Raw genomic sequence first — 107,763 nt, 5'->3', positions numbered from 1 at the left:
GTGCTTGATCCCGGCGGCGGGACGGTTGCAGCTGATCACCGGCCCGGCCTCGGTCTGGCCATAGCCCTGCAGCAGCGTCAGCCCCATCGCGTCGAAGAAGGCGCCGATCTCGGGATTGAGCGGCGCGCCGCCCGAAACCAGGGCCTTGATGCGGCCGCCGAACTTGGCGCGCACCTTGGGCCGCAGCGTCCGTTCGATCACCATGTCGAGCGGGTAGTCCAGCAGACGGCGACGGCCGGCCTGCTCGCGCCCGGCAATGCCCAGTGCCATTTCCATCAGGCGCGCGGGAACGGCGCCCTGCTTCTCGATCTGCTTCATGATGCGCGTGCGCAGCACTTCGAAGAGGCGCGGGACGACCACCATGATCGTCGGGCGCACTTCCTCGATATTGGAGGCCAGTTTGTCGAGACCCTCGGAGTAGTAGATCTGCCCGCCCATGGCGATCGGCAGGTACTGGCCGCCGGTATGTTCGTAGGCATGGCTGAGCGGGAGGAACGAGAGGAATATCTCGCCTTCGTCGCAGCCGAAATCGTCGAAGATGATCTGCGCGCAGCCGGCGACGTTGGTCAGGATCATGCCGTGGTGCTGGCGCACCCCACGCGGCGCCCCGCCGGTGCCGCTGGTATAGATGATGCAGGCAAGGTCGCGGCGGCGGAAGTCGGCCACCCGGCTGTCGATTTCGGCGCGCGCGAGAACGGCGTCGCCTTCGAGGAGGCCCGCCCAGTCATGGACCTCGTAGGCGCCGCCCTGCATCTGCGGCAGTGCTTCCATGCCGATGACATGGCGGCACAAGTCCGTCTGGACGATAGCCGGAAGCAGCGCCTTGCCCAGCTTGGCCGTGGAGACGATCGCCGCGCGCGCGCCGGAATTCTCCAGTATATGAATGTGATCGCGCGTGGTGTTGGTGGTGTAGGCCGGCACGGTGACGCAGCCCGCCGCCATCACGGCCAGGTCGGCGATGCACCATTCGGGCCGATTTTCCGACACGATCAGCACGCGGTCCCCGGCCTGCAAGCCCATGCGCCGGAGCGAGGCAGCCATCAGCGAGACGCGGCGCGCCACCTCGGCCCAGCTCGTGGACAGCCATCGGCCGTCCTGCTTGGACCAGAGCATGGGCGAATCGCCCAATCGGCCTGCTCGCTTGAGGAACAGCGATACCAGGTTGGTGCACTTGTCGAAGTCACCAAGATCCATGCCGAGCCCCGTCCTCTCTATTCACGCGGAATTGTCCGTTCCGATCAACGTCTAGGCGCGTGGAGTGGTTGCGACAAGCAGAGCCGCATCCGTACTTGCACCCATATAGGTGGCTTTTGACGCTATTCGGACCCTACGGCATCCGCGATCGTGGCGAAGCCGTCGCGCTTCATCAGCGCTTCCAGCCCCTGGCAGAGCGCCCTGGCCATGCCCGGCCCCTCATAGACCATGGCGCTGTAGACCTGCACCAGGCTGGCGCCCGCGCGAATGCGGGCCCAGGCGTCTTCCGCCGTGGCGATGCCGCCCACGCCGACCAGCGGCACGGCGCCGCCCGTGGCCTTGCGGAAGTCCCGCAGGCGCTGCTGGGCCAGATCGCGCAGCGGCGCGCCCGAAAGCCCCCCCGTCTCGCCGCGGTGGGGCGAGTGCAGGGTCGGCCGCGAAATCGTGGTGTTGGAGACGATCAGCGCGCCCAGGCGCTTGTCGACGGCGATGCGGGCAATGGCGTCGATATCGGCCGGTTCGAGGTCCGGCGCGACTTTGAGGAAGACCGGCGGGCCATCCTCGCCGCAGACCTCGGCGCGGGCTTCGAGCACGGCATCGAGCAGCCCGGTCAGCGCCGATTCGTCCTGGAGCGCGCGCAGGCCGGGCGTGTTCGGGCTGGAGATGTTCACGGCCAGATACGTCGCCAGCGGCGCCATGAGGCGGGCCATCGTCGCATAGTCGGCGATGCGGTCGGTCGCGTCCTTGTTGGCACCGATGTTGATGCCGACGACGCCGGGACGATCCCGGCGCGCCGTCAGGCCTTCCAGCGCCACTTGCGCGCCGCGGTTGTTGAAGCCCATGCGGTTGATCACCGCGCGGTCCTCCACCAGGCGGAACAGGCGCGGCTTGGGATTGCCCGCCTGCGGCAGCGGCGTGATGGAGCCGACTTCCGCGAAACCGAAGCCCAGGCCCAACAGCGCGTCAGGCACTTCGCCGTCCTTGTCGAAGCCGGCCGCCATGCCAATGGGGTTGGGAAAAGCGATTCCCGCGACTTGCGTGGAGAGCGAGGCGGGGAATGCCGGCGCGCGAGTCTTGCCCGCCATTTTCAGCGCCTTGAGCGCAAGGCCATGCGCCGATTCGGCATCGAGACGGAACAGGGCGGGTCTGATCAGGGAGTAAAGCACGGGTGCCGCATAAACGGCTCGGCGCTGTTGCTCAAATGCTTCTTATCCTGCGTGACGTTCGCAAAATCGGTTTTCCGGCGTCACCGCCAGAGCACGCATGTCGCAATTATACAATAAATCGCCGAGGGCCCGGCATACAGGAGAGTTGCGACCCGAAGGGCTCGTAGCGGGATGCGCACGAGTTCTTTATTACCTTACGGCGGTTCCCGATCCTGATCGGGGACCGCCTTTTTTCTTTGGATTCCCCCATTCGCCGGCGCGAACTCTCTCCAAAAGCGAGAAATTTGCAACAGCCCGATCGCTTTTGTCGCACAAATCCTGTGCGAAACTCCATTGAAACCGGAGGGGTCCTGCACTAGGTGGCACAAATCGGAAAGATTTGATCCACTTTAACCGCAGAGACGTGAAAGCCGCAGATATGCGCCTGTCCAGCATGGCCGACTACGCCGTTGTCATCATGTCCGCCGCGACTCGGCATTCGGGCACTTGCGCGCATCACCCCCAGGATTCGCGGATGAGCCGCATCTCGGCAGGCCAGCTTGCCGAAGACACCGGCCTTCCCGCTCCCACCGTTCAGAAGCTGGTGAGCAAACTGACCGCTGCGGGGTTGCTGCAATCGACCCGCGGCGTTGGCGGCGGGCTGAAACTGGCCCGCGCACCCGAAACGATTTCGATTGCGGATATCGTGGAGGCAGTGGAAGGGCCGATCGCGCTCACCGCCTGCCTCGAACAGGGCAAGCACGAATGTACGCTGGAAGGCGGATGCAGCGTGCGCCCGCACTGGCCGCAAGTGAATGCGGCACTGCGCGGCGCATTGGCGCAAGTGGTCCTGACCCAGCTCGTCGAGGAAGTATGAATGACTGACGAAACCTCCCCCGAGGGCACCATCGAGGTGCGCGAAGTCCATGGGGACAACCGCCGCGATGGCGAGGCCCGCGACGTAGAAGTGCGCGATCAGGCCGCGCGCGAGGCTGCGGCCCGCGTGGCCGATTACGAGCACGGCTGGGTTGCCGACATCGAGCAGGAATATGGCCCCAAGGGCCTGTCCGAGGATACCATCCGCTTCATCTCGGCCAAGAAGGACGAGCCGGAGTGGATGCTCGACTGGCGCCTGAAGGCCTATGCCCGCTGGCTGGAGATGACTCCGCCGGACTGGGCCAAGCTGAATGTGCCGCCGATCGACTACCAGGAAGCCTACTACTGGGCCGCGCCCAAGAAGAAGCCTTCGCTCTCCAGCCTGGACGAAGTCGATCCCGAGATCCTCAAGGTCTACGAGAAGCTGGGCATTCCGCTGGAGGAGCAGAAAGTGCTCGCCGGCGTCGAAGGCGCGCGCAAGGTGGCCGTGGACGCGGTGTTCGATTCGGTTTCCGTCGCCACCACCTTCCGCAAGGAACTGGAGCAGGCGGGCGTGATCTTCCGCTCGATCTCCGAAGCGATCCGCGAATATCCCGAGCTGGTGAAGAAGTGGCTCGGCCGCGTCGTTCCCGTGCAGGACAACTACTTCGCAGCGCTGAACTGCGCGGTCTTTTCTGACGGCACCTTCGTCTACATTCCCGAAGGCGTGCGCTGCCCGATGGAGCTGAGCACCTATTTCCGCATCAATGCGGAAAACACCGGCCAGTTCGAACGGACCCTGATCATCGCCGAGAAGGGCAGCTACGTTTCCTACCTCGAAGGCTGCACCGCGCCGATGCGCGATGAAAACCAGCTTCACGCGGCGGTGGTGGAACTGGTCGCGCTGGAAGATGCCGAGATCAAGTACTCGACCGTGCAGAACTGGTACCCCGGCAATGCCGAGGGCAAGGGCGGCATCTACAATTTCGTGACCAAGCGCGGCCTCTGCCAGGGCGCCCGCTCCAAGATCTCTTGGACGCAGGTGGAAACCGGCTCCGCGATCACCTGGAAGTACCCCAGCTGCGTCCTCAATGGCGAGGATTCGGTGGGCGAGTTCTACTCGGTGGCGGTCACCAACAATTACCAGCAGGCCGACACCGGCACCAAGATGATCCACAACGGCAAGGGCAGCCGCTCGACGATCATCTCCAAGGGCATTTCGGCCGGCAAGAGCAACAACACCTATCGCGGCCTCGTGCGCGTGGCCGCCAATGCCGAAGGCGTGCGCAACTTCACCCAGTGCGATTCGCTGCTGCTGGGCAAGGAATGCGGCGCCCACACCGTGCCCTATATCGAAGTGCGCAACCCCAGCGCCCAGATCGAGCACGAGGCGACCACCAGCAAGATCAGCGACGACCAGCTGTTCTACGCCATGCAGCGCGGGCTCGATACCGAGCAGGCGGTGGCGCTGATCGTCAACGGCTTCGCCAAGGAAGTGCTTCAGCAACTGCCGATGGAATTCGCCGTCGAAGCGCAGAAGCTGCTGGGCATCTCGCTGGAAGGTTCGGTGGGTTGATGTTGACGCCTAGCGATACAGCAAGGCGCATCAACTCCCCTCTCCTTCAGGGAAGAGGCCGGGGGTGGGGGCTATCCGTCACCCGCAACGCCGAGATCGCACAATTCGCCCGCGAAATGCGCAATGAGCCGACCGAACCGGAAAAGCGCTTATGGCGCGCCCTGTCGCGCTCGCAGCTAGGCGGCTTCAAGTTCCGTCGGCAGGCGCCAATCGGCCCGTTCATTGCGGATTTTCTCTGCCCGCAGAAAGCGCTGGTCGTGGAAGTCGACGGCGAGACGCACGATTCCGAATGCGACCGCAAGCGTGACGCGGCGCTCGCCGGGATGGGGTTCGCCACCATCCATGTCACCAACACCGAGGTGATGCGCAATATGGAAGGGGTTCTGACCGTGGTCCTGAATGCTCTGCACGAAGCGTCGGATCGTTGGGCTACCCCCCACCCCAACCCCTCCCCTGAAGAGGAGGGGCTTTCTGGTACTTCTTTCATCCAAGGACTTAATCCATGACCGCCGCCCGCAAGACCCTTGGCATCAGCAAGGACTCCGCGCCCAAGGCCGACGCCAAGGCCAGCTTCAATGTGACCGGCGCACGCCTGGAAACGCTCAAGGAGCGGGCCAAGGAACAGCGCCGCAACCCCAGCGAGGCGCAGAAGGCGCTCTGGGCAGAGCTGGCCGGCTCGAAGCTGGGCGGCGTGAAGTTCATCCGCCAGTCGGTGGTCGGCTCGGCCATCGTCGACTTCGCCTGCCCTTCGCGCTGGATCGTCGTGCAGCTCAGCGCCGACGATTCCAACCCGGACGTCAACGAATTGCAGGACCGCAAGCTCACCGAAGTGGGCATCCGCGTGCTGCGCTTCTCCGAGGACGAAGTGCTGGACCGCGTGGACAGCGTCGTTCGCGAGATCACCACCGAACTCAACGTGCCTTTCGACAAGCGCTCCGCGCGCCGGAAGGCCGGAACCACTGCCACTCCCCGTTTTGACGAGGGCCGCTTCGACGAGGGCTCCGAAGGATGACCATGCTCAAGATCGATAACCTTCAGGCCAATGTTGCCGGAGCCAACGTAAACCGGCCGATCCTCAAGGGTCTCTCGCTGACGATCAATCCAGGCGAGATTCACGCAATCATGGGCCCGAACGGCGCGGGCAAGTCCACCCTGGGCTACACGCTCGGCGGCCGCCCCGGCTATGAAGTGACCGGCGGTTCGGTGGATTTCATGGGGCAGGACCTGCTTGAACTGGAACCGCACGAGCGCGCCGCCGCCGGCCTGTTCCTGGGCTTCCAGTACCCGGTCGAGATCCCCGGCGTGTCCTTCGTCCAGTTCCTGCGCGAATCCGCCAATGCCCAGCGCAAGAGCCGCGGCGAGGAAGTGCTTTCGGGCGGCGAGTTCCTGAAGCTGGCACGCGAAAAGGCAGGCCTGCTGCGCATGGACATGGACATGCTGAAGCGCCCGGTGAACGTGGGCTTCTCCGGCGGCGAGAAGAAGCGCGCCGAGATGGTGCAGATGGGCATCCTCGACCCACGCCTGGCCATCCTGGACGAGACCGACTCCGGCCTCGACATCGACGCCCTGCGCATTTGCGGCGAAGGCATCAATGCGATCATGCGCGCGCCCGACAAGGCCGTGCTGCTCATCACCCACTACCAGCGCCTGCTGGACTACGTGAAGCCGGACTTCGTCCACGTCCTGGCCGACGGTCGCATCGTCAAGACCGGCGGCGCGGACCTCGCGCTGCGGCTTGAGGAAGAAGGCTACGAAGCCGTGGTGCAAGAGGCGGCCGCATGAGCGAAGTCGCTGCTCTCCCGACGCGGAAGCACGAAGACTTCCGCTATTCCGACATTGACGCGCTGGCCGGCGTCTGGCCGATCGCGCGCGAGAGCATCGTCGTGGCGGACGGCGCCGAGGATTCGCTCCAGATCGTCGAGGACGGCGCAGAAGCCGTCGCCCGGCACCTGGTGATCTCGCTGGGCAAGGGCGCGAAGTTCGATCTTCGCGTGCTTTCGGCCGGGCCGGTCTATGGCCGCATCGCCGTCGACGTGCGGCTGGCCGAAGGCGCGGACTTCACTCTGGGCGCGGCGCAGCTTGCCACCGGCAGCGAGACGCTGGAAGTGGTCACCGAAGTCACGCACGCCGGGCTGAACGCCACGTCCAGCCAGATCGTGCGGACGGCGCTGGCCGGCCATTCCGTCGGCACTTACCTCGGCCGCATCGCCGTGGAGCGCGGGGCCGACGGCACCGATGCCGAACAGTCGGTCCGCGCCATGCTGCTGGACCGCACGGCCACCGCCAATGCCCGGCCGGAGCTGGAAATCTACGCCGACGACGTCAAGGCGGCGCATGGCTGCGCGGTGGGCGAACTCGACGCCGGCGGCCTGTTCTACCTGATGAGCCGCGGCCTTACCCCGCCCGAAGCGAAGCGCCTGATGCTCCAGGCCTTCATCGCCGAAGCCTTCACCGGCGCGCCCGGCGAGGCGGAACTGAGCGCGGCGGCCATCGCCCGGCTGGAGCAGATCCTGTGAGCGATCTCGTGCGCGAAGCCGGAGACGTGCTGGCCGTGAAGGGCGAATTCCCGGGGCTGGCCTCGGCGGATGGCGACGCCGACTGGCACTATCTCGACACTGCCGCCACCGCGCAGAAGCCGCAGGCGGTGATCGACGCCACGGTCAATGCGCTGGGCCGCGACTACGCGACCGTGCATCGCGGCGTCTATGCCCGCTCGGCCGAGATGACCCTGGCCTTCGAGGCCGCCCGCCGCACCGTCGCGGAATTTCTCGGCGGCCGGGAGGACGAAATCGTCTTCACCCGCGGCGCCACCGAGGCGATCAACCTGGTGGCCCAGACATGGGGCGTGCAGAACCTCAAGGCGGGCGACCGCATCCTCGTCTCCGTGCTCGAACACCACTCCAACATCGTGCCGTGGCAGCTTCTGCGCGACCGTACCGGCGTGGAAATCGACGTCTGCCCGCTGACCGCCGACGGCAGCATCGATCTCGAAGCCGCCGAACGCATCCTGACGCCCGCTCACAAGCTGGTGGCCTTCGCGCATGTTTCCAACGTGCTCGGCTCGGTGCTTCACGTGGAACATGCCGCGCGCCTGGCCCATGCCGTGGGCGCGAAGCTGCTGGTCGACGGCTGCCAGGCCGCCCCGCGCATCGCACTCGACATGAAGGCGATGCAGGCGGACTTCTACGTCTTTTCGGCCCACAAGCTCTATGGTCCCACCGGGATCGGCGCGCTCTGGGCGCGCAAGGACATCCTCGACGGCATGCCCCCGTGGCAAGGCGGCGGGTCGATGATCGACCGCGTGACCTTCGAGAAGACCACTTACGCCCCCGCGCCGCAGCGCTTCGAGGCCGGCACCCCGATGATCGTCGAGGCCATCGGCCTGGCGGCCGCCATCGACTGGCTCCGCGCCTTCGGTCTGGACCGGGCGGAAGCCCACGAACGCCACCTCGCCGCCAAGCTGCGCGAGGAACTCGGCAAGCGCAACGACGTCACCCTGTTCGGCCCGGCCGATTCGGTGGGCATCGTCAGTTTTGCGCTCGACGGGGTGCATCCGCACGACCTCGGCACCATATTGGACGAAGAGGGCGTTGCGATCCGGGCCGGCCATCACTGCGCACAGCCGCTGATGGACCACCTGGGCGTACCCGCCACGGCCCGCGCAAGCTTCGGCCTCTACAGTGACGACAGCGACATCGAGGCGCTCATGAAGGGTATCGAGCGCACCCGGAGAATTTTTGGATGAGTGACGACACTTCCGCTTCTGGCCCCGGCTTCACCGTCGAGGAAGTCGATTCGGTGCCCCCCGCGCCGCGTGCGCGCGTGGAGGATGCGCCCGATCAGCAGGTCCCTGGCGAACAGGGCGCTCCCGAGCGCCGGCGCGACTATCTGGACGGTTTCCTTGCCGAAAAGCCGCAGGGCATCGACCCCGGCCAGCCCGGCGGCGCGATCTACGACGGCGTCATCGATGCGCTAAAGGAAATCTTCGACCCGGAAATCCCGGTGAACATCTACGATCTCGGCCTGATCTACGGCGTCGACGTCTCGCCCGAATCCTCGGTCGCGGTGACGATGACGCTGACCACGCCGCATTGCCCGGTGGCCGAATCGATGCCCGGCGAAGTGGAGATGCGCGTGGCCGCCGTGCCCGGCGTGCGCGATGCAGAGGTCAATCTCGTCTGGGATCCGCCGTGGGACATGGCCAAGATGTCGGATGAGGCGAAGCTCGAACTGGGCATGCTCTGATGAGCTCGCCTGCCCCCACCGTCACCGTGCGCCCTGTTTCTGTCAGGCTGGCCGATTATGCCGACGCGGCCGATGCCGCGCGCGTGGTCACGCTGCTCGACAGTTATGCGCGCGATCCGATGGGTGGGGGCAAGCCGCTTTCCGAAGACGTGCGCGCGCGGCTGGTCTCCGGCCTTGCCGCCCATCCCGGCGCGTTCTCGCTACTCGCCTTCGAGAGTGACGAGGGAGCCGAAGGCCGGCCGCTGGGCCTTGCCAACTGCATCACCGGCTTCTCGACGTTCGCGGCCCGGCCGCTGGTGAACATCCATGACATGGCCGTGCTGCCCGAAGCGCGCGGCAAGGGTGTGGGACGCGCGCTGATGCTGGCCGTCGAGGAAGAGGCCCGCGCCCGCGGCGCCTGCAAGATCACTCTCGAAGTGCTGAGCGGCAATGCGACCGCCAAGGGCCTCTACGCCTCGCTCGGCTACGGAGACTACGCGCTGGACCCGGAAGCGGGCACGGCGCTGTTCTGGGACAAGAAGCTATGACCACGACCACTTCTGCGAATCCTGGCGTAAAGCCGGCGCGCCAGCGCCCGGCCGCCGTGATCCTCACCGCCAATGCCGAAGCCCGCATCGCCAGGCTGATGGGCGAGGCGCCGGAAGGCACGATCGGCGTGCGGCTTTCCACCCCGCGCCGCGGTTGTTCGGGCCTGGCCTATTCGGTCGACTACGTCAGCGAGGAAAAGCCCTTCGACGAGAAGATCGAGACGCCCGGCGGCATCTTCTACATCGACGGTGCCTCGGTGCTCTACCTGATCGGCTCGATCATGGACTGGAAGGAAGACGACTTCACCGCCGGTTTCGTCTTCGAGAATCCCAATGCCAAGGGTTCCTGCGGCTGCGGTGAGAGCTTCACGGTCTGAAGCCCCGCTTCCGGGAGAGCTTCTCCCGGAAAATGCCTACTTGCGGAGCGCCGCGATGCAGGCGGCGCGATCGACATCCTGCCCGTCTGAAACCCGCCGCGCATCGATATAGGATGCGCGCGGCTCCTTCGTGGCGGCGGAAGGGTAGAGATAGACGTCCAGCAGGCACGCCTTCCCGGTGAACTGCAGCTTGCGGGCATCGCCTTCCCAGACGTTGAGCCGCGGCTCCCCGAACATCCGCACGAGCTGGCTCTCGCTCGATCCGATCACCCCTTCGGCACCGGGAATCGCCTGGAAACTGGGGTCTCGCGCGGTATGGGTCGGCTGGCGCACATTGGGAATCTGCGTGCCCCGCTTGGGCGGGTGCTGCGCCGTCGCCACGCCGCCGGAGGTGCTGGCGCACCCTGCCAGCAGCACGGCAAGCCCCGCCGCGGCAACAACGCCCCGCAAGTGGGCGGTGGCGCATCGCAGGCGGGTGGGAGCGATCATCGGAATGGCGTGAAGCGCCGAACGGTCTTGGGTCATGACATCTCACCGCATTGCGCGAGCCAGTGGTGCTGTCAACTCTCGCCGCGCTTGCGAAGCGGCGGCCCGCGCGCTACTCGCGACACAACCTCCAGACAATCCAAGGACTCCTTTTCGCATGGCTCAACCCACCGTGCCGCCCACTTTCGACGTGATTGCCATCGGCAATGCCATCATCGACGTGATCGCCAACTGCAGCGACGCGCTGATCGACGAGCTTGGTCTCTCGCGCGGCGGCATGATGCTGATCGACGCCGATCAGGCCGAAAGCCTCTACGAAGCCATGGGCCCGGCCCGCGAGATTTCCGGCGGTTCGGCCGCCAACACCCTGGCCGGCCTGGCCGCGCTCGGTGCGAAGTGCGCCTTCATCGGCCAGGTCGCGGAAGACCAGCTGGGCGACGTCTTCACCCATGACATCCGCGCCGGCGGCATCGCCTTCGACGTGCCCGCCCGCCCCGGCAACCCGCCGACGGCCCGCTGCCTGATTTTCGTGACACCGGACGGCCAGCGCACGATGAACACCTTCCTCGGCGCCTCGCACTACCTGCCCGCCGAAGCGCTGGACGAAAGCGCCGTCGCCAATGCGGCCGTGCTCTATCTCGAAGGCTATCTCTGGGATCCCGAGGAACCGCGCGCCGCGATGCGCAAGGCCATCGAGGCCGCCCGCGGGGCCGGTCGCAAGATCGCCTTCACGCCTTCGGAATGCTTCGTGATCGACCGTCACCGCGCCGATTTCCTCGACCTGATCGACACCGGCAAGATCGACGTGCTGTTCTGCAACGAACACGAGATGGCCGCCCTCGTCGGTCATGACGATTTCGAAAAGGGCGTCGCCCAGCTCGCTCCGAAGATCCCCGTGCTTGTCGTCACGCGCGGCGCCGAGGGCGCAGTCGCGATCTCGGGCGACCAGCGCGCCGAAGTCGGCGCCGAGCCGATCGAGCGCGTGGTGGACACCACCGGCGCCGGCGACCTCTTCGCGGCCGGCTTCCTGTTCGGCCATGTGCGCGGCAAGAGCCTGGAAGAATGCCTGCAGTACGGCGCGATCTGCGCCTGCGAGATCATCTCGCACTACGGCGCGCGTCCCGAAGCGGACCTCCAGGCGCTGATTTCCGAACGCGTCGGCTGATCGCTTCGGCTTCGGCTGGAAAAAGGGGCTCCATTCGCAGGAATGGGGCCCTTTTTGCATGGCGTTGACGCCGGCCTCTCCGCAGGACAGGTTGGTCCACCGTCCTCAACCGGAGCGCCCATGGCCCAGCACGATCCCGCACTGATCGACTTCGAGGCGAGTTGCCTGCCCGAATATGGCCAGTCCTATCCAATCGAGGTCGCCGTGGCGCGCATCGACGGGGAAAGCCGCTCCTGGCTGATCAAGCCCCCGCCCCGCTGGCAGACCTGGGACTGGTCCGAAGAAGCGGAATCCCTCCACGGCATCAGCCGCGCCATGCTGGCATGCGACGGACTGCCGCCCACGCAAGTCTTCGCGGAAATGGTGGCGTTCGTCGGTACGTGCGAGGTCTATTCCGATGCCGACCTCGATGGCTTCTGGCTGGAAGTGCTGTGCGAGGAACTGGGCGAAAAGCTGCCGTTCCCGATCCGCTTCCTGGGCGAATGGATGGCCGCGCGCGGCCTTACCCGAGAGCAGGTCGACGCCGCGCTGGAGGAAGCCAGGCGGCGCCTGCCCAAGGCCCACTACGCGCGCGAGGATGCCAAACGGCTCGCGCTGGTCGTTCGCCTGTTGATCGAGGAACAGCCCGCATGAATCTTCGCGAAGCCCTGCTGGTGCGCATCCACGTTCCGGTTTCGCCGGAGACCTTTCGCGCCATGCTGGCAGGCGACGTCGCCGCCGGAGAGCGCGACCCGGTCCTGGCCGCGATCCTGGCGGTCGTCCGCGCCGACAATCCGCTCGGCGATTTCGGCCTCTACAAGGGAGTCGCCGAGATCGGCCTGGGGTGGGAGAGCTTCCAGCCCGGGCCGGACGCAAGACCGGCGCTGGGCGAAGCGGCCATGACCAGCCTCTCCCCCACCGTGATCCTGTCCCTCCACGCGCCCTGCAGCGAGGAAGACCCGGAATTCCTGGAGGCGATGGACCGCATCATGGCGGCCCACCCCTGGGAAATCCCGGTGATCGAGATCGCACCGACCTGGCTGGCCGAGCGCGGTCAGTAAGTATCCGCTTGCGGCATCGCGCCGTCCCGCCCCGCCGGTTCCGACAGGGCCTGGCCCTGGGGCGCCAAAGGCTGGGCACCGGGCTGGGCTGACTGGAACCGCGCGAGGCACTCGGCCTTGCGCTGCTCCCGGGCGTCGGAATAGCTTTGCGCCGTCTGCCCCGGCAAGGCGCAGTCGCGCTCCGGCCGGATCGGCACCTTGGCCCGGCAGCCTTCCTCGGTGGCGAACAGGTTGTCGGCACAATCGGCCAGTGCCGAGACGTCGGCATCGTGCTGCGCGCGGCAACTCGCCGTCCAGCGCTGCTTGTAGGACAGCTCCGCGAAGTTCAGGCAGTCCTGATACTCCTGCTGAGCCGCTTCCTGTCGGCGCGACTGCTCGGCCTGTTCGCGCTGCTGCGCCTTGGCCACGGCGTCTTCCTGCTTCTGCCGGGCTTCCTGCTCGGCGGCCACACGCGCTTCCTGGCGGGACGCCTGACCGGGCAGGAACACCCCGTAGTAATAGCCGACGCCGGTGCCGGCGAACACCGCCGCCACCGCCAGCGCCACCTTCAGGATCGAATCCGCCTTACTGGTCATGGGCCTTCTCGCGCGCCACTTCGCGCCAGCCGATGTCCCGGCGGCAGAAGCCGGTCGGAAAATCGAGCGCATCCACGGCCGCATAGGCCCGGCCCTGCGCCTCGGTGACCGACGCGCCCCGCACCGTCACGTTGAGCACGCGGCCACCGCTGGAGACGAGCACGCCGTCCTTCACGTCGGTGCCGGCGTGGAACACCTTGGCGCCATCGGCCTCGGCCGCCGCGATGCCGCCGATCGCGCCGCCCTTCTCGGGCGTGCCGGGATAGCCGTTCGCGGCCATCACGACAGTCAGCGCCGTGTCGCGGCTGAAGCGCGGTGCCGCAATCGCGGCAAGGCGGTTGTCGGCGCAAGCATGGAGCAGTTCGACGAGATCCGATTCGAGGCGCAGCATCATCACCTGGCACTCGGGATCGCCAAAGCGGCAGTTGTATTCGATCAGCTTGGGGCCTTCGCGGGTCAGCATCACGCCCAGGAACAGCACGCCGGAATAAGGCGTACCTTCGTTTTCCAGCGTCCGCACGGTCGGCGCGATGATGCGTTCCAGCACTTCGGCTTCCAGCATCGGCGTCAGCACCGGCGCCGGGCTATAGGCGCCCATGCCGCCGGTGTTGGGGCCGGTGTCGCCGTCGCCCACGCGCTTGTGGTCCTGTGCGGAGGCGAAGGGGACGATGGTGGAACCGTCGGTCAGGGCGAAGAAGCTGGCTTCCTCACCTTCCATGAATTCTTCGATCACGGCTTCGGCGCCGGCCTCTCCGAAGCGGCCCGAGAAGATCTCGCGCACGGCTTCCTCGGCTTCGGCCATGGTCATCGCCACGGTCACGCCCTTGCCGGCGGCCAGGCCGTCGGCCTTTATCACCACCGGCGCGCCGAATTTCGCCAGCGCGGCCATCGCGTCCGCTTCGTTGGCGACGCGGTCGTAACCGGCGGTGGGAATGCCAGCGCGTTCGCACAGGTCCTTGGTGAAGCCCTTGGAGCCTTCGAGCTGGGCCGCCGCCTGGCTCGGTCCGAACACCGAGAAACCCTCGCCGCGCAGGGAATCGGCAAGGCCGTCGACCAGCGGGGCCTCGGGGCCGATGACGATCAGGCCGACCACGTTGCTCTCGCAAAAGGCGATGACGGCCGCGTGATCGGTGACATCCAGCGAAATGCAGCTTGCGACCTCGGCAATGCCCGGGTTACCCGGCGCGGCCCAGAGGGTCTCGCAGAGCGGGGATTGCGCCAGCTTCCAGGCCAGCGCATGTTCGCGGCCGCCAGAGCCCAGAAGAAGGATGTTCATTAGCCGTGCCTTTCGATGACGACGAATTCGATGATGGTCGTTCGGGTGGGCTGGTAGCGAAGCAAGCGGCCGGGGACAACGCTGCGCCGCTCTCGATCAGCGAGATTTCGAACCTTTTAAAGCGCACCGTGGAAGACCGCTTCGGCTTCGTGCGCCTGCGCGGAGAGCTTTCGGGCGTGAAGCGGGCGGCCTCGGGCCACCTCTACTGCGCGCTCAAGGACGACAAGGCGGTGATCGACGGCGTCATGTGGCGCGGCGGCGCGCAGCGGCTGGCCTTCCGCCCCGAAGACGGCATCGAGGTGATCGCCACCGGCAAGCTCACCACTTATCCCGGCCGCTCCAAATACCAGGTCGTCATCGAGACCATGGAGATCGCCGGCGAAGGCGCGTTGCTGGCGCTGCTGGAAAAGCTGCGCGCCCGCCTTGCCGCCGAAGGGCTGTTCGCGCCCGAACGCAAGCGTGAGCTGCCCTTCCTGCCGCGCGTGATCGGCGTGGTCACCTCCCCCACCGGCGCCGTGATTCGCGACATTCTCCACCGCCTGGACGACCGCTTCCCCAGCCACGTCCTGGTCTGGCCGGTCCTCGTGCAGGGCGAAGGCTCGGCGCAGCAGGTGGCCAATGCCGTGCGCGGTTTCTCCGCGATCCGGCCCGGAGGCCCGGTACCGCGCCCCGATCTGGTGATCGTGGCGCGCGGTGGCGGTTCGATCGAGGACTTGTGGTCGTTCAACGAGGAAGTCGTGGTCCGGGCCGTGGCGGAATCGTCGATTCCTGTGATTTCGGCGGTCGGGCACGAAACCGACACCACGCTTTGCGACTATGCCGCCGACCGCCGGGCGCCCACGCCCACTGCGGCCGCCGAAATGGCCGTGCCGGTGCGGCTGGAACTGGCCGCCACGCTGGACGAACTAGCCTATCGCAAGCGCCGCTGCGCGCTGCGCCCGGTCACGCTCGGCCGCGAACGACTGGAAGCGCGGGTGCAGCGTCTCCCCCGGCCCGAGGCCATTCTCGCGGCCAAGGCGCAGAAGCTGGACGAACTTTCCGAACGCCTGCGCCGCGGCCTGCGCGATGAAGCAGCGGCCAAGCGCGAACAGTTGGGCCGCACCGCCTCCCGCCTGTCACTGCCGCTGCTGCGTCACCGGGTGGAGCGCTGCGACGAGCGGCTGACGCGCGTCGGCCTGACCGCGCGCCTGCTGACTCGCCGCTGGACTCTGGCACGCGACAGTCTGGCACCGGTTTCCCGCGTGCTGCCGCAGCTTGACCCGAAGCGCCCGCTGGAGCGGGGCTATGTCCTTGCCAAGGGGCCGGACGGCCGCGCGCTGACCAGTCGCCAAGCGGCGGCGCGGGAATCGCTGCTGACGTTGGAATTCCGGGACGGCGAACTGACGGTCGCCGTCGGCACCGAAGCGCCGGTCCAGGCCGCCAAGACGCCTGGAACCGTCGCCGAACCGGCACCTGAAACACCGGCGTCCAAGCGCCCGGCACGACCGAAGGCGGGCGAGCCGAGGCAAGGCGATTTGTTTTGAACCGCCGGCTCTGCTAGGATTTCGCCCATGCTTATGTCTTCTGCCGACCGCCCCGCCAAGCTCGCCTACGGACCCAATGGTTTCCGGGTGCTGAGCGGCGGACACTTCGTGCTCTGCGCCGTCACCGGCGAGAAGATTCCGCTGGAGGAACTCCGCTACTGGAGCGCTGAGTTCCAGGAGCCTTACGCCAGCGCCGAAATCGCGACCAAGCGTCTCACCGCCAAGGCATGAAGGCCCGCAAGGCCTCAAGGGCATCGCTGATCCCGGCCTCGCTGGTTCTCGGCGGCCTGGCGGCTGCCGGTGCGATGCTGGCGTGGAGCGGCCTCGCGGCCCAATCGACCGCGCCGGTGGCGCCTGCGGCTGTCCCGGGCACCCTGACCTATAGCGGGGAACTCACCCAGGGCGGCTGGGTCCGCGGCAAAGTGCCTGCCGGCACGAGCGCTCTGGCGCTGGGCGGCCAGCCGGTGCAGATCGCGTCGGACGGCACCTGGTTTGCCGCCTTCGACCGCGATGCCGGCACCATCGCCACGCTGACGGCCACGCTGGGCAACGGCCGCCGCATCACGCAGCCGATTTCCGTCTCGCCGCGCGCCTGGCAGATCGAGAACGTCAATATCGCCCGCAAGCCAGGCGGCCCGACCGAAGCCTTCATGGCCCTGCGTCGGCCCGAACTGGACCGCATCAATACCGCGCGGGCGATGAAGACCGACGCCCAGGGCTGGCGCCAACATTTCATCTGGCCCGCCAAAGGCCGCATTTCCGGCCGTTTCGGATCGCAGCGCGTCTATCGGGGCGAGCCCGGTGCCTATCACTCGGGTCTCGACATCGCCACCGGCACCAGCGGCACGCCTTTCGTTGCCCCGGCCGACGGCGTGGTGATCCTGGCCGCCGAGAAGCCGTTCACGCTCGAAGGCAACCTGCTGATGCTGGACCATGGCATGGGCCTCAACAGCGCTTTCCTGCATTGCTCCGAGATCCTGGTGAAGCCGGGCGAACACGTCCGCCAGGGCCAGGTGATCGGCAAGATCGGCATGTCCGGCCGGGCCACCGGGCCGCATCTGCACTGGTCGATCAAATGGAACGAGGCGCGGCTGGACCCGATCCTCTTCACCGGCCCCCAGACCTGAACCGACGAGATTGCGCCGATAATATCGGCAATTCCGCAGGGCTGCAGCGAAAGCGGGTTGCAGCCTTCGCCGGAATGCTTATCCCGCCCTTGTGCGCCGCACCATTGCCCTCCTCGTCCTGCTGTCCCTGCTGCCGCTGACCTGGGGGCATGCGCCGCAGCACAAGAAATTCAAGACATTCGAACTGTCGTTCGAGCAGCTACCCCTGCCTGCAGCCCGGCGCGCCGACCCGCGTCTGGGATCGTTCAAGCTGGAGGAAGTCTGGCAGGCGCATAGCCGCACCCACTCCTTCGGCAGCTATTCCGCGCTGCTGCTGCGGCCCGGCGGCATCATGCTGGCGCTCAGCGATTCGGGCGGATTTCTGGAGTTCAGGGCACCCGGGCAGTCGCAGGCGGAAAGCCGCATGGGCGACCTGCCCCTCTCCAAGGATGCGGACAAGGCCGCGCGCGATGTCGAATCGGCCACGCAGGACGAAACCGGCATGATCTGGCTCGGCCTGGAGGGGCGCAACGCCGTCTACCGGATGAATCCGGACTACGAGATCGAACGCCGCGCCAGCCCGCCGGTCATGGCGGACTGGGGAGTCAATTCCGGCCCCGAGGCGCTCACGCGCCTTCATGACGGGCGATTCGTGCTGCTGCGCGAAGGGTATGTCGGCTGGAGCGATCACCTGCACCAGGCCGCCCTGTTCGGCGGCGATCCCACTCTGAACCCGAACGGCCAGGACTTCGCGCTCGATTCGCCTGCGGGCTTCAGCCCCACCGACATGGCGCAAATGCCGGACGGCCGGTTGCTGATCCTGATGCGGCGCCTGATCTGGCCGATGCCGCAACGATTCGCCGGCCGAATCGCGATCGGCGATCCGGCGGACATCCGCCCGGGCGGCACCTGGAAAGTCACCGAGGTTGCGCGGCTCTCGTCCGATCTGCCCATCGACAACTTCGAAGGCATCGCAATCGCCCCGCAGGAGAGCGGCAAGCTGACCGTCTGGCTGATCTCGGACGACAACTTCTCCCCGCTCCAGCGCACGCTGGTGTGGAAGATGAGCGTCGACCCAGCCAAACTGCCGTAAGCCCAGCCGGACTGCCGTAGGCATAGCCTCTACCGAACCGGTATTCACTGCCGCGCGGAAACGGCTTCCGCCTGCTCTTGAGACAACAGGAACCGAGCCCCGCCATCAGCGGCGCGGCGGATTCACGGAATTCAAGAGGAATGGGCGCGCTCCGAAACCGGGAAACCGATCCCGGCCGGGCATGCGAAAAGGCGCGCAAGTCAAGCTTGCACGCCTTTTCGCGAAACCGTGTTCTTCACGCTCCCCGTAGGGAGCGGGAGAATCAGGCGGCCTGCTGCTTCTTCAGCTCGCGCTTCACCTTGACGGCGCGCGCGCTCAGCTTCGTGTCCGAAGTCTTCAGCAGCCAGTTGTCGAGGCCACCGTTGTGCTCGACCGAACGCAGGCCGTGGGTCGAGACGCGGAACTTGAAGCTGCGCTCAAGACCGTCCGACAGCAGCGTGACGTTCTGAAGGTTGGGAAGGAAGACGCGCTTGGTCTTGTTGTTGGCGTGGCTGACGTTGCAGCCGACCTGGCGGCCCTTGCCGGTCAGTTCGCAGATGCGGGACATGTCTACTCTCGCTCGAAAAAGTCTGTGGCCGTAAATACGGGAAGGCGCGCCCTTAGCGATTCCCCGGGTGAAGGTCAAGTTGCGCACAGCTTTTTGAAGGTCTAGCGCATGGCCATGACCCGCTGGCCCCTGCCCGAATACATGGAACTCGCCCTGGCGCAAGCCCGGGAAGCCGCCGATTCCGGCGAAGTGCCGATTGGCGCGGTCGTCGTGAAGGACGGAAACGTCATCGCCACCGGCCGCAACGGCCCGCGCGAGCGCCACGACCCCACCAGCCATGCCGAAATCGAGGCGATTCGCGCCGCGGCGCTGATTCTCGGCAATGAGAGGCTGGAGGGATGCGAGCTATGGGTGACGCTGGAACCCTGCGCCATGTGCGCGGGCGCCATCGTCCACGCGCGAATCGCCCGGCTCTACTATGCCGCTTCCGATCCCAAGGGCGGCGCGGTCGAGCACGGCGCGCGCGTCTTCGAGCACGATCAGTGCCTGCACAAGCCGGAAGTCTATTCGGGAATCGGCGAATCGGAGGCCGCGGAGATGCTCCGCAGCTTCTTCCGGGCGAAACGGTGACCGGCGACTAGCTGAAAATGCTCTGGTCGTCCGGCGCGATGCCGCCCTTGCGGGCGAACCAGGCGCGGGCATCCCTGCGGAACAGGAAGGCCACTGCGGCGACCTGCAGCGCGGTGATGACCAGCGCGAAAGCCATGTTCCCTATCCCGCGTTCGGCAAGGACCGGGACCATGGGGATCGTCACGAGCATGCCCAGCACCGTCATCACCGTGAGTATCCACCTGGCCGCGTTGCCCGCCCTGCGGGAAATGAAGAACCACAGCGCCAGCATCAGCGCAAAGCTGAAGACCTGAATGCCCACGATGAAGCCCATTCCCAGCCCCGGGCGTGCCAGCCTGGGATCGGCAAGCGTATCCTGCATCGACAGGACGGCATTCACCCCCGCCAACGCCAGGGAGCCGAGAAAGAATCGATCGAATTGAATGATGGAATTCGGACGCAAGGCGGTGTCCCCCGTTTCCCCTCCCCCCTTTGGGCGGGGTCGAGGGAGCATGACGGCGTGCACTCCCGTTCGCAACCGCTTCTAAAGCGGCGAGAAATCCAGCCCGATATCGGCCGCCGGGGCGCTCTGGGTGAGGCGGCCGACGGAAACGTACGTCACGCCCGAAGCGGCGATGGCACCGATCGTGGAGAGATTGACGCCGCCCGAGGCTTCGGTCGGCACGCGGCCGCCAACGATCGCCACGGCCTCGCGCAGGGTATCCGGCACCATGTTGTCGAGCAGGAGGTGATGCGCGCCCGCGGCGATGGCGGGTTCGATCTGGTCGAGATGGTCCACCTCGCAGATGATCTGCCCCACGCCCGCCGCTTTGGCGCGCGCCACCGCCGGGCCGACGCCGCCCGCCACCAGAACATGGTTGTCCTTGATCATGGCCGCGTCCCACAGCCCCATGCGGTGATTGCGCGCGCCGCCCATGCGGGTCGCGTACTTTTCGAGGTGGCGCAGGCCGGGAATGGTCTTGCGCGTGTCGAGCAGCGTCGCGTGCCCTTCCATGGCATCCACATAGGCCCGGGTCATCGTTGCGATGCCGGAGAGGTGCTGGACGGTGTTGAGAGCGGAACGCTCGCCGGTCAGCATGGCGCGGGCATTGCCGGTGAGGCGCATGAGCTTGGCGCCGGGTTCGACCGGGGCGCCTTCCTCGACGAGAATCTCGATCTCCATCGCGGGATCGAGAGTGCGGAAGAAGGCCTCGGCAAGGGGCAGGCCGGCGACAGTGATGGCATCGCGCGAATCCATCACGCCGGAGAACCTGGCCCCGGCTTCGATCACGCTTTCCGAGGTAACGTCATGCCCGCCACCCGGAAGCCCCACGCCGAGGTCCTCGGCAAGCGTTGCATCGACGAAGGCGGCAAGGTCGAAACCCGGGATCGCGAATGTGCTCATGCCCGCGTCTTTCGCGCGTCGCGACGGGGTTGTCGAGTATGGAAGAGAGGATTCGCGCGGAGAGGCAGAGGAACCGCGCTTGCGGCGAAGCCCGCCTTTCTCCTGCGCCTCGCCCGATGGCGCGGCGGCGGAAAAGGGGCTGCGCCGCAGACTATCCTCTCTGCATCCCAGCGTGAATGGAGAATGCGGAAATGCCCGGGGGCCTTTCCGCATTCCCGGAATCAGTGAACGAAGCGCGCGATCACGTCGCGGTAGGATCGGCTGACCTTAACCTGCGCGCCCGAATCGAGCACCAGGAAGCATTCGCCATTGGTATGCGGCTTGACCTGGCGGACCTGGTTGAGGTTGACGATCGTCGAGCGGTGGACGCGCTGGAACACGCGCGGGTCAAGGCGGCGTTCCAGGTCCTTCATCGTTTCGCGCAGGATCAGCGAATTGTCGGCGGTGCGGATGCACATGTAGTCGCCGGCGGCCTCGATATGCTCGATCGAATCGACATCGATGCGGAAGATCTGGCCGCGATCCTTGATGTTGATGAGCTTTTCGTAGCGGTCCGCGTTGGGGTCGCTTTCCTCCGGGATGTGCTCGATCGCGTCGGGGGCCACTTCGGCCAGCACCGTCTTGAGCTTCTCCGCCTCGTCCGACGAACGCTTCTCGGCCAGGCGCTGGCGCACGCGGGCAAGCGTATCGTCGAGCTTGGTCTCGTCCACCGGCTTCATCAGGTAGTTGACGGCATTGGCCTCGAAGGCGCGGACCGCGTGCTCCTGATAGGCGGTGACGAAGACGAAGAGCGGCGGCTCGATCTCCATCACGCCCTTGACCACCGAGAAGCCGTCGAAACCGGGCATCTGGATGTCGAGGAAGACGAGATCGGGCTTTTCGGTCTTGATCTTGCGGATGGCCTCGCGGCCGTTCGAGCAGGTATCGATGATCTCGACATCCGGATACTTCTCCAGACGAAGCTGAAGGCCCTGGATGGCGAGTTTCTCGTCGTCGACGAGGATCGTGCGAATGGTCATCAGTTATTGTCTCCGGCCCGGCTAACGCACGTGGGCCAAATATGTTTCATCGCGCGGCGAAAACAGGCTGCCGCGGCTGCTCGTGCATGTCTTCCGGGGTGGGTTGGCGTTCGGCGGGAAGTTCGATGAGTACGGCGAATCCGCCTTCGATCGGCTCGATCGTCTCGAATCGATGATGCTCGCCATAAGCCTGGGAAAGACGGTCGCGGATATTTGCCAGGCCAACGCCAGTGGAGACCGGCTCCCCTCCATCGTAAGTCATGCCCGACAACCTGTTGTCCGTCGTCGGACTTTGCAAGCCCGGCCCGGTGTCCGAGACGGTGATGCGAAGCATCGGCCCGACGAGTTGCGTGACGATCGTGATCTCAGCCCCGGATTCCTGCGGTGTCACGGCATATTTGATCGAGTTTTCGACCAGAGGCTGAAGCAGCAGCGAGGGCAGGAGACAGGTCTCTGTTTCCGGGTCGATGTTGAAGGTGGTGCGCAGCCTCTCCTCGAATCGCATTAGTTCGATATCGAGATAGAGCTTCAACGTTTCCACCTCGAGCGCCACCGTGACCTGGGCGGATGGCTTGTTGATCAGGGTGTAGCGCAGGAAAGAGGACAGCCGGCTGAGCATGGCATTGGCCGGCTCGGTCTGTTTCAGCAGGACCAGCGTGGAAATCGAGTTCAGCGTGTTGAACAGGAAATGGGGATTCAACTGGTAGCGCAGCATGGCGAGCTGCGCCTGCGTCGCCTGATTCTCCAGCCGGATCATCTGGTCGTTCTGTTCCTCCACCTGGAGGTAGAAATTGATGGCGTAGTAAAGCGCCGACCAGGCGCCGAGCAGCGTGGCATCCAGATAGAAGACGCCGATGAACAGCTGGGCGAAGCTGGAATCGCTGTCCGTGCGGTAGAGCGAGATCACCCAGGCATCGATGAAGGCGTGGAGGCCCACCGCGAACGGCAGGATCATCGCCGTCAGGCCCCAGGTCACCAGGGCGCGACGGGTGATCAGCGCGCGATAGACGACGGACAGCACCAGCGAGATCGAAAAGCCGGTAACGGTCGCGATCAGCACCAGCACCAGATAGGACAGGGGCTGGGCATTGGCGATCGTGGACATGGCGCGAAGCAGCATCGCGCCGCCCCAGCCTACGAACTGCAGGCGCCAGAAGGCCTTGTCCTTGTTGGCGAAGAAAGGAATGGGCTGGATCGGCAGGACGCTCATTCTCGCTTCCTAGCCGAAATCATGCCCAGGCGGAAACAGCCGATAATTCCGCAAGTCGACTTGTCAGCCCTTCTTGTCGCCCTTGGGTTCGGCGCGCGCCTCGGAGACCGCCTCGGACAGCTGGTCGAAACCGACCGCGCCGGAGATCAGCCGCTCGCCCGCCACCCAGCTTGGCGTACCGCTGAAGCCAAGGCGTCCGGCAATGTCCATGTTGCGCGAAAGCTCCTGCGCCACGGCGGGCCCGGCGGCGACCTTGCGGGCGCGCTCGATGTCGAGGCCGGCCTTCTGCGCCGCGGCATCGATGCTCTGGGCATCGACCTGGCCCATGGCGAACATGGCATCGTGGAACTGCGGGAACTTGCCCTGTTCAGCCGCGGCCAGCGCCATCTTCGCGGCGGCGGGGCTTTCGGGGCCGATGATCGGCAGTTCGCGCACGACGATGCGCAGATCGGGGTTCTTCGCCAGAAGCTGGGCCACGTCGGGCAGGCTGCGGCGGCAATAACCGCAGGCATAGTCGCTGAATTCGATCAGCGTGACCTTGCCGTTCGGATTGCCGAGCACGGCGCCGGGGAACGGCGTCTCCACGTTCTGGCGCACACCGGCCAGTTGCTGGCTGGCCTGCTTGCGCTGCAGGTTGTCCATGGCCTGGGGCAGGATTTCGGGGTGTTCGAGGATATAGTCGTGAACGACCTTCTCAACCGCCACGCGGCCGCCGAACCAGCCACCGACGCCGATCAGCGCGATGCAACCGGCGATCGCTGCGAACTTCGTGCCATTACCCATCGTCGTCGAGAATCCTGTCAATTGAGCACTGCCCTTAGCGGGCTATGGGAACCGCGGCCAGAGCCGAAGGTCCGCCCCGGACTGCGACCTGGGACGGGGCATTCATCGCCGCTTCTTGCGCTGCAGTTCGGCGCGGGCCTGCATCTCGATATCCTGCGCCCGCAGCCAGTCCGGCGTGCCGGTGGGCAGCCCCGCTTCGGCGGCCTGCGCACTCATCAGCGCGGCGTCCATCTGGCCGGTCAGCGATTGCTGCTCGGCGCTGGCCAGCCGGGCGCGCGGCATATCGCCATTGGCGGCGTAGATCGTGCCGAGCTGATACCAGGCGAAAGGATTTTCCCGATCCCGCGCGACGGCGTTTTTCAGCACCGTCTGCGCCTCGGCGAAATGGGCGGAATCCTCGGTGGCGATCAGGGCATGGCCGAAGAGCGTGGCGATCAGCGGCTGGTAGCCGGTCAGTTCCGTGGCCTTGCGCAGCGGCACCAGCGCTTCGGCCGCCTGCCCCGCCTCCAGCAGGATCTGCCCTTTCAGCTCAAGGAAATAGGGATCGTTCGCATCGACCGTCAGCAGCGCATCGGTTTCGGCGCGCGCACGGTCGAGCTGCGACTGGCGGTGGAAGGCATAAGCGCGGGCGTAGTGGGCCGGCACCGAATTGTCCGTCTCGGGATAGACGCGGAACACATCGCGCGGCTCGGCCAGGTAGCCGAACAGCTTGGCCTTCATCCGCATGAACCGCTGCTGGAGCTTGGCATCGTCCGGCTTGGCCCAGGCCGGGTCCTTCTCGTAGACGTCCTGCAAGGTCTGGATACGGTCACCGGTGAGCGGGTGAGTGGAGTAGAACTCGTCCCCTTCCTGCGGCCGGTATCCGTAGCGGAATTCGAGATTCTGCAGCTTCTTGAAGAATTCCACGGACCCGCGGCCGCTGATCCCGGCGGCGGAGAGATATTGCGCGCCGGCCGCATCCGCGGAGGCTTCCTGCGAGCGGCTATAGGCCAGGTACTTGCCCATGGCGGCCTGCTGGCCGGCCATGATGACGCCCATTGCCGCCTCGCCGGCCCCCGCTGCCGCGGCGGCCGCGCCAAGCAGGAGCGAGAGGATGGAGATGTTCGATGCCGGCTGCGCGCCCTGGTTGAGCACGGCATGGCCGCCGGTGACGTGGCCCAGCTCGTGCGCGATCACGCCCTGCACTTCGGCGGCGGTATCGGCCTGGTTGATCAGCCCGCTGTTGACGTAGACCGCCTGCCCGCCCGCCACGAAAGCGTTCACCGAGGAATCGTTGACCAGCACGATGTCGACATGGTTGGGATCGAGCCCCGCCGCCGTGATCAGCGGGCGCGACATGTCCTTGAGCAGGGCCTCGGTCTCTGCATCGCGCAGGATCGACTGCGCGCTGGCCGGGGCAGCGGACCAGCCGAACAGCGCCAGAAAGCTCAGGAGAAGTGCGGCAAATCGCGCAAAGGGCATGCTCTACTCTGGGGCCTTTCGGCCTGAACCGGTGCTGAAGACGCTTGTCCGTCCGGATCGGGCAACTGCCGAATCAAGCCTTCAGCCTAGCGGCGGCAAGCCTGCTGGCAAGAGCGCTCTGCGCTGCGGATCATCCCAGCAGGTGCCGGGCAGCGCGGCCGAGCAGGGCCTCGTCATCGGCCACTTCGCCCAGCAGGACCAGCTCGCCCGCCTCGTTGCGCCGGGCCACCAGCACGGTGAACTCGCCCGAGCGGCCAAGGTCTTCCATCGGCAGGGGCTGAAGGGCGCGAAGTCCGCGCGCCACGCGGTCGCGGCGCGATTCGGCGGGGGCCGCATCCCGGTCATCCTCGCGGCGGAGGCGGCGTTCGTCGCGGACCAGGGCCTTGATGCCGCCGTCAGCCCCGGCGATGTGCGGGGCCAGCGCGCCCTGTTCGAGGCCCAGGCGGCGGCCATGGGCGATGACGGTGGCGAATTCGGTCAGGCGCGTCTTGTCGTAGTCGGCACCGAAGACGAGCTTGACGAGCGGCATCAGCGGCGCCCGCTCCTGCACTTTCAGCCCGGCATCCTGCACGAGTTCGGCATAGTCCTCCGGCGCCTGCTCTGCGGCCAGCGCGAAGTCGTAGGCGCGGCCGAGCGCCGCATAGAGCGCCTGACGCGAGCGATCCTCCGCGCGGTGCGCCGCCTGTGCCAGTTCGCGCGCCGAAGCGAGCCAGTCGGCCAGCTCCATGTCGGCCGTAAGTTCCAGAATGTCCGGATCCGCGAGGTCCGGGCCGAGGGGGCCGTCCTCCGGGAGTCCGGTATTCATGCCGGTAATCAGCCCGGCTTCGACGAGGTCCAGCGCGTGGGGCGCGGCGCTGCCGAAGCCCACGGGCGGAAGCGCGAAGGCGCCGTCCGCCGGGCCGTCCGCCCATTCCGTCAGCGGGGCCGCCGCGCGGGGCAGCGGCAGGCGATCGATGGGATCGGCCGGACCAGCCGCCGGCTCCATGCCGGCTGGCGACCCGGCCTGTTCCTTCCAGTTGATGACGCCGTAGATGCAGTCGATCGCCAGATGGTGGCGCGAGAACGGCAGCAGGATACCGCGATAGAGGATCGTGGCGCCGCGCTGGTTCACGAACTCGGCCTCGAATCCGACGGGAGCCTGATTGGCGAGGATCTGCATGTAGTGATCGGTGATGCGGGACAGCAGCGAGCGACTGGGCACGTCGTCCAGCCGCTGGATGGCGCCGTCCGTGCCGCATTCCTGCGCCAGTTCCGCCCCCAGCCAGGCGATCTCGGGATTCTCCAGACCTTGCGAGAAATCGAGCAGGACGCCGTGCGGGCCGAAATCGGGCAGGGCTGCGGGATCGAGGTCGGCGACATCGGGGAAGGCGCGGTCTCCCAGCAGACTCGCCCAGAAATTGTAGGCACGCACCTGCATGCGCCGCTCATCCTGGGCAAAAACCGGGCTGGGGGTGATGGCAGGCGCGAGGGCGGGCGCTTCGGCATAGTTGCCCGCTTCGGCATAGTTGCCCCAGGTGCCGATTGCCGGCTCGTCCCCATCGGCAAACCCGCCGCGCAACCTGTCCATCGCTAATCCCCGTTGATCCTTCCGCCTCCTTGTGAGGGGCCATGGTGAAATAAAGTTTAAGCCGCCGAAAAGGAGGCGTTCCGTTATTTCGGACGCAGCACGCCTTCGCCCAGGCGCGGCAGCGGTGCGAGGAAGCGCAGGATCACGAAAGAGGCGATCAGGAAGACGGATGCCGCATGGAGCGCGAAGGCCAGGCTCTTCCAGTCCGCGAACATGCCCCAGGTCCAGGCGCCCAGCGCCATGCCGCCGAACGTGACGGCCTGATAGATCGACAGGCACCGCCCCAGGATCTCGTCCGGGGAGCGAAGCTGGACCGCGGTGTTGAGCGTGGTGAGGATCAGCACCCAGGCGCTCCCGGCCACGAAGGCCGCGGGCAGTGCCCAGGTCAGCTCATGCGCCGCGGCAAGGGCCCAGAACGAGAAGATGAACATTCCCGAACCCAGCGCGAGGATGCCCTCCAGCCCCATGGCGTGGCGAATCCTGCCGATGAACGGCGCCGTGGCGATCGAGCCGATGCCGAACAGCCCCAGCATGACGCCGAAGTCGATCTCCGACCCGTGCATCGAATCGTTCACCACGGCGGGGAGCAGACCCTGGTAGGCGGCCAGGCTGAAGCCCAGCGCGAAACCGCGGATCAGCAGGCGTCGCAAGGGGCCGTTGCCGAAGCAGTAACGGATGCCCACGCCCACGGCGGGCAGGATCGGCCGGCGGTCGATCTGCCGCGCCTCGGGCCGCCACCAGAGCAGCACGCCGATCAGGCCGACGTAACTGACGGCGTTGATGGCAAAGGCGAAGGACACGTTCCACAGCGAGATCAGCAAGCCGCCCACGGCAGGGCCGATCGAGCGGGCGATGTTGAACGAGATCGAGTTCAACGCGATGGCCTGCGGAAGCTGGTCCCGCGCGACCTGCTGGCGGACGGAGGCCTGCCACGCCGGCGAGTTGAGCGCCGTGCCGGTGCCGACGCTCAGCGTGAACGCCAGCAGGAGGAAAGGCGTCATCCAGCCGAGCCAGGACAGCACCGCCAGCGCGGCCGAGACCGTCAGCATGCCGATCTGCGCGGCCAGCATCACCAGGCGGCGGTCGTAATTGTCGGCAATGGCGCCCGCGAAGACGCCGAAGAGCATGATCGGCACCGTGGCCGAAGCCTGCACCAGCGCCACGAGCTGGTGCGAAGTGGTCAGCTCCGTCATCAGCCAGGCAGCGCCCACGCCCTGGAGCGTGGAGCCGATGTTCGAGAAGAGGTTGGCGATCCAGATCGCCCGGAACACGGGATAGCGGAATGGCGAGAACGTGCCGTGCACCGGCTTGGGCACGAGCCCGGCAGTGGCCGTATCCACCACCTCCTCGACGATGTCCTCTTCCCTGGTCATGAAGTATGCCTGTTCACGAATCGGGGTTAGGCCGCGGCGCGATGGGCGGCAAGGCTCGCTCTGCCGTTCAGAGCAGGTATCGCATCTTGATCGCCATGCGGGTATTCTGGTCCCCTACGTCGAAAGCCGCCTTGTCGAAACGGGGCGGGCCCATCCGCACCGGCGCATCGCGCGAAAAGCCGAAGCCCTCGCGCGGGATCATCAGCGCGGTGTCCAGCTTGCCGTTGCCGTTCTCGTCATGGACGAGCGAGATCGCATAGCGGCCCTCGGGCACCGAGCCGAAATCGAGCCGCACTTCGCCCTGCGCCGGGATCGTCAGCTTGCGGGCCTTGGGGTCCTTGTCGCAATTGGGGAAGGTCTGCGGGTCGGCGGTCAGGCAGGCCAGAATCTGCCCCTTGGCGGAGCGCAGCCCGGTGACGGCAGCGGACACGTCCGACTGCGGCCCCGTGGCGCCCAGCACGATCGGCGCCGCCGCCAGCAGGGTCAGGGCGCCGAAACGCCCCGATCGGTGCCGCACAGATGATCCCAGAAACGAAAATAGAGGCCGTAGTTGCATCGATAAAGCTCATGATGGCGGTGATGGTGGCTGGCCGTGATCAACCAGTGGCCGAGACGCGAATGGACGAGGCGCTGCGGAAACATTTCCCAGCCCATGTGATTGGCGATTCCCATCACCGTCATGATGGTCAGGACCAGCCCGAGCATCCCGACATGGATCGGCACCAGGAACACCAGCGCCGGGACGACCACCGCGCCAGTCAGCGCCTCAAGCGGATGGAAGCTCATCGCCGCCCAGGCCGTGGGCGGGCGGCTGGCGTGGTGCACGGCATGCATCCGGCGGAACACGCGGGGCCGGTGCATCCAGCGGTGGGTCCAGTAGAACCAGGTGTCGTGCAGGAACAGGTAGATGAACAGCGATACCGGCATCCACCACAAGGGCAGGGCCAGGGGATCGGCATAGATGCGGGTCCAGCCATGGGCCTGCCAGCCCCAGGCCACCACGCCCGCAGGAATGCCGTAGATCGCGCAGGAGGCCAGCGACCAGCCGATCTCGCCCCGGATCTGGCGCTCCATCCCGGCATAGAGGCCGGGCCTGGCGCGCGCGGTGATCCAGGCGAAGAGGCCCGAGGTGCCGAGATAGCGCAAGCCGACGATCGCCGTCATCGTGACGGCGGAAACGCAGAGCGCCCACAGGCCGGGACCGGAAATCGCTGACATGTCGGGGCTTATGCGCGGTGGGCGATATTGAAGCCAGCCGAATTTGCGGCGCCGATGCTCTCACCGCCAAAGGCGCGTCGTCCCGGACCTGGTTCAGGACGAGGTGGCAAGTGGGGCAGGTCCAGCCAGTGCGGCCCCTGCGCTCAATCCGGGGAAACCCGGATCGGCGGCAACACGTCGAGTCCGGCCGCACCGGCTTCGTCGACCAAACCCTCGGGATCGGGATGGATCAGGATCTCGGTATCCGGAAATTCGTCGCAGAGCCGGTGTTCCAGCTCGTCCATCACCCGGTGCGCCTCGCGAACGGTCATGTTCGGATCAACCCAGACGTGAAACTGCACGAAGTCCCGGTTGCCTGACGTGCGCGTGCGCAAGTCATGGACGCCGGTAATATCGGGATGGCGGGCCAGCACCTGGAGAAAGCGGTCTTTCTTCTCCTCGGGCCACTCGTGATCCATCAGTTGGTCGAGCACATCCTGCGAGGCCTTCCAGGCGCCCCAGCCCAGCCACGCGGCGATGCCCAGGCCGAACAGCGGGTCCGCGCCCTTCAGCCCGGCATATTGGTCCAGCACCAACGCGGCGATCACCGCCACGTTGAGCAGGAGGTCGGACTGGTAGTGGACACTGTCGGTCTGGATGGCGATGCTGCCGGTGCGGCGGATGACGTGGCGCTGCCAGGCGACCAGCGCCAGAGTCAGCGCGATCGCCACGGCCGAGACGGCGATGCCGCTTTCCGCGCTCTCGACCCGGCTCCTGGCCAGGAATTCCTCCACCGCGCGGCTGGCGATGGCGAGCGCGGAGATCGAGATCAGCACGATCTGGAACATCGCCGCGATCGCCTCGGCCTTGCCGTGGCCGAAGCGGTGCTTGTCGTCCGCCGGCTGTGCGCCGATCCACACGCCCAGCAGCGTGGCCACGCTGGCGACGAGGTCCAGCGTGGTATCGGCCAGGCTGCCGAGCATCGCCGTGGAGCCGGTGGACCAGGCCGCCCAGCCCTTCAGGCCGAGCAGCAGCACGGCCACGCCAATGCTGGCGAAAGCGGCGCTGCGGGTGAGTTTGGCGTGTTCGTGCAAGGGCGGGCTCAAGGATAGAGGAGCGTGCTGACCCAGCCGCCTGCCGCATCGGCGCTGCGCACGAAGCGGCGGCGCTCATGGAGGCGATAGGGCCGGTCCTGCCAGAACTCGATGGCGGCGGGCACCACGCGATAGCCGGTCCAATGGGCCGGCCGCTCGATCTCGCCTTCGCCGAAGCGGCTGCGGACATCCTCGTAGCGGGCCAGAAACGTCTCGCGGCTGTCGAGCGGGGCCGACTGGTCGGAAGCGACGGCGCCGAGCTGCGAATCGCGGGCGCGCGAATGGAAATAGGCATCGGCTTCCGCGGCGGTCACCGGCACCAGTTCGCCTTCGATGCGAATCTGGCGGCGCAGGCTCTTCCAGTGGAACAGCAGCGCGACATGGGGATTGGCGGCGATTTCCTGGCCCTTGCGGCTATGGCCATTGGTATAGAACACGAAGCCGTCCGGCCCGTAGCCCTTGAGCAGGACCATGCGAACGGAAGGCAGTCCGTCCGGCGTGGCGGTGGCCAGGGCCATGGCGTTCGAATCGTTGGGCTCGCTCTCGCGCGCGGCGTCGTACCAGTCCTTGAACAGGGCGAAAGGATCGCCGTGGGGGATGACTTCGCGGGCCTGTTCAGCTTCCATGTTCGCTTCCTGGGATCGTGCCTGTGGTCAAACGCAGCCGCGCCGGGCCGGACCTCGCTGATTTCACGGCGATTCCCGGCGGCAGGGCGGGGCGTGAAGGTTCCAATAGACTCGTGACCGGAACTAGGAAAGCACCGCTTGCCGTAACGCGCGTCCGCACCTAGCTAGGAAGCCATGGCAGCAGACCCTTATTCCACCCTTGGCGTATCGCGCACGGCCAGCGAGAAGGACATCAAGTCCGCCTATCGCAAGCTGGCGAAGGAACTTCATCCCGATACCAACAAGGACAATCCCAAGGCCGCGGAGCGCTTTTCCGAAGTCACCGGCGCCTACGACCTGCTGTCCGACAAGGACAAGCGGGCCCGGTTCGACCGGGGCGAGATCGATGCCGAAGGCAATCCCATGGGCTTCGGCGGGTTCGGCGGCGGCGGAGCCGGCGGCTTCGGGGGTGCCGGATTCGGCGGCGGGCCCGGCGGGCAGCGTGGCTTCTCGGGCGGGTTCGGCGGTAACGACGGCATCGACCTGGAAGACCTGTTCGGCGGCATCTTCGGCGGTTCCGGCCAGCGCGGCCCCGGCGGTTTCGGTGCCGGAATGGGCGGAGCCGGCGGTGCACGCGGCCGCGCGGCGCCGCGCGGCGGCAATGTGAACTATCGCCTTTCCGTCCCTCTGACCGATGCGGCCGAACTCAAGCCGCAGCGCATCACCCTGTCCGACGGCAAGACGATCGACCTCAAGCTGCCCGTCGGCATGGAGGACGGCACCCAGATGCGCCTGGCCGGCAAGGGCGAGCAAGGCCCCGGCGGGGCGGGCGATGCCATCGTCACGCTGCAGATCCAGCCCCATGCCTTCTTCCGCCAGGACGGCGACGACTTGCGCGTAGACCTGCCGATCACCCTCGACGAGGCGCTGAACGGCGGCAAAGTGAAAGCCCCCACCGCGGCCGGCGCGGTCATGCTGTCGGTTCCGGCCGGGGCGAGTTCGGGCAAGGTCCTGCGCCTCAAGGGCCGCGGCATGTCCCGCAAGGACGGCGCCCGCGGCGACCTGCTGATCAGCCTCCAGATCGTCTTGCCAGAGAGCGACGCCGATCTCGCCAAGCGGCTGGAAGGCTGGAAGGATACGCGCGACGTGCGCGCAAAGCTCGGAATCTGAGGGTGCGGGCGGGGATGTCTTTGCGGATCGCCCCACCTAACCCCTTCCGAAATTTGAATATCCTCTTTTCAGCGCCTATCTCGGCGTGGTGAACATCGACCATTCGATAGACGTGCAGGCCCCGGGAACGCCGGCTTCGGCAGCGATAACGCCCGAAGCCCGGCGGCGCGCGGCCATGCGCTGGCAGGAAATGCAGGACCGGATTCCCCGTCCCGATCCTTCCAGCCGCGCCTATGTCGTGGTCAAGCGCGTGTTTACCGGGACCTGGGAAGACGGCTTCATCCACGCCGGCAACTTCGCCTACATGACGATCGTGGCGCTGTTCCCCTTCTTCATCGCCCTGGCGGCCATCTATTCGGCGCTGGGCGAACAGGGGCAGCTGGAGAGCGCGATCGACGCGGTGCTCAACGCCCTTCCCCCGCGCGTGGACGAAGCGCTGGCCCCGGTGGCCCGCGATGCCGTTGCCGCGCGGCACGGCTGGCTGCTCTGGATCGGCGGCGTACTGGGCCTGTGGACGGCGACCAGTCTGATCGAGACCATCCGCGATATTCTCCACCGCGCCTACGGCATGAACAAGGGACTGAAGTTCTGGCGAAACCGCCTGGCGTCGAGCGGGCTGATCTTCGGCTCGGTCCTGCTGCTGCTGCTCTCGCTGTCTTCGCAGGTGCTCATTTCAGTGATCGAGGAAGTGCTGCTGACGGTTTTCCCCGGCCTCAAGGCCTTCAACTACCAGATCGGCATTTCCCGCGGCGTCACCGCCGCCACCCTGTTCGCCTCGCTCTACGCCCTGTTTTTCCTGCTCACGCCCTCGCGCTATCAGTCTCGCCGCTATCGGAAATGGCCCGGCCCTCTGTTCGTCGCGGCATGGTGGCTGGGGGCCGCATGGCTGCTGCCGAAAGTGTTGCGCAATTTCATCGCTTACGATTTGACGTACGGAAGTCTCGCCGGAGTGATGATCGCGCTTTTCTTTTTCTGGCTTGTCGGACTAGGGATGGTCGCGGGCGCGGAACTCAATGCCGCCCTTACCGTCAGTCCCGAGGAGCAGGAAATGCTTGCCGGGGGGCCAGGCGGAAATAGCAGCGCTGCTGCACAGAACAACGAAGTACAGGAAGAACACGAATGACCGGTCTGATGCAGGGTAAACGCGGCCTGATCATGGGCCTTGCCAACGACAAGTCCCTGGCCTGGGGCATCGCGAAGAGACTGCACGAACAGGGTGCCGAGCTGGCCTTCTCCTATCAGGGCGAAGCGCTGGCCAAGCGCGTGAAGCCGCTGGCCGAGAGCCTGGGCAGCGATTTCCTCATCGATTGCGACGTTTCGGACATGGCAGCCCTCGACACCGCCTTCGAAACGCTGGCGGAACGCTGGCCGACGATCGACTTCGTCGTCCACGCCATCGGCTTCTCGGACAAGAACGAGCTGCGCGGCAAGTATGTCGACACCAGCCTCGAAAACTTCCTGATGACGATGAACATCTCGGCCTACAGCCTGGTCTCGGTGACCAAGCGTGCGATGCAGATGATGCCCGAAGGCGGCTCGATCCTGACGCTGACCTATTACGGCGCCGAAAAGGTCGTGCCGCACTACAACGTCATGGGCGTGGCCAAGGCGGCACTGGAAGCCTCGGTGAAGTACCTCGCCAACGACCTTGGCCCGCAGAACATCCGCGTCAACGCGATCTCGGCCGGCCCGATCAAGACGCTGGCCGCCAGCGGCATCGGCGACTTCCGCTATATCCTCAAGTGGAACGAGCTGAACTCGCCGCTGCGCCGCAACGTCACGATCGAGGACGTGGGCGGCTCGGGCCTCTACTTCCTTTCCGACCTCTCCTCGGGCGTGACCGGCGAGACGCATCATGTGGACGCGGGCTACCACGTCGTCGGCATGAAGCAGGAAGACGCACCGGACATCGCCCTGAGCTGATCGGCCTGATCTGATCGGCCTGATCTGATCGGCACACTCAGGACAACAAAAAGAGGGCCGGAAGGAAACTTCCGGCCCTCTTTGTCTGCGCACGCGGCCCTTCAGACCATCAGGCGCGGTACCGATACCGAGAACACGTCGAAATGCGCATCGGGATGCTCCGCCTGCCCGTCGCGCGGGGCCTGGCGAACCTGCACAACGCCGTTCTTGCCGAAGCCCTCCACCACCGGGCGCCCGGCATCGCGGCTCAGCCACAACCGCAGGAGGTGGCGCTTGCGCTGCGGCTCGGGCCAGTCCCAGAACGTGGTGCGGGCATGGAGCGCGGCGTAATTGGAGAGCCACTGGATGTCGCCGGGGCGGAAATCCATCTCGATGGCCATGCCCTCTTCGTAGGTGATCGTGTCGAAGAGTTCGAGCACCGCGATCTGCTCCGGCGTCAGCCTGGGCACGCCTTCATATTCCTGCGCGGTGAGGATGTAGAGCGAGCCCGCATACATCGAGAACACCCCGTCCACCAGGCTGACGATCGGCGAGGTATAAGTATCCGCCGGCGCATTGTGGTCCTGCCGGCGCCAGTCCCAGTGGAAGGGTTCCAGCAGCAGCGGCGCCAGATCGGGGCGGCGGCGCAGGATCTCGTTGTAGATCTCCGCGCCGGAGACGAGGCAGGACAGGCCGCCCTCCTTGGCCGGGCGCAGGCACATCAGCGCGACGATGTCCGAGCTGTCGGAGTGATAGACCAGCTTGTCCCGCACCTTGGAGGAGAGCGCGGTGGGATCGTCCATGGTCTTGTCGCTGGTGGCATAGACGTGGTCGATCAGGTCGCCCATCTCGTTCTGGCGGATCGGATCGCCCATGTGCAGGCCGAGCACGTAGTAGATCGCGTTGGAAAGAACGTCCGAATAGAGCTGGGTCCGCAGGCCCCGCACCAGCACGAAGCCGCGGCCGTAATCGACATCCTCGCCCCATGACTTCACCGCATCGGCGCAGGCTACCAGCGGATATTCCTCGGCGGTGACCGTGCGCAGGTCCGGGTCATCGGCCATGAAGCGGGCACCGAGCGTCTCCAGCTCCAGCACCTGTTCGTCGGACAGCCTGTAGATCCACGCGTCGGTCTCGGAAAGCCGGTCTCCTCGCCAGGCAGCGGCAGTGGTGACGGGCGGAACGGCTTCCAGCGGCGCGGGAGCGGAACTGGCCATGCTTCGTGAGTCCTTCTTTGAGGGTAGGGGCCGTAAGGTGGGCGATGCCCGAACCCTAGGCGGAATGCCGGGCGATGACTTGGCGAACGATGCCCGAAAGCTTTTCGCCCTGCGTTCTGGGCCGCTGTCGGCGGGTTCAGCGCCATGGTGCCGGCGAATCGGAGTGTGCGACGAAACTCACCGGCAGGATCGGGAGACCGGGCTGTGCCCACAGCCGATTGCACCCTCATTTCCAGACTCGATTGCGCAGGACAGGAATAGAACATAAAAGGAACATATGTTCGATTCGAGTCGCCTCCAACTGGCAGCAAACCTCGCTCAGGCGTCTCCTGACGGCTGGCCCGAGTCGCCTTTGCAGCAGGACGGCGTTCATGAATTCTATGCCGCGACCGAGCAGGACGGCGGGGCCGCCCTGGCGCTGGCGCTGCTTTGCGCGGTGCAGGCGCGCAAGGCGCGGGAACCTCTGCTCTGGCTGCGGCTGGGCAAAGTTAATGGAAAGGGCGGGGGCAAGCAGGCCCGCTCGCGCCCTTATGCTCCCGGCCTTGCGGAACTGGGCATAGACCCGGCCGCCATGGTGCTGCTGCGCCTGCCCGATCTCCAGAGCCTGCTGCGCGCGGGCGTGGATTCGGTGCGGCATGGCGGGGCAGCGGCCGTGGTGATGGAAATGGACGGCCGGGCCCCGGCCTTCGACCTTACCGCCTCGCGGCGGCTGGCGCTGGCGGCGGAGCAAAGCGGCACCATGGTCATGATCGTGCGCAGCGGCGCCCAGCCGACGCCCAGCGCCGCCCACACCCGCTGGCAGGTGACCAGCGCGCCGTCGGTTCCCTTGCCCGCCAATGCGCCGGGAGATCCGGTGTTCGACGTGACCCTGCTGCGCCGGCGCGGCGGGCGGGAGGGTCTCAACCTGCAACTGGAATGGAATCGTGAGCAAGGCACCTTCCGTAAGCTCATGCTTGGCCACGCGCCGCTATCTGGCGGTCACCTTTCCCTTCCTGCCGTCCGAACGGGCGATGCGGGAAGGCGCAGCGCCGCCTGACGCGGCTTTCGCCCTGATCGCGAAGCAACGCGGGGCGCAGCGCATCATGGCGCTGTCTCCCGCGGCGCTGGCGCTGGGCCTCTCGGCCGGCATGATGCTGGCCGATGCGCGCGCGCTGGAGCCGGACCTGCCTGCTCTCGAACACCGGCCCGCAGCGGACCATGCCCTGCTGCTGCGCATCGTCGAATCCTGCGAACGCTATACCCCGATGGTGGCCCCCGATCGCGACGACGCGCTGGTGCTGGACCTCACCGGCTGCTTCGACAGCCTGGGGATGGATGAAGACGCCGTGCGGGGCGATCTCGTCACCCGGCTCGCACGGCGGGGATTCCGGGCGCTGGCGGCCTGTGCCGGAACGCCGGATGCCGCCCTTGCCCTTGCCCGCTTCGGCAAGAGCACCTTGCGCGAACTGCCGGTGGCCGCACTCGGCCTGGGAGACGATGCCCACCTCGCGCTGAAGCGCGCCGGGCTGCGCACCCTGGGCCAGCTTGCGGATCGCCCCCGCGCGCCCCTCGCCGCTCGCTTCGGCAAGGCGATGTCGATCGCCCTCGCCCACCTGCTGGAGGAGCAGGACCGGCGCTTCACTCCGCATCGCACCCTGCCCCCGATCTGGGTGGAGCAGCGCTTCGCCGAACCGATGGCGACCGTGAAGCCCCTCCTCGGCGTGATCGAATGGCTGGCGGGGCAGGCGCGGGACGTGCTGGTCGCCCGCGGCCGGGGGGGCCGACGCTACGAAGTCTCGCTGTTCCGCACCGACGGCCATGTCGCCCGGCTCGCCGTGGACAGCGGCCTGCCCCTGCGCGAACCCGCCGATGTCGTCCGCCTGTTTCGCGAACGCATCGAATCGCTCGCCGATCCGCTCGACCCGGGCTTCGGCTACGACCTGCTGCGCCTGGCCGTGCCCCTGCACGAGGACGTCTCCGAAGGGCAGGACCGGCTGGACGAGGAGAATTCCGGCAAGCCCGACCTCGCCCCCCTGCTGGACCGCCTGCAAGTGCGCTTTGGCGCCGAATGCGTCCACCGCTTCGCCCCCCGCGACGAGCACTTGCCGGAATATGCCGACCGCCTCGTGCCTCCCGCATCGATTCCGCAGCCCTGGCCCCAGCCGGAGGCAGGCGAGCCGCCCTTGCGTCCGCTGTTCCTGTTCGATCCCCCCCAACCCGTCACCGTGCTGGCCGAAGTGCCTGACGGTCCCCCGCGCCGGTTCGGCTGGCAGGGACGCCAGCACCGGGTGGTGCGGCAGGAAGGCCCCGAACGCCTCGCCTATCCCTGGTGGAAGACGGTGGAGGCGACCGGCCCCACGCGCGACTATTACCGGATCGAGGACAGCGACGGCCGCCGCTTCTGGCTGTTCCGCCATGGTCTCTACGGCAGCGAGAAAGCCGACCCGCGCTGGTATCTGCACGGCGTCTTCGCATGAGCCTCGAAACGCCGCCCTATGTCGAGTTCGCGACGACGACCGCCTATTCCTTTCTGCGCGGGGCCAGCACGCCGGGGGAAATGGCGCTGCGGGCGCTGGCGCTCGGCCACCCCGGAATCGGCATAGCGGACCGTAACACCGTGTCCGGCGTCGCCCGCGCCCTTGCCGCGCTGCGCAGGTTCGGGGAGGAGATGGAAGCCGAAGGCGTCACCCTGCCCCCGTTCCGCCTCATGGTCGGCGCGCGGCTGGTCTTTGCCGACGATACGCCCGAGATCCTCGCCTATCCGACCACGCGATACGGCTGGGGCCGCCTGACCCGGCTGCTCACCACCGGCAACTTGCGCACGACCAAGGGCAACTGCGAGCTGCGCCTGAGCGACCTGCTGGAATTCCTGGAGGACATGCAGCTCATCGTCGCCACCCCCGCTTCCGACGCCCTGTTGCGCCAATTGGCGCAGGCCGCGCCCGGCAAGGTCTGGCTGGGCGCGGCGATGCTGCGGCAGGGCCGCGACGCGCGCCGGCTGGCGGCCTTGCGCGAACAGGCGGCCCTGGCCGGCGTGCCGCTGATCGCGGTCAACGACGCTCTCTACGATGGGCCGGAATCCCGCCCCCTGCACGACGTCATGACCGCGATCCGGGAAAAGACCACGGTACAGGCCGCCGGCCGCCGCCTCACCGCCAATGCCGAGCGGCACTTGAAGCCCGCAGCCGAAATGGCCCGCCTCTTCGCCGCCGCTCCCGAGGCGATCGCCGCCACCGCAGACTTCATGGGCGGCATCGTCTTCAAGCTCGAAGACCTGAGCTACACCTACCCCCACGAGCCGGTCCCCTACGGCTACACCCCGCAAGGCTGGCTGGAGGAACTGGTCTGGAGCCGCGCCAGCGACCTCCACCCGCAAGGCATCCCCGAAAAGCTCACCCGTCTGCTTACCGAGGAACTGGGGATCATCGGTCAGCAGGCCTACGCCGCCTACTTCCTCACCGTCCACGATATCGTGCAGTGGGCGCAGATACAGGGCATCCTCTGCCAGGGGCGCGGCTCGGCGGCCAATTCGGCGGTCTGCTTCGTCCTCGGCGTCACCGCCGTCGATCCGATGAAGCACAACCTGCTGTTTTCCCGCTTCATCTCCACCGAGCGCAAGGAACCGCCCGACATCGACGTCGACTTCGAGCACGAGCGGCGCGAGGAAGTGATGCAATATATCTACAGCCGCTACGGCCGCGAGCGCGCGGGAATCGCCGCCACGGTGATTCACTACCGCTCGCGCAGCGCCGCCCGCGATGTCGGCAAGGCGCTGGGGCTCAGCGAGGACGTCACCGCCCGGCTCGCCAGCACGGTATGGGGCAGCTACGCCTCGGAATACGACCGCAACCGCTGCATCGAGGCCGGCCTCGATCCCGACAATCCCACGATCGCGCGGGTCAATCACTTCACCGGCACGATCCTGAACTTCCCCCGCCATCTCTCCCAGCATGTCGGCGGTTTCGTGCTGACTCAGGACCGGCTCGACGAAACCGTGCCGATCCACAATGCCGCGATGGAAAAGCGCACGTTCATCGAATGGGACAAGGACGACATCGATACGCTCGGCCTGATGAAAGTCGACATCCTGGCGCTCGGAATGCTGACCTGTATCGGCAAGGCCTTCGCCATGATCGAGACGCACATCGGCCGCCAGTACCAGCTCAGTTCCGTGCCGGGCGACGAGGAAGATCACCGGAGCAACCCTCCCCACGTCAAAGCCGTCTACGAGATGCTCCAGAAGGGCGACAGTATCGGCGTCTTTCAGGTGGAGAGCCGCGCGCAGATGAACATGCTGCCCCGCCTGAGACCTGAGAGGTTCTACGACCTGGTCATTCAGGTCGCCATCGTGCGCCCCGGCCCGATCGAGGGGGACATGGTCCATCCCTATCTGCGGCGCCGACAAAAGATCGAGGACGTCATCTACCCTTCTCCGGCTCCTCCCCACGATCGCGACGAATTGCGCGGTGTCCTCGGCGAGACTCTCGGCGTCCCCCTGTTCCAGGAGCAGGCGATGCGGCTGGCGATCACCGCCGCGAACTTCTCCGATGCCGAAGCCAACCAGCTCCGCCGCGCCATGGCGACCTTTCGCAATGTCGGCACGATCGGCTCCCTGCACAGCAAGATGGTGAACGGCATGGTGGCCCGTGGGTACGAGAAGGACTTCGCCGAGCGCTGCTTCCAGCAGATCAAGGGCTTCGGCAGCTACGGCTTCCCGGAAAGCCATGCCCTCGCCTTCGCACGGCTGGTCTGGGTCTCGGCCTATATCAAACACCACTACCCCGAGGTCTTCGCCGCCGCCCTGCTCAATTCGCAGCCCATGGGCTTCTACGCCCCGGCCCAGATCGTCCGCTGCGCGCAGGAGCATGGCGTGGAAGTGCGCACCATCGATGCCAACCACAGCGAGTGGGACTGCACCCTGGAACCCAAAGCGAAAGGCGCACTCGCCCTCCGGCTCGGCCTGCGCCAGATCAGCGGCTTTCGCGAGAACTGGGCGGAGCAGATCAAGGCCCACCGCCCTTACACCAACCTCGAAGATCTCGCCCGGCGCGCCAGCCTCCCCCAGCGGGCGCTCAACCTCCTGGCCGATGCCGATGCCCTGCATTCGATCGGTCTGGACCGCCGCGAGGGCCTTTGGGAAGCACGCCGCACGCCAACCGGCGAACTTCCCCTCTTCGCCGCCGCCCGCGCCCGCGAACTGGGAGAGGAACCCCATGCCGCCCTGCCCGCCATGCCGCTCTCAGAGGAAGTCGCCGCCGATTACCAGACCACCCGGCTCTCGCTGAAAGCCCATCCGATGTCGTTCCTGCGCCCGGTCTTCGCGGCAGAAGGCGTGCTGCGCTGTGCGGACCTGGCGAAGACCCGAAACGGAAAGCGCGTGAAAGTCGCCGGCGTGGTGCTGGTTCGTCAGCGCCCGGGCAAGGGCAATGCCATTTTCGTCACGCTGGAGGACGAAGGCGGCATCGCCAACGTGGTGATCTGGGCCCGGCTGTTCGAAACCTACCGCCGCCCGGTCATGGCCGCGCGGCTGATGCTGGTGGAAGGTCTGATCCAGCACAGCCCTGAAGGCGTCATCCATATCATGGCCCAGAGCATCCATGACCGTACGCCCGAGCTGAAACGCCTCTCGGAAGTGCACGAGGCCGAGCCCCAGCTATCCCGCGCCGACGAATTCGTCCGCCCGCAGCACCCGCGCAACGTGCGGGTTCTCCCCCGCTCACGGGACTTTCATTGAGCCATGCCACCCACAACTCAAAAAATTCATTGGTTTCTTAATGGCATGCCCATATCGATACGCCCCTTCACTTATCGACGGGGGTATCGATGACCGACACGAATTCATCCACTGCGGCCATGGCCGGCCTGCTCTACCAGGCAAATGCCAAGTCCACCGGCGTCACGTATCTCCTGTGGTTCTTCCTCGGCTCGCTGGGCGCCCATCGCTTCTACGCCGGCAAGACCGCCGGCGGCATCGTCCAGCTCGTCCTCTTCCTGCTCGGCTGGGCGACCATCTGGATCATGGGCTTCGGCCTGCTGTTCCTGATCCCGCTCGGCATCTGGGTGCTGGTGGACGCCTTCCTGATCCCGGGCTGGCTGCGTCAATACAACACCAACCTGGTCCACCGCGTCCTGGCCTGACCCGCCCACCTGAAGGGCGGCGCCCGCGCCGCCCGATCACGGCCACCGTGCCCGGCACAATGCCCGAACAGACACGGCAGAGCATGGCCCGGAAGCCGGTTGATCTTCGCAAATGGAGGAAATGGTGCACCCGACAGGATTCGAACCTGTGGCCTCTGCCTTCGGAGGGCAGCGCTCTATCCAGCTGAGCTACGGGTGCAGTGCCCGCGGCGACTAGCAGAGCATGAGCGGTGTTGCCAGCGCCAAATCACTTCGATCCATCATGGACTTGGGAAAAACCTGTCGGCCGCTCTGGCTGGGCCAGCGCTCCAGATGCCTTGCGGCTTGAAAGTTCCCTCTATGTTCCTATTATGCCGCGATGGCCGAAGCTGATTCTCCGCTCGTTTCTCCCGCTCTTTCTTTCGTCGCCGCCGATGTGGCGCGCGGAATAGGGCGGCTTTTTGCTCGTAACGACATCTGGTGCCTGCCGGAAATGTCGCTGCGCTGCGGGCGCCGCGCCGATCTCATGGGCATCGACGCCAAGGGGCATGTCGTCATCGTCGAAATCAAGGTCTCGCGCGCGGACTTGCTGGGGGACGGCAAATGGCCCGACTATCTGGACTATTGCGACCGTTTCTACTGGGGGCTGCCCCCCTCGCTGGACCGGGCGCCGCTGGAAACCGAGCCGTTCCTGCCCGACCAGTGCGGCGTGATCGTTGCCGATGGCTACGATGCCGAGATTCTGCGCCCGGCGCCGCTGCGCCAGCTTGCCGCGGCACGGCGCAAGGTGGAAACCGAGCGTCTGGCCCGCGCTTCGCTCAGGCGTCTGGTTACCCTGGGCGATCCGCAGACCCTGCAATGGGGCAGCGAAAGCTGACGTGCGAGCGAAACGATCCGGCGCCGAAGCGCCGGATAGGCCCGAAACTCAGGCGATCTCCTTCTCGATCCATTCGGGATAGAACGACGGTTCGCGCTCCGACCAGCCAGATGCCGTGGCCGCCGCTTCGCTGATCGAGTGAAGCAACGTCTTGCGGCGATCGGGGCGGATCTGGGGAAGCGCGGCGGCTCCGCAGAAGGCGCCGGGCAGCCAGGGCCTTACCCAACCGCCAAGCAGGCGTTCGTAAAGGAAACGGAAGGCCGGGAACGATTCGATGCGTTCCTGGGCGAGATCGAAGGCGGCGACGTAAAGCAGCTTGCCCATGAACGCGGCAATGTCATCGAAGCCGAATTCGTCAGGCCGCATCTCGCGCAGCGCGGCGAGATCCGCGTAGGCTTCGTATTGCTTGCGGATCGAGGTGGCTTCGACGCCGTCGCGTGCCCAGAGACCCAGAGCATCCTGCCGGCCCAGTCCCACGTCCAGGCTGCGCCGGATGTAGCGCTGCTCGCAGGGCGTGAAGCTGGCGAATTCCCGCAGCTCCCCGATGGTGATGGTGGCCTTTCCCGTGTGAGTCATGGTCCTGATCCTCGTGACACGGAAGGACAATCCTCCCTGTCACTAGAACCAATCTCCGCCTCTTCGGTTGCTACAGCCTTAACCGGATAATGGTTTGAACCCGATAATAGCCGCAAGATTCTTGCAGCATTTCATTTCGGGACGCTTTGAAAATGGCCGTCCGCGGCACTTTTCCGTCACAATCGGCCATGCTGCAGCAGAGCTATCGGCCATCGTGAAGAAAAATGCCCCGCGGCCGAATTTTCAGATCAGGCCGGCAAGCGGACTGGAGGGATCGGCGTAGCGGCGCTGCGCCATGCGCCCTGCCAGATAGGCATCGCGGCCAGCCTCGACCGCCAGCTTCATGGCGCGAGCCATGCGGATCGGGTCGCGGGCTTCGGCAATCGCGGTATTCATCAGCACGCCGTCGCAGCCCAGTTCCATCGCCACGGCGGCTTCCGAGGCCGTACCCACGCCAGCATCGACGAGGACCGGCACTTTGGCCCCCTCAACGATCAGGCGGACGGTCACCTTGTTCTGGATGCCCAGGCCCGAGCCGATCGGCGCGCCCAGCGGCATGACCGCCACGGCGCCGGCTTCCTCAAGCTGCTTGGCCGCGATCGGATCGTCCACGCAGTAGACCATCGGCAGGAAGCCTTCGTTCGCGAGGATTTCGGTGGCCTTCAGCGTCTCGCGCATGTCGGGATAAAGCGTCCGCGCCTCGCCCAGCACTTCCAGCTTCACCAGATCCCAGCCGCCCGCTTCGCGCGCCAGCCGCAAGGTGCGGATGGCGTCTTCGGCGGTGAAGCAGCCGGCGGTATTAGGCAGGTAGGTGATTTTCCGGGGATCGATGAAGTCGGTCAGCATCGGCGCCTTGGGGTCCGAAACATTGACCCGGCGCACCGCCACCGTGACGATCTCCGCGCCCGAAGCCTCGACCGCCGCCGCGTTCTGTTCGAAATCCTTGTACTTACCGGTGCCGACGATCAGGCGCGAACGGAAGGTCCGGCCAGCGACAGTCCAGGAATCGGTGGTCGAGGAATCGGAGACGGTATCGGTCAAGGTTCGCGTCCTTTCGGGGAACGGGTATGTCAGGGATCGGTCCGGCGAACAGGTTCAGCCACCGCCCACGAAGTGGACGATCTCCAGCACGTCGCCATCGGCCAGCAGCACATCGGCCAGGGTCGAGCGCGGGGCGATCTCGCCATTGCGCTCGACGGCGACCTTGCGGGGATCGAGGCCGATGCCCGACACGAGATCGGCAATCGAGGAACCGGGCGCCACGCGGCGCGGTTCGCCGTTCACGGTGAGGGAAAGTTCTTCAGCCATGGGCCGCAGATAGCGCGGAGAAACGATTTGGAAAGTGCCCAATCGGCACTTTCAATGCGCGCGGTGCAAGTTCCGGATGTGTGCGAAGGCGACAAGCGCGACGCCGAAAATGGTCAGCACCGATTCTGCCAGGCCATGACCGACGACGATGGCCGTGGCCATGAGCGCCAGGCCCAGGCCGCCGATCACCAGCGGTCCCACGCGGCCATGGCGCACGACGCCGAAGCCCAGGGAGATCACGCCGACCACCAGAGCCAGGCCCAGGCCGACGCGGTGAACCTCGGGCGAGAGCAGAACTTCGCCGCCAAGCCCCAGGAAACCCACGAAAAACACGCCGAGAATACAGTGAATCGCGCAAAGACCGCTGAGGACGATGCCTGCCCGGTCCAGCCGGTTTCGAATCGCGATGATGGCGGTGCGCATGAATGCCCATGTATGAGACGTTGTAACATTCATCAAGTCCTGACTGTGTCATGAAACATTCGGTCGACGTGCCCCTTGCGCATTTCGTCGCAAGATCGCAGGGATTTGCGTCATGAGAGTCCCTGACGGTCGCCCCCTCCTCGGTACAGCCGACGATATCGCCCCCATGGTTCGCTGGCTGCTGATCGTTGCCGCGCTGGTCATCCTTATCGTCGCGGTCGGCGGCATAACCCGGCTGACCGAATCCGGCCTGTCGATCACCCAGTGGAAGCCGCTCACCGGCGCCATTCCCCCGCTGACCGACGCGCAGTGGCAGGCCGAGTTCGCCCGCTACAAGCAGATCCCGCAATATATCGATGTCAACGGCCCGGCGGGCATGACCCTGTCCCAATACAAGTTCATCTACTTCTGGGAGTGGGTGCACCGCCTGCTGGCCCGCGTGATCGGCCTGGCCTTTGCGCTTCCGCTCGCGTGGTTCTGGTACAAGCGCACGATTCCCCTGGGCTACAAGCCGCGCCTGGTCGCGCTGTTGGCGCTGGGCGGGCTGCAAGGCGTGGTCGGCTGGTGGATGGTCTCTTCGGGCCTCTCCGCCGAGGCTGCGGACCGGGTGAGCCATTTCCGCCTTGCCGCGCACCTGCTGGTGGCGCTGACGACCCTGGGCGGTCTGGTCTGGACGGCGCTGGACCTTCGCGAACTGCGACGCGGCCAGGCCCCTGCCCGCCTCAACCGCTTCGGCGCCCTCGCCCTGGCCATGCTGTTCATCCAGCTCTTCATGGGCGCGATGGTGGCAGGCCTGCGCGCCGGCTACGTCGCGGGCATGGGCTGGTTCAGCATGGACGCCTGGCCGCTGATGCAGGGCAGCTTCTTCCCTGACGGCGTGGAATGGGCCGGCGGCGCGCTCCATGCGCTGGTCAACGACCCGTTCCTCACCCACTTCGTGCACCGCTGGTGGGCCTGGGCCGTGGTCGCCGTGCTGATCGTGATGGGCCGCAGGCTCAAGGCCCGCCATGCGCGTCTCGCTTCGATCGCCGTCCATTCCGCGTTCGGCACGCAAGTGCTGCTCGGCATCTTCACGGTGTGGTCTGGCGTGGCGCTCTGGCTTGCCGTGGCGCACCAGCTCTGCGGCGCGCTGCTCGTTGCGGCCACGGTCTGGGGCGCGCATTGCCTGGGCCGCCGCGACCAGGTCGGGCTTGGCATGTGACGGATCATGTGAGCGGGCAGGCCAACGGCCCGGCGCTTACACCCGCGCTCATCTGGTGCCCCTTCCCCGATGAGGCGAGCGCGCTGAAGGCCGCCAATGCCCTGCTCGACGAGGGCCTGGCCGCCTGCGCCAACCTGCTCCCGGCGATGACCTCGCTCTTCGTCTGGAACGGCGAGAAGGGCACGAGCCGCGAGCAAGGCCTGCTGGTGAAGACCAACGCCGCCCTGCTCGATGCCGCCACGGCGCGGCTGGCCGAAATTCATCCTTACGAGGAGCCCGCGGTGCTGGGCTGGCGGTGCGACACTGCCGCGCCGGCTACTACCGCTTGGCTGGCCGCGATCGGCAGCACGCAACCTTAGAGGTATCATTTTACCTCTCTGGAATGCCGCGCTCTGCTTGACTTGCCGGCCCTTTTCGACGATTTGGCCGCCTTCCCGCGGTGCCGGAGATTCGTGAAAGCGATCGATTCGGCCTCCGCGACATGAACATTAGGGATAGACCAGCCATGAAGGCGCTTACGAAGGTCACCCGGTCGATCAAGCCGGCCGAGGTGGAAAAGAAGTGGCATCTGATCGATGCCGAGGGTCTGGTGGTTGGCCGTCTCGCGGTCGTTATCGCCGACCTCCTGCGCGGCAAGCACAAGCCGAGCTTCACCCCGCACGTCGATTGCGGCGACCACGTCGTCGTGATCAACGCCGAGAAGGTGAAGTTCACCGGCAAGAAGCTGGGCGACAAGACCTACTACAAGCACACCGGTTATGCCGGCGGCATCAAGGAAGTGACCGCGGACAAGGTTCTCGCCGGTCGTTTCCCCGAGCGCGTGCTTGAAAAGGCTGTTGAGCGCATGATCCCCCGTGGTCCGCTCGGCCGTGACCAGATGCGCGCCCTGCACCTCTATGCAGGCACCGAGCACCCGCACGGTGGTACCCAGCCCGAAGCGCTCGACGTCGCTTCCATGAACCGCAAGAACAAGGTGGGCGCGTAATGTCCGATACCGAAACCGTCCAGAGCCTGTCCGACCTCAAGGACCTCGGCGAAGTCGCTACCGCCGTTGAAACGTCGGAAGAGACCTTCACGCCCGTCGTTTCGAACGCGCCCCTGCGCGAGCAGCAGCTCGACGCCTATGGCCGCGCTTACGCCACCGGCCGCCGCAAGGACGCCGTGGCCCGCGTGTGGGTGAAGCCCGGCACCGGCAAGGTCATCATCAACGGCCGCGACCAGGAAGTGTACTTTGCACGTCCGACACTGCGTCTCGTCATCAACCAGACCTTCCAGGTTGCTGGTCGTGACGGCCAGTACGACGTGATCGCCACCGTCAAGGGCGGCGGTCTCTCGGGCCAGGCAGGCGCCGTGAAGCACGGTATCGCCCAGGCACTCTCGAAGTACGAGCCCGCCCTGCGCGCCGCCGTCAAGGCTGCCGGCTTCCTTACCCGCGACCCGCGCGTCGTCGAGCGTAAGAAGTATGGCCGTGCGAAGGCACGTCGTAGCTTCCAGTTCTCGAAGCGTTAATTCGCTTACCGAGAGCTTCGGCTTTACGAAAAGGGGTCGCGGGCAACCGCGGCCCTTTTTTGTTGGCGCCTTCGTTGTCCGTCGCAGCAGCGTCATGCTGTCAATCGTTTAGCCAGGCTTCCTGACGCCTTCCGCTGCGGTACCGGCGACCGTGGCGCTTGCGGCAAAGATCCGGGTGAGCCTGGACAGGGATAAGCGCCGATTCTGCCACGGAGCATCGCCGGGCATCGCAGCGAATCCTCGTCATCGCCAGAAACCCGGCGTCATTCTCCACCGAGTAGAGTTTCGAAATCCTTCGCCCCATGTCTTGCGGCTCCAGATCGCGAGTATTTAGGCAATCGCGGATCAGGCCGAACATGTCTTCACGGGATTGATCGGGATTTCCAGCTTCCAGGCTCGCCTTCTGCAAGGCAGCGCTGGGAATGTAGCGCGTCGACAACTCGTACAGGAGGAACAGCGAGAAGGCGGCCGCGCAACCGGTAGCATGCAGTAGAATCCTTGAGCCCTTGTTCATGCGATCTGCCTACGCGGCAAGACCTAAACATCCCCTTTCGTAACGCACCCACAGCGCGATGAGGGACGCTGCCGGAAAGCATCGCCCCTCATCGCGCCAAACAGGCGGATCGGCCCGAGACTCAGCTTTGGGGCAGGGCGTAAGCGACGAGGTAGTCGCCGGTCTTCGTGCCCAGGCCGCCATGGCCGCCGGCGGCAATCAGGACGTATTGCCTGCCATCCACCGAATAGGTCATCGGCGTGGCATTGCCGCCGGCCGGGAGACCGGCCTCCCACAGCGTCTTGCCGGTCCGCACGTCCACCGCGCGGAACATGTTGTCTGCCGTGGCGCCGATGAAATCGAGGCCGCCGGCGGTCATCATGTTGCCGCCGATATTGAAGATGCCGGTCGGCAGCGGCAGGTTGGTATGGGTTCCGCCCAGGCCCGTGGCGCGAGTGTCGCCGATGGGGCGCTGCCAGACGATCTTGTGAGTCACCAGATCGATGGCAGTCAGGGTGCCCCACGGCGGCGGGTTACAGGGCACGCCGATCGGGTTCAGCCAGGGGTGGACCATGCCGACGTAGGGCGTGCCATACTGCGGTGCGATTCCGGGACCGATCTTGGGCTCGTTGCCCGAACCGTTCCACGGCGGCACCGCGCCCGACTTCTCGAAGGGCTCACGCGGCTTCATGGTAATCATGAAGGGGATGTAGTTCGAGTTTGCGATCAGCAACTTGCGCTGCGGATCGATGGTGGCGCCGTGCCAGTCGATCACCCCGTCGAAGGCCGGGTAGACGATGGTCTGCTTGAGCTGGGGCGGCGTGAACTGCCCTTCGTAATGCGCCTTGCGGAACTGGATGCGGCACATCATCTGGTCGATCGGCGTCGCGCCCCAGAGGTGGTTCTCGACCAGGTCGGCCGGCGTCAGCGACGGCATGCCGACAGGGTAGGACTGGGTCTTTGCCAGGGTCTCGCCCGGAACGCCGTCCTGCGGGACCGGCTTTTCGATGGTTTCGACCACGGGCTTGCCGGTGCGGCGATCCAGCACCCAGAATTCACCGCGCTTCGACGATTGGACAAGGGCAGGGACCGTCTTCCCGCCGATGGGCAGGTCCACCAGCGACGGACCGATCGGCAGGTCCATGTCCCACACGTCGTGATGAGTGGTCTGGAAGTGCCACTTGGGCGTCCCGGTGGTGATGTCCAGCGCGACGATGGAGCTGGAATATGCCTCGTCGAAAGGACGGCGTCCGCCGCCGAAGTAGTCCGGCGTGGCGTTGCCCAGCGGCAGGTAGACCATGTTGAGGTCCGGATCGGCGGTATACACGCCCCAGGCGTTGGGTGTGCCGCGCGTCAGCACGGTATCGTCGCCGGGATGGACGACCTGATCGGGATGGCCGACGTCCCAGGCCCAGATGATCTTGCCGGAGACCGGATCGAAGGCCCGGATCGCGCCCGAAGGCTCGTTGCGGGACTGGTTGTCGTAGACCCAGCCGCCCAGGATCATGCGGTCGTGAACGACCAGCGGCGGCGAGGTGACGAAGTGGAAGCCCGCCGGAACGTGGCCGAGGTACTTGGCAAGGCTGATGAAGCCATGGTCGCCGAAGTCCTCGCAGGGCTTACCCGTCTCGGCATTGAGCGCCATGATCCGCGCGTCCAGTACGGGGGCCAGGATGCGCGTGGGGCAGACGGTGCTCTTGCCCTCCGGCGCACGGTAATAGGCGACGCCGCGGCAGGCCAGGTAGACGTCCGCGTCGGTATTGGCCTTGGGGTCGAACTTCCACTTCACTTTGCCGGTGCGCGCATCGAGCGCCTCGACCCAGGAGTGGCCGGTGCAGACGTAGACGGTGTCACCGACCTTGATCGGCGTCACTTCGAAGTTGAATTCGTGGCCGGCATCGGTGCCGCCGACATCCTCGCCCGGGCGCATCGTGTCGCCGGTCTGGGTGGTCCAGGCCACCTTGAGGTTCTTCACGTTGGCCGTGTTGATCTGGTCCAGCGGAGAAAAGCGGTCTCCCTTGGCGGTGCGGCCGTAATACCACCAGTCCTCGGCGGGTACCGAACCGTCCACCTGGCCGGCGAAGAGGCGGTTTCCGGCGTCTCCCGCCACGCCCACCGGCTGCGCGAAACCGGCGATCAGCACCACGATCGCCAGGCCGCTGGCCAGGGCAGGGGCCAGGACGGCATGGCGGGCGAGGGGCCGCCGATCGGTTGCCGGCACGATCCCGCGCCGCACCCAGGGCAGCGACAGCCACAGGCCCAGCACGGTGGGCGCCACCAGCCTCGGCTCCAGCCCCCAACCGTTCAGTCCCACCTCGTGAAGGGCCCAAAGCACGGTGCCCACCAGCAGCGCGCCATAGAGCCACAGCGCCTCCGGTCTTCGTCGCAGCGCCAGGATCCCGGTGGCGATCAGGGCGATCCCGGCGACGAGATAATAGAGGGAGCCCGCCAGCGTCGCGAGATAGACGCCGCCGGCCGTGAACACGGCGCCGACCGCAAGGAGGACCAATGCGGTGAACCAGGGCTGGCGATGCGGGGAGGGGAATCGAGAGGGGGGCTGTGTCAAAGTGTTTCTCCTTGGCCACTCCCGACAATTCACGGCTCGGCGCGTGGTTGCAGCGAAACGGCGCAAAAGCGCGGAACAAGTGGGATTTCCTGTCGCCAAGGCGGGGCCAAGGCGGGTTTGCACGGTGCCAGATACCTAGCCATAGCAAGGTACCTTGCCACACCCCGTACTAATCTTGGCAAGGTACCTTGCGTTACACGGTAGCTTGCAATATACACTCCTCATTCGCAGGAGATGATTCGATGTCCGAAATCGAAGTACAGCTGAAAAAGGGAGTGCTCGGCCTGTGCGTGCTCGCCCTGCTGTCGCGGGGGGACAGCTACGCCTACGAGATCGCCAGCCGCATGGCCGCGGCGGTCGATATGGGTGAGGGCACGATCTATCCGCTCATGCGCCGCATGCAGTCGGATGGCCTCGTGGCGACCTATCTGGAGGAATCGCCCTCGGGTCCGCCGCGCAAGTACTACCGCATCACCGAAACCGGCCGCAGCCGCCTTGCCGAACAGGTAGAGGAATGGCGCGGCTTCACCGCCGCCGTCGACGGGCTGATCGAAGAGGCTGCCGCCCCTTCGCCCGATGCTCCGATGGAAGGCCCCATCGCAGAGGAGCCGAGCCATGACGCGTAACGAATTCATCCGGCGCCTGAAGGCCGGTCTCAAGGGCATGCCGCAAGGCGATGTCGCCGAGATCGCAGCCGACTACGAAGAGCACTTCGAAGCCGGCGCCGCCGAAGGCCGCAGCGAACAGGAAGTGGCCGCCGCCCTTGGCGATCCCGGCCGCCTTGCCCGCGAACTGCGCTTCGAGGCTGGCTTCCGCAACTGGGAAAGCGGACGCTCGCCGTCCTCCGCCTGGGGCGCGATCCTGGCCTTCATGGGCCTGGCGACCATCGACATCCTGATCCTGCTGCCCATCGTCTTGCCGGTGCTGGGCGTGATGTTCGGCCTCTACGTCGCGGCCATCGCCGTGTTCGTGGCAGGCGGCTTCATGTTGATCGCCGGGCCGTTCAGCGGCTTTCCGGGCGGCATCCTCGTCGCGATCCTGGGCGGCCTCGGCACGATGAGCGCCGCCGTGGCGATCGCCGCGCTGCTGACATTGGTCAGCATCTGGATCATCAATGCCCTCATGTGGTTCGGCCGCCTTCACTACCGCGTGATCGAACCCGCCATCCACCCCGAAAACTGAGAAAAACGAGAGAAAGGAACCAAGTGATGTTCAGGAAACTGCTCATCGTATTCGCCAGCGGCGTGATCCTGACGATCGTCGCTTTCAGCGCGGCCTGGTTGATCGGCGGGGACAAGTTCCGCCAGGACATCCACAGCGGCGACTTCAACTGGACCATGGACGGTGACGATACGGACAGCCCGCAGATCACCCGCAACTTCCAGATCCAGCCCGGCGCCCGCCTGGCCATGGACATCCCCGTCCAGCTCGTCTTCACCAAGGGCGAAAAGGCCGAGATGGTCGTCACCGGCCCGCAAAAGCTGGTCGACCGCCTGACCTGGGAAAACGGCCGCCTGGACGTGAAGGGCAAGTGGCACGGCCGCAAGGGCCTGAAGGTCCGCATCTCCGCGCCCGAGATCGAAGGCCTCGATTTCGAAGCGCCGGGCGACGTGACCCTGACCGGGCTCGACCAGGACAGCCTGACCGTGAACGGCAACGGCGCTCTCAGCCTCGAAGCCTCGGGCAAGGTCCGCAAGCTGGCCGTGACCGCCGAAGGCGCGGGTAACCTGGACTTCGGCAAGGTCGAAGCCCGCGATGCGCTGATCCGCGTCAATGGCGCAGGCAATATCACCATCGGCGCCACCGGCACGGTCGACGTTGCCATCAACGGCATCGGCAATGTCAGCCTGGTGCGCAAGCCCGCGAACCTCAAGACCGAGATCAACGGTATCGGCAACGTCGATCACGACTACAAGTAAGCATTCCCAGGATCCGTCGCCGCGGGCCTTCCCGCAGCGACGGCAGAAATGAAAAGGGCCGCACCGTTTCGACGGTGCGGCCCTTTCTCTTTGTCTTTGGCCAGGCCTCAGCAGATCAATGCACCGGCGGATCGACCGGCGGCACCGCGCCCACCGGCGCCACCGGCTCGCCCGGCTCGCGCGGGGGCAGGGCGTTCTCGGGCACCTGGTCGATCTGCATGGCCGATGTCGGCACATGATCGAGATTGCGGGCGACCACGCTGATCCGGTCGCCCTCGATGGTGATCTCGTTGAAGCTGGGCGGGGTCGAGCGAATGCGCTTCGACAGCGTGCCCGCGCCGATCATCCGCAGCGGCCCGGCCGGAGTTTCGGCGGTGAGGTCGAAAGCATCGTGAATGTGGCCGGACAGCACGGCCATGACCTTGCGGCCTGCCAGCACTTCCATCGTCCGGGTGCCGTTGATCGTCAGCAGCTTGTTGTCCTTGGCGCGTCGCTCGGTCAGCGGGTGATGCGCGGCGATGAGCACGCGGGTTCCCGCGGGCAGGGCATCGATGGCGGCCAGAGTTTCGGCCAGCGCCTTTTCCGTCACCCATCCGTTCGACCAGGGGAAGCGCTGCCACTGGGCGCGCGTGGTGGTCTTGAGCGGAACGATGGCCAGGCCCGGCAGGTGAAGCTCTGCCTCCACCATGCTCTCGATGGCGTGGAACCGCTTGTAGGGCGCGAAAAACCGTTCGTAGAGGTTGAAATAGGGGATGTCGTGATTCCCCACTTCGACCGTCACCGGCACGTCCAGTCCCTTGATCCACGCCGTCGCCGCGTCGAATTCGGGATGGCGTGCGCGCATCGTCAGGTCGCCGGTGATGGCGACGGCATCGGGTTTTTCACGCGCGATGCAGGACTTCGCCCAATCGATGGCGCGTCTGTCCTCCAACCCGAAATGGATGTCGCTCAAGTGGAACAGGCGGATCGGATCGCCCGGCGAGAGAGAGTTTTCAGGAAGCATTGCGGGTCGTTACCAGATCGACTTCGCAAGTTGCGAGGTAAAACTCCTCCTCCGCGCCGCCATCGAAAGGTTCGCCGTCGATCAGCAGGCCCATCGGCTCGCCATCGGGGCAGACCAGCTTGAGCCGGCGATGGCTGCCGAGCGAGTCGTGCGGTCCGTCGCGGAAGTCGCGGTTGAGCAGGGCGATGCCCTGGCCGGCATAGTCCGCCAGCGATTCGGCGTAGTAGCCGTTCGCCTCCAGCCCGCTTTCGCCGGGGGTGACGGTGATGGCGGCATAACCGTCTTCGCGGCCGCAATCCGATTCGGCGCAGAACACCTTGGGGCCGTTCGCGGACCAGGAGATGGCCTGCCGCGCGGTGTTGACGAATTCGACGATATTCACCGCGCGCATGGCCTCGCGCACCTCGTTCCAGACGGTGCCGGGCCCGGCGAGCACGCCGGTCAGGCCGATTCCGTGGCGACTGGCGATGACGGTCGGCCGCACCGTGTCGAGCGGACCGCTGGCGAGGCGAGCGACGATCTCTTCCACGGGGACATCGCCGTGCAGGCGCTTGGGCAGCATGTTCATCGTGCCACCGGGCAGCACCAGCACCGCGCCGCTCCAGCCGCTGGCCGCCGCAACCACCGAATGCGTGGTGCCGTCACCGCCGAAGGTCACCAGCAGATCCACTTGCGCGGCATCGAGCACGGCCGGTGTCGGCGCATCCTCTTCGGGAAAGCGCAAGGTGCGGACCACCGGAAAGCCGGCATCGGCCAGGTTTTCCTCGACCCGGGAAACGGAGGCATCGTCATTGCTGCCGCTGGCAGCGTTGCAGACCAGCCATACCCGGGGCAGCGGCGCGGCGGACTGCGGGATTCCGGCCTGCTGGCCAGGACGAGAGCGGGGATGTTCCGTTTGCGTCATGCCGCCAGAAACCTGCCTCGCCCCGCCGGGTTCCCGATCAAAGCCGTCCGCTGGAGATCAGCCAGGCGGAAAGGCCGTTGAGACCGGAGTAGAGGATATAGACCCAGGCCCAGCCCGCCGACCCGCCGGCCACGGCGATCATCGCGCCCAGCAGCATCACGAATTCGACGACAAGGCTGAAGCGCCCGCCCAGGGGCTGGAAGAACCACGGGATCTGCGAAAGCATTCGATGGCCGCTTTCGAGCACCGCCTTGTGCGCGGCGAAGTTGAATATCCCAAGGAAGAAGACGAGGATCAGTCCCATAAGTACATACAAATGGTACCGTCAAACGGCGAGGAAAGCCAGCTTTCGAATAGACCGTGATTTTCGCAGTGCTGATTCGCCGTAGTTCTTTCGCGCAGCCCGGATCGCAAGACGTCGTTCGTCGACACCCAATGTCGTTCATCCCCACCACCCGGCCTTCGTCGACCTTGAACGGGTGACGGTCGAGCCTCGCGTGAAGCTGCGGCGATTCGGCTGCAAACAGGTTTCACCGAGCCGGTTGCGACGAAACTCTCTGCACACGGCTCCCCTGAGGAGGAAGAGACGATGTTCAAGACCAACATGATCGCCGCCGCTGCTGCCGGACTTGTTCTGGGTGCCGTTGTTGCCGCAACCGCCCCGGCCCCCGCTTTCGCCAAGAATGTCGAAGTGCGCTATTCCGACCTGAATCTCTCGACGCCGGAAGGCCAGCAGAAGCTGGAACGCCGCATCGATACCGCCGCGCGTGAAGCCTGCGACTACAACCGCGTCACCACCGGGTCGCGCCTGCGCAGCTCCGATGCCACCGAATGCTACAGCAAGGCCCGTGCCGACGTCAGCGCGCAGGTTGCCGGCGCTGTCGACAAGGCCGGCGCCGAACGGCTCGCGGTCGGCCAGTAAGGCCGACCTTGGAGACGCCCCACACCCTATCCCGAAGTCCCTTAAAAAATAACCGGATACGACCTGGCGGGCCCTAGCGGCCCGCCATTTTCTTTACGGTCGGCAGATAAGTCCGGCCGATACGCAAGGCATCGCCGCTGGCGGTTTCCACCGACCATACCCCCAGCCCTTCGTGCCGAAGGCCGGTGACATGATCGCGGCGCAGGATGCAACTGCGGTGGATGCGGATGAAGCGTTCGGGATCGAGCCGCTCCTCCAGGCTGGTGATGGTCTGGAGCAGAAGGTAGCTCTGGCCCCGCACATGCAGCCGCACATAGTCGCGTTCGGCATCGATGCGCTCGACGTCGGCGGCCGGCACGCGCACCAGTTCGGAGCGATGCGGCACCCAGAATTCCTCCAGCCACTGGCTGGTCGGCGCCGTGCGCTGGTCTCCGCGCCGCGACATCACCCGGCCCACGGCCCGCTCCAGCCGGTCCGGCGCCACGGGCTTGAGCACATAGTCGATGGCATCGAGGTCGAAAGCCTCGACCGCGAACTCGTCATGCGCGGTCACGAAGATCACCGCTGGCGCATCGGGCTTGCCCGAGAGACGCCGGGCCACGGTGAGTCCGTCGGTTTCCGGCATGGTCAGGTCGAGCAGGACGAGATCGGGCGTCAGCGCGTCGATCAGGCGCAGCGCGGCCTGGCCGTCGCTGGCCGTGCCGATCACCGAGACGCCCTCGATCCGCGAGCAGATCACCTGCATGCGTTCCACCGCCAGCGGCTCGTCGTCGACGATCAGCGCACGAAGCGGCGCCGCCTCGGTAAGTTCAGGGGAAATGTCAGGCAAAACCAGCCTCCAGGGGCATTCTCAGGACCGTGGCAAAGCCGCCCTCGGGGCGTTTGCCGAACGCAATGGTGGCCGCAGCGCCGTAGCGGGCGCGCAGGCGATCCCGCACATTGCCGAGGCCGATCCCGAAACCGCCGCTGTTTTCCGGGCATCCCGGCCCATCGTCCACCACGCTGATCTCCAGCATGTCGTCATCGCGGCGCGCGCGAACGGCGATCGTCACCGGCCGCTGGGTGGCGGCAACGGCATACTTCACCGAATTCTCTACGAGCGGCTGCAGGATCATGCCGGGCACCATTGCACCAAGAACGGAATCGTCAACATCAATCGTCGTTAACAATCGATTCGGAAACCGCACCGCTTCTATTGCGAAATAGAGCTTCTGCATCTCGATTTCGTCGACAAGTGCAAGATCGCTGGTGGGATCCCCGGAAAGTGTTCGCCGATAGAAGGTCGAAAGATTCTGGATCATCTTTTCAGCATCGTCCTGCTTGCCGATCATGACCAGTGCGGAAAGCGAATTGAGCGTGTTGAACAGGAAGTGCGGATTGACCTGATAGCGCAGCGATCGCAGCTCCGCCGCCGCCGCCGCCCGCCGATATTCGCCCTCGCGCCATTCCGCGGCGCGGGCTTCCTCCGCCTTGACCAGCGCGAAATAGAGAGCCGCCCAGGCCAGCACCAGGAAATAGCGGCCGAAGGCGGTGTCGGCCATGTTCGCCCAGCGATCGTAGGCCTGGCCGAACATCTTCTCGGCATCGACGCTGATTTCCGAACGGGTTTCGCTCGTCGTCTCAGACTTGCGCTCACCATCGCCGGCCTCGGCAACGGGAGATTCGCTGGTCTCCGATTTCGGCGACATGCTCTTGGGAAGATCGACCAGGATATTGCCCGCATCGTCCCGGCTGATCCGCACATTGCTGGGGCCGTCGACGGAATCGTGCTGGTACTGCTCGTCCTTGTCCGAATTCATGTCGGCAAAGATCGCATCGTTGATGAGCGAGAGCGCGATCGCCAGCGGCAGCGCGCTGACCAGCACCACCACGAAGCGCGTACCGGCCGAGCGGCGATCCAGAAGTTGCAGCAGCGGCCAGACCGCCGCCATCAGCAGCATGGACAGGACGCAGATCGTCAGCCGCCGCGACACCATCGGCCAGAACAAGTCGTAGCCCATCGCGACGCCGCGCAGCGTGGCGACGACGAAGTAACAGGCCCAGAGGGCGGCAAGGGAAAGCAGGACGAGCCGCGCAGGCACACGCGGCTGGGTGGAGACGGGCGTCATGGGGGTCGTCATCTGCAGGGGATAGCGCAAAAAATCCCCCGCGCGCCAGTTCCCTGATCGGGCCGCGACCGACATTCGTCGAAGCGGCGCCGAGGGAAGGTCCGGTCCGACGGAAAAGCCGCCGGACCGGGCTTCGATCACGCCGGAAGCAGGTGTTCCTTGGCGATCTTTTCCTTCCACACCAGCGGCGCCAGCTGGTGGACGTTCTTGCCTTCGGAATCGACCGCCACGGTCACCGGCATGTCCTTGACGGTGAATTCGTAGATCGCCTCCATGCCGAGGTCCGCGAAGCCGACGACCTTGGCGTCCTTGATCGCGCGGGCGACGAGGTAGGCCGCGCCGCCGACGGCCATCAGGTAGGCCGACTTGTGCTTGGCGATGGATTCGGTGGCGGCGGGGCCGCGTTCCGACTTGCCGATGCTGGCCAGCAGGCCAAGATCGAGCATGGTGTCCGAGAACTTGTCCATGCGGGTCGCGGTGGTCGGACCGGCGGGGCCGACGACTTCCTCACGCACCGGATCGACGGGACCGACGTAGTAGATCACGCGGCCCTTGAAATCGACCGGCAGTTCCTCACCCTTGGCCAGCATGTCGGCAATGCGCTTGTGCGCGGCATCGCGGCCGGTCAGCATCTTGCCGTTCAGCAGCAGACGGTCGCCCTGCTTCCAGCTCTGGACGGTCTCGGGGGTGAGGGTGTCGAGGTCGACGCGGATGGCGCCGGCATCGGGAGCCCATTCCACCTGCGGCCACTCGTCGAGGTTCGGGGTTTCGAGGTACTTCGGGCCCGAACCGTCCAGCGTGAAGTGCGCGTGGCGGGTCGCGGCGCAGTTGGGGATCATGGCGACGGGCTTCCCGGCGGCGTGGCACGGCCAGTCCATGATCTTGACGTCCAGGATGGTGGCCAGGCCGCCAAGGCCCTGCGCGCCGATGCCGAGGGCATTCACCTTGTCGAAGATCTCGATGCGCAGTGCCTCGATATCGTTCTGCGGGCCGCGTGCCTTAAGCTGTGCCATGTCGATCGGCTCCATCAGGCTCTGCTTCGCGAGCTTGACGCAGTGCTCCGCAGTGCCGCCGATGCCGATGCCCAGCATGCCCGGCGGGCACCAGCCGGCACCCATCTGCGGCAGCATCTCGATCACCCAGTCGACGATGGAATCGCTGGGATTCATCATCTTGAACTTCGACTTGTTCTCCGAACCGCCGCCCTTGGCCGCGACGTCCACCGAGACCTTAGAGCCGGGGACCATGCTGACCGAAAGCACCGAAGGGGTGTTGTCCTTGGTGTTGCGGCGGGTGAAGGCGGGGTCGGCCAGAACCGAAGCGCGCAGCTTGTTCTCGGCATTGTTGTAGGCGCGGCGCACGCCTTCATCGACCACTTCCTGCAGCGACTTCTCGGATTCGAGGCGGCAGTTCTGGCCCCACTCGATGAAGACGTTGACGATGCCGGTGTCCTGGCAGATCGGGCGATGCCCTTCCGCGCACATGCGGCTGTTGGTCAGGATCTGGGCGATGGCATCCTTGGCGGCGGGGCCTTGTTCCGCCTCATAGGCGTCGCCCAGCGCACGGATGTAGTCCATCGGGTGGAAGTAGCTAATATACTGAAGTGCGTCGGCGACACTGTCGATCAGGTCGTCTTCGCGGATGGTCACCATTTCTGTCATGGATTAGGCGCTCCCGTTTTTTGCGGATCACGTGGTTTTGCGCGCTCCTTAGACCCGCTTTGACATTTGCGCAAAAGCGCATTTCGCGCGGCGATTCTTGTGTTCCACGCGCAGCGGGTTGCATGTTCGGGAACGGCATCGTCAAAGCGTCACGATTGATCGACCAAGGTATTTCAAACTGCTTGGCCTGCATCGCCGCTTCGCTTAGAAGGCCCGGCATAAAGTCCGTATTTGCGGGGTACAGGCGTCTGCCGTCCTTTCCCGCTCCAGCATGAGGAATAGGCCGCAATGACCCTGACCGAGGATCGGTCCGCCACCGAAGCACGCCACGCGATGATCGTCAGCCAGCTGCGCACCAGCGGGGTCAACGAACCCTGGGTGCTCACCGCAATGGCCCGCGTCGCCCGCGAGAACTTCGTTCCGGCCGCCATGCGCGACGCCGCCTATATCGACCGCGCGATCGCGCTGGAAAACGGCCGATTCCTGGCCGCTCCGCTCGTTCACGGCAAGATTCTGGCCGAAGCGGCTCCCACGCAGGACGACAAGGTCCTGCTCGTGGGCGAAGCCAATGGCTATCTGGCTGCGCTGCTGCGTCCGCTCGCCGGTTCGCTGACCGTGGTGGACCCTGCCGAAGCCGCCGCTCTGGCGGGTGAGGGCGGCTATTCGCTCGTCGTGATCGACGGTGCGATCGAGGAACTGCCCGCCGCTCTCGCCGCGCAAGTGGTCGACGGCGGCCGCGTGGTGACCGGTCTGGTCGTGCGCGGCGTCACGCGCCTTGCATCGGGCGTGAAGGCTGCCGGCGCGGTTTCGCTGCTGCCGCTGATCGAGATGGGGATTCCGGTTCTTCCCGAATTCGCTGCTCCCAAACACTGGAGCTTCTGAACGTGGCCCGGTTCGCAAAGCGTGCCGGGCTGCTCGCGGGGGGATGTCTGACACTGGCTCTGACCGGCGCTCCGGCGCTGGCAGATACCCTGCGCGATGCGCTTGTTGCCGCCTATCAAACCAATCCCACGCTCGAATCCGCGCGCGCGCAGCAGCGCGCCACGGATGAGGGCGTGCCGATCGCCAAGGCCCAGGGGCGGCCGAACGCCAGCGTCAGCGGCACCTACACGGAGTTCCTGAAGCAGAGCGAGAATTCGTTCAACGCGCCTGCGCGCACTTTCAATGCCGGGGCGGACCTGGGCGTGCCGATCTATTCGGGCGGTGCGGTGAAGAACCGCATCAAGGCCGCGAAGATCCGCGTCGACGCCGGACAGGCAGACTTGCGCGCCACGGAAGCCTCGATCTTCTCGCAAGTGGTGGCGGCCTATATGGACGTGATCCGCACCGAGGCGATCGTCGGGCTCAACCGCAAGAACGTCAGCGTTCTGCAGACCAACCTGCAGGCCACCAGCGACCGCTTCCAGATCGGCGACCTCACGCGCACCGACGTGGCGCAGTCGCAGTCGCGCCTGGCCGTCGCCCAGAGCGATTTGCGCACCGCCGAAGCCAATCTGGCCGGCGCGCGGGAGACTTACATCCGCCTCGTCGGCCATGCGCCCGAGGCTCTGGAGGCGCCGCCGCCCCTGCCGAACCTTCCGGGCAATGCGGATGAAGCCTCCGCCATCGCCCTCGATTCCAACCCCGATCTGATTGGCGCGCGAGAGCGTACCAAGGCTGCGGAAAAGGACATCGACGTCGCCGGCGCCAGCCGCCTGCCGACGCTGCGCCTGTTCGGCCAGGGCACCTACAACAACTACTTCAACACCCTGGCACGCGGCGTGCCCAGCTCCGGCGTGTCCCAGCACGATACCGCCGCGCAGGCCGGGGCACAGTTGTCGATTCCGATCTTCCAGGGCGGATTGCCCGCCGCGCAGCGCCGCCAGGCCCAGGCCACGGCCTCCGCCACGCTGGAGCAGGAAATCGCCGCCGAACGCGACGTGATCGCCCAGGTGCGGTCGTCCTTCACCTCGTGGAATGCCTCGAACGACCTGATCCGCTCCTCGCAAGTGGCGGTAGACGCCGCCTCGCTCAGCCTGGAAGGCGTCCGCGCCGAGAATTCGGTAGGCAACCGCACCATTCTCGACATTCTCAATGCCGAGCAGGAACTGCTGAACGCCCAAGTCACCCTGGTGACGGCACGGCGCAACGCTTACGTCGCCGGCTTCACCCTGCTGGCGGCCATGGGCAAGGCCGAGGCCCGCGATCTCAACCTGGACGGCGGAATTCTCTACGATCCCGAGATCAATTACGACCGGGTGAAGGGCAAGATTCTCGACTGGGATAACGATCCGGCACCCGTGGCCAAGTCCACCCGGACCGTTGACACGCAAGTGCAGGACGGGAACATTCCGCAGCAGTAATTGGCTGCTCCGATTCGGAGCAGGATTTTCGTCGCGTCCGGTGGGCCTTTGAAGCAGGCAGCCGGACCAGCGAGCAGGGGCAAAGTGGCATGCGTCAAAGCGGTGAACCTTCGGTCGAGGAGATTCTCCAGTCGATCAAGCAGGTGATCGCCCGCGACATGCGTGTCGATTCGCGGTCTGATGCCCGGGCCGAGCGGCACCGCCGTTCGGTGGAGGATCTGCGCGCGGTCATGCTCGAGGACGAGGATGACGATGTGCTCGATCTGGCGGAAACCGCGCAGCTCGCGCCCGACGAACCTGCCGACGAGCCCGCGCTGGTTCATGACGAGAAGCGCAATTCGATGCGCGAATCGCTGGCGGCGTTGGCCATGATCTCGGAACCCGGCGTGCCGCCGCAGATCGTCCGCTCGGGCGAGACTTCGCTGGAAGCCCTGACTCGCGAATTGCTGCGCCCGGCGCTTGCCGAATGGCTCGACAAGAACCTGCCGCCGATGGTGGAGCGGCTCGTCGCTGCCGAGATCGCCCGGATCGTGGGCAAGAAGGGCTGACAGCGCCCCGCCGGTGAGACATCGGCCGGCGGCCTGCCGGCACGTTCGCACTGGACCATCCGGCCGCCGCTTCCTACTTCCCGGAACATGGCTAAACCCGATCCCGCGCTGCTAGACGCCGCGCGCTACCCGTTCTCCTGTCAGATCGAACCGCGTTTCGGCGATCTCGACGTGAACATGCACATCAACAACGTCGCCATGGCCGGCATTCTGGAGGACGCACGCGTGCGCTTCTTCCGCACGGCGGGCGGCCTTGAGCACCTCGCCGGGCTCTCGACGATGGTGGCCAGCATCGCCATCGACTACCTGGGCGAGACTCACTATCCGGAGGCGGTCACCGTGCACGGCGCGGTGGAACGCATGGGACGGACTAGCCAGACCGTGCTTCAGGTGGTGATGCAGGACGGCAAGCCCGTGGTTTTCGCCCGCACCGTAATCGTCATGGTCGGTCCAAGCGGCCCTGCGCCGCTGACCGAAGCCTATCTGGAAAGCGCCCGGCAATGGATGTTCCGCGCATGAGCGCCACCGCCGAAGACATCGCGCGCGCCGCCGATGCACTGGCGAAAGCCGGAGGCGACGGAATCCAGCGGCACATCTTCATCTGCGCCGAACCCCAGAAGGGCGAGTGCTGCGCGCCGCAGCAGGGCGCGGCCTCATGGAAATACCTGAAGAAGCGGCTCAAGCAGCTCGGGCTCGACGGCCCCCTGCGTCAGGACGGCGGCGGCGTCGCCCGGACCAAGGCCGACTGCCTGCGCATCTGTTTCGCCGGTCCGGTCGCCGTCGTCTGGCCGGACGGTGTGTGGTACCACTCCTGCACCGAGGATGTGCTGGAGCGGATCATCCAGGAGCACCTGATCGGCGGCCTCCCGGTCGAGGAATTCCGGCTGAGACCTGCCGCGACCTGATTCGTCCGGCGCCTGGCGTTCCGCAGCCGAAAATTCAGAACCGGTGATCGTCGTCCAGCGGATCGACGACCGCCTCGTCATGGCCGGTGCCGCTGGACAGGAACACCAGGCCCATCAGCGCGGACGCCAGCAGCATGGTGAAGCCGATGCCCAGTGCCGCGGCGATGTAGAAGTGCACCGAGACCATCCCGTTGGAACGGTAGAGCAGAATCACCGAAGCGATCACCAGAGCCACCGTCACTGTCAGCATATAGCGCATGATGCGGCGATAGCGCGCCCAGGCGTGGGCGGCCTTTTCGGGGTCATCCAGGGGCGAGCGCGGTATCATCCGGCCCATGTGCGCCTTCGCGCGCCGGCTCGCAAGGGACTCGTGGCGGTGCCGGGCCTGTGTTACTCTCCCTGGAACAAGCCCCGACAGAGGGCGTGCGAGGAGCGGGTCGAGGACCCGATTACGGGAGATTGAAACGATGACGATCGAGCGGATCATCGCCGGCCGGGAGGCCGTTATCACCTGCCAGGCCGATTGCACCGTCAGCGAGGCGGCGTCCCTTCTGGCCGATCGCCGCATCGGCGCACTGCCGATCTTCGAAGGCGACAGCCTCGTCGGGATCTTTTCCGAGCGCGACGTGATCTACCGCCTGCGCGAATTCGGGCCGAGCGTGCTGGGCATGCAGGTCAGCGAAGTCATGACCTCTCCGCCCGTCACGGTGGATCCATCCGCCTCGGCCTTGGCGGCGCTGGCGTTGATGACGCGGCGGCGCATTCGCCACCTGCCGGTGACCGTCGGCGATCGCATGGTCGCTTTCGTATCGATCGGCGACATCGTGAAGTACCGACTGGAAAAGGTGGAATCCGAAGCCGCCGCCATGCGCGACTATATCCAGATGGCCTGAACCGGCTCCGGCCTCCCTTCGGGCACTCCCTTCCGGCCGCGCGAGGCCGTCAGAACGATCCGCCAGAGTGCGCGGGCGGTGCCGCATGGCGACGCGCCGCCGCACAGGCTTCCCGGCGCAATCGCCCTACCAAGCCGGACAGGATTCCTCTGCCCTCCGCGCCTTGCCGCGGGGGGCGGGGAAGCCTACATCGCGGACATGGACCAGCAAACCGTCACTCTCAGCCCCTCGGCGGCCTCGCGCGTTGCCGCGATTGCCGAAAAGCAGGGCAAGCCCGCGATTCTTCGTCTCTCGGTCGAAGGCGGCGGCTGCTCCGGCTTCCAATACAAGTTCGGCCTCGCCGAGGCGCCCGAGGCGGATGATACCGTCGCGGAAACGGACGGCGTGCGTCTGGTCGTGGACTCGATGAGCCTCGATCTCGTGAGCGGCTGCGTGGTCGACTACGTGGAATCTCTTGGCGGTGCGGCCTTCAAGGTGGAGAACCCCCAGGCTGCGGCCGGATGCGGATGCGGATCGAGCTTCTCGGTATGAGGAAGATCGCCACGTTCAACATCAACGGGGTCAAGGCGCGCCTGCCCCGCCTGCTCGAATGGCTGGAAGAGACGCGCCCGGCCGTCGCCTGCCTGCAGGAGATCAAGAGCCAGGACGAAGGCTTCCCGATCGCCGAGTTCGAGAAGATCGGCTACAAGGGCATCTGGCACGGCCAGAAGGGCTTCAACGGCGTGGCCATCCTTGCCGACGGCGAGATGCCGGTGGAAGTGCAGCGCGGCCTCGAAGGGGAGCCTGAGGACGAGCATTCGCGCTATCTGGAGGCGGACGTCTTCGGAATGCGCGTCGTCTGCATCTACCTGCCCAATGGTAATCCGGTGCCCGGCCCCAAGTTCGACTACAAGTTGCGCTGGATGGATCGCCTCCGCCGCCGCATGGACGCGATCAAGGCGGAGGAAGTTCCCGCCATCGTCACCGGCGATTTCAACGTCATCCCCACCGATTGCGATGTCTGGTCGCCGCCGGCCATGGCGGCCGATGCCCTGATGCAGCCGGAATCGCGCGATGCCTATTTCCGCCTGCTCGGAGACGGCTGGACCGACGCGATCGCCACTCACAACCCGCGCGGCGGCGTCTGGACCTTCTGGGACTATCAGGCCGGTGCCTGGCAGCGCGACCATGGCTTCCGCATCGATCATGCACTGCTCTCGCCCGAGCTGGCGGACAGGCTCGTGGCCTGCGGTGTCGACAAGGCCTACCGCGGCCGCGAGAAGGCCAGCGACCATACCCCGGTCTGGGTCCATTTGAGGGACTGATTCCGGCGGGCCCGATGACGGCACGAGAAAGGGGAGCGAAAGCGGTGCATGGCGCACCGATTTCGCTCCCCTTCTCATGTCCCGCTACAGAGGCTGCAGCGCGCCCCCATACCGATCACCGCCGGATCAACGGTAGAAGATGTGATTGTCCACGCGGGCCAGGCGCGTCAGGCGCCAGTTCGGTTCCACGCGCGTGGCGTGGAAGAACAGCGCGCCCTTGACCGGGCTCTTCCAGCTCTTTTCCATGGCGATCTTGGCGACGGCCACGGCTTCGCGCCAGCCGCTCGACTGTTCGCGCACCTTGGGCATCTTCTTGCCCTGGATGAAAGAGAACTGCGCCGGCTGGTAGACGACGCCGCAGTAGCTGGCCGGGAAGCGACCCGATTCCGCGCGGTTGATGATCACGCGGCCAACAGCCAGCTGGCCTTCCAGAGTTTCACCGCGCGATTCGAAGTAGATCGCGCTGGCCAGGCAGCGCATTTCGCTGCTCAGACGGCCAGGTACGGATTGCTGGGCAACAAGCTGCGCCAGCGTGTCTGCATCGACCGGGTTGTCCTGCGAAGCGTCCTGATCTTCTGCGCCTGCTGCACTGTCGTCATCCGTCGCGTCTACCCCGTCTTCCGAGGGGAGGGACTGGACGACCGGCTTCGAGACGAAGATCGGATCGAGGTTCGATTGGGCCTGGACCAGGACTGGTGCCAGAGCCGCGGCGCCCGAACCCTGTGCGCCGAATAGGGTGGTCAATATCGTAGCGGCCAGCGCCACTGCGCTTGCCCACTGAACTTTGCTTCGCATCAACTTTAGATCAAGGGCGGTGAACCAATCCGACGCAGGCGGGAACGGAATGCCTCTTAGAGGCGTTCACCTTCCAACGATCCTGCCGACGATTCCCCGTCTGCGTGCTAGCCGGGTTGGCCGAAATGCTACCCGAGCCGCATCCGCGTCTGCGAAGAGGCCATTAACTTGCATGCCGTGCAAGTCAACCCGGTTATACACCAAGCCCGATGAAGCGTTCGGGCTTCGCGACATCCAGTTCCACGACCCAAAGGTCGGGGTCCTGAGTGCCGCGTCTCTCCACATAGTCCGAGAACGCGATTCTCGCCGTTAGCGATTCGCCGAAATCTGCCGATTCCTCCTGGCGGCGGGTGCAATGCCAGGCGCGCGTGCCATCCAGGCCCGGCATGCGTTCATAGGCCCGAGCACTGCCTCCATTCTCGAGCAGGACGAGCATGATCGTCCCGGCGTCGCGCTCACCTTTGCTGAGAACCATGCCGAATCCGCCTTCCGCTTCCACTGCGCGTATGAGGCCGGAGACTTCCAGATGGGCGGGCAGGCGGTCGTCCATGTCAGGCCGTACCGGTCGGGAAGGCGCCAGTCGGGACGACGTAACCGGGCAGGCCGGAAAGCGCGATGCGCGAGCGCATGAACGTGCCGGTGCCGCGGCCCACTTCGTCGCCCTCTTCATCCACCAGGCGCGATTCCGCCACCAGCACGCGGCGGCGGCCGCTGACCCAGCGACCTTCGGCCACGATGGTGCCGCCCTTGATCGGTTTGCTCAGCAGCAGGTTGAACGAAGTGGTGAGCAGGAAGCGATCGGTGACGAGCGTGTTGGCGGCATAGAACGCCGCATCGTCCAGCATCTTGAAATAGATCGTCCCATGCGCCGCGCCGGCGGCGTGGAAACTGTCCGGCTCCACATCGAAAGTGATGCGGGAATGCCCCTCGCCGACGATATCGAGGCGGGAGCGGAACATCTGGTTGATCGGCGCCGAAGCATAGAGGCCTTCCAGCGCACGCCAGTGCAGGCCGGCGCCGGACATGTCCGGAGCGCCGGAGTCCGAAGTTTCAGGCGGCATCGCGATCGATGACGTTGCTGAGCAGGCTGTAGAGCGCCTCGGGGCCGGGCGCATCGATCAGCGCGGAATGCATGCGTTCATCGCGCATCATGCGCGAGATCGCGGCCAGGGCGTGAAGGTGAGTGGCGCCGGCATTCTCGGGCGAAAGCAGGCCGAACACCAGATCGACCGGCACGCCATCCGCGGATTCAAATTCCACGGGGGCGTCCAGCCGCAGCACGACGGCCACGGGCCGCCCAAGACCGGACATGCGGGCATGCGGTATGGCGATGCGGCGGCCGAAGCCCGTGCTGCCCAGTTCCTCGCGCTCGATAATGCGCGCAAGCACGACTTCGCGATCGAGGTGGTAAACCTCGGCGAAAAGGTCGGCGAGTCGGCCGAGAATCACGGGCTTGCTGTCTGCGCTGGAAGTCACGACGGCATCTGGCAACAGGGTAAAAAGACTGCTCATCTGCGTTTCTGGTTCTGGCCCAAGATGGGTTACCTAGGACTAAACGTCCATAACCCCCGGAAAACCGGGGGTTATGCTTTGTCCTTCGAAAAGAAGTATAGACGCCTATTCGGCGCTACGGTCGGCGTCAGTGCGGCTCGACCCAGCCAATCGAACCGTCGCCGCGGCGGTAAACCATATTATGGCGCCCCGTGCCAGCGTTTTTGAACAGCAGCGCCGTGGTGTTGCGCAAGTCGAGCATCATGACCGCGTCCGAAACGGTGGCCTCGGGAACGTCCACACGGGTTTCCGCAATCACGACAGGTGCGTCGATTTCCTGCTCTTCTTCCTGCTCGTTCGCGCGTTCTTCGAAGATCGTGTAGGCGGCTTCTTCCACCGCGACGGCATGAGCCGACTGTTCGTGGCGATCCTTGATCCGGCGCTTGTAACGGCGCAGCTGCTTGTCGATCTTTTCGGCGGCCTGGTCGCAGGCGATATGGGCGTCCTGTGCCATGCCGGTGCCCTTCAGCACCAGGTTCTGCATCACATGCATCACGATATCGCAGCGGAAAGCGCCGGCCGGGGCGCGTCCGAAGGTGACCTGGGACGACAGCGCTCGGCTGAAGTACTTGTCTATGATCGCCGTCAGTCGCTCGCTGGCGTGGTTCTGGAGGGCTTCACCGGTGTCGACCTGATGGCCGGAAACGCGGATGTCCATGGGCGATTACTCCTCTGCTGTGAATCAGGCGCCCCAGAGCGGGGCATCGACCGACTTGAGAAACTCTGCGTGAACAAGAAGTTCCTCGTCGGTAGCCGCGTGGGGACGCGGCTGACGAAACGGGCGATCCTTTCGAATGAGAATGCGCGCCTCCGTCGTGATTTCGGCGGTTTCCGCGAGAAGCTCCAGGCCGATCTGGCGACCGCCCCTCAGCTCCACATAGACCTGCGCGAGCAGCTCGGCGTCTAGCAAGGCGCCGTGCTTGGTACGATGACTTCGATCAATTCCGTAGCGCGTGCAAAGCGCGTCCAGAGACAGCTTGGCGCCGGGATGCCGCACTTTGGCGAGCGCCACGGTATCGACCATCCGCGTCAGGCAGACTTCGGCAAAGCCGCACTTGGCGAGTTCGAAATTGATGAAGTTGAAGTCGAACCCCGCATTGTGCGCGATCATCGGCGCATCGCCGATGAAGTCCACGAAGGCCTGGGCGCAGCTGCCGAACAGGGGCTTGTCGGCCAGGAAGGCATCGGACAGGCCGTGCACCGCTTCGGCTTCGGCGGGCATCGTACGTTCGGGGTTGAAATAGGCGTGGTAGGTTTGGCCGGTGGGCACCCGGTTGACCATCTCGATGCAGCCGATCTCCACCATCCGGTCCCCGTTCCTGGGGTCGAAACCTGTAGTCTCGGTGTCGAAGATGATCTCTCTCATCCCTCTCCATATCTGCCTGCCCGGCCCACTTCGCAAGGCCCTGAGGCGATTATTCTGACCCGGCCAGCGCATCCACGATGCGGCTTACCTGCCGGCGGGTTTCCTCCAGTGTGGTCCCGGTATCGATGACGAAATCGGCGCGCGCGCGCTTTTCCGCGTCCGGAACCTGAAGGGTCAGTATCTGCTGGAATTTCTCCGCCGTCATGCCCGGCCGCGCGAGCACGCGGGCACGCTGGGCCTCTGCCGGAGCGGAGACCACCACCACCCCGTCCAGCCCGCGATCGCCCGTTTTTTCGTAAAGCAGGGGTATGTCGAAAACGACCAGCGGCGCGCTGCCATGCGTCGCCATGAAGCGGCGCCGCGCCTCCGCGACGGCGGGGTGGACGATGCCCTCGAGTCGCGCCAGTTCCGCCTTGTCTCCGAACACGGCCGCGCCCAGCTTCTGGCGAATGACTCCCTCCGGGCCGGTGGTGCCCGGAAAGGCCGCCTCGATCGCCGCGACCAGCAACCCGCCCGGGCCCTGCAATTCGTGAACGGCGGCATCCGCATCGAAGACCGGCACGCCGAGAGCGCGGAACATCCCGGCCACGGTGGACTTGCCCATGCCGATCGAGCCGGTGAGGCCCAGGATCTTCGGGGCCGCGGCGCGATTCATGCCAAAAGCCGCGCGCGCAGTTCCTCGTCATGCTCGCGGGGCGGCTTCACCCCGAAGAAACGCGTGAAGGCGACGTCGGCCTGGCCGATCAGCATCGCCAGGCCGTCGACCGTTTCCAGTCCCGCCTTGCGGGCATCCTGAAGGAACGGCGTCTCCAGCGGACTGGTGACGATGTCATAGGCCACGCTGCGCGGCGGCGCATGGCTGAAATCGAAGGGGAGGGGCGGCTGCCCGGCCATGCCCAGCGGACTCGCATTGACGATGATGTCGAGGCAGTGCTCACGGTCGTCGAAGGCGAAATCGGTAGGCTCGGCGAAATGCGCCAGGTCGATGGCGTGATGGTCCTTCTGCGCGGTCAGCTCGTCCAGCATGGCCCGCGCCTTGGCGGGATCGCGACCGGCCAGCACGATCACGAAGCCGCGCTCCGCCAGGGCCGCGACGATCGCCCGCGCAGCGCCGCCGGTACCCAGCACGCGCGCCATACGGAACAAGTGAGTCTGGTCGAGCAAGGGCTGCAGCGGCTCCAGAAAGCCCGGAGCGTCGGTGTTGTAGCCCGTCAGCGAGCCATCCGCCTCGCGCACCACCGTGTTCACGGCGCCGATTTTGGCCGCCAGCGGATCCAGCCTGTCGAGCAGGGGCACGATTGCCAGCTTGTGCGGCATCGTGACGTTGCAACCCCGCCAGGCGGCGTCGCCGCGGCGTTCGTCGAGATAGCCGGCCAGGCCTTCAACCGGAACGAGATGCCGGTCGTAGCGACCCTCAAGGCCGAGCTTCTCCAGCCAGAACCCGTGAATCACCGGGGACCTGGATTGTCCGATCGGATCGCCGATCACTTCGGCATAAGGCAGAGTCATTGCGCGATTTCTCCGAGACGGCGCAGCGCCGCCTGCACTTTGAGCAGCGGCATGCCGAGAATGGTGAAATAGTCGCCGTCGATCTTCTCGAACAGCTGCACGCCCCGGGCTTCGATACGAAAAACGCCGACGCAGCCCGCCACTTCGGGCCATTCGGCATCGAGATAGTCGGCAATGAATGCTTCGGAAAGCGTCGTGACATGGAGCGAGGCCACGGCGTCTTCGGCCCACAATACCTCGCCGTCGCGCACGAGGGCGGCGGCGCTGTGGAGATTCATCACTTTGCCGGAGAAGAAGCGCAGATGTTCGGCGGCGGCCGCGCGATCGGCGGGCTTGTCGAAACGGCGGCCAGCGCACTCGACCAGCGAGTCACTGCCGAGCACCAGTTCTCCAGGCGCCTGATCGGATACCGCCAGCGCCTTGGCCCGCGCCAGTTGCAGGGCGATCTCGGCGGGCGGCCTGCCGGAAAGCCCAGCCTCGATGGCGCGCTCGTCGACGTGCGCGGGCTGCGCGCGAAACGGAATGGCTGCGGCTTCGAGCATGGCACGCCGCGACGCGCTTTGAGATGCCAGGACGATCATATCGATTTCCCGTGAAGTCAGATCGGCTTGGGGCCGACCGGACCTTGCGTTCCTTCGGCCTTGCGCTCGTTATAGAGATTGATGATCGCCGCGGCCGTTTCCTCGATCGAGCGACGCGTCACGTCGATCACCGGCCAGGAATTGTCCGCGAACATGCGGCGCGCGTATTTCAGCTCGTTCTCCACCCTATCGGACTTCACGTAATCGGTGTCCGGCGACTGGCTGAGGGAGAGCAGACGGTTGCGGCGAATCTGAATCAGGCGCTCCGGCGCGGTGGTCAGGCCCACGACCAGCGGTCGCTTGAGGCCGAACAGCAGCGGCGGGGGCGGGCTTTCCACCACGATGGGGATGTTCGCCACTTTGTACCCGCGGTTGGCGAGGTAGATCGATGTCGGCGTCTTGCTGGTGCGCGAGACTCCCGCCAGGACGATATCGGACTCTTCCCAGTCCTCCCAGGCAATGCCGTCGTCATGAGCGATAGTGAACTGAATCGCATCGACGCGCGCGAAATAGGCGTCGTCCAGGCGGTGCTGCCGGCCCGGACGCCCCTTGGCCTCCTGGCCGAGCAGGGCTTCCAGGGCATCGGTGACACCGTCGAGCACGGCAATCGCCGGCAGCCCGAGCTGCTGGCAACGCTCTTCCAGCCTGCCGCGCGTTTCCTCGTTCACGAGAGTGAAGAAGACGAGTCCGGGATTGGCGGCGATTTCGCCCATGATCCGGTCGAGGTGCTGCTGGGATCGCACCATCGGCCAGAAGTGCCGCAGGACGTCTGAATCGTCGAACTGGGCGAGGGCGGCCTTGGCTATCATTTCCAGCGTTTCGCCAGTGGAATCCGAGAGCAGGTGGAGATGAAATCGCGCCATTCGAGGCTTTTCCAGAGTCTTTCGCGAGGGAGCCGCCAGACCTCCCGGCGGCTTGTGGATATCTCCCGGCATAAACCACGGGACTAGTCCGGTGACAACTCGGATCCCGGTTTTCCTCCCCGTTGAACCGATTCAATCTCTAGAGTCGTAAACATGATTCAATTCGCGCCCACACCCTGTGGGTAACCGGGATAAAGAGTCTTTGACTCAGACTCCGTGGAGAGTCGCCGCGCAGATTTGAACCTGTTCACCGTGGAATAATTCGGGCAAGATTCAATCGTCCCCGATATCCACAGGACCAACAGACTCCATCATCCTTCTAAGAATCTTTATTTTTTTGATCGGACCTGAATCTCGATGCCTGGCCTCCTTCTCGAAAACCTGCGCGGAACGAACACGAGCAAGCGCCCGGTCTGGCTGATGCGCCAGGCCGGAAGATACCTTCCCGAATACCGTGCCCTGCGCGCCGAAAAGGGCGGATTCCTGGCCCTCGTCTACGATACCGACGCAGCCGCCGAGATCACCCTGCAGCCGATCCGCCGCTTCGGATTCGACGGCGCGATCCTGTTCTCGGACATCCTGATCGTGCCTTACGCCATGGGGCAGGACCTCCAGTTCCTGGCCGGCGAAGGTCCGCGGCTGACTCCGCGCCTGGTCGACAGTGCGCTGGAGAGTCTCTCCGCCGTGCCCGATCGCCTCTCCCCGATCTACGAAACCGTGCGCAAGGTTCGCGCCGCACTCGATGCCGACAAGACGATGCTGGGCTTTGCAGGAAGCCCCTGGACGGTCGCCACGTACATGTGTGCAGGCGAAGGCAGCCGGGATCAGCATGAGACCCGCGCCATGGCCTATCGCGACCCTGCGGCGTTCCAGGCGATCATCCAGGCTATCGTGGGGGTGACTGTCGACTACCTCAGCGGCCAGATCGAAGCCGGCGCGGAAGCCGTCCAGCTTTTCGATTCATGGGCAGGGTCGCTCTCTCCCGGTCAGTTCGAGCGCTGGGTCATTGCTCCCAATGCGCAGATCGTCGCTGCGGTGAAAGCGCGCCATCCCGAGACTCCAATCATCGGATTCCCCAAGGGGGCCGGCGAAAAACTGGCATCCTACGCCCGCGAGACCGGTGTTGACGCGGTCGGAATCGACGAGACCATCGACCCGATCTGGGCGGCGCGGGAATTGCCGGCGGGCCTGCCGGTGCAGGGGAATCTCGATCCGCTGTTGCTGCTTTCGGGCGGTGAGGACCTCGAGAGTCAGGTCCACCGCGTGCTCGATGCCTTTGCCGACCGGCCGCACGTCTTCAATCTCGGCCACGGAATCGGCCAGTTCACGCCGATCGAGAACGTGGAGAAGCTGCTCGGCATCGTCCGGAACTGGTCGCGATAGGCCCATTCCGGCGGCGGCCCTCAACAGGCATCCCTCCTGCACCCTGCCCAGCGATCAACCGCCCGGAAGCGGATTAATCGGCTGATTCACGGACGGAATCGTCTTGCCCGAAGCAGGGCAAGAGTGCAGGAGGGCCGCCCCGGAACCATCAGACTCGTGGGACTCATGCAGGAAGTGCTTTCCATGCTCTATCTCTGGCTCAAGGCCGGACATGTCATCTTCGTGATCTTCTGGATGGCCGGGCTGTTCATGCTCCCGCGCTATTTCGTCTATCACCAGGAAGCGGAGCCAGGCTCGGCAGAGGAAGCACGCTGGATCGATCGCGAAGCCAAGCTGCGCAAGATCATCCTGACGCCTTCGCTGATCCTCGTCTGGGTGCTGGGCATCGCCACCGCCACTGCCATGGGCGCGTGGGACCAGGGCTGGCTTCACGCCAAGCTGCTCTTCGTCCTGGGTCTTTCGGGCTATCATGGCTGGCTGGTAGGCTACGGCAAGAAGCTGGCGCGCGGCGAGCGTCCGCTGACCGGCCGAAAGCTGCGCCTGCTGAACGAGATTCCGGGGCTGGCCGCCGCCGTGATCGTGATCCTGGTGGTCGTGAAGCCGTTCTGAATCGGTTTTAGTCCCACACCCCGGCCTTGTTTCGGGCCCGCGGACAGGCAGCGACCGGTCCGCAGGGAAGCGACTCAGGAACCTTCTGCGCTCCCCCGTTACAACCCAGGGGACTCGAACGGCTTCATTCGCCGCCGCGTCCAGGCCCGATCCATTCGGCCCGCCCACACGCCGCTTGGCGGATTGACTCGTTGACCGAGGCCCGGCGAACGCTTATCTGGGCCCTGTTCCGGCATAGGGCGGCGAGCCCATTCTCCTGCCCGGATCCGCTTTCCCCAAGCCCTTCGATCCCGCCGGCCGACACACCATTTCCATCCGGAATCCAGACAAATGCATCTTAAAGAACTCAAGAAGAAATCATCGGCCGAACTGGTCGAAATGGCTGAGGAACTGGGCGTTGAAGGCGCTTCGACGCTGCGCCGCCAGGACCTCATGTTCGCCATTCTCAAGGAAGTGGCCGAGGACGGCGAGGAAATCATCGGGCAGGGCACCATCGAAGTGCTCACTGACGGTTTCGGCTTCCTGCGCAGCCCCGAGGCCAACTACCTCGCCGGACCCGACGACATCTACGTTTCGCCGAACCAGGTCCGCAAATGGGGCCTGCGCACGGGCGATACCGTCGAAGGCGAAATCCGCGCGCCCAAGGACGGCGAGCGCTATTTTGCCATCACCAAGCTCATCAGCGTCAACTTCGACGATCCGGACGTGGTGCGCCACCGCGTCAACTTCGACAACCTGACGCCGCTCTATCCCGATCAGCGCCTGAAGCTCGATTGCCTCGACCCCACGGTCAAGGACAAGTCGGCCCGCGTGATCGATCTCATCAGCCCCCAGGGCAAGGGCCAGCGCGCCCTGATCGTGGCGCCGCCGCGCACGGGTAAGACCGTGCTGCTGCAGAACATGGCCAAGGCCATCACCGACAACCATCCGGAAGTCTTCCTTCTCGTGCTGCTCGTCGACGAGCGCCCTGAGGAAGTCACCGACATGCAGCGTTCGGTGAAGGGCGAGGTCATCTCCTCCACCTTCGACGAACCCGCCCAGCGCCACGTCCAGGTCGCCGAAATGGTGATCGAGAAGGCCAAGCGCCTGGTCGAGCACAAGCGCGACGTGGTGATCCTGCTGGACTCGATCACCCGCCTCGGCCGTGCCTACAACACCGTGGTGCCCAGCTCGGGCAAGGTGCTGACCGGCGGTGTCGACGCCAACGCCCTGCAGCGCCCCAAGCGCTTCTTCGGTGCCGCGCGCAACATCGAGGAGGGCGGCTCGCTCTCCATCATCGCCACGGCCCTGATCGATACCGGCAGCCGCATGGACGAAGTCATCTTCGAAGAATTCAAGGGCACCGGTAACTCGGAAATCGTCCTTGACCGTAAGGTGGCCGACAAGCGCATCTTCCCGGCGCTCGACGTCGGCAAGTCCGGCACCCGCAAGGAAGAGCTGCTGGTTCCCAAGGACCAGCTCACCAAAATGTGGGTCCTGCGCCGCATTCTCATGCAGATGGGCACCGTCGATGCGATGGAGTTCCTGCTCGACAAGATGAAGGACTCGAAGACCAACGAGGACTTCTTCTCGACCATGAATCAGTAAGGAGGCTCGGGGGGCTTGAGCATCCTGCAGACCCTTGTCGCGACCTCCTCCATGGGCGGTCCGGCGGAGATCTGGCAGCACATCGTCAACGATTTCTCGAACCTGGGGACGCCGGCCGCTTTTTCGGCGTTCCTCCAGGTCCTGATGATCGATGTGGTGCTGGCGGGCGACAACGCCATTGTCGTGGGTGCTCTGGCCGCCGGACTTCCGGCGGATCAGCGCCGGAAGGTCATCGCCATCGGCGTGATCGCCGCGTTGGTCATGCGCATCGGCTTCGCGCTGATCGTCACCTGGCTGCTCGGCATCGTCGGGCTGGTGTTCGCGGGTGGATTGCTGCTGCTGTGGGTGGCGTGGAAGATGTACCGCGAGATTCACGGCGGCAATCATCCCGGCTCGCCCGAGATCGAGGGTGACGAAAACTCCGGCGTGCGCCCTGCCAAGAGCTTTGCCGGAGCGGCCATCTCGGTTGCGGTGGCGGATATCTCGATGTCGATCGACAACGTGCTCGGCGTCGCCGGCGCGGCGCGCGATCATCCCGGCATCCTCATCGTGGGTCTCGTCTTCGCCGTGGCGCTCATGGGCGTGGCCGCGAACTTCATCGCCCGGTACATCGAGCGTTATCGCTGGATCGCCTGGGTGGGGCTGGCCGTCATCCTCTACGTGGCGGTGAAGATGATCTACGAGGGCTGGGTGGATCCGCAGCTCGGGATCGTGACCCTGATCTGATACGATCGAGCGTGAAACGGAAAAGGACCCGGAGGCTTCGGCCTTCCGGGTCCTTTTCCGTTTGGGGCATTGAATGCGCCGCCCGGTTCCTTGCCGCCTTGGGGTGACCGTCGAGAAACCCGCGGAGGGTCGGGTGCTATGTGCCCAGGATCGGCCGTGGAGCCTTGTCAGGGCACCAGGATGGTGGAACCGGTGGTTGACCTCGATTCCAGCGCGCGATGCGCTTCTGCGGCCTCTTCCAGGCGGAACGTCTGCCCGATGTGCGGCTTCAGGATTCCTTTGGCGATGCGGTCGAACAGTTTCTTTGCGCTGATCGCCAGCTGTTCCGGCGTGGCGACGTAATCGGCCAGAGTCGGGCGCGTGAGATAGATCGATCCGGCCTTCATAAGCTCCAGCGGCGTGATCGGGGGTACCGGGCCCGAGGCATTGCCGTAAGTCACCATGAAGCCGCGTTTGCGCAGTGACGCGAGCGAGGCCGTCCACGATGCCGCGCCGACGCCGTCATAGACGACATGGCACATCTCGCCCCGGGTGATGTCCCGTACAGCTTCGGGCAGCTCCGCGAACGGGCAGTGGAGCACATGATCGCCCGGCACTTGCGCAGCCTTCTCGGCGCTGCCGGTGTGGGCGATGACGGTCACGCCGCGGTCGAGCAGCCAGGGGACCAGCAGCGAACCGACTCCGCCCGCCGCGGAATGCACCAGGGCGACGTGGCCCTTGTCGGCCGGGAAAGTTTCCTCTGCCAGATAGCAGGCGGTCAGGCCCTTGAGCATGACGGCGGCCGCGATCTCGGGAGCGATCGCCTCGGGAATGCGCATCGCCTGCGCGGCCTTGATCAGGCGGTGGCTGGCATAAGCACCGCCGGCATGAGTCGTGCCCACGCGTTCTCCGATGGAGAATTCCGAAACGCCGTCACCCAGCGCGACGATCCGGCCGACGCTTTCGGAGCCCAGCTTGATCGGCAGCGGATCGGCGTAGAGGCCTTTGCGGTAGTACGTATCGATGAAGTTGAGCCCCACCGCCTCGGTTTCGATCAGCACCTCGCCGGGGCCGGGGGAGGGAACGTCGAAATCTTCCCGCTCGATCACTTCGGGACCGCCGTGCGTGCGGGCGATCATCCTGTATCCGGTGGTCATGTCGTCAGGTCCTTGAAGATGGCGATCAGAAGATTCTTCTGAACGTGTCCGCGCGCGAGACGCGCCAGGCGCGGGCATATGGGGTGGATTCGGGGTCGGCGAGCAGTTCGCCCGGCTTGAGGAAGCGGTAGACCTCGTCGAGCGGCCCCGCCTTGGCGCTGTCTATGCGCTGGTACATGTCGTGCTGGCTGAGGCCCCAGGGGTCGTCGTAGCCCATGGCCACCACGATCTCGCGCAAGGACTTCAGGGTCTCGCTCTGGAAACGCATGACTCGCTCTGCCTTGTCCTCGACCACGAGGCCCCGCTGGCGCCAGGCGACCTGGGTGGCCACGCCGGTCGGGCATTCGCCGGTGTGGCACTTCATCGACTGGACGCAGCCCAGCGAGAACATGAAGGCCCGCGCCGCATTGCACCAGTCCGCGCCGAGGGCAAAGGCACGAGCCATGCCGGCGCCGGAGTGAATCTTCCCCGAGGCGCCGAGCCGCACCCGGTGCTTGAGGTTCGCGCCGACCAGGGCGTTGCGCATCAGGGTCAGGCCTTCGCGCATCGGCATGCCGACATTGTCGGTCAATTCCTGCGGGGCTGCGCCCGTGCCGCCCTCGGCGCCGTCGACGACGATGAAATCCGGGGTGATGCCGGTTTCCAGCATCGCCTTGATAAGCGCCATGACTTCATGGGGCTGCCCCACGCACAGCTTCATGCCCGCGGGCTTGCCGCCGGACAGTTCGCGCAGCTGCTCCAGCCACTGGAGCAATTCGATCGGGGTGGAGAAGGCCGAATGGGCGGCGGGGGAGAGGCAGTCCTCTCCGACTTCGACCTTGCGGGCCTCGGCAATTTCGGGCGTGACCTTGGGTCCGGGAAGTACGCCGCCGTGGCCGGGCTTGGCGCCCTGACTCAGCTTGATCTCCACCATCTTGACCTGATCGTCCTGCGCCTGCCGCGCGAAGAGTTCGGGATCGAAGCTGCCGTCCTTGTGGCGACAGCCGAAATACCCGCTGCCGAGTTCCCAGATCAGGTCACCGCCATAAGTCCGATGGTAGCGGCTGATCGAGCCTTCGCCGGTGTCATGCGCGAAGCCGCCCATGGCCGCGCCCTTGTTCAGGGCTTCGATGGCATTGGCCGAAAGCGAGCCGAAGCTCATGGCGGAAATGTTGAGCAGGGCGCTTTCGTAGGGTTTGGCGCATTGGTCTCCGCCAATCTTCACGCGCCAGGATTCAGGGGCCTTTTCGTTGGGGGCGATGGAGTGGCCGAGCCATTCGTATTCTTCCGAATAGACATCCAGTTCGGTGCCCATCGGGTGAGACGAGACATCGCCTTTGGCGCGGGCATAGACCAGGCCGCGCTCCTCGATGGTGAAGGGCCGGCCTTCGCGGTCGCCTTCCACCAGATAGGCCCGCAGGTAAGGGCGCAAGTCTTCGAAGAGCCATCGGACCCGCGCGATCAGCGGGTAGTTTCGCCGCAAGGCGTGCCGGTTCTGCAGGAAGTCCCAGACGGTCAACAGCAGGACCGGCACCATCAGGATCAGCGCCCAGCGCCACGATGGAACCAGCCAGCAGGCGGCCGTGAGCATCACGACCGCAAGCGGCACGGCGTAGCGCGGGGCAACCGTCATCGGCTTAGCCGACATGCTCCGCGAAGAACGCCTCGGTTCGGCCGTCCGCCAGTTCCGCGCCGGCCTCGTCGCGGCGTGCACCGATCTCGGCGGCGAAGCCATGGTCGAGGCCCTCGTAGTCCCACAAGGTGACGCGGGGATGGTCGTCGAGACCGTCGTGGATGGCCTTCTGCGCGGCCGCGTCCACGAAATGGTCGGCCACCGGGATGTGCAGCATGAGCGGGCGGGCGATGGCGTGCTTTTCGCCCAGCATCTGGTCGATCATCACACCGTAGTAGCCCACCGAAGCATCGATGTCGGTGCGCGCCGCCACCATGTAGGCGATACGGCCGCCCATGCAGAATCCAACGAGGCCGACTTTCGGCACGCCTTCCTCGCGGCGGATCCAGTGGATCACCGCTTCGATGTCGCGAATGCCAAGATCGAAATCGTGCGCAGACATGTGCCCGATGGCCTGCTTGAATTCTTCCTCGACATAGGGGCTGAGTTCGATGCCGGGCTTCTGGCGCCAGAAGCTGTCGGGCGCGACGGCAAGGTAGCCCTTGGCGGCCCAGCCATCGGCCTTGCGGCGAATACCGGCATCCACGCCGAAGATCTCCTGCTGGACGATGATGGCGCCGCGCGGGGTGCCTTCGGGGCGGGCGACATAGGCCGGGATCATGCCGTCACCGTCGAGAGTCGGGATTTCGATATTGGTCATGGGTGTCTCCTGCGGAAGAGGGGCCTGGCAGCCTTTTGGCCCGGTCAGACGTTGCCGGGAGGTTAGGCACGAGCGATGGACTTTGCCAACGCCATGTGTCAGGCAGGATGCAGAAATTCCAGATGGGAGGCCGTGATGAAGGTCAATGTCGAGGTCGAATGCTCGCCTGAAGAGGCAAGGCGGTTCCTCGGTCTGCCTGACGTCACCAAGGCGAACGACGTCTATGTCGATGCGCTGGCCAAGGCGATGCAGGGCGTCGGCAATTTCGACCAGCTTCAGGAGCTGACCAAGCAGGTTGCCCCCATGGGCCAATATGGTCTCAAGCTGTTCCAGCAATTGATGGAAAGCGGCGCGGCCATGGCCATGAGCGGCGCCACCGGCGGCACCAAGCCCAAGAAGACCGACTGAGCGATCGCAGCCGAGGGCGCGCATGATGCTGGGCGGGGTTCACCTCTCGCCCGCGCTCCTGTAGCGCGTTGCTCATGCCTCAAGACATTCAAGACACGATCTTCGCGCTCTCCAGCGGCGCGCCACCGGCTGCCATCGGCGTCGTCCGCATCAGCGGGCAGCGCGCCGGAGCGGCACTGGAAGCCTTGAGCGGATCGTTGCCGCAGGCCCGCCGTGCCAGCTACCGTCCCTTGCGCGACGGGGCCGGGGCGGTTCTCGACCAGGCACTCGTTCTCTGGTTTCCGGGCCCTCGCACGGCAACGGGAGAGGATCTGGCCGAACTCCATCTGCATGGGGGAAGGGCCGTGGTTTCGGCCGTGGAGACGGCTCTTGCGGAGATTCCCGGCTTGCGCCGTGCCGTGCCGGGCGAATTCACGCGGCGTGCATTTGCCAATGGCCGGATCGATCTTGCCGAAGCGGAAGGGTTGGCCGATCTGCTTTCGGCAGAGACCGAACTGCAGCGCCGCTCCGCGCTCGCCATGGCCGGCGGCGCTTTCTCGCGGCAGGTGGAGTTATGGCGTGACGATGTGCTCAGGGCATCGGCTTCCGTAGAAGCCGTGCTCGACTTTGGCGACGAAGACGACGTGTCCGATCTGCCGGCCGACTTCATCCAGCGCCTCGAAGGTCTCCGCGGCGAACTTCTGGCATGGATGTCCCGGCCGCGCGCGGAAGCGCTGCGTGAAGGCTTTCGCGTCGTCCTGGCCGGACCGCCCAATGCGGGGAAGAGCACGCTCTTCAATGCACTGGTGGAAGACGAAGCCGCCATCACCTCACCGATGGCCGGAACGACGCGTGACGTCCTGACCCGTGCGGTGTCCCTCGGCGGCATACCGTTCCTGTTCGGCGACACCGCAGGTCTTCGCGACGAGACCGGCGACGAGATCGAGGCCATCGGCATTTCGCGCGCTCTGGCAGCGTTGGACAAAGCCGACCTCGTGCTCTGGCTGGGTCCGGAAGGGGAGGCCCCTGAAGCGGCTTGGGAGATCGCGGCGCAAGCGGACTTGTTCCACGTGGAACAGAGGCAGGCACCGCGTCACCGGGTGTCCGCAGTGACAGGTGAGGGGCTGGAAGCGCTGCGGCACGACCTGGTGGCGACCGCTTCCGTTGCCATGCCGAAGCCGGGTGAGGCAGCGCTCAACCAGCGGCAGCATGCTCTGGTGGCCGAAGCGGAGCGGGCCTTGGCCATGGCGGTCCTTGAACGCGATCCTTTGTTGGTTGCAGAGTCGCTGCGGCTGGCACGCGTCGCCTTCGACACCCTGATCGGGCGCGCCACCACGGAAGACATGCTCGACGCGCTGTTCGGCCGCTTCTGCATCGGCAAATAGTGATGTTCCACGTGAAACACTTTCAACGACTTTGACGGGACTCGTCGCTTCGGGTAAGCGCATCGTCCATGCATTCCTTTGATGTGATCGTGATCGGCGGCGGCCATGCCGGCTGCGAGGCGGCGGCGGTTGCCGCGCGTATGGGCGCGCGTGTCGCTCTGGTAAGCTTCGATCTCGATGCGGTTGGCGCCATGAGCTGCAATCCTGCCATCGGCGGGTTGGGCAAGGGGCACCTCGTGCGCGAGGTCGATGCCTTCGATGGGCTCATCGCGCGCGCTGCCGATGCGGCTGCCATCCATTACCGCATACTCAACCGCTCGAAAGGCAGCGCGGTTCAGGGCCCACGGGTCCAGGCCGATCGCAAGCTGTTTCGGGCGGCTATCCATCGCCTCCTGCAGCAGCAGGGTGATCTCACCCTGATCGGCGGCGAGGCAGCGGCGCTCGTTATCGAACAGGGCAGGGTGGTCGGCATCGAACTCGGTGACGGCACGAAGGTCGCCGCGCGTGCCGTGATTCTCTGCACGGGTACTTTCCTTGGCGGCACTTTGTTCCGGGGCGAAGAACGGCTCACCGGCGGTCGCATCGGCGAGTCTTCCGCGCAGCGTCTGGCAGCACAGATGCGCGACGCCGCCTTGCCGATGGCGCGACTCAAGACGGGAACACCGCCGCGTCTCGATGGCCGCACCATCGACTGGGGCCGGCTCGACGAGCAGCCTTCCGATGGCGAGGACTGGACGATGTCGGCCATGGCGCCCAAGGACGGCGCGGCGCGGCGACGCAAGGTTCCGCAAGTCTTCTGCGCCATCACGCGGACAAACCCGCGCACCCATGACGTGATCCGCGAGAACCTCCATCGCTCCCCGCTGTTCACAGGCGCGATCGGTGCTTCCGGTCCGCGCTACTGCCCCTCGATCGAGGACAAGATTCACCGCTTCGCCGATCGCGACGGGCATCAGATATTTCTGGAGCCGGAAGGTCTCGATAACCCGCTGGTCTATCCGAACGGCGTGAGCACCTCGCTTCCGGCGGATGTGCAGCTTGCGATGCTGCGCACCATGGAAGGCCTGGAGCGGGTGGAGATGGTCGTTCCCGGCTACGCCGTTGAGTACGACCACATCGACCCCCGGGCGCTTCGCACGAGCCTGGAACTGCGTGACATGCCGGGGCTCTACTGCGCAGGCCAGATCAATGGCACGACCGGCTACGAGGAAGCCGCTGCGCAAGGCCTTGTCGCCGGGATGCATGCCGCTGCGGATGTGCTTGGACGCGAGGCGCCGGCGCTCGACCGGGCCAACAGCTACATGGCGGTGATGATCGACGATCTCACCCTTCACGGCGTGAGCGAGCCCTATCGCATGCTCACGGCGCGGGCCGAGTATCGCCTCCGTCTTCGCGCGAACAATGCCTCGACACGGCTGACTCCGCTGGCCATCCAGATCGGCGCAGCCGGCCCGGAGCGCAAGGCATGGTTCGAACGGCGGCTTGAGGATCGGGCCAAAGTGGACATGGCGTTCGGCATCGCAGTGACCGGGCATGAACTGGCGCAGGCCGGTCTTCCGGTGCGCGCGGATGTCGGGCGACTTCCCATTCGCGAGTGGCTGCGGTTCGGCGGAGTCGGTGTGGCTGGCCTTGCCCCCTGGCTTGATCCGGCCCTGCTGGAAGACGCGGACTTGATCGAGGAGATGGTGGAGGACGCGGCTTACGCGCCTTACCTCGAACGGCAGGAACGCGAGTTACGCGACCTTCGGGCCAGCGAGGGCCTGACGTTGCCCGATGACTTTCCATATGCCGACATTCCCGGCCTCTCGCGAGAGATGGTCGAGAGGTTGAGCAAGGCCCGGCCAGCGAGTCTCGCGGCGGCCGGGCGGATCCCCGGAATCACTCCGGCAGCGCTGGCGGCGCTGCTGGTCCATGCCCGCAGGGAGGCGGCATGATCACGACGGAAGACGAAGCACGCGAATGGCTGCGGAAACTGCCCGAATGCGATGAGGACGCCTGGGTTCGCCTGGAGACCTTGATCGCCATGTTGGTCGAGGAGAACTGCCAGCAGAACCTCGTTTCCGCTGCGAGTCTGGAGCAGGTCTGGCTGCGGCATATCGTCGATAGCGCGCAGCTTCTCCCTTATGTTTCACGTGAAACATCTTCCCCTTGGATCGACCTTGGTACCGGCGCCGGTTTCCCCGGCCTCGTCATCGCGGCGCTGAGACCCGAGTGCGAAGTGGTCATGGTCGAATCGCGCACGCGGCGAGTCGAGTGGCTCGATCGGGCGCGCGTGGCCATGGGACTGGATAATGCGCGTATCGCTGGGCAACGCCTCGAACTGGTCGAGAGCTTCCCCGCAAGCGTGATTTCCGCGCGCGCTTTTGCGCCCCTTGAAAAACTTCTGACAATTTCCGCCCGTTTTTCCACAAGCGACACGGTTTGGCTGTTGCCCAAAGGGCGGTCGGCAAAGCAAGAACTGGAAGACCTTCGCAAGTGGCGGCACATGTTCCACGTGGAACAGTCCCTGACGGACCCGCATGCAGGCATCATTGTCGGTAAGCTGGCCGACAGGAAGGGTATGACCAAGTGATCCGTATCGCTATCGCCAACCAGAAGGGCGGGGTTGGAAAGACCACGACCGCGATCAACGTCGCGACCGCGCTTGCTGCGACTGGCTGGAATACCCTGCTGATCGACCTCGATCCGCAAGGCAATGCCTCGACGGGGATCGGCGTTTCGGCCTCCGATCGGGAACGCACATCCTACGAAGTGCTGGTCGACCGCGCACGGGTAGCCGATTGCGTCATGCCCACCAGCATTCCCGGTCTCGATCTGCTGGCAGCCACCGTCGATCTTTCCGGCGCCGAAGTGGAACTGGTGAACGCGGACGACCGCGCCAACCGTCTCCGTTCGGCGCTGCGGGTCGACCTGGGTTACGACGTCTGCCTGATCGACTGCCCGCCTTCGCTGGGCCTGCTGACGCTCAATGCGCTCACCGCGGCCGATACCCTGCTGGTGCCGCTTCAGTGCGAGTTCTTCGCGCTGGAAGGACTAAGCCAGCTGCTCCAGACGGTGGAGCGGGTGCAGCAGCGGTTCAATCCGGACCTTGGCATCATCGGCATTGCGCTGACCATGTTCGATCGGCGCAACCGCCTGACCGATCAGGTCTCCGAAGACGTCCGCTCGTGCCTGGGCCAGCTCGTTTTCGAGACCACCATTCCGCGCAATGTGCGCCTTTCCGAAGCGCCCAGTCACGGCGTGCCCGCCTTGATCTACGATCATGCCTGCGCCGGCAGCCGCGCCTACATGGCTTTGGCGCGCGAACTTATCACCCGACTGCCCGAGAAGAGGAAAGCGGCATGAACGACGAATCGATCGTCCGCCTCAGCATACCCCCCGTCAAGGAACCGACCGCTCAGGAAACGGCCACACCCGGACCCTCGGCTTCTGCCTCGAAGGCGAAACCGAAGGGCCTTGGACGAGGTCTGGGCGCCCTGCTGGGCGAGACCCGCCGTGAGGAACCTCTGGCCGCTTCCGGCCTGTCGGAAGGTCGTAGCGGTTTACCACGGGCAGGGGGGCTTGCCGTCCTGGCCATTGCCGACATCACCCCGCACCCGGATCAGCCCCGTCGGATTTTCGACGAGGAGGCGCTGGAAGAGCTGGCAGCCTCGATCGCCCATCGCGGTGTGATTCAGCCGATCATCGTGCGGCCGATGGACAACGGCCGGTACCAGCTGGTCGCGGGCGAGCGTCGCTGGCGCGCGGCGCAGAAGGCGCAGCTCCACGAGATTCCTGCACTGGTGCGGGAGCTTACCGAGCGCGAGGTCATGGCACTGGCCCTGATCGAGAACCTGCAGCGCGAAGACCTCAACCCGATCGAGGAAGCGCGGGCCTATAACCGCCTGGCGGAATTCGAGGGCATGACTCAGGCCGAGATCGCCCGCATGGTCGACAAGAGCCGCAGCCATGTCGCCAACTTCCAGCGCCTGCTCGCGCTGCCGGACGGCGTGATCTCGATGGTCGAGAAGGGCAGCCTGTCCATGGGCCATGCCCGCGCGCTCATCGGTTGTGACGATGCCGAGGAGATTGCCGACGCCGCGATCACCAAGCAGATGTCAGTGCGCGAGATCGAGAAGCTGGTTCGCAAGAAGGCGCGCGGCGATGTTGCTCCGCGCCGGGCGCGCACTGCTCGCAACCCGCATGAGGATGCCGACATCGTCGCGGTGCAGAGCCACCTTGAGGAGTTTCTGGGGCTGCCGGTGAAGATCAACGCCGATGCCGATCCCAAGTCCGGCACGGTAACGATCCGCTATGCCACGCTCGACCAGCTCGACCTGATCTGCCAGCGCCTCACCGGCGGATCTATCTGAGCGGCCGGTTTCGGAAAGATTGGGCGGCGCCTGAACCGCGGTTCGGGCGCCGCTTTTCTTTGGCCTATTGCGCTTCGTAGACCTCGCCGGAAGCCTCGGCTGCGGCGGGATTGCGGCGCGGGATCGTTCGGCGAGCGGGGCGAACGCCGGCTTCCTCGGCATAAGCGATAGGTTCGCCGCGTCCGTCGATGGCCTGGATTACGGGGATCGATACCATCCGCATCGACTGGGCTGGATAGACGTAAGCATAGCCGGGAGCCGCATAGCCATAGACCGGCACCGCGACCTGGCCCTGCCGGTAGCGGGCGAGATAGTCATCGAGATACGCTTCGCACTCGCCGCTCGCGCCCTGGTTTTCGCGGTAGGTTCCCGAGCGGGGCCGGCCGCTTGCTGCGACCTTGCCATGGCAATCGGCCAGCCAGGCATCGCGCTGGGCCGGATCGAATTCGTAGCGAATCGCGTGGGTGCTGGCGGAAGACGCCTGCGGCGTGCCGCGAAGATAATCCGCGCCGGCCTGGTCATCAGCGGCAAAGGCTACCGAGGTGCTGGAAAGCAGGGCAAGGGCGAGACTCGCGGTGCTGAGGGTCTTACGCATTCGCTGGGCCTTTTCACGGGATCATGGGCATTAGCCGCGTCTGTTAACAGACTGTTTAGCACCATGAGCCGCGAAAGGCCAAGCTTCCCGCTCTCACCAGCCAGTCCCGGCGAGAGACGGCAGGAGAAAGTCCCGTCGAGAGACGGCAGGAATCAATCCCGGCGAGAGACGGCAGGAATCAGATCGAAGATGCGATGATGGCGGCGAGCGCCTCGATGCCTTCGGCATCCTCGCGGTCGAAGCGATTGGCAATGGGGCTGTCGAGGTCGATCACCGCCACGACTTTGCCATCGCGAATGACTGGGACCACCAGCTCGGAGCGGCTGTCGGCATCGCAGGCGATATGGCCGGGGAAAGCATGGACATCGGGAACGACTTGAGTCTCGCCGCTGGCCGCCGCCGTACCGCAGACTCCTCGGCCCAAGGGGATGCGGATGCAGGCGGGCTTGCCCACGAAGGGACCGAGCACCAGCTCGTCCGCGATATTGCGGTAGAATCCCGCCCAGTTGAGCTCGGGCAGGAACTGCCAAATCAGCGCTGCAACGTTGGCCATGTTGGCCACGCCGTCCGGTTCGCCTTCCACCAGGGCCTTGGCGGCCGAGGTAAGGTCTGCATAGAGTTCGGGCTTGGGCTGATCGCCCCGGGGAGCAAAGTCGTACATGACCCTTCCGTTACTCCAAGTCCCTGTTGCCGCATAGGCGGGACCGGCTTATTTCAGGGGCATGCGCTCCATTCTCACGAAAGTCGCCCTGGCCCTCGTCGTGGTCATTCTCGCCGTCGTCGGCGTGATCGCCTGGTCCCAGTACTCCAACACATCCGACCTCCCGTTCGACGACACGGTGGGCAAGGATCCCAAGCTGGTCGAGCCGGACCCGCAATGGATTCCCAGCGTCAAGCTGCTGGAGCCCGTGGGCTGGGCTGCCAACGAGGCGCCCAAGGCAGGGCAGGGGCTGGCCGTGGCCCGCTTCGCCGAAGGTCTCGACCATCCCCGCACCATGCTCACTCTGCCCAATGGCGACGTGCTGGTGGCGGAAACCAATGCGCCCGCCGGCAACAAGCCCAAGGGCGTGACCGGCATGGTGATGGGCTGGATGTTCAACAAGGTGGGCGCCGGTGAGGCCTCGCCCGACAAGATCGTGCTGCTGCGCGATGCGGACGGCGATGGCAAGGCGGAACAGCGTTTCGATTTCCGCGCCGCCGACATGCATTCGCCCTCGGGCATGGCCTACCAGAACGGCAAACTCTACATCGCCAATCACGACAAGGTTCTTGAATTCGCCTTCCGGCCCGGCGCTACCAAGCTGGACGGCAAGCCGCTGCGCACGATGATGGATCTGCCACCGGCCGGAAACCACTGGATGCGCAACCTGCTGCTCAGCCAGGATGGCAAGCATCTCTACGTCACGGTCGGTTCGGCCAGCAACATCGCCGATGATGGCATGGAAGCGGAAACGGGCCGCGCCGCGATCTGGGAGATCGACATCGACACCGCCCGCCGCCGCCAGTTCGCGGCCGGCATGCGCAATCCCAACGGCCTTGGCTGGAATCCATCTACCGGAGAGCTGTGGGCGACCGTGCAGGAGCGCGACATGCTCGGCCCGGACCTCGTGCCCGATTATCTGACCAACGTGCCGGTGGGTGCGCAGTATGGCTGGCCCTGGGTCTACTGGAAGACCACGTTCGACGAACGCGTGCAGTGGCCGATGCAGACTTACATGCTCGAATATACCCGCAAGCCGGAATACGCGATGGGCGCGCATGCCAGCGTGCTCGGTATGGTCTTCGCAGGCGGCGGAAACCGCATGGGCAGCAAGTTTGCCAATGGCGCCTTCGTCGCTCGCCACGGTTCCTGGAATCGCCGTCCGGCGGTGGGCTACGACGTGGTCTTCGTGCCCTTCGATGCCAATGGCAATCCGCAGGATGTGAAGCCGATCCCCGTGCTCTCGGGCTTCCTGAAGGACGCGTCGCATACGCGCGGCCGCCCCACCTGGCTGGCGTTTGACAAGACCGGAAGCCTGCTCGTCACAGACGATACCGCAGGCGTGGTCTGGCGGGTGCAGGCGCCCGGAGCGGCGCCTTCGGCAGCGATCAAGGCGGTGGAGACCGAACACATGAAGCCGCTGGAAGAGATCAAGGATCCCACCGTTCCCGGCGCTACCGGCAACCTCGAAGCCGGGTTCACCAAAGGACCGGACAAGATGCTGCCTGCGGGCCACTGACAAGGAAAAGGGGACCTTCGGGTCCCCTTTTTTGTGGATCGGTATGTGAGGCCGGAGCCAGGGCCTGAGAGCTGCTATTCCGGCACCCGGATGCTGTCCGGGCAGGAGCCGCCCGGACCCCTTGCTCAGACGATCTTGCCGGCCCGGCCGGCGACTTCGGTTACGTACTGCCAGGCCACGCGGCCCGAACGGGCGCCACGGCGGCGCGACCATTCCAGCGCGTCATGCTCGTCGAAAGCCAGCCCGAACTGTTCGGTATAGCCGGCGATGATCGCTAGGTAGGAGGGCTGGTCGCAGTTATGGAAGCCGATCGAGAGTCCGAAGCGGTCGGCCAGAGCGAGCCGGTCGTCCACGACATCGCGCGGGTTGATCGGGTCATCCTGCTCCGACATCGAGCGTGAGACGATCGCGCGGCGGTTGGCGGTGACGGCAAGACGGACATTGTTCGGCCGGGCTTCCACCCCGCCTTCCAGCCAGGAGCGCAGCAGGCGCGGGCCGGCGCCATCATGCTCCTCGAAGCCGAGATCGTCGATGAAGACGAGGAACTGGCGGTCCACTTTGCCCAGCAGGGCGAAGAGAGCGGACACCCCGTGCAGGGCCTCCTGGGCCACCTGCACCAGCGCGATGCGGCCGGGATGAGCAGCCTGGGCAGCGCGGATGGCGGCGCGCATCACCGCGGACTTGCCCATCCCGCGCGACCCCCAGAGCAGCATGTCGTGCGCGGCATAGCCGGCGGCGAGGCGCTCGACATTGCCGACCACGCGCTCCTTCTGGGAATCGATGCCCCGCAGAAGATCGAGCGGCGGCGCGAGCAGTTCAGGAACGCCGCGCGCTTCCGCCCCTGTCCAGACATAGGCGGGATGGGCCAGCCAGTCGACTTGCGCGGCGGCGGGCGGTGCCAGGCGTTCAAGGGCTTCGGCAATGCGGCTGAGGACTTCGATCTGGTCGGTCATGCTGTCAGTTCTTCGCTCGTCAGTTCGTAGAGAAGGCTCGCACCCTTCTGGGCCTGGGCGAGGTAGCCCATGGCTTCGGGCACCAGATGCTCGATAAAGTATCGCGCGACCACCTTTTTCCGCTTGGCAAAGGCATTGGACAGGCCTGCGGAGGGCAGGGCGTCAGCCTGGCGGTGAAGCTGCCAGGCGGCCACGGCGATGGCGCAGCCGGCCAGAAAGGGTACGCTGGCGCCGAGTCGGTTATCGAGGGACCGGCTATCGGGGCGCTCGTCTCCCTGGGGTGCGCCGATGAGATGTTCTGCCGTCTGGCGGCAGCATTCGGCAAGTTCCTGTAGCGAGAGGCAGTCGCCTCCGGTGGCATAGGCCTGGATCTCCTCCATCAGCGAGAACAGGACCTGGCCGCCTTCGAGAGCGAGTTTGCGAGTCACGAGGTCTGCGGCCTGGATGCCGTTGGTGCCTTCGTAGATCGGGGCGATGCGGGCGTCCCGGTAGTGCTGGGCGGCGCCGGTTTCCTCGATGAAGCCCATGCCGCCGTGGATCTGCACGCCGATGCTGGCAACCTCGACGCCCATGTCGGTGCACCAGGCCTTGACCATCGGCACCAGCAGCTCCGCCCGCAACCGCGCGGCTTCGTCATCCAGGGACCCGCGATCGAGCTGGCCGGCCGCATAGTAGAGCAGGGCGCGGCCGCCTTCGGTAAGCGCCCGCATCCGCAGGAGCATGCGACGGACGTCCGGGTGCTCGACGATGGCGACAGGCTGCTTGTCGGCCGATCCGGCGCGGGCGGACTGAATGCGATCCGTGGCGTAGGCCATCGCCTGCTGCATGGCGCGTTCCGCGATCTGGATGCCTTGAGCGCCGACGTTGACCCGGGCGTTGTTCATCATCGTGAACATGCAGCGAAGGCCCTCGTTCTCGCGGCCGATCAGTTCGCCGATGCACTCGCCGTTGTCGCCGTAACTCATCACGCATGTGGGCGAGGCATGGATGCCGAGCTTGTGCTCGATGCTGACGACCTTCAGGTCGTTTCTGGCACCGAGCGAGCCGTCATGTTCCACGTGGAACTTCGGCACGATGAAGAGCGAGATACCGCGCGACCCGGCCGGCGCGCCGGGCGTGCGGGCCAGAACGAGGTGGACGATGTTCCCGGCCAGATCGTGCTCGCCCCAGGTGATGAAGATCTTCTGTCCGGCGATGCGATACTTGCCCTTATGCGGGCCTTCCGCGATGGGCGTGGCGGTGGTTCTCAGGGCGCCGACGTCGGATCCGGCCTGCGGTTCGGTGAGGTTCATCGTCGCCGACCATTCCCCGCTGACGACATGCGGCAGGTACATGGCCTGCTGCGCTTCGGTGCCGTGATGAATCACGGCTTCGATCGCGCCGAGGGTCAGCATGGGCAGAAGCGAGAAGCCCATGTTGGCACTGCCGAGGCACTCCATCGCGGCCATCGCCAAGGAGAGAGGCAGGCCCTGTCCGCCGAATTCTTCCGGCGCGGCGATGGCGTTCCATCCGGCATCCACGAAAGCGCGATAGGCCTGCGCGAAACCGTCGGGCAGCACGACCCTGCCATCGGAGAGGCGCGCGCCCTCGGTGTCGCCCTTGCGGTTGAGCGGGGCCCATTCGCCGGCGGCAAAGGCGCCCGCGCCCTCCACGATGGCTTCGACAAGGTCGGGACTGGCCGCGGAGAAGCGCTCATGCGCCGCGAGTTCGTCCAGCCCGGCATTGACCCGCAATGCCAGGATCTGGTCGGTGCTGGGGGGCGTGTAGGTCATTCGGAAGCATCCTCTGCGCGGTTTTTCTTGGCTTTCGGGGGCGTGGGCTATAGCGGCGGAGTATGGAGCGCAACCTTCGACCCGAACTTCTGGCGGCCGGCGCGGCCGGTGTCGCGCGCGCCGCCGAGCTGCTGCGCGGTGGTGGACTGGTCGCCGTTCCCACCGAGACGGTCTATGGCCTCATGGCCCGTGCCGACCGGGATGCCTCGGTGGCGGCGATCTATCGCGCCAAGGGTCGCCCCAGCTTCAACCCGCTGATCGTCCATGTCGCGGATCTTGCTGCGGCGCACCGCCTAGCAGTTCTCGATGCGCGCGCGGAGAAGCTTGCCGCTGCTTTCTGGCCGGGCGCCCTCACTCTGGTGCTGCCCTTGCGCGAAGGTGCGGAGGTTGCCCCCGCCGTCACCGCAGGGCTGCCGACGGTGGCGCTGCGCTGCCCGGCGCATCTCCTGATGCGCGCTGTTCTTGCCGAATCCGGGCTGCCGCTCGCGGGTCCTTCCGCGAACCGAAGCGGCGGCGTGAGTCCGACGCGCGCGGAGCATGTGGTTGCCTCGCTGGGTGCCAATGTGGATGCGGTGCTGGATGGCGGGGCCTGTGAGGCCGGTGTGGAATCGACCATCATTGCGCTGCGCGATGACGGGCGCTGGCAGGTTCTGAGGCCGGGTCCGATTCCGCAGGAGGCCATACGCGCGATTCTCGGCACCGAATGCGACGCCGTGACGTCACAGGAGATCGAGGCCCCGGGGCAGCTCGCCAGCCACTATGCGCCGGGCAAGCCGGTGCGGCTGAATGCCGAGACTGCGGCGGAAGACGAATTCCATATCGGCTTCGGCAATGTCGCCGGCGAGGCAAGCCTTTCGGCGTCGGGCGATGTGATCGAGGCGGCCTCGCGGCTCTATGCCTTGCTGCATGAGGGCGCGGCCGCGAGTCAGCCGCGCATAGCCGTCGCGCCGATTCCGCAGGACGGTGTCGGCGCGGCGATCAACGATCGATTGAGCCGGGCCGCGGCCTGAGACACGTCATCGCGGATCGGATCCGGCAAAACGTGTCGGCACTGGCGGTTCAGCGGCGCTGCGGTACGGCGCCGGGCATCAGGTACTGCATGTCGGCATAGTCATCGCGGGCTTTGTTGCAGGCCTGGCGGTCGCCCTGGTCGCACTGGCGCAAGTGCTTCTGGTACTGGCGCTGCATCTTGCCCAGCTTCTCTTCCTGTTCGCGCATCTGGCGGCCGCGCTTTTCGTCGGCTTCGGACTGGCTGGTCGTGACCGCGTCCACGGCCGAACCCGCGATACGCACCGGTGCGGTCACGATCTTCCCGGCCGTGCTGAGACAGCCGGTAAGGAGGAGCGCGGCGGCGGGTGCCAGAAGCGAGGGGGCCGAAAGCGAAGGGGCGAGCTTGAGCAGGGTGCGTGAGTTCATCGTGCCGCGGAACCTGTCACGAAGCGCGTTTCCGGGCAATGAACATCTGGGCGAACACGAACATCCGGCCGGGCAATCGAGACCGACCCGTCAGGTGGCGATTGCTCCCAGGTGCCCACAAGCGAAAGGGGCCACTTCCGGTGTGGAAGCGGCCCCTTTGCGTGCGATCTGCGCTGCGTCTGATCAGACTGCTTCAGCGCTCTCGTAATACTTGGGAGCGTATTCGTTGAGGATCGCGAGGATCTTCTTCAGAGCGGCTGGCTCGTCGGTCTTTTCCATCGCCGCGAGTTCGCGGGCCAGGCGCGACGAAGCCGCTTCGAAGATCTGACGTTCCGAATAGCTCTGCTCCGGCTGATCGTCGGCGCGGAACAAGTCGCGAGTCACTTCGGCGATCGACACGAGGTCGCCCGAGTTGATCTTGGCTTCGTATTCCTGGGCGCGGCGCGACCACATGGTGCGCTTTACCTTGGGTTTGCCCTTGAGCGTATCGAGAGCTTCACGCAGGGTCTTGTCGGACGACAGCTTGCGCATGCCGATCGATTCGACCTTGTTGACGGGAACCCGAAGAGTCATGCGCTCTTTTTCGAAGCGCAGAACATAAAGATCGAGCTGCATCCCGGCAATTTCCTGCTTCTGGAGCTCGATGACACGACCTACGCCGTGCTTAGGGTAAACGACGTAATCTCCAACATCGAAGGCATCGGCCCTGGTTGCCATGTATCGTCCTTTCACCTGCAGTGGTCCGTTGCCATACTTACGGTGAGAGAAACCCGGGTGGATGCGACGTGGAAAGGACAATAGCCTCTCCGCCGCCCGGTCAGATAACTCTCCCAGCCGTTTGCTTTTCGAACCCTGCCTCGCAATGAAAATGCCTGCCGAACGGGCAGAGGGCCCGGGCAGTTGTCGGATTATATAGCACCGATGTGACAAAATTACCAGAGGCGAGCTAACGTTTAACCGTCGCTCGCCTCAGGATGTGCCGGTGCGGGTCATTTCGACCCGCCAAGTGCCTCTGCCTTGGGGGAAACCCGGCGGAAAGCCGGAGGTTTCCCAAGGCCGATCAGTCGCCCTCGCCGGGCTCAGGGGAGAAATATTTTTCCAGCTTGCCTTCCTCGCCGCGCATCGCGTCCGCGTCTTCCGGCGCGTCCTTCTTGGTGGTGAGGTTGGGCCATTCGGCCGAATACTTGGCGTTCAGCTCGAGCCATTGCTCAAGGCCGCTCTCGGTATCGGGCAGGATCGCTTCGGCGGGGCATTCCGGTTCACAGACGCCGCAGTCGATGCACTCGCTGGGGTTGATGACCAGCATGTTCTCGCCTTCGTAGAAGCAGTCCACCGGACAGACTTCGACGCAATCCATGTACTTGCACCGGATGCAATTGTCGGTGACGACATAGGTCATGGCTGCGTATTCCTCTTAGAAGGCCTCGTTTCGGTTGGCCGCTGCTATGGGAACATCTGCCCCCGCGTCAAGCACTCTGTAGCAGGCTTGCGCTTCTGGGGCAGGGCCTCGGCGCTCCGGAAGGCAAAGGATTTCTATCACCTGCACGCCCTGAGCTGTCGGCAGGGTGAGAACATCGCCGACCGCCACCTTCTGATGCGCCCGCTCGACCCGGCGGCTGTTGAGCCGGATATGGCCGTCTTCCGCCAGTGCCTGGGCCAGGGGACGCGTCCTGGTGAGGCGCAGGAACCAGAGAAGCTTGTCGATCCTCATCCGCGCTTTTCCTCCCCGCTATCTGCCCAGCAGTTCGCGCAGCGCCGCGAAGGCGCCGTCCGTGCGCTGGGGTGCCTCGCGAACTTCCTCGGCCTGGCGCCGCGGCGGACGCCAGCGCCAGCGCACCGGCGCGAGCGGTCCTTGTGCGCCTTCCGCCAGGGGCCGGGGCATCATCGCCTGGAACCCGCCGAAGCGCAGCAGCCGTGCATAGCTGCCCGTGGTGAGTCCCATGGACACGGCCCTTGCGGGATCGATCGAGAACGAGCGCGACGGCCCGCGATTGCCGCTGCTGTCGCTGCCGACACGGGCCTCGTGCGCCTCGCGCAGAAGCTTTTCCACGATATCCAGTCGGACCAGCTGCTTGCCGAGGTTCCTGTAGCCGGGAGCCTTGTGGCGCTTGGTGGCATCCATCGTCGGCGGCATGGCGGCGTCCGGTTCGCCGCCGGGCACGGAATGGCCGGTGATCCGGGCCAGTTGCCGCCAGAGTGCGATGGGCGCGGGCCGCAGCATGGCCGGCACGAACAGATCGAGCGCGCCCACGCGAACCCCCAGCTTGGCCAGAAGGGTGCGGCGGCCCTTGTCGAGCCGGTCGACGCCCGAATCTTCGCGCGCGATCATGCCGCCGCGATCGACCAGGGTGATCAGCAGGGCGCGCAAGTCCGGCCCCGCTTCCTCGGAACGGCTTGCGTCGTCCAGCTTGGCCAGCGGAGCCAGCGGTTCGAGCGCGCTTTCCACCCAGGTCTCGAGCGCTGCGACCAGCGCCTTGCGGGCAGGGGCGGGAACCGCGTCGAGCAACCGGTCCGGCACGAGCACCGGTGCAAGCAGCGAGCGGCCGGGGGTGAGGGCGGCGATGCGCGCGCCTTCCCAGTTCAGTGCGCCGTTCTTCAGCGCCAGCGGCGCCACGCCTTCGTGCACGGCGGCGGTCAGGGCATCGGCGCGAGACTGGAGAAGGCCCGGCAGGTGCCGTTCGGCCGCGGCCAGCAGGAGCTTGCGGTCGGACAGCCGGGCCGCAGGATCGACCTGGAAGGCGAAGCCGTGGAGGGAGCCGATATGCTCGCCTTCGACCAGCACTTCCTCGTCTTCGAGGCGGACCGAGAGCAGTCCGGCATCGGGGCCGAGTTTCTTCATGAGCACAGCCGTCCTGCGGTTGATGAATCGTTCGGTGAGTTTGCCATGGAGAGCATCGGAAAGGCGAGCCTCGACCGCGCGTGCGCGTGCAGCCATTTCGTCGCGGGCCAGCACCCAGTCCGGCCGCTGGGCGATATAGGCCCAGGAGCGAATGGCGGCGATGCGGCCCTGCAGGGTGTCGATATCGCCGCCGGTCAGGTCCAGCCTGGCGATCTGCTGGGCCATGTAGTCCGCGCCGAGTTCACCGCTGCGCAGATCCTGCCAGAGCCGCGCGACGAAGCGCGAATGCGTTTCCACGCCCTGCTGGCGGAAGTCCGGCAGGCGGCAGACTTCCCAGAAACGGCGGACCATGGCGTGTCCGTGCAGGCTGTCCATGACCGTGCCGTCATCGGCAAGGCGCTTGAGCACGGCCAGGTCGATGGCTTCGGGCGCCAGCACCAGGCCGTCCCGGTCGGGCGGAGTCTCCAGATCGGCGATCAGGGTGGCGACGCTGTCGAACCGGGGTTCGGGATCACGCCAGAACAGCTTGGTCAGCGGCGGAAAGCGATGTTCCTCGATCGCATAGACTTCGTCGGGCTCGAACTCGGAATCGTGTCCGCCGGACCCGGTGAGGGTGCCGAAAGTGCCGTCCGTCTGGTGGCGCCCGGCGCGCCCGGCGATCTGGGCCATTTCCGAGGTCGTGAGTCGCCGGTGCCGCTGGCCGTCGAACTTGGAGAGACCGGCGAAGGCGACATGCTCCACGTCGAGGTTGAGGCCCATGCCGATGGCATCGGTGGCGACGAGATAGTCGACCTCCCCAGATTGATAGAGCGCGACCTGGGCATTGCGAGTCTGCGGGCTGAGCGCGCCCATGACCACGGCCGCGCCGCCCCGGAAACGGCGCAGCATTTCGGCAATGGCGTAGACCTGCTCCGCGGAAAAGGCGACGATCGCGCTGCGCGGCGGAATGCGCGAGAGCTTCCTGGCGCCGGCATGGGTGAGAGTGGAGAAGCGCGGCCGGGTGACCACTTCGACGCCGGGGACCAGCGCTTTCACCATGGGTTCGAGCGTGGAGGAGCCCAGGATCATCGTCTCCTCCCGGCCGCGGGCATGGAGCAGGCGGTCGGTGAAGACGTGGCCGCGTTCGCGGTCTGCGGAAAGCTGCGCTTCGTCTATGGCGATGAAGGCCAGGCTGCGCTCCGTCACCGGCATGGCTTCCACCGTGCAGAGCAGGTAGCGCGCGTCCTTGGGCTCGATCCGCTCTTCGCCGGTGATCAGGGCGACGCTCTTCTCACCCTTGATCTTGCAGACCCGGTCATAGACTTCGCGCGCAAGGAGGCGGAGCGGAAAGCCGATGGCACCGCTGGAATGGGCGCAGAGACGCTCTATCGCGAGGTGAGTCTTGCCGGTATTCGTGGGACCGAGCACCGCCTTCACCCCGCTGGGGGCGTCGTTTCGCGACGAGGCATGCCGGTCGTGAACCATTATGCGGAGGAATGTGGCACCCCCTCCAGCCCCCCGCAAGTCTCGGCTCATCGAAAACAGGGGTGAAAATCCACAGTGTTAGCTGCAGATTAACCTTGAAGGGGCAGAACGTCGCCACTTAGCCATGCCGCCTGCGGGATCGGGCCGGCGCACGCAGGCGATTTTCAGCACTTCCGAGGGTATGCCGGAAGTGGTCGCGGGGAAGACTCGATTTGTTCAAGGCACTCGATCAGGCCGGGGATCACGCTGGAGGAGCAACCGCGCGCGTAGCGGCGCTTTCGCACGACCAGATGATTGCCGAGGCACCGGCCAGGCCGCCCGTTCTCGCGCGGTGGAAGCGCGGGATCGAGCGTTGGTGCCATGAAGTGGAGATCGCTCCGGACCTCGCATCGGACATCGGCAGCCGCCGTTGGTATCGCGGTCTCGCCACGATGCTGGGGCTGAGCGCAGCCGCAATTGCGCTCTGGCCGGATTTCTCCGCAGTGGAAGCCGCCACTACGTCGCCGATCGCGGCGCGCAGCCGGGACGAATTTCGCAGCCAGACCATTTCTCCCTTGGCGCTCGGTGCCGACAGCGGCCGCCACATGGGTGCCAGCCCGCTGGTGCGGCCGCTGGCGAATGTGCCGGAGCGGCCCTCGATCCAACTCGTCTCGACCCTGGGGCAGGGCGACAGCTTCGCGCGCATGTTGGAACGTGTCGGCGTGGGCAGCACGGACGTCTCGCAGATTTCCGGCCTGATCGGGCAGGCCGTTCCGGTCGGGGATCTCTCCTCGGGAACCCGATTCGACATCACCATGGGCCGCCGTCCGGCGCCGAACGCCCCGCGGGCGCTCGATTCGATGGACTTCCGCGCCCGCTTCGATCTCGACCTTTCCATCGAGCGCGGCCCGGCCGGTGCCTTGTCGCTCGTTCGCCATCCCATTCGCGTGGACGAAACCCCGCTGCGCATCCGCGGCACCGTGGGTTCCAGCCTCTACCGCTCGGCGCGCAATGCCGGGGCTCCGGTGGGCGCGATCCAGGATTACCTGCGGGCGATAGACAAGTATCTGAGCCTGGAACGCGACATTTCCGCGCAGGACCAGTTCGACTTCGTCATCGGCTACAAGCGCTCTGCCAAAGGCGAGCGCGAAGTAGGCAACTTGCTCTATGCCGGGCTCGACCATGGCGGAAAGCCGCGCGTCCAGCTGCTGCGCTGGGGCAAGGACGGCGAGATGATCGCCTCTTCCGCGCTCACCCAGCCTCAAGGCGCGCCGGGGGGCATGCCGGTGGCGGGACACATGACATCGCCTTACGGCAAGCGCCGCCATCCGATCCTCGGTTTCGTGCGCATGCATGCGGGCATCGACTATGGCGCGCGCTATGGCTCGCCGATCTATGCGGTGGCGGACGGTGTCGTGAACTTCGCCGGTCGGCACGGCGGCCACGGTAACTACGTTCGCCTGAGTCACAGTGGCGGGCTGGACACCGGCTATGGCCACATGAGCCGGATCGCGGTGAAGCGCGGAGCCCGGATCAAGGCGGGGCAGGTGATCGGCTATGTCGGCTCGACCGGCCTTTCTACCGGACCCCACCTTCATTTCGAAGCCTATCGCGGCGGCCATACGATCAACCCCGCCGGCCTCCGCTTCGTCTCGCGTCCGCAGATCGACGGCAAGGAGAAGGACGCCTTCAGGGCCAGGCTGGCCGCGCTCATGGGCGTTCAGCCAGGCGAGGCGCTCGGCACGATCGAGGGGCCCGTCGAAGCGTCTTCGGATATGCAGCGCGAGATCGACCGGCTGGCGCCCAAGCCCGCCGAGTGAGCAGGCGGTCCGTGACAGGTCCTCTCGCCTAGGACAGTCCGTCTCATTGAACCGACTGGGCTTTTGCGGCAATCACTCCGGCCATGACCGGAGCATATCCCCACACCCGCCTGCGCCGCGCGCGCGCCACGGCCTGGAGCCGCGCCATGCACCGTGAGACGGTGCTGACCCCCGCCGACCTGATCTGGCCGGTTTTCGTGACCGAGGGCGAGGGCGTCGAACAGCCCATCGCTTCGCTGCCCGGCGTGTCGCGCTGGTCGGTGGACCTCCTGGTCGAGCGGGCGAAGGAAGCTGCGGACCTCGGCATTCCCTGCCTGGCGCTGTTCCCGGATACCCAGCCCGAGCGTCGCAGCGACGACGGGGCCGAGGCGCTCAATCCTGACAACCTGATGTGCCGCGCCTTGCGCGCCATCCGCGCGGAACTCGGCGATCGCATCGGCCTGCTGACCGACGTGGCCCTCGATCCCTATACCAACCACGGGCAGGACGGCCTGCTCGGCGATGACGGCTACGTGCTGAACGACGAGACGATCGAAGTGCTGGTCGGCCAGTCGCTGAATCAGGCGCGCGCCGGCGCGGACATCATTGCCCCCTCCGACATGATGGACGGCCGCATCGGCGCCATCCGCGACGCCCTTGAGGACGAGGGCTTCGTCAATGTCCAGATCATGAGCTACGCCGCGAAGTATGCCTCGGCCTTCTATGGCCCGTTCCGCGATGCCGTGAACACGCGCGGTCTGCTGAAGGGCGACAAGAAGACCTACCAGATGGACCCGGCCAACACCGAGGAAGCCCTGCGCGAGGTCGAGCTGGATCTGGGCGAGGGTGCGGACAGCGTCATGGTCAAGCCGGGCCTGCCCTATCTGGATATCGTGCGCCGGGTGAAGGACACCTTCGAGGTTCCCGTCTTCGCCTATCAGGTCTCGGGCGAGTACGCGATGATCGAGGCGGCGGTGGCGGCCGGCGCGGCGGACCGCGATGCCATGGTGCTGGAAACGCTGCTGGCCTTCAAACGGGCCGGCTGCTCGGGTGTGCTGACGTACCACGCGGTCCATGCCGCGCGCCTGCTGCGGAAATGACGTCATGACCGATTTCCGCCTGGAAACGGATCGCCTCGTGCTGCGCAACTGGCAGCCGGGCGATATGGCGCGCTTCGCCGAAGTGACCAATACGCCCGGCGTCATGCGCTGGCTGGGCGGCGTGATGGACGCGGAGCGGCTGGCGGCCTCTGAAGCCCGCATGCTGGGCTTCCACGAGACATATGGCCACACCTTCTGGATCGTCGAGCGCTTGGCAGACGGCGGCGATCTCTCGGGCGAGATGCTGGGCTTCTGCGGGCTGAAGAAGATCGACGCCCCGGGCGCCTCGTTCCTCGGAGCCTTCGAGATCGGCTGGCGCCTGCGCAGCGACGCGCACGGAAAAGGCTATGCCAAGGAAGCCGCCCTGGCATCGCTCGATGCCGGGTTCGGCACTTTCGGGGCAGAAGAGATCTTCGCGATCACCGTGATCGGCAACGAAGCGAGCTGGGGCCTGATGCGTCGGCTGGGCATGCGCCGCCGCGAGGATCTCGATTATGACGATCTGCGTTCCGAACCGCCCTTGCGCCATACGATCGTTTATTCGATCACGCGCGAGGAATGGGCCGCATAGACGAGCCCTATCGAGACGCGGGGGAGAGAGCATGATCGACAGCCGAACCGATATCACCGTGGCCGCCATTCACGGCAAGGCGCCGCGCATTCATTCGAGCGCGTTCATTGCCCCGGGCTGCCGTATCATCGGCGATGTCGAGATCGGCCCGGACGTCAGCATCTGGTACAATTGCGTGATCCGCGCCGATGTGAACCGGGTGGTGATCGGTGCGCGGACGAACGTCCAGGACGGCTCCGTCATCCACTGCGACAGCCCAAAGCCTGTCCGACCGGAAGGCTATCCCACCCTGATCGGCGAGGACGTGCTGATCGGGCACATGGCGATGGTCCACGGCTGCATCCTGGAGGATCGCGCATTCGTCGGTCTCGGGGCGATCGTCATGGACGGCAGCCACATCGAATCCGACGGCATGCTGGCGGCGGGCGCGCAGCTTACCGGCAAGCGCATCGGCGCAGGGCAACTCTGGATGGGGCGACCGGCGAAGTATCTGCGGGACCTGGAACCAGAAGCCATCGCTGCGAACCAGGCCGGCGTGCAGGGTTATGTCGTGAACGGCCGCCTCCATGCCAAGGCGCTGGGCCTTACGCCCTGATGGCCAAGCCAAGGATCGCCTTGCCGCCGGCCGCGGCGCTCCGCGACCTGATCGATTCCGATAGCCGGCTTGCCGTGCGGGTTACGCCGGGCGCGAAGATGGAAGGACTGGAGATCGCGGAAGGCCGTCTGCTGGTAAAAGTCCGGGCCAAGCCGGAAGATGGCAAGGCGACCGAGGCGGTGCGGGTTTTGCTGGCGGCAGCCCTGGGTCTGGCGCCGTCCCGCCTGGCCTTGTTGCGCGGCGCAACTTCGCGCGAGAAGCAGTTCCACGTGGAACTTTGACGGCTTCCATCGCGGAAAAACCGCGACAACACCGCTAGCGCGCCATGCTCCGGGCCATGCGGGTCAGCACGTCCGTCATGGCGTTTGCGACATTCTCGGGCTGCGGCGAGACCTCGGCGATGGCGCGGGCCATGGCCTCGGCCCATTGATCGGCGGTGGTGCGGTCGATCGGGAAGTCCCGGTGCAGACTCATCATGCATTTGCCGGGATTGGCTTCGAACCAGTCACGCGGGCCGCCGGCCCAGCCCGCCAGAAAACGTGGGAGAGACCGGCGCAGCGGCGCGAGATCCTCGGCATGCATGGCGCGAAGCTGCGCATAGGCCGGGTCCTGCTCCATCAGGTCGTAAAAGCGATTGGCAATTGCCTCGAATGCCGGAGCGCCGCCGAGCAGATCGTGCGGTGTTGCAGGGGCCTCGGGTTGTTTCGTCATGATCGGCTCTTTCGGCGGCGTGTCCGGGGGCAGGGGAGAGCCTCAGGATATAGCCGATCTGTTCCACGTGGAACTTGATCGCGGTCAATCGCGGACCATTGCCTTCAGAGTCTCGATCCGGTCCGCCTCATGCGCGGGCTTGTCCATGCGGATCCGATGGATTCGCGGAAAACGCATGGCGAGCCCGGACTTGTGGCGCTTGCTGAGGTGGACCGAATCGAAGGCGACTTCCAGCACCAACGACTTGTCCGTCTCCCGCACCGGGCCGAAGCGATTGACCGTATGGTTGCGCATATGCCGGTCCAGCCATTTCAGCTCTTCGTCAGTGAAGCCGAAATAGGCCTTGCCCACCGGGAGCAGTTCGGCGCCGGCATCCGGGTCGCCGTCCCAGCAGCCGAACGTGTAGTCGGAATAGAAAGAGGATCGCTTGCCGCTGCCGCGCTGGGCATACATCAGCACACAGTCGATCAGCAGTGGATCGCGCTTCCACTTGTACCAGAGCCCGGTCTTGCGCCCGGCGACGTAAGGGCTGTCGCGCCGCTTGAGCATGACGCCTTCGATGGCATCATCCCGCGCCCGCTCGCGGATCGCGGCGAGTTCCGCGAAGTCGGCAGCCGGGATGACCGTGCTCAAGTCGAAATGCTGCGGGTCAAGCCGGGCCGCCAGGGCTTCGAGTCTAGCCCGGCGATCGCGCCAGGGGAGGGTGCGCAGATCCTCGCCTTCGACGATGAGCGCATCGTAGAGACGCACGAACGCGGGAGATTCCGCCAGCATCTTCTTCGAAACGGTCTTGCGGCCCAACCTCTGCTGAAGCGCATTGAAGCTGGCCGCGCCGCCTTCCTCGCCGCCCTGGTGCATGCCGCGCACCAGCAATTCGCCGTCAAGCACGGCGTCGAGGTCGAGCGCAGAGGCGATTTCGGGAAAAGTGCCGGAAATATCGTCGCCGGAGCGGGAATAGACCCGGGTATCCCCTGCGACCCGCACCACCTGCACGCGAATGCCGTCCCACTTCCATTCGGCCGCATAGTCCGCCAGGTCGAGCTGGGCATCCTCCAGCGGATGGGCCAGCATGAACGGCCGGAACAGCGGCAGGTCTTCGGAGGAAGGCGCGGCGGCGCCATGGGCCGCCCAGTCGAACAGGGCGCTGTAAGGCGCTTGCTGACCATGCCAGTGCTCCTCGACATCCTCCACCGAGACGTCGAAAGCCTGCGCGAAGGCGGTCTTGGCCAGGCGGGACGAAATCCCGATCCGCATGGCCCCCGTCGCCAGTTTGAGCAGGGCATAGCGCCCTTCGGCGTCGAGACGGTCGAGCAGGCGCGGCAGTTCGGCCATGACATTGGCGCGAGTCATGCGGGCGAGCGCGTCGACTGCTTCGCTTACGGTCGGCGGATCGGGCGGAGCATCCGGGGTGGGCCAGAGCAGGCTGGCGGTCTCCGCCGAATCGCCCACGTAGTCGCGGCTCAGCGTCCAGAGCACCGGATCGATCCGCTCGCTCATCAGGTTGCGGATGGTCGAGCTTTTCACGGCGGGGAAGTCGAGCCCGTCGGTGAGTGCCGCCAGGGCCCATCCGCGGTCCGGATCGGGAGTCTCGCGCAAGTAGTCCGCCAGCAGCTTGAGCTTGGCGTTGCGGCTGCGGGTGTAGACCAGCGAGTCGATAAGGGCGGCGAAACGCTCCATTTATGAAGGCACGCGGAAGCGCGGTGGCGCAGCGAAGAGAGCGGCCCGTTCGCGCAAGAGCGCAAAGGCGTGAAGAGGCAACGTTCGCGGGGAATCCACTCTCGGAGCATGTGCCTGCGCGTGGCGCGATGCCGGAAAGCGGAAGCATGCCTGCGATGCCGGGCATCCGCCTGGTGCCTCTGCGGGAGTCCCGTCAATCATCTTCATCCTCGTATCCCACCAGCGCCAGTGCCCGCGCCCGGCGCTGGTTGAGCTGGCACCAGCGCAGCATCGCTTCCTCGCGGCCGTGCGTTATCCAGGTCTCGGCCGGATTCACGTCGATCACCGTCTGAGTCAGTTCGTCCCAGTCGGCATGGTCGGAGATCACGAGCGGCAGCTCGACCATGCGTTGGCGGGCGCGCTGGCGCACCCGCATCCATCCCGAAGCCATGGCGGTGATGGGATCGGGCAGGCGGCGGCTCCAGCGGTCGTTGAGCGTGGAAGGCGGCGCGACCACCACTCGGCCGACAAGGTCTGCCTTCGTGACGTCACTGACGAGCCGCAAGTCGCCGAGATCGACGCCCAATTCTTCATAAAGGCGGCACATGCGCTCCATCGCGCCGTGGAGATAGATGACGTCATGATGTCCCGCGCGGCGCAGCTCGGCGATCAGGCGCTGGGCTTTGCCGAGAGCGTAGGCGCCCACCAGCACGCAGCGTTCGGGGTTGGCGGCGAGGGCGGCCAGCAGCTTGGCGATCTCGTGTTCTACGGGCGGGTGGCGGAACACGGGGAGGCCGAAAGTCGCCTCGGTGATGAGGACATCGCAAGCCGTCACTTCGAAAGGCGGGCAGGTGGGATCCGCCCGGCGCTTGAAGTCGCCGGTGACGATGATGCGCTCGCCCGCGTGCTCCAGCAGGATCTGCGCGGAGCCCAGCACGTGTCCGGCCGGGATGTAGGTTGCGGACACGCCGCCGCGCAGGCTCAGGGTCTCGTGATAGGCCACCGGAACGGCGCCTTCGGAAGTTGCGTAGCGCAACTTCATGATCGCGAGGGTCTCCGGGGTGGCGACGGTCTCGCCATGACCGCCGCGGGCGTGGTCGGAATGGCCGTGAGTCACCAAGGCGCGGTCGACGGGGCGGGATGGGTCGATCCAGCAATCGGCGGGGACGACGTGAATTCCCCAGGGTTCGGGTCTGATCCAGGAGAAATCGCGGGCCATGCATGAAAAATGGGGCGGGAACCGCGTGGTTCCCGCCCCCTCTATTTCGTCATCCCGAATCAGGTCCGGGATGATTGGCCGTGGCGACCCGGTTCAATCGTCGGCATTGGCTTCCGACGGCGGCCCGGGCTTCTTCGCCGACTTCTTGGCGGCGGGCGCCTTGCGTCCCTTCACCATCTTGGGCGCGGCGGGCGTCAGTTCGAAGTTCAGCCCGTCATCCTTGACGGAAACATGCACTTCGCCCCCGTGATTCAACTTGCCGAACAGCAGTTCCTCGGCCAGCGGCTGCTTGACCTTCTCCTGGATGACACGGCCCATCGGACGCGCACCATAGAGCTTGTCGTAGCCGCGATCGCCCAGCCAGGTGCGGGCGTCGGAGTCGAACTGGATATGGACGTTCTGGTCGGCCAGCTGAAGTTCCAGCTGGAGGATGAACTTGTCCACCACCCGGCTGATCGTGTCCTTGGCAAGGTAGGCGAAGGGCACGATGGCATCGAGACGGTTGCGGAATTCCGGCGTGAACATCTGCTTCACCGCCTCGTCCCCGGCATCCGCCTTGGACGTGTCACCGAAGCCGATGCCCTGGCGCGCCATGTCGGATGCGCCCGCATTGGTGGTCATGATCAGGACCACGTTGCGGAAGTCCACGGTCTTGCCGTGGTGGTCCGTCAGTCGGCCGTTGTCCATCACCTGAAGCAGGATGTTGAACAGGTCCGGGTGGGCCTTCTCGATTTCGTCCAGCAGCAGCACGCAGTGCGGATTCTGGTCGATCGCGTCCGTCAGCAGGCCGCCCTGGTCGAAGCCGACATAGCCCGGAGGCGCGCCGATCAGGCGGCTGACCGAGTGACGCTCCATATATTCCGACATGTCGAAGCGCTTCAGCTCGATGCCCATGATCGAGGCGAGCTGGCGGGCGACTTCGGTCTTGCCGACGCCGGTGGGGCCGGAGAACAGGAACGAGCCGATCGGCTTGTCCGGATCGCGCAGGCCCGCGCGGCTGAGCTTCATGGCGGTGGCGAGCACGCCGATGGCCTTGTCCTGGCCGAACACGACGCGCTTCAGATCGCGTTCGAGATTCTCCAGTGCCTTCTTGTCGTCCGAGCTGACCGACTTGGGCGGGATGCGCGCCATCGTGGCGATCACCTGCTCGATTTCGCGGGCGGTGATCGTCTTCTTGCGGCGGCTGGGGGGCACCAGCATCTGCATCGCGCCCACTTCGTCGATCACGTCGATCGCCTTGTCCGGCAGCTTGCGGTCGTTGATGTAGCGCGCCGAAAGCTCGACGGCGGTCTTGATCGCGTCAGGCGTGTACTTGACCTTGTGGTGCTCCTCGAAGGCCGTGCGCAGGCCCTTGAGGATCTTGATGGTGTCTTCCACCGTGGGTTCGTTCACGTCGATCTTCTGGAACCGGCGCAGCAGGGCGCGGTCCTTCTCGAAGTGGTTGCGGAACTCCTTGTAGGTGGTGGAGCCGATGCAGCGGATCGTGCCGCCCGACAGCGCGGGCTTGAGCAGGTTCGAGGCATCCATCGCGCCGCCGCTGGTGGCGCCGGCTCCGATCACCGTGTGGATCTCGTCGATGAACAGGATCGCGTGGGGCATCTTCTCCAGTTCGGAGACGACCTGCTTCAGGCGTTCCTCGAAGTCGCCGCGATACCGCGTGCCTGCCAGCAGCGAGCCCATGTCGAGCGAGTAGATCACCGCTTCGGCCAGCACTTCCGGCACATCGCCCTCGACGATCTTGCGGGCCAGACCTTCGGCGATGGCGGTCTTGCCGACGCCCGGGTCGCCCACGTAGAGCGGGTTGTTCTTGGAGCGGCGGCAGAGGATCTGGATCGTGCGGTCAACTTCGGGGCCGCGGCCGATCAGCGGGTCAACCTTGCCGTTCAGCGCCTTCTCGTTGAGATTGACGGTGAACTGGTCGAGCGCCGAATCCTTCTTGCTGGCGTTCTTGGCTTCGGCCTTTTCCTCGGGCGTGGGGGCGTGTTCCTCGGACCCCTTGGAATTGCGTTCTTCCACGCGCTTGCCGCCCTTGCCGATGCCGTGGCTGATGTAGCTGACGGCATCCAGGCGGCTCATGTCCTGCTGCTGCAGGAAATAGACGGCATAGGAATCACGCTCGGAGAACAGCGCGACCAGCACGTTCGCGCCGGTTACGGTGTCCTTGCCTGAGGACTGGACATGCAGGATGGCGCGCTGGATCACGCGCTGGAACCCGGCGGTCGGGGCGGGATCGCCCTTTTCCTCGGTCTTGAGCGACTGGTATTCCTGATCGAGGTACTGACGGACCACGTCGCCGAGGTCGCCAAGTTCCACGCCGCATGCCTGCATGACCTGTGCCGCGTCCGGATCATCGATCAGGGCGAGCAGCAGGTGCTCCAGCGTGGCATACTCGTGGCTGCGCTCGGAAGCGTGCGACAGGGCCGAGTGCAGTGTCTTTTCCAGGCTTTGCGCGAAACTAGGCATCTAGAAGACTTTCATTTGGGAGGGGGACTCTCCTTGCGGCGGTTTCTGGCCTTGTAGGGGAGTTTGCTGGCCTTGCGAATTTGGCCGGGCTTCGTTTCAACTCATATATAGGGACGCTCCGGGTCCTTGCGAGGTTACCGTGAAGGAGAGTGACGCCGATCATGATTGCTTCGGCCTGAACAGCGCTTCTGCGGCCCGCATATGCGCGGAGGCCTGGTGGCGATGCGCCTTGATGCGGGCTATCTCTGATTCGAGCAGGGCAACGCGTGCGTCGAGTTCGTCCAGCGAAAAGCGATCCAGGCTTTCGCTGGCGAGAAGGCTGGCAGCTCCGAAGTCACCTTCGGGCGACCGCCGCCGCGGTCGATCGTCCTCGTCCATTGCACCGCAGCATCGGACTGTACTTTGGGACTGTCAATGGCCAGAAAATATGTTCCACTTCAAAGTGGGACTGTGGCAACAGGATAAGTATGTTAGCTAACTCACCCACAATGATGACCGCGATCGGCTTCGAGGCGCCCGGCGGCCCCGAGGTTCTCCAGCCCGTAACCGTGCCCGTGCCGGTACCCGGAGCGGGCGAGGTTCTGGTCAAGGTCGCCTTTGCGGGCGTGAATCGGCCGGACGTCGTGCAGCGCCAGGGGAAATACCCGCCGCCGCCCGGCGCATCGCTGCTGCCGGGCCTGGAAGTCTCGGGCCAGGTGGTGGCGCTGGGCGAAGGCGTGACCGAACTCGCGCCGGGGCAGAAGGTCTGCGCGCTGGTGGCGGGCGGTGGCTATGCCGAATACTGCGTCGCCAAGGTCGGCACCTGCCTGCCGGTCCCCGATTCGCTCGCCCTGGATGAAGCAGCCGCCTTGCCGGAGACGCTGTTCACCGTCTGGCACAATGTCTTCGAACGCGGCTGGGCGCGGGAAGGGGAGACCATCCTGATTCACGGGGGCACCAGCGGCATCGGCACGATGGCGACGATGCTGTGCCGCCAGTTCGGCCTGACCGTTATCGTCACCTGCGGCTCTCCCGACAAATGCGTCCGCGC

At 65.7% G+C, this 107,763-nt stretch carries 119 protein-coding genes and 1 tRNA gene (2 of these 120 running past the window's edge); 60 read left to right on the top strand and 60 right to left on the bottom strand.

Annotated features, from left to right (window positions below; all coding sequences use genetic code 11):
• Window positions 1–1,194: the 5' portion of an AMP-dependent synthetase/ligase gene (locus ACZ1J6_RS18560; protein WP_465127714.1), read on the bottom strand. The gene continues 612 nt to the left of window position 1, outside the view; 1,194 of the gene's 1,806 nt are visible here — the first part of the coding sequence; it begins with the start codon at window positions 1,192–1,194; its stop codon lies off the left edge, out of view.
• A gap of 122 nt (window positions 1,195–1,316) precedes the next feature.
• The gene (locus ACZ1J6_RS18555; protein ID WP_465127713.1) at window positions 1,317–2,360 is read right to left on the bottom strand and encodes a quinone-dependent dihydroorotate dehydrogenase; all 1,044 of its coding nucleotides are present in this window, start codon (window positions 2,358–2,360) and stop codon (window positions 1,317–1,319) included.
• A gap of 418 nt (window positions 2,361–2,778) precedes the next feature.
• Between ACZ1J6_RS18555 and ACZ1J6_RS18550 the strand changes: the two genes are divergently transcribed.
• The 10 genes from ACZ1J6_RS18550 to ACZ1J6_RS18505 all read left to right on the top strand — a co-directional run bounded on the left by ACZ1J6_RS18550 (window position 2,779) and on the right by ACZ1J6_RS18505 (window position 9,919).
• Window positions 2,779–3,216 carry an RrF2 family transcriptional regulator gene (locus ACZ1J6_RS18550; RefSeq protein WP_132269998.1) on the top strand — a complete coding sequence of 146 codons (438 nt, stop codon included), beginning with the start codon at window positions 2,779–2,781 and terminating at the stop codon, window positions 3,214–3,216.
• Entirely contained in the window at window positions 3,217–4,770 is a 1,554-nt protein-coding gene (sufB, locus tag ACZ1J6_RS18545; protein ID WP_243841080.1) for a Fe-S cluster assembly protein SufB, read from the top strand.
• A 116-nt stretch (window positions 4,771–4,886) separates the two neighbouring features.
• A complete protein-coding gene (locus tag ACZ1J6_RS18540) occupies window positions 4,887–5,276 on the top strand; it encodes an endonuclease domain-containing protein (protein ID WP_465127712.1) in 390 nt (129 codons plus the stop codon).
• On the top strand, window positions 5,273–5,782 hold the full coding sequence (locus tag ACZ1J6_RS18535; protein WP_314467907.1) for an endonuclease domain-containing protein: 510 nt from the start codon (window positions 5,273–5,275) through the stop codon (window positions 5,780–5,782). The genes ACZ1J6_RS18540 and ACZ1J6_RS18535 overlap by 4 nt, the downstream gene beginning before the upstream one ends.
• Before the next feature lie 2 nt (window positions 5,783–5,784).
• Window positions 5,785–6,552: a Fe-S cluster assembly ATPase SufC gene (gene sufC, locus ACZ1J6_RS18530; protein ID WP_465127711.1), complete on the top strand. Its 768-nt coding sequence runs from the start codon at window positions 5,785–5,787 to the stop codon at window positions 6,550–6,552.
• Entirely contained in the window at window positions 6,549–7,286 is a 738-nt protein-coding gene (locus ACZ1J6_RS18525; RefSeq protein ID WP_132269964.1) for a SufD family Fe-S cluster assembly protein, read from the top strand. Before sufC ends, ACZ1J6_RS18525 begins: the two co-directional genes overlap by 4 nt.
• 26 nt (window positions 7,287–7,312) lie before the next feature.
• Window positions 7,313–8,515, top strand: coding sequence for an aminotransferase class V-fold PLP-dependent enzyme (locus tag ACZ1J6_RS18520; protein WP_465128271.1), 1,203 nt, complete (start codon window positions 7,313–7,315; stop codon window positions 8,513–8,515).
• Complete coding sequence (locus ACZ1J6_RS18515) at window positions 8,512–9,015, top strand: SUF system Fe-S cluster assembly protein (RefSeq protein WP_465127710.1); 504 nt, start codon at window positions 8,512–8,514, stop codon at window positions 9,013–9,015. Before ACZ1J6_RS18520 ends, ACZ1J6_RS18515 begins: the two co-directional genes overlap by 4 nt.
• Window positions 9,015–9,542: a GNAT family N-acetyltransferase gene (locus tag ACZ1J6_RS18510; protein WP_134094865.1), complete on the top strand. Its 528-nt coding sequence runs from the start codon at window positions 9,015–9,017 to the stop codon at window positions 9,540–9,542. The genes ACZ1J6_RS18515 and ACZ1J6_RS18510 overlap by 1 nt, the downstream gene beginning before the upstream one ends.
• Window positions 9,539–9,919: a HesB/IscA family protein gene (locus ACZ1J6_RS18505; RefSeq protein ID WP_314467900.1), complete on the top strand. Its 381-nt coding sequence runs from the start codon at window positions 9,539–9,541 to the stop codon at window positions 9,917–9,919. The genes ACZ1J6_RS18510 and ACZ1J6_RS18505 overlap by 4 nt, the downstream gene beginning before the upstream one ends.
• Window positions 9,920–9,955: 36 nt before the next feature.
• Here ACZ1J6_RS18505 and ACZ1J6_RS18500 read toward each other — a convergent pair whose 3' ends face one another.
• On the bottom strand, window positions 9,956–10,444 hold the full coding sequence (locus ACZ1J6_RS18500; RefSeq protein ID WP_431568034.1) for a hypothetical protein: 489 nt from the start codon (window positions 10,442–10,444) through the stop codon (window positions 9,956–9,958).
• Window positions 10,445–10,562: 118 nt separating this feature from the next.
• Here ACZ1J6_RS18500 and ACZ1J6_RS18495 point away from each other — a divergent pair, with 118 nt between their 5' ends.
• The 3 genes from ACZ1J6_RS18495 to ACZ1J6_RS18485 all read left to right on the top strand — a co-directional run bounded on the left by ACZ1J6_RS18495 (window position 10,563) and on the right by ACZ1J6_RS18485 (window position 12,610).
• Window positions 10,563–11,570 (top strand): adenosine kinase, encoded by a 1,008-nt coding sequence (locus ACZ1J6_RS18495; protein ID WP_132269957.1) that lies wholly within the window; start codon window positions 10,563–10,565, stop codon window positions 11,568–11,570.
• A 120-nt stretch (window positions 11,571–11,690) separates the two neighbouring features.
• Window positions 11,691–12,203, top strand: coding sequence for a 3'-5' exonuclease (locus ACZ1J6_RS18490; protein WP_465127709.1), 513 nt, complete (start codon window positions 11,691–11,693; stop codon window positions 12,201–12,203).
• Entirely contained in the window at window positions 12,200–12,610 is a 411-nt protein-coding gene (locus ACZ1J6_RS18485; protein WP_134094862.1) for a YqfO family protein, read from the top strand. The genes ACZ1J6_RS18490 and ACZ1J6_RS18485 overlap by 4 nt, the downstream gene beginning before the upstream one ends.
• Here the strand turns inward: ACZ1J6_RS18485 and ACZ1J6_RS18480 are convergent.
• Both ACZ1J6_RS18480 and purD read right to left on the bottom strand, forming a co-directional pair.
• Window positions 12,604–13,185 (bottom strand): hypothetical protein, encoded by a 582-nt coding sequence (locus ACZ1J6_RS18480; RefSeq protein WP_465127708.1) that lies wholly within the window; start codon window positions 13,183–13,185, stop codon window positions 12,604–12,606. The two genes, ACZ1J6_RS18485 and ACZ1J6_RS18480, sit on opposite strands and share 7 nt — an antisense overlap.
• Window positions 13,175–14,461 carry a phosphoribosylamine--glycine ligase gene (gene purD, locus ACZ1J6_RS18475; RefSeq protein ID WP_465127707.1) on the bottom strand — a complete coding sequence of 429 codons (1,287 nt, stop codon included), beginning with the start codon at window positions 14,459–14,461 and terminating at the stop codon, window positions 13,175–13,177. Before purD ends, ACZ1J6_RS18480 begins: the two co-directional genes overlap by 11 nt.
• Before the next feature lie 5 nt (window positions 14,462–14,466).
• On the opposite strand from purD, the gene xseA reads away from it, so the two are divergent.
• The 4 genes from xseA (at window position 14,467) to ACZ1J6_RS18455 (ending at window position 18,183) form a co-directional block, all read left to right on the top strand.
• Window positions 14,467–15,984 (top strand): exodeoxyribonuclease VII large subunit, encoded by a 1,518-nt coding sequence (xseA, locus tag ACZ1J6_RS18470; protein ID WP_465127706.1) that lies wholly within the window; start codon window positions 14,467–14,469, stop codon window positions 15,982–15,984.
• A gap of 27 nt (window positions 15,985–16,011) precedes the next feature.
• On the top strand, window positions 16,012–16,215 hold the full coding sequence (locus ACZ1J6_RS18465) for a DUF2093 domain-containing protein (protein ID WP_132269946.1): 204 nt from the start codon (window positions 16,012–16,014) through the stop codon (window positions 16,213–16,215).
• Between the two features lie 74 nt (window positions 16,216–16,289).
• Window positions 16,290–17,111, top strand: a complete 822-nt coding sequence (locus tag ACZ1J6_RS18460) for a M23 family metallopeptidase (RefSeq protein WP_465128270.1) — start codon at window positions 16,290–16,292, stop codon at window positions 17,109–17,111.
• A 91-nt stretch (window positions 17,112–17,202) separates the two neighbouring features.
• The gene (locus ACZ1J6_RS18455) at window positions 17,203–18,183 is read left to right on the top strand and encodes an esterase-like activity of phytase family protein (protein ID WP_465127705.1); all 981 of its coding nucleotides are present in this window, start codon (window positions 17,203–17,205) and stop codon (window positions 18,181–18,183) included.
• Between the two features lie 262 nt (window positions 18,184–18,445).
• Here ACZ1J6_RS18455 and rpmB read toward each other — a convergent pair whose 3' ends face one another.
• Window positions 18,446–18,730 carry a 50S ribosomal protein L28 gene (gene rpmB / locus ACZ1J6_RS18450; protein ID WP_132269943.1) on the bottom strand — a complete coding sequence of 95 codons (285 nt, stop codon included), beginning with the start codon at window positions 18,728–18,730 and terminating at the stop codon, window positions 18,446–18,448.
• 114 nt (window positions 18,731–18,844) lie between these two features.
• Between rpmB and ACZ1J6_RS18445 the strand changes: the two genes are divergently transcribed.
• Entirely contained in the window at window positions 18,845–19,300 is a 456-nt protein-coding gene (locus ACZ1J6_RS18445) for a nucleoside deaminase (RefSeq protein WP_132269941.1), read from the top strand.
• A gap of 7 nt (window positions 19,301–19,307) precedes the next feature.
• On the opposite strand, the gene ACZ1J6_RS18440 is transcribed toward ACZ1J6_RS18445, so the two are convergent.
• The 12 genes from ACZ1J6_RS18440 to pdxH form a co-directional block, all read right to left on the bottom strand.
• On the bottom strand, window positions 19,308–19,679 hold the full coding sequence (locus ACZ1J6_RS18440; protein WP_465127704.1) for a hypothetical protein: 372 nt from the start codon (window positions 19,677–19,679) through the stop codon (window positions 19,308–19,310).
• A gap of 144 nt (window positions 19,680–19,823) precedes the next feature.
• On the bottom strand, window positions 19,824–20,684 hold the full coding sequence (nadC, locus tag ACZ1J6_RS18435) for a carboxylating nicotinate-nucleotide diphosphorylase (RefSeq protein WP_465127703.1): 861 nt from the start codon (window positions 20,682–20,684) through the stop codon (window positions 19,824–19,826).
• A gap of 221 nt (window positions 20,685–20,905) precedes the next feature.
• Window positions 20,906–21,703 (bottom strand): LytR/AlgR family response regulator transcription factor, encoded by a 798-nt coding sequence (locus ACZ1J6_RS18430; protein WP_132269936.1) that lies wholly within the window; start codon window positions 21,701–21,703, stop codon window positions 20,906–20,908.
• 46 nt (window positions 21,704–21,749) lie between these two features.
• Complete coding sequence (locus tag ACZ1J6_RS18425; protein WP_132269935.1) at window positions 21,750–22,913, bottom strand: sensor histidine kinase; 1,164 nt, start codon at window positions 22,911–22,913, stop codon at window positions 21,750–21,752.
• A gap of 63 nt (window positions 22,914–22,976) precedes the next feature.
• Complete coding sequence (locus tag ACZ1J6_RS18420) at window positions 22,977–23,696, bottom strand: DsbA family protein (protein WP_132269933.1); 720 nt, start codon at window positions 23,694–23,696, stop codon at window positions 22,977–22,979.
• A 102-nt stretch (window positions 23,697–23,798) separates the two neighbouring features.
• A complete protein-coding gene (locus tag ACZ1J6_RS18415; RefSeq protein ID WP_465127702.1) occupies window positions 23,799–25,157 on the bottom strand; it encodes a M48 family metalloprotease in 1,359 nt (452 codons plus the stop codon).
• A gap of 130 nt (window positions 25,158–25,287) precedes the next feature.
• Window positions 25,288–26,724 (bottom strand): PAS domain-containing protein, encoded by a 1,437-nt coding sequence (locus ACZ1J6_RS18410; RefSeq protein WP_465127701.1) that lies wholly within the window; start codon window positions 26,722–26,724, stop codon window positions 25,288–25,290.
• A gap of 83 nt (window positions 26,725–26,807) precedes the next feature.
• Window positions 26,808–28,097, bottom strand: coding sequence for an MFS transporter (locus tag ACZ1J6_RS18405; RefSeq protein WP_132269929.1), 1,290 nt, complete (start codon window positions 28,095–28,097; stop codon window positions 26,808–26,810).
• Between the two features lie 67 nt (window positions 28,098–28,164).
• Window positions 28,165–28,614: a DUF2141 domain-containing protein gene (locus ACZ1J6_RS18400; protein ID WP_243654466.1), complete on the bottom strand. Its 450-nt coding sequence runs from the start codon at window positions 28,612–28,614 to the stop codon at window positions 28,165–28,167.
• Complete coding sequence (locus ACZ1J6_RS18395; protein ID WP_132269926.1) at window positions 28,581–29,315, bottom strand: sterol desaturase family protein; 735 nt, start codon at window positions 29,313–29,315, stop codon at window positions 28,581–28,583. Before ACZ1J6_RS18395 ends, ACZ1J6_RS18400 begins: the two co-directional genes overlap by 34 nt.
• 143 nt (window positions 29,316–29,458) lie before the next feature.
• Window positions 29,459–30,400 carry a cation diffusion facilitator family transporter gene (locus ACZ1J6_RS18390; RefSeq protein WP_431568048.1) on the bottom strand — a complete coding sequence of 314 codons (942 nt, stop codon included), beginning with the start codon at window positions 30,398–30,400 and terminating at the stop codon, window positions 29,459–29,461.
• The gene (gene pdxH, locus ACZ1J6_RS18385) at window positions 30,397–31,014 is read right to left on the bottom strand and encodes a pyridoxamine 5'-phosphate oxidase (protein ID WP_132269923.1); all 618 of its coding nucleotides are present in this window, start codon (window positions 31,012–31,014) and stop codon (window positions 30,397–30,399) included. The genes ACZ1J6_RS18390 and pdxH overlap by 4 nt, the downstream gene beginning before the upstream one ends.
• A 174-nt stretch (window positions 31,015–31,188) precedes the next feature.
• Here pdxH and ACZ1J6_RS18380 point away from each other — a divergent pair, with 174 nt between their 5' ends.
• From ACZ1J6_RS18380 to fabI, 3 genes are all read left to right on the top strand, one after another.
• Window positions 31,189–32,163: a DnaJ C-terminal domain-containing protein gene (locus ACZ1J6_RS18380; protein WP_132269921.1), complete on the top strand. Its 975-nt coding sequence runs from the start codon at window positions 31,189–31,191 to the stop codon at window positions 32,161–32,163.
• 88 nt (window positions 32,164–32,251) lie between these two features.
• Entirely contained in the window at window positions 32,252–33,286 is a 1,035-nt protein-coding gene (locus ACZ1J6_RS18375; RefSeq protein WP_465127700.1) for a YihY/virulence factor BrkB family protein, read from the top strand.
• A complete protein-coding gene (fabI, locus tag ACZ1J6_RS18370) occupies window positions 33,283–34,086 on the top strand; it encodes an enoyl-ACP reductase FabI (RefSeq protein ID WP_134094853.1) in 804 nt (267 codons plus the stop codon). Before ACZ1J6_RS18375 ends, fabI begins: the two co-directional genes overlap by 4 nt.
• A gap of 101 nt (window positions 34,087–34,187) precedes the next feature.
• Here the strand turns inward: fabI and ACZ1J6_RS18365 are convergent, their stop codons facing one another.
• Window positions 34,188–35,282 (bottom strand): TauD/TfdA family dioxygenase, encoded by a 1,095-nt coding sequence (locus ACZ1J6_RS18365; RefSeq protein ID WP_465127699.1) that lies wholly within the window; start codon window positions 35,280–35,282, stop codon window positions 34,188–34,190.
• 277 nt (window positions 35,283–35,559) lie between these two features.
• Here ACZ1J6_RS18365 and ACZ1J6_RS18360 point away from each other — a divergent pair, with 277 nt between their 5' ends.
• The 4 genes from ACZ1J6_RS18360 to ACZ1J6_RS18345 all read left to right on the top strand — a co-directional run bounded on the left by ACZ1J6_RS18360 (window position 35,560) and on the right by ACZ1J6_RS18345 (window position 41,399).
• Window positions 35,560–36,318, top strand: coding sequence for an ImuA family protein (locus tag ACZ1J6_RS18360; RefSeq protein WP_465127698.1), 759 nt, complete (start codon window positions 35,560–35,562; stop codon window positions 36,316–36,318).
• Window positions 36,236–37,738: a Y-family DNA polymerase gene (locus ACZ1J6_RS18355; RefSeq protein WP_465127697.1), complete on the top strand. Its 1,503-nt coding sequence runs from the start codon at window positions 36,236–36,238 to the stop codon at window positions 37,736–37,738. Before ACZ1J6_RS18360 ends, ACZ1J6_RS18355 begins: the two co-directional genes overlap by 83 nt.
• Window positions 37,735–40,995: an error-prone DNA polymerase gene (locus ACZ1J6_RS18350; protein WP_465127696.1), complete on the top strand. Its 3,261-nt coding sequence runs from the start codon at window positions 37,735–37,737 to the stop codon at window positions 40,993–40,995. The genes ACZ1J6_RS18355 and ACZ1J6_RS18350 overlap by 4 nt, the downstream gene beginning before the upstream one ends.
• 89 nt (window positions 40,996–41,084) lie before the next feature.
• Window positions 41,085–41,399, top strand: a complete 315-nt coding sequence (locus ACZ1J6_RS18345; RefSeq protein ID WP_132269910.1) for a TM2 domain-containing protein — start codon at window positions 41,085–41,087, stop codon at window positions 41,397–41,399.
• A gap of 122 nt (window positions 41,400–41,521) precedes the next feature.
• Here ACZ1J6_RS18345 and ACZ1J6_RS18340 read toward each other — a convergent pair.
• Window positions 41,522–41,598: transfer RNA gene (locus ACZ1J6_RS18340), tRNA-Arg, on the bottom strand.
• Between the two features lie 159 nt (window positions 41,599–41,757).
• Here ACZ1J6_RS18340 and ACZ1J6_RS18335 point away from each other — a divergent pair.
• Window positions 41,758–42,255 (top strand): MmcB family DNA repair protein, encoded by a 498-nt coding sequence (locus ACZ1J6_RS18335; protein WP_134094849.1) that lies wholly within the window; start codon window positions 41,758–41,760, stop codon window positions 42,253–42,255.
• Between the two features lie 48 nt (window positions 42,256–42,303).
• On the opposite strand, the gene ACZ1J6_RS18330 is transcribed toward ACZ1J6_RS18335, so the two are convergent.
• The 4 genes from ACZ1J6_RS18330 to ACZ1J6_RS18315 all read right to left on the bottom strand — a co-directional run bounded on the left by ACZ1J6_RS18330 (window position 42,304) and on the right by ACZ1J6_RS18315 (window position 44,562).
• Window positions 42,304–42,831, bottom strand: coding sequence for a hypothetical protein (locus ACZ1J6_RS18330; RefSeq protein ID WP_132264235.1), 528 nt, complete (start codon window positions 42,829–42,831; stop codon window positions 42,304–42,306).
• A gap of 243 nt (window positions 42,832–43,074) precedes the next feature.
• Window positions 43,075–43,872, bottom strand: a complete 798-nt coding sequence (locus ACZ1J6_RS18325; RefSeq protein ID WP_431568057.1) for a bifunctional sulfur carrier protein/thiazole synthase protein — start codon at window positions 43,870–43,872, stop codon at window positions 43,075–43,077.
• 54 nt (window positions 43,873–43,926) lie between these two features.
• Entirely contained in the window at window positions 43,927–44,139 is a 213-nt protein-coding gene (thiS, locus tag ACZ1J6_RS18320; protein ID WP_134094847.1) for a sulfur carrier protein ThiS, read from the bottom strand.
• Window positions 44,140–44,190: 51 nt separating this feature from the next.
• Window positions 44,191–44,562: a MerC domain-containing protein gene (locus ACZ1J6_RS18315; protein WP_132264237.1), complete on the bottom strand. Its 372-nt coding sequence runs from the start codon at window positions 44,560–44,562 to the stop codon at window positions 44,191–44,193.
• Window positions 44,563–44,674: 112 nt separating this feature from the next.
• On the opposite strand from ACZ1J6_RS18315, the gene ACZ1J6_RS18310 reads away from it, so the two are divergent.
• From ACZ1J6_RS18310 to rpsI, 4 genes are all read left to right on the top strand, one after another.
• A complete protein-coding gene (locus ACZ1J6_RS18310; RefSeq protein ID WP_132264239.1) occupies window positions 44,675–45,763 on the top strand; it encodes a COX15/CtaA family protein in 1,089 nt (362 codons plus the stop codon).
• Complete coding sequence (gene cutA, locus ACZ1J6_RS18305; RefSeq protein WP_465127695.1) at window positions 45,760–46,122, top strand: divalent-cation tolerance protein CutA; 363 nt, start codon at window positions 45,760–45,762, stop codon at window positions 46,120–46,122. The genes ACZ1J6_RS18310 and cutA overlap by 4 nt, the downstream gene beginning before the upstream one ends.
• A gap of 146 nt (window positions 46,123–46,268) precedes the next feature.
• Window positions 46,269–46,748, top strand: a complete 480-nt coding sequence (gene rplM, locus ACZ1J6_RS18300; protein WP_054442085.1) for a 50S ribosomal protein L13 — start codon at window positions 46,269–46,271, stop codon at window positions 46,746–46,748.
• The gene (rpsI, locus tag ACZ1J6_RS18295) at window positions 46,748–47,272 is read left to right on the top strand and encodes a 30S ribosomal protein S9 (RefSeq protein ID WP_132264241.1); all 525 of its coding nucleotides are present in this window, start codon (window positions 46,748–46,750) and stop codon (window positions 47,270–47,272) included. The genes rplM and rpsI overlap by 1 nt, the downstream gene beginning before the upstream one ends.
• A 100-nt stretch (window positions 47,273–47,372) precedes the next feature.
• On the opposite strand, the gene ACZ1J6_RS18290 is transcribed toward rpsI, so the two are convergent.
• Together ACZ1J6_RS18290 and ACZ1J6_RS18285 are read right to left on the bottom strand one after the other, a co-directional pair.
• Entirely contained in the window at window positions 47,373–47,786 is a 414-nt protein-coding gene (locus ACZ1J6_RS18290; RefSeq protein ID WP_465127694.1) for a hypothetical protein, read from the bottom strand.
• Between the two features lie 121 nt (window positions 47,787–47,907).
• Window positions 47,908–50,331 carry a membrane-bound PQQ-dependent dehydrogenase, glucose/quinate/shikimate family gene (locus ACZ1J6_RS18285; RefSeq protein ID WP_465127693.1) on the bottom strand — a complete coding sequence of 808 codons (2,424 nt, stop codon included), beginning with the start codon at window positions 50,329–50,331 and terminating at the stop codon, window positions 47,908–47,910.
• Between the two features lie 242 nt (window positions 50,332–50,573).
• Here ACZ1J6_RS18285 and ACZ1J6_RS18280 point away from each other — a divergent pair, with 242 nt between their 5' ends.
• From ACZ1J6_RS18280 to ACZ1J6_RS18270, 3 genes are read left to right on the top strand one after another with little or no spacing between them, the layout of a single operon-like run.
• On the top strand, window positions 50,574–50,957 hold the full coding sequence (locus tag ACZ1J6_RS18280) for a PadR family transcriptional regulator (protein WP_132264247.1): 384 nt from the start codon (window positions 50,574–50,576) through the stop codon (window positions 50,955–50,957).
• Complete coding sequence (locus ACZ1J6_RS18275) at window positions 50,947–51,513, top strand: DUF1700 domain-containing protein (RefSeq protein ID WP_132264249.1); 567 nt, start codon at window positions 50,947–50,949, stop codon at window positions 51,511–51,513. Before ACZ1J6_RS18280 ends, ACZ1J6_RS18275 begins: the two co-directional genes overlap by 11 nt.
• A 26-nt stretch (window positions 51,514–51,539) precedes the next feature.
• Window positions 51,540–52,250, top strand: coding sequence for a GIN domain-containing protein (locus ACZ1J6_RS18270; protein WP_465127692.1), 711 nt, complete (start codon window positions 51,540–51,542; stop codon window positions 52,248–52,250).
• A gap of 115 nt (window positions 52,251–52,365) precedes the next feature.
• On the opposite strand, the gene ACZ1J6_RS18265 is transcribed toward ACZ1J6_RS18270, so the two are convergent.
• From ACZ1J6_RS18265 to ACZ1J6_RS18255, 3 genes are read right to left on the bottom strand one after another with little or no spacing between them, the layout of a single operon-like run.
• Window positions 52,366–53,253, bottom strand: a complete 888-nt coding sequence (locus tag ACZ1J6_RS18265; protein ID WP_134094842.1) for a metallophosphoesterase family protein — start codon at window positions 53,251–53,253, stop codon at window positions 52,366–52,368.
• Window positions 53,243–54,157, bottom strand: a complete 915-nt coding sequence (locus ACZ1J6_RS18260) for a diacylglycerol/lipid kinase family protein (protein ID WP_465127691.1) — start codon at window positions 54,155–54,157, stop codon at window positions 53,243–53,245. Before ACZ1J6_RS18260 ends, ACZ1J6_RS18265 begins: the two co-directional genes overlap by 11 nt.
• A gap of 37 nt (window positions 54,158–54,194) precedes the next feature.
• A complete protein-coding gene (locus ACZ1J6_RS18255; RefSeq protein WP_132264257.1) occupies window positions 54,195–54,461 on the bottom strand; it encodes a hypothetical protein in 267 nt (88 codons plus the stop codon).
• Window positions 54,462–54,746: 285 nt separating this feature from the next.
• Here ACZ1J6_RS18255 and ACZ1J6_RS18250 point away from each other — a divergent pair, with 285 nt between their 5' ends.
• Window positions 54,747–55,079, top strand: coding sequence for a UrcA family protein (locus tag ACZ1J6_RS18250; protein ID WP_243654126.1), 333 nt, complete (start codon window positions 54,747–54,749; stop codon window positions 55,077–55,079).
• A gap of 73 nt (window positions 55,080–55,152) precedes the next feature.
• Here the strand turns inward: ACZ1J6_RS18250 and ACZ1J6_RS18245 are convergent, their stop codons facing one another.
• From ACZ1J6_RS18245 to ACZ1J6_RS18235, 3 genes are all read right to left on the bottom strand, one after another.
• Window positions 55,153–55,824 (bottom strand): LytR/AlgR family response regulator transcription factor, encoded by a 672-nt coding sequence (locus tag ACZ1J6_RS18245; protein ID WP_243654173.1) that lies wholly within the window; start codon window positions 55,822–55,824, stop codon window positions 55,153–55,155.
• A gap of 76 nt (window positions 55,825–55,900) precedes the next feature.
• A complete protein-coding gene (locus ACZ1J6_RS18240; protein WP_465128269.1) occupies window positions 55,901–57,187 on the bottom strand; it encodes a sensor histidine kinase in 1,287 nt (428 codons plus the stop codon).
• A 137-nt stretch (window positions 57,188–57,324) separates the two neighbouring features.
• Window positions 57,325–58,848 (bottom strand): fumarate hydratase, encoded by a 1,524-nt coding sequence (locus tag ACZ1J6_RS18235; RefSeq protein WP_465127690.1) that lies wholly within the window; start codon window positions 58,846–58,848, stop codon window positions 57,325–57,327.
• Window positions 58,849–59,136: 288 nt separating this feature from the next.
• Between ACZ1J6_RS18235 and ACZ1J6_RS18230 the strand changes: the two genes are divergently transcribed.
• The 5 genes from ACZ1J6_RS18230 to ACZ1J6_RS18210 all read left to right on the top strand — a co-directional run bounded on the left by ACZ1J6_RS18230 (window position 59,137) and on the right by ACZ1J6_RS18210 (window position 62,643).
• Window positions 59,137–59,730: a protein-L-isoaspartate O-methyltransferase family protein gene (locus tag ACZ1J6_RS18230; protein ID WP_431568066.1), complete on the top strand. Its 594-nt coding sequence runs from the start codon at window positions 59,137–59,139 to the stop codon at window positions 59,728–59,730.
• A 2-nt stretch (window positions 59,731–59,732) separates the two neighbouring features.
• Complete coding sequence (locus tag ACZ1J6_RS18225) at window positions 59,733–61,190, top strand: TolC family outer membrane protein (RefSeq protein WP_132264263.1); 1,458 nt, start codon at window positions 59,733–59,735, stop codon at window positions 61,188–61,190.
• Between the two features lie 89 nt (window positions 61,191–61,279).
• Complete coding sequence (locus ACZ1J6_RS18220; protein ID WP_132264265.1) at window positions 61,280–61,738, top strand: DUF2497 domain-containing protein; 459 nt, start codon at window positions 61,280–61,282, stop codon at window positions 61,736–61,738.
• Between the two features lie 87 nt (window positions 61,739–61,825).
• A complete protein-coding gene (locus ACZ1J6_RS18215) occupies window positions 61,826–62,257 on the top strand; it encodes an acyl-CoA thioesterase (protein ID WP_465127689.1) in 432 nt (143 codons plus the stop codon).
• Window positions 62,254–62,643: a (2Fe-2S) ferredoxin domain-containing protein gene (locus ACZ1J6_RS18210; protein ID WP_442047045.1), complete on the top strand. Its 390-nt coding sequence runs from the start codon at window positions 62,254–62,256 to the stop codon at window positions 62,641–62,643. The genes ACZ1J6_RS18215 and ACZ1J6_RS18210 overlap by 4 nt, the downstream gene beginning before the upstream one ends.
• Before the next feature lie 34 nt (window positions 62,644–62,677).
• Here ACZ1J6_RS18210 and ACZ1J6_RS18205 read toward each other — a convergent pair whose 3' ends face one another.
• Window positions 62,678–62,971 (bottom strand): hypothetical protein, encoded by a 294-nt coding sequence (locus ACZ1J6_RS18205; RefSeq protein WP_132265251.1) that lies wholly within the window; start codon window positions 62,969–62,971, stop codon window positions 62,678–62,680.
• A 139-nt stretch (window positions 62,972–63,110) separates the two neighbouring features.
• Here ACZ1J6_RS18205 and ACZ1J6_RS18200 point away from each other — a divergent pair, with 139 nt between their 5' ends.
• The 3 genes from ACZ1J6_RS18200 to xth all read left to right on the top strand — a co-directional run bounded on the left by ACZ1J6_RS18200 (window position 63,111) and on the right by xth (window position 64,840).
• Entirely contained in the window at window positions 63,111–63,536 is a 426-nt protein-coding gene (locus ACZ1J6_RS18200) for a CBS domain-containing protein (protein WP_134094835.1), read from the top strand.
• A 198-nt stretch (window positions 63,537–63,734) separates the two neighbouring features.
• Window positions 63,735–64,067: an iron-sulfur cluster insertion protein ErpA gene (gene erpA, locus ACZ1J6_RS18195; protein WP_132264273.1), complete on the top strand. Its 333-nt coding sequence runs from the start codon at window positions 63,735–63,737 to the stop codon at window positions 64,065–64,067.
• The gene (xth, locus tag ACZ1J6_RS18190; protein WP_207912871.1) at window positions 64,064–64,840 is read left to right on the top strand and encodes an exodeoxyribonuclease III; all 777 of its coding nucleotides are present in this window, start codon (window positions 64,064–64,066) and stop codon (window positions 64,838–64,840) included. The genes erpA and xth overlap by 4 nt, the downstream gene beginning before the upstream one ends.
• Window positions 64,841–64,966: 126 nt before the next feature.
• Here the strand turns inward: xth and ACZ1J6_RS18185 are convergent, their stop codons facing one another.
• The 10 genes from ACZ1J6_RS18185 to ACZ1J6_RS18140 all read right to left on the bottom strand — a co-directional run bounded on the left by ACZ1J6_RS18185 (window position 64,967) and on the right by ACZ1J6_RS18140 (window position 71,505).
• The gene (locus tag ACZ1J6_RS18185) at window positions 64,967–65,635 is read right to left on the bottom strand and encodes a cell wall hydrolase (protein WP_132264276.1); all 669 of its coding nucleotides are present in this window, start codon (window positions 65,633–65,635) and stop codon (window positions 64,967–64,969) included.
• Between the two features lie 193 nt (window positions 65,636–65,828).
• On the bottom strand, window positions 65,829–66,185 hold the full coding sequence (locus tag ACZ1J6_RS18180) for a DUF1491 family protein (protein WP_465127688.1): 357 nt from the start codon (window positions 66,183–66,185) through the stop codon (window positions 65,829–65,831).
• Window position 66,186: 1 nt separating this feature from the next.
• The gene (locus tag ACZ1J6_RS18175) at window positions 66,187–66,660 is read right to left on the bottom strand and encodes a PaaI family thioesterase (RefSeq protein WP_465127687.1); all 474 of its coding nucleotides are present in this window, start codon (window positions 66,658–66,660) and stop codon (window positions 66,187–66,189) included.
• Window positions 66,661–66,685: 25 nt separating this feature from the next.
• Window positions 66,686–67,147 (bottom strand): PTS sugar transporter subunit IIA, encoded by a 462-nt coding sequence (locus ACZ1J6_RS18170; protein ID WP_132264281.1) that lies wholly within the window; start codon window positions 67,145–67,147, stop codon window positions 66,686–66,688.
• Between the two features lie 127 nt (window positions 67,148–67,274).
• A complete protein-coding gene (hpf, locus tag ACZ1J6_RS18165) occupies window positions 67,275–67,844 on the bottom strand; it encodes a ribosome hibernation-promoting factor, HPF/YfiA family (RefSeq protein ID WP_132264283.1) in 570 nt (189 codons plus the stop codon).
• A gap of 24 nt (window positions 67,845–67,868) precedes the next feature.
• The gene (gene dnaQ / locus ACZ1J6_RS18160; RefSeq protein WP_132264285.1) at window positions 67,869–68,552 is read right to left on the bottom strand and encodes a DNA polymerase III subunit epsilon; all 684 of its coding nucleotides are present in this window, start codon (window positions 68,550–68,552) and stop codon (window positions 67,869–67,871) included.
• A gap of 49 nt (window positions 68,553–68,601) precedes the next feature.
• Window positions 68,602–69,207 carry a dephospho-CoA kinase gene (coaE, locus tag ACZ1J6_RS18155; RefSeq protein ID WP_465127686.1) on the bottom strand — a complete coding sequence of 202 codons (606 nt, stop codon included), beginning with the start codon at window positions 69,205–69,207 and terminating at the stop codon, window positions 68,602–68,604.
• Complete coding sequence (locus ACZ1J6_RS18150) at window positions 69,204–70,061, bottom strand: shikimate dehydrogenase family protein (RefSeq protein WP_465127685.1); 858 nt, start codon at window positions 70,059–70,061, stop codon at window positions 69,204–69,206. Before ACZ1J6_RS18150 ends, coaE begins: the two co-directional genes overlap by 4 nt.
• The gene (locus tag ACZ1J6_RS18145; protein ID WP_465127684.1) at window positions 70,058–70,642 is read right to left on the bottom strand and encodes a Maf family protein; all 585 of its coding nucleotides are present in this window, start codon (window positions 70,640–70,642) and stop codon (window positions 70,058–70,060) included. Before ACZ1J6_RS18145 ends, ACZ1J6_RS18150 begins: the two co-directional genes overlap by 4 nt.
• A gap of 17 nt (window positions 70,643–70,659) precedes the next feature.
• Entirely contained in the window at window positions 70,660–71,505 is an 846-nt protein-coding gene (locus ACZ1J6_RS18140; RefSeq protein ID WP_132264292.1) for a pyruvate, water dikinase regulatory protein, read from the bottom strand.
• 357 nt (window positions 71,506–71,862) lie between these two features.
• On the opposite strand from ACZ1J6_RS18140, the gene hemE reads away from it, so the two are divergent.
• From hemE to ACZ1J6_RS18120, 4 genes are all read left to right on the top strand, one after another.
• Entirely contained in the window at window positions 71,863–72,888 is a 1,026-nt protein-coding gene (hemE, locus tag ACZ1J6_RS18135) for a uroporphyrinogen decarboxylase (RefSeq protein WP_465127683.1), read from the top strand.
• Between the two features lie 165 nt (window positions 72,889–73,053).
• Window positions 73,054–73,497 carry a CopD family protein gene (locus ACZ1J6_RS18130; protein WP_132265252.1) on the top strand — a complete coding sequence of 148 codons (444 nt, stop codon included), beginning with the start codon at window positions 73,054–73,056 and terminating at the stop codon, window positions 73,495–73,497.
• Between the two features lie 330 nt (window positions 73,498–73,827).
• Window positions 73,828–75,084 (top strand): transcription termination factor Rho, encoded by a 1,257-nt coding sequence (gene rho / locus ACZ1J6_RS18125; protein WP_132264295.1) that lies wholly within the window; start codon window positions 73,828–73,830, stop codon window positions 75,082–75,084.
• A gap of 51 nt (window positions 75,085–75,135) precedes the next feature.
• Entirely contained in the window at window positions 75,136–75,810 is a 675-nt protein-coding gene (locus ACZ1J6_RS18120; protein ID WP_465128268.1) for a TerC family protein, read from the top strand.
• Between the two features lie 167 nt (window positions 75,811–75,977).
• Here ACZ1J6_RS18120 and ACZ1J6_RS18115 read toward each other — a convergent pair whose 3' ends face one another.
• Genes ACZ1J6_RS18115 through ACZ1J6_RS18105 form a run of 3 tightly spaced genes read right to left on the bottom strand, consistent with a single transcriptional unit; the run spans window position 75,978 to window position 79,258 of the window.
• Window positions 75,978–76,946: a quinone oxidoreductase family protein gene (locus ACZ1J6_RS18115; protein ID WP_465127682.1), complete on the bottom strand. Its 969-nt coding sequence runs from the start codon at window positions 76,944–76,946 to the stop codon at window positions 75,978–75,980.
• Window positions 76,947–76,971: 25 nt separating this feature from the next.
• Window positions 76,972–78,558: an FMN-binding glutamate synthase family protein gene (locus tag ACZ1J6_RS18110; RefSeq protein ID WP_465128267.1), complete on the bottom strand. Its 1,587-nt coding sequence runs from the start codon at window positions 78,556–78,558 to the stop codon at window positions 76,972–76,974.
• Between the two features lie 4 nt (window positions 78,559–78,562).
• Window positions 78,563–79,258 carry a dienelactone hydrolase family protein gene (locus tag ACZ1J6_RS18105; protein ID WP_134094827.1) on the bottom strand — a complete coding sequence of 232 codons (696 nt, stop codon included), beginning with the start codon at window positions 79,256–79,258 and terminating at the stop codon, window positions 78,563–78,565.
• Window positions 79,259–79,393: 135 nt separating this feature from the next.
• On the opposite strand from ACZ1J6_RS18105, the gene ACZ1J6_RS18100 reads away from it, so the two are divergent.
• From ACZ1J6_RS18100 to ACZ1J6_RS18075, 6 genes are all read left to right on the top strand, one after another.
• The gene (locus ACZ1J6_RS18100; protein ID WP_132264299.1) at window positions 79,394–79,666 is read left to right on the top strand and encodes a DUF6489 family protein; all 273 of its coding nucleotides are present in this window, start codon (window positions 79,394–79,396) and stop codon (window positions 79,664–79,666) included.
• Window positions 79,667–79,752: 86 nt separating this feature from the next.
• The gene (mnmE, locus tag ACZ1J6_RS18095) at window positions 79,753–81,030 is read left to right on the top strand and encodes a tRNA uridine-5-carboxymethylaminomethyl(34) synthesis GTPase MnmE (RefSeq protein WP_465128266.1); all 1,278 of its coding nucleotides are present in this window, start codon (window positions 79,753–79,755) and stop codon (window positions 81,028–81,030) included.
• Between the two features lie 68 nt (window positions 81,031–81,098).
• On the top strand, window positions 81,099–82,964 hold the full coding sequence (mnmG, locus tag ACZ1J6_RS18090) for a tRNA uridine-5-carboxymethylaminomethyl(34) synthesis enzyme MnmG (protein ID WP_465127681.1): 1,866 nt from the start codon (window positions 81,099–81,101) through the stop codon (window positions 82,962–82,964).
• Window positions 82,961–83,602 carry a 16S rRNA (guanine(527)-N(7))-methyltransferase RsmG gene (rsmG, locus tag ACZ1J6_RS18085; protein WP_465127680.1) on the top strand — a complete coding sequence of 214 codons (642 nt, stop codon included), beginning with the start codon at window positions 82,961–82,963 and terminating at the stop codon, window positions 83,600–83,602. Before mnmG ends, rsmG begins: the two co-directional genes overlap by 4 nt.
• The gene (locus ACZ1J6_RS18080; RefSeq protein ID WP_132264304.1) at window positions 83,599–84,375 is read left to right on the top strand and encodes a ParA family protein; all 777 of its coding nucleotides are present in this window, start codon (window positions 83,599–83,601) and stop codon (window positions 84,373–84,375) included. Before rsmG ends, ACZ1J6_RS18080 begins: the two co-directional genes overlap by 4 nt.
• Complete coding sequence (locus ACZ1J6_RS18075; RefSeq protein WP_465127679.1) at window positions 84,372–85,382, top strand: ParB/RepB/Spo0J family partition protein; 1,011 nt, start codon at window positions 84,372–84,374, stop codon at window positions 85,380–85,382. Before ACZ1J6_RS18080 ends, ACZ1J6_RS18075 begins: the two co-directional genes overlap by 4 nt.
• A gap of 64 nt (window positions 85,383–85,446) precedes the next feature.
• Here ACZ1J6_RS18075 and ACZ1J6_RS18070 read toward each other — a convergent pair whose 3' ends face one another.
• Window positions 85,447–85,977 (bottom strand): hypothetical protein, encoded by a 531-nt coding sequence (locus ACZ1J6_RS18070; RefSeq protein ID WP_465127678.1) that lies wholly within the window; start codon window positions 85,975–85,977, stop codon window positions 85,447–85,449.
• Window positions 85,978–86,155: 178 nt separating this feature from the next.
• Complete coding sequence (locus tag ACZ1J6_RS18065; RefSeq protein WP_132264310.1) at window positions 86,156–86,638, bottom strand: GAF domain-containing protein; 483 nt, start codon at window positions 86,636–86,638, stop codon at window positions 86,156–86,158.
• 61 nt (window positions 86,639–86,699) lie between these two features.
• On the opposite strand from ACZ1J6_RS18065, the gene ACZ1J6_RS18060 reads away from it, so the two are divergent.
• Entirely contained in the window at window positions 86,700–88,196 is a 1,497-nt protein-coding gene (locus ACZ1J6_RS18060; protein WP_465127677.1) for a PQQ-dependent sugar dehydrogenase, read from the top strand.
• Between the two features lie 125 nt (window positions 88,197–88,321).
• Here the strand turns inward: ACZ1J6_RS18060 and ACZ1J6_RS18055 are convergent, their stop codons facing one another.
• Together ACZ1J6_RS18055 and ACZ1J6_RS18050 are read right to left on the bottom strand one after the other, a co-directional pair.
• Window positions 88,322–89,149: a DUF815 domain-containing protein gene (locus ACZ1J6_RS18055; protein WP_465127676.1), complete on the bottom strand. Its 828-nt coding sequence runs from the start codon at window positions 89,147–89,149 to the stop codon at window positions 88,322–88,324.
• Window positions 89,146–90,921 (bottom strand): acyl-CoA dehydrogenase, encoded by a 1,776-nt coding sequence (locus ACZ1J6_RS18050; RefSeq protein ID WP_465127675.1) that lies wholly within the window; start codon window positions 90,919–90,921, stop codon window positions 89,146–89,148. Before ACZ1J6_RS18050 ends, ACZ1J6_RS18055 begins: the two co-directional genes overlap by 4 nt.
• Before the next feature lie 62 nt (window positions 90,922–90,983).
• Here ACZ1J6_RS18050 and ACZ1J6_RS18045 point away from each other — a divergent pair, with 62 nt between their 5' ends.
• The gene (locus ACZ1J6_RS18045) at window positions 90,984–91,931 is read left to right on the top strand and encodes an L-threonylcarbamoyladenylate synthase (protein WP_465127674.1); all 948 of its coding nucleotides are present in this window, start codon (window positions 90,984–90,986) and stop codon (window positions 91,929–91,931) included.
• 49 nt (window positions 91,932–91,980) lie between these two features.
• Here ACZ1J6_RS18045 and ACZ1J6_RS18040 read toward each other — a convergent pair whose 3' ends face one another.
• The 5 genes from ACZ1J6_RS18040 to ACZ1J6_RS18020 form a co-directional block, all read right to left on the bottom strand.
• Window positions 91,981–92,337: a hypothetical protein gene (locus ACZ1J6_RS18040; protein WP_465127673.1), complete on the bottom strand. Its 357-nt coding sequence runs from the start codon at window positions 92,335–92,337 to the stop codon at window positions 91,981–91,983.
• A 183-nt stretch (window positions 92,338–92,520) separates the two neighbouring features.
• The gene (locus tag ACZ1J6_RS18035) at window positions 92,521–93,054 is read right to left on the bottom strand and encodes a CarD family transcriptional regulator (RefSeq protein WP_054442043.1); all 534 of its coding nucleotides are present in this window, start codon (window positions 93,052–93,054) and stop codon (window positions 92,521–92,523) included.
• A gap of 343 nt (window positions 93,055–93,397) precedes the next feature.
• The gene (fdxA, locus tag ACZ1J6_RS18030; protein WP_021234860.1) at window positions 93,398–93,736 is read right to left on the bottom strand and encodes a ferredoxin FdxA; all 339 of its coding nucleotides are present in this window, start codon (window positions 93,734–93,736) and stop codon (window positions 93,398–93,400) included.
• A gap of 15 nt (window positions 93,737–93,751) precedes the next feature.
• Entirely contained in the window at window positions 93,752–94,048 is a 297-nt protein-coding gene (locus ACZ1J6_RS18025) for an RNA-binding S4 domain-containing protein (RefSeq protein WP_132264321.1), read from the bottom strand.
• A gap of 18 nt (window positions 94,049–94,066) precedes the next feature.
• Complete coding sequence (locus ACZ1J6_RS18020) at window positions 94,067–96,640, bottom strand: helicase-related protein (RefSeq protein WP_465127672.1); 2,574 nt, start codon at window positions 96,638–96,640, stop codon at window positions 94,067–94,069.
• 212 nt (window positions 96,641–96,852) lie between these two features.
• Here ACZ1J6_RS18020 and ACZ1J6_RS18015 point away from each other — a divergent pair, with 212 nt between their 5' ends.
• The 5 genes from ACZ1J6_RS18015 (at window position 96,853) to ACZ1J6_RS17995 (ending at window position 100,965) form a co-directional block, all read left to right on the top strand.
• Window positions 96,853–98,439, top strand: a complete 1,587-nt coding sequence (locus ACZ1J6_RS18015; protein WP_465127671.1) for a peptidoglycan DD-metalloendopeptidase family protein — start codon at window positions 96,853–96,855, stop codon at window positions 98,437–98,439.
• Window positions 98,440–98,522: 83 nt separating this feature from the next.
• Window positions 98,523–99,518, top strand: a complete 996-nt coding sequence (hemB, locus tag ACZ1J6_RS18010; RefSeq protein ID WP_132264324.1) for a porphobilinogen synthase — start codon at window positions 98,523–98,525, stop codon at window positions 99,516–99,518.
• Between the two features lie 4 nt (window positions 99,519–99,522).
• Window positions 99,523–100,089: a GNAT family N-acetyltransferase gene (locus ACZ1J6_RS18005; RefSeq protein ID WP_465127670.1), complete on the top strand. Its 567-nt coding sequence runs from the start codon at window positions 99,523–99,525 to the stop codon at window positions 100,087–100,089.
• Between the two features lie 31 nt (window positions 100,090–100,120).
• Window positions 100,121–100,684 carry a gamma carbonic anhydrase family protein gene (locus tag ACZ1J6_RS18000; RefSeq protein ID WP_134094813.1) on the top strand — a complete coding sequence of 188 codons (564 nt, stop codon included), beginning with the start codon at window positions 100,121–100,123 and terminating at the stop codon, window positions 100,682–100,684.
• Window positions 100,684–100,965: a DUF167 domain-containing protein gene (locus ACZ1J6_RS17995; protein WP_465127669.1), complete on the top strand. Its 282-nt coding sequence runs from the start codon at window positions 100,684–100,686 to the stop codon at window positions 100,963–100,965. The genes ACZ1J6_RS18000 and ACZ1J6_RS17995 overlap by 1 nt, the downstream gene beginning before the upstream one ends.
• Before the next feature lie 34 nt (window positions 100,966–100,999).
• Here ACZ1J6_RS17995 and ACZ1J6_RS17990 read toward each other — a convergent pair whose 3' ends face one another.
• The 5 genes from ACZ1J6_RS17990 to ACZ1J6_RS17970 form a co-directional block, all read right to left on the bottom strand.
• Window positions 101,000–101,395 carry a group II truncated hemoglobin gene (locus tag ACZ1J6_RS17990; protein ID WP_465127668.1) on the bottom strand — a complete coding sequence of 132 codons (396 nt, stop codon included), beginning with the start codon at window positions 101,393–101,395 and terminating at the stop codon, window positions 101,000–101,002.
• A gap of 84 nt (window positions 101,396–101,479) precedes the next feature.
• Entirely contained in the window at window positions 101,480–103,072 is a 1,593-nt protein-coding gene (locus tag ACZ1J6_RS17985) for a cisplatin damage response ATP-dependent DNA ligase (protein WP_465127667.1), read from the bottom strand.
• Between the two features lie 193 nt (window positions 103,073–103,265).
• Window positions 103,266–104,270, bottom strand: coding sequence for a ligase-associated DNA damage response exonuclease (locus ACZ1J6_RS17980; protein WP_465127666.1), 1,005 nt, complete (start codon window positions 104,268–104,270; stop codon window positions 103,266–103,268).
• A 93-nt stretch (window positions 104,271–104,363) separates the two neighbouring features.
• Complete coding sequence (gene clpA, locus ACZ1J6_RS17975) at window positions 104,364–106,733, bottom strand: ATP-dependent Clp protease ATP-binding subunit ClpA (protein WP_132264336.1); 2,370 nt, start codon at window positions 106,731–106,733, stop codon at window positions 104,364–104,366.
• Between the two features lie 159 nt (window positions 106,734–106,892).
• Window positions 106,893–107,111, bottom strand: a complete 219-nt coding sequence (locus ACZ1J6_RS17970) for a DUF1192 domain-containing protein (RefSeq protein WP_465127665.1) — start codon at window positions 107,109–107,111, stop codon at window positions 106,893–106,895.
• Window positions 107,112–107,224: 113 nt separating this feature from the next.
• On the opposite strand from ACZ1J6_RS17970, the gene ACZ1J6_RS17965 reads away from it, so the two are divergent.
• A protein-coding gene (locus tag ACZ1J6_RS17965) for an NAD(P)H-quinone oxidoreductase (protein WP_465128265.1) crosses the window boundary here: on the top strand, window positions 107,225–107,763 show its 5' portion. It continues 439 nt past the right edge of the window; only the first 539 of its 978 coding nucleotides appear in the window; the start codon lies at window positions 107,225–107,227; the stop codon falls past the right edge of the window.

Source organism: Novosphingobium sp. BL-S-21 (assembly GCF_055521655.1).
Note: the sequence above shows the minus strand (reverse complement) of the source record. Positions and strands in the feature narration are given on the sequence as shown.

Bases quoted from the DNA above. Each gene is read 5' to 3' on its own strand.
- ACZ1J6_RS18550 (WP_132269998.1), top strand. From the start codon at position 2,779: ATGCGCCTGTCCAGCATGGCCGACTACGCCGTTGTCATCATGTCCGCC.
- sufB (WP_243841080.1), top strand. From the start codon at position 3,217: ATGACTGACGAAACCTCCCCCGAGGGCACCATCGAGGTGCGCGAAGTC.
- ACZ1J6_RS18540 (WP_465127712.1), top strand. From the start codon at position 4,887: ATGCGCAATGAGCCGACCGAACCGGAAAAGCGCTTATGGCGCGCCCTG.
- ACZ1J6_RS18535 (WP_314467907.1), top strand. From the start codon at position 5,273: ATGACCGCCGCCCGCAAGACCCTTGGCATCAGCAAGGACTCCGCGCCC.
- sufC (WP_465127711.1), top strand. From the start codon at position 5,785: ATGCTCAAGATCGATAACCTTCAGGCCAATGTTGCCGGAGCCAACGTA.
- ACZ1J6_RS18525 (WP_132269964.1), top strand. From the start codon at position 6,549: ATGAGCGAAGTCGCTGCTCTCCCGACGCGGAAGCACGAAGACTTCCGC.
- ACZ1J6_RS18515 (WP_465127710.1), top strand. From the start codon at position 8,512: ATGAGTGACGACACTTCCGCTTCTGGCCCCGGCTTCACCGTCGAGGAA.
- ACZ1J6_RS18510 (WP_134094865.1), top strand. From the start codon at position 9,015: ATGAGCTCGCCTGCCCCCACCGTCACCGTGCGCCCTGTTTCTGTCAGG.
- ACZ1J6_RS18505 (WP_314467900.1), top strand. From the start codon at position 9,539: ATGACCACGACCACTTCTGCGAATCCTGGCGTAAAGCCGGCGCGCCAG.
- ACZ1J6_RS18500 (WP_431568034.1), bottom strand. From the start codon at position 10,444: ATGACCCAAGACCGTTCGGCGCTTCACGCCATTCCGATGATCGCTCCC.
- ACZ1J6_RS18495 (WP_132269957.1), top strand. From the start codon at position 10,563: ATGGCTCAACCCACCGTGCCGCCCACTTTCGACGTGATTGCCATCGGC.
- ACZ1J6_RS18490 (WP_465127709.1), top strand. From the start codon at position 11,691: ATGGCCCAGCACGATCCCGCACTGATCGACTTCGAGGCGAGTTGCCTG.
- ACZ1J6_RS18485 (WP_134094862.1), top strand. From the start codon at position 12,200: ATGAATCTTCGCGAAGCCCTGCTGGTGCGCATCCACGTTCCGGTTTCG.
- ACZ1J6_RS18480 (WP_465127708.1), bottom strand. From the start codon at position 13,185: ATGACCAGTAAGGCGGATTCGATCCTGAAGGTGGCGCTGGCGGTGGCG.
- purD (WP_465127707.1), bottom strand. From the start codon at position 14,461: ATGAACATCCTTCTTCTGGGCTCTGGCGGCCGCGAACATGCGCTGGCC.
- ACZ1J6_RS18465 (WP_132269946.1), top strand. From the start codon at position 16,012: ATGCTTATGTCTTCTGCCGACCGCCCCGCCAAGCTCGCCTACGGACCC.
- ACZ1J6_RS18460 (WP_465128270.1), top strand. From the start codon at position 16,290: ATGCTGGCGTGGAGCGGCCTCGCGGCCCAATCGACCGCGCCGGTGGCG.
- rpmB (WP_132269943.1), bottom strand. From the start codon at position 18,730: ATGTCCCGCATCTGCGAACTGACCGGCAAGGGCCGCCAGGTCGGCTGC.
- ACZ1J6_RS18445 (WP_132269941.1), top strand. From the start codon at position 18,845: ATGACCCGCTGGCCCCTGCCCGAATACATGGAACTCGCCCTGGCGCAA.
- nadC (WP_465127703.1), bottom strand. From the start codon at position 20,684: ATGAGCACATTCGCGATCCCGGGTTTCGACCTTGCCGCCTTCGTCGAT.
- ACZ1J6_RS18430 (WP_132269936.1), bottom strand. From the start codon at position 21,703: ATGACCATTCGCACGATCCTCGTCGACGACGAGAAACTCGCCATCCAG.
- ACZ1J6_RS18425 (WP_132269935.1), bottom strand. From the start codon at position 22,913: ATGAGCGTCCTGCCGATCCAGCCCATTCCTTTCTTCGCCAACAAGGAC.
- ACZ1J6_RS18420 (WP_132269933.1), bottom strand. From the start codon at position 23,696: ATGGGTAATGGCACGAAGTTCGCAGCGATCGCCGGTTGCATCGCGCTG.
- ACZ1J6_RS18415 (WP_465127702.1), bottom strand. From the start codon at position 25,157: ATGCCCTTTGCGCGATTTGCCGCACTTCTCCTGAGCTTTCTGGCGCTG.
- ACZ1J6_RS18410 (WP_465127701.1), bottom strand. From the start codon at position 26,724: ATGGACAGGTTGCGCGGCGGGTTTGCCGATGGGGACGAGCCGGCAATC.
- ACZ1J6_RS18405 (WP_132269929.1), bottom strand. From the start codon at position 28,097: ATGACCAGGGAAGAGGACATCGTCGAGGAGGTGGTGGATACGGCCACT.
- ACZ1J6_RS18395 (WP_132269926.1), bottom strand. From the start codon at position 29,315: ATGTCAGCGATTTCCGGTCCCGGCCTGTGGGCGCTCTGCGTTTCCGCC.
- pdxH (WP_132269923.1), bottom strand. From the start codon at position 31,014: ATGGAAGCTGAACAGGCCCGCGAAGTCATCCCCCACGGCGATCCTTTC.
- ACZ1J6_RS18380 (WP_132269921.1), top strand. From the start codon at position 31,189: ATGGCAGCAGACCCTTATTCCACCCTTGGCGTATCGCGCACGGCCAGC.
- fabI (WP_134094853.1), top strand. From the start codon at position 33,283: ATGACCGGTCTGATGCAGGGTAAACGCGGCCTGATCATGGGCCTTGCC.
- ACZ1J6_RS18365 (WP_465127699.1), bottom strand. From the start codon at position 35,282: ATGGCCAGTTCCGCTCCCGCGCCGCTGGAAGCCGTTCCGCCCGTCACC.
- ACZ1J6_RS18360 (WP_465127698.1), top strand. From the start codon at position 35,560: ATGTTCGATTCGAGTCGCCTCCAACTGGCAGCAAACCTCGCTCAGGCG.
- ACZ1J6_RS18350 (WP_465127696.1), top strand. From the start codon at position 37,735: ATGAGCCTCGAAACGCCGCCCTATGTCGAGTTCGCGACGACGACCGCC.
- ACZ1J6_RS18345 (WP_132269910.1), top strand. From the start codon at position 41,085: ATGACCGACACGAATTCATCCACTGCGGCCATGGCCGGCCTGCTCTAC.
- ACZ1J6_RS18335 (WP_134094849.1), top strand. From the start codon at position 41,758: ATGGCCGAAGCTGATTCTCCGCTCGTTTCTCCCGCTCTTTCTTTCGTC.
- ACZ1J6_RS18330 (WP_132264235.1), bottom strand. From the start codon at position 42,831: ATGACTCACACGGGAAAGGCCACCATCACCATCGGGGAGCTGCGGGAA.
- thiS (WP_134094847.1), bottom strand. From the start codon at position 44,139: ATGGCTGAAGAACTTTCCCTCACCGTGAACGGCGAACCGCGCCGCGTG.
- ACZ1J6_RS18315 (WP_132264237.1), bottom strand. From the start codon at position 44,562: ATGCGCACCGCCATCATCGCGATTCGAAACCGGCTGGACCGGGCAGGC.
- ACZ1J6_RS18310 (WP_132264239.1), top strand. From the start codon at position 44,675: ATGAGAGTCCCTGACGGTCGCCCCCTCCTCGGTACAGCCGACGATATC.
- rplM (WP_054442085.1), top strand. From the start codon at position 46,269: ATGAAGGCGCTTACGAAGGTCACCCGGTCGATCAAGCCGGCCGAGGTG.
- rpsI (WP_132264241.1), top strand. From the start codon at position 46,748: ATGTCCGATACCGAAACCGTCCAGAGCCTGTCCGACCTCAAGGACCTC.
- ACZ1J6_RS18290 (WP_465127694.1), bottom strand. From the start codon at position 47,786: ATGAACAAGGGCTCAAGGATTCTACTGCATGCTACCGGTTGCGCGGCC.
- ACZ1J6_RS18280 (WP_132264247.1), top strand. From the start codon at position 50,574: ATGTCCGAAATCGAAGTACAGCTGAAAAAGGGAGTGCTCGGCCTGTGC.
- ACZ1J6_RS18275 (WP_132264249.1), top strand. From the start codon at position 50,947: ATGACGCGTAACGAATTCATCCGGCGCCTGAAGGCCGGTCTCAAGGGC.
- ACZ1J6_RS18270 (WP_465127692.1), top strand. From the start codon at position 51,540: ATGTTCAGGAAACTGCTCATCGTATTCGCCAGCGGCGTGATCCTGACG.
- ACZ1J6_RS18265 (WP_134094842.1), bottom strand. From the start codon at position 53,253: ATGCTTCCTGAAAACTCTCTCTCGCCGGGCGATCCGATCCGCCTGTTC.
- ACZ1J6_RS18260 (WP_465127691.1), bottom strand. From the start codon at position 54,157: ATGACGCAAACGGAACATCCCCGCTCTCGTCCTGGCCAGCAGGCCGGA.
- ACZ1J6_RS18255 (WP_132264257.1), bottom strand. From the start codon at position 54,461: ATGGGACTGATCCTCGTCTTCTTCCTTGGGATATTCAACTTCGCCGCG.
- ACZ1J6_RS18250 (WP_243654126.1), top strand. From the start codon at position 54,747: ATGTTCAAGACCAACATGATCGCCGCCGCTGCTGCCGGACTTGTTCTG.
- ACZ1J6_RS18245 (WP_243654173.1), bottom strand. From the start codon at position 55,824: ATGCAGGTGATCTGCTCGCGGATCGAGGGCGTCTCGGTGATCGGCACG.
- ACZ1J6_RS18240 (WP_465128269.1), bottom strand. From the start codon at position 57,187: ATGACGCCCGTCTCCACCCAGCCGCGTGTGCCTGCGCGGCTCGTCCTG.
- ACZ1J6_RS18235 (WP_465127690.1), bottom strand. From the start codon at position 58,848: ATGACAGAAATGGTGACCATCCGCGAAGACGACCTGATCGACAGTGTC.
- ACZ1J6_RS18230 (WP_431568066.1), top strand. From the start codon at position 59,137: ATGACCCTGACCGAGGATCGGTCCGCCACCGAAGCACGCCACGCGATG.
- ACZ1J6_RS18220 (WP_132264265.1), top strand. From the start codon at position 61,280: ATGCGTCAAAGCGGTGAACCTTCGGTCGAGGAGATTCTCCAGTCGATC.
- ACZ1J6_RS18215 (WP_465127689.1), top strand. From the start codon at position 61,826: ATGGCTAAACCCGATCCCGCGCTGCTAGACGCCGCGCGCTACCCGTTC.
- ACZ1J6_RS18210 (WP_442047045.1), top strand. From the start codon at position 62,254: ATGAGCGCCACCGCCGAAGACATCGCGCGCGCCGCCGATGCACTGGCG.
- ACZ1J6_RS18205 (WP_132265251.1), bottom strand. From the start codon at position 62,971: ATGATACCGCGCTCGCCCCTGGATGACCCCGAAAAGGCCGCCCACGCC.
- ACZ1J6_RS18200 (WP_134094835.1), top strand. From the start codon at position 63,111: ATGACGATCGAGCGGATCATCGCCGGCCGGGAGGCCGTTATCACCTGC.
- erpA (WP_132264273.1), top strand. From the start codon at position 63,735: ATGGACCAGCAAACCGTCACTCTCAGCCCCTCGGCGGCCTCGCGCGTT.
- xth (WP_207912871.1), top strand. From the start codon at position 64,064: ATGAGGAAGATCGCCACGTTCAACATCAACGGGGTCAAGGCGCGCCTG.
- ACZ1J6_RS18185 (WP_132264276.1), bottom strand. From the start codon at position 65,635: ATGCGAAGCAAAGTTCAGTGGGCAAGCGCAGTGGCGCTGGCCGCTACG.
- ACZ1J6_RS18180 (WP_465127688.1), bottom strand. From the start codon at position 66,185: ATGGACGACCGCCTGCCCGCCCATCTGGAAGTCTCCGGCCTCATACGC.
- ACZ1J6_RS18175 (WP_465127687.1), bottom strand. From the start codon at position 66,660: ATGTCCGGCGCCGGCCTGCACTGGCGTGCGCTGGAAGGCCTCTATGCT.
- ACZ1J6_RS18170 (WP_132264281.1), bottom strand. From the start codon at position 67,147: ATGAGCAGTCTTTTTACCCTGTTGCCAGATGCCGTCGTGACTTCCAGC.
- hpf (WP_132264283.1), bottom strand. From the start codon at position 67,844: ATGGACATCCGCGTTTCCGGCCATCAGGTCGACACCGGTGAAGCCCTC.
- dnaQ (WP_132264285.1), bottom strand. From the start codon at position 68,552: ATGAGAGAGATCATCTTCGACACCGAGACTACAGGTTTCGACCCCAGG.
- coaE (WP_465127686.1), bottom strand. From the start codon at position 69,207: ATGAATCGCGCCGCGGCCCCGAAGATCCTGGGCCTCACCGGCTCGATC.
- ACZ1J6_RS18150 (WP_465127685.1), bottom strand. From the start codon at position 70,061: ATGACTCTGCCTTATGCCGAAGTGATCGGCGATCCGATCGGACAATCC.
- ACZ1J6_RS18145 (WP_465127684.1), bottom strand. From the start codon at position 70,642: ATGATCGTCCTGGCATCTCAAAGCGCGTCGCGGCGTGCCATGCTCGAA.
- ACZ1J6_RS18140 (WP_132264292.1), bottom strand. From the start codon at position 71,505: ATGGCGCGATTTCATCTCCACCTGCTCTCGGATTCCACTGGCGAAACG.
- hemE (WP_465127683.1), top strand. From the start codon at position 71,863: ATGCCTGGCCTCCTTCTCGAAAACCTGCGCGGAACGAACACGAGCAAG.
- ACZ1J6_RS18130 (WP_132265252.1), top strand. From the start codon at position 73,054: ATGCAGGAAGTGCTTTCCATGCTCTATCTCTGGCTCAAGGCCGGACAT.
- rho (WP_132264295.1), top strand. From the start codon at position 73,828: ATGCATCTTAAAGAACTCAAGAAGAAATCATCGGCCGAACTGGTCGAA.
- ACZ1J6_RS18120 (WP_465128268.1), top strand. From the start codon at position 75,136: ATGGGCGGTCCGGCGGAGATCTGGCAGCACATCGTCAACGATTTCTCG.
- ACZ1J6_RS18115 (WP_465127682.1), bottom strand. From the start codon at position 76,946: ATGACCACCGGATACAGGATGATCGCCCGCACGCACGGCGGTCCCGAA.
- ACZ1J6_RS18110 (WP_465128267.1), bottom strand. From the start codon at position 78,558: ATGACGGTTGCCCCGCGCTACGCCGTGCCGCTTGCGGTCGTGATGCTC.
- ACZ1J6_RS18105 (WP_134094827.1), bottom strand. From the start codon at position 79,258: ATGACCAATATCGAAATCCCGACTCTCGACGGTGACGGCATGATCCCG.
- ACZ1J6_RS18100 (WP_132264299.1), top strand. From the start codon at position 79,394: ATGAAGGTCAATGTCGAGGTCGAATGCTCGCCTGAAGAGGCAAGGCGG.
- mnmG (WP_465127681.1), top strand. From the start codon at position 81,099: ATGCATTCCTTTGATGTGATCGTGATCGGCGGCGGCCATGCCGGCTGC.
- rsmG (WP_465127680.1), top strand. From the start codon at position 82,961: ATGATCACGACGGAAGACGAAGCACGCGAATGGCTGCGGAAACTGCCC.
- ACZ1J6_RS18075 (WP_465127679.1), top strand. From the start codon at position 84,372: ATGAACGACGAATCGATCGTCCGCCTCAGCATACCCCCCGTCAAGGAA.
- ACZ1J6_RS18070 (WP_465127678.1), bottom strand. From the start codon at position 85,977: ATGCGTAAGACCCTCAGCACCGCGAGTCTCGCCCTTGCCCTGCTTTCC.
- ACZ1J6_RS18065 (WP_132264310.1), bottom strand. From the start codon at position 86,638: ATGTACGACTTTGCTCCCCGGGGCGATCAGCCCAAGCCCGAACTCTAT.
- ACZ1J6_RS18060 (WP_465127677.1), top strand. From the start codon at position 86,700: ATGCGCTCCATTCTCACGAAAGTCGCCCTGGCCCTCGTCGTGGTCATT.
- ACZ1J6_RS18055 (WP_465127676.1), bottom strand. From the start codon at position 89,149: ATGACCGACCAGATCGAAGTCCTCAGCCGCATTGCCGAAGCCCTTGAA.
- ACZ1J6_RS18050 (WP_465127675.1), bottom strand. From the start codon at position 90,921: ATGACCTACACGCCCCCCAGCACCGACCAGATCCTGGCATTGCGGGTC.
- ACZ1J6_RS18045 (WP_465127674.1), top strand. From the start codon at position 90,984: ATGGAGCGCAACCTTCGACCCGAACTTCTGGCGGCCGGCGCGGCCGGT.
- ACZ1J6_RS18040 (WP_465127673.1), bottom strand. From the start codon at position 92,337: ATGAACTCACGCACCCTGCTCAAGCTCGCCCCTTCGCTTTCGGCCCCC.
- ACZ1J6_RS18035 (WP_054442043.1), bottom strand. From the start codon at position 93,054: ATGGCAACCAGGGCCGATGCCTTCGATGTTGGAGATTACGTCGTTTAC.
- fdxA (WP_021234860.1), bottom strand. From the start codon at position 93,736: ATGACCTATGTCGTCACCGACAATTGCATCCGGTGCAAGTACATGGAT.
- ACZ1J6_RS18025 (WP_132264321.1), bottom strand. From the start codon at position 94,048: ATGAGGATCGACAAGCTTCTCTGGTTCCTGCGCCTCACCAGGACGCGT.
- ACZ1J6_RS18020 (WP_465127672.1), bottom strand. From the start codon at position 96,640: ATGGTTCACGACCGGCATGCCTCGTCGCGAAACGACGCCCCCAGCGGG.
- hemB (WP_132264324.1), top strand. From the start codon at position 98,523: ATGACCGGAGCATATCCCCACACCCGCCTGCGCCGCGCGCGCGCCACG.
- ACZ1J6_RS18005 (WP_465127670.1), top strand. From the start codon at position 99,523: ATGACCGATTTCCGCCTGGAAACGGATCGCCTCGTGCTGCGCAACTGG.
- ACZ1J6_RS18000 (WP_134094813.1), top strand. From the start codon at position 100,121: ATGATCGACAGCCGAACCGATATCACCGTGGCCGCCATTCACGGCAAG.
- ACZ1J6_RS17995 (WP_465127669.1), top strand. From the start codon at position 100,684: ATGGCCAAGCCAAGGATCGCCTTGCCGCCGGCCGCGGCGCTCCGCGAC.
- ACZ1J6_RS17990 (WP_465127668.1), bottom strand. From the start codon at position 101,395: ATGACGAAACAACCCGAGGCCCCTGCAACACCGCACGATCTGCTCGGC.
- ACZ1J6_RS17985 (WP_465127667.1), bottom strand. From the start codon at position 103,072: ATGGAGCGTTTCGCCGCCCTTATCGACTCGCTGGTCTACACCCGCAGC.
- ACZ1J6_RS17980 (WP_465127666.1), bottom strand. From the start codon at position 104,270: ATGGCCCGCGATTTCTCCTGGATCAGACCCGAACCCTGGGGAATTCAC.
- clpA (WP_132264336.1), bottom strand. From the start codon at position 106,733: ATGCCTAGTTTCGCGCAAAGCCTGGAAAAGACACTGCACTCGGCCCTG.
- ACZ1J6_RS17970 (WP_465127665.1), bottom strand. From the start codon at position 107,111: ATGGACGAGGACGATCGACCGCGGCGGCGGTCGCCCGAAGGTGACTTC.